Source organism: Paraburkholderia unamae, assembly GCF_003096875.1.
Classification (GTDB): Bacteria; Pseudomonadota; Gammaproteobacteria; order Burkholderiales; family Burkholderiaceae; genus Paraburkholderia; species Paraburkholderia unamae.
Map to the genome: position 1 here is coordinate 1 of NZ_QEOB01000001.1, position 113,678 is coordinate 113,678.

At 66.9% G+C, this 113,678-nt stretch carries 101 protein-coding genes, 3 pseudogenes and 1 riboswitch (1 of these 105 running past the window's edge); of the genes and pseudogenes, 45 read left to right on the top strand and 59 right to left on the bottom strand.

Going from position 1 to position 113,678, the window contains the following annotated elements; all coding sequences use genetic code 11:
- Positions 1-435: 435 nt before the first annotated feature.
- A complete protein-coding gene (locus C7402_RS00005; RefSeq protein ID WP_116609645.1) occupies positions 436-1,695 on the bottom strand; it encodes an SGNH/GDSL hydrolase family protein in 1,260 nt (419 codons plus the stop codon).
- A gap of 264 nt (positions 1,696-1,959) precedes the next feature.
- Here C7402_RS00005 and paaA point away from each other — a divergent pair, with 264 nt between their 5' ends.
- The 8 genes from paaA to C7402_RS00045 all read left to right on the top strand — a co-directional run bounded on the left by paaA (position 1,960) and on the right by C7402_RS00045 (position 8,241).
- Entirely contained in the window at positions 1,960-2,958 is a 999-nt protein-coding gene (paaA, locus tag C7402_RS00010; protein WP_112169806.1) for a 1,2-phenylacetyl-CoA epoxidase subunit PaaA, read from the top strand.
- A 31-nt stretch (positions 2,959-2,989) separates the two neighbouring features.
- Entirely contained in the window at positions 2,990-3,274 is a 285-nt protein-coding gene (paaB, locus tag C7402_RS00015) for a 1,2-phenylacetyl-CoA epoxidase subunit PaaB (RefSeq protein ID WP_112169807.1), read from the top strand.
- Between the two features lie 9 nt (positions 3,275-3,283).
- Entirely contained in the window at positions 3,284-4,090 is an 807-nt protein-coding gene (gene paaC / locus C7402_RS00020) for a 1,2-phenylacetyl-CoA epoxidase subunit PaaC (RefSeq protein ID WP_116609275.1), read from the top strand.
- A 31-nt stretch (positions 4,091-4,121) separates the two neighbouring features.
- Positions 4,122-4,649, top strand: coding sequence for a 1,2-phenylacetyl-CoA epoxidase subunit PaaD (gene paaD, locus C7402_RS00025; RefSeq protein WP_116609276.1), 528 nt, complete (start codon positions 4,122-4,124; stop codon positions 4,647-4,649).
- Position 4,650: 1 nt separating this feature from the next.
- Positions 4,651-5,739, top strand: coding sequence for a 1,2-phenylacetyl-CoA epoxidase subunit PaaE (paaE, locus tag C7402_RS00030; protein WP_112169810.1), 1,089 nt, complete (start codon positions 4,651-4,653; stop codon positions 5,737-5,739).
- 164 nt (positions 5,740-5,903) lie between these two features.
- On the top strand, positions 5,904-6,725 hold the full coding sequence (locus C7402_RS00035) for a DUF1835 domain-containing protein (protein ID WP_116609277.1): 822 nt from the start codon (positions 5,904-5,906) through the stop codon (positions 6,723-6,725).
- Positions 6,726-6,731: 6 nt separating this feature from the next.
- Entirely contained in the window at positions 6,732-7,334 is a 603-nt protein-coding gene (locus C7402_RS00040; RefSeq protein ID WP_112169812.1) for a TetR/AcrR family transcriptional regulator, read from the top strand.
- 241 nt (positions 7,335-7,575) lie between these two features.
- Positions 7,576-8,241, top strand: coding sequence for a GNAT family N-acetyltransferase (locus C7402_RS00045; protein WP_116609278.1), 666 nt, complete (start codon positions 7,576-7,578; stop codon positions 8,239-8,241).
- 91 nt (positions 8,242-8,332) lie between these two features.
- On the opposite strand, the gene C7402_RS00050 is transcribed toward C7402_RS00045, so the two are convergent.
- On the bottom strand, positions 8,333-8,827 hold the full coding sequence (locus C7402_RS00050) for an Lrp/AsnC family transcriptional regulator (RefSeq protein ID WP_112169814.1): 495 nt from the start codon (positions 8,825-8,827) through the stop codon (positions 8,333-8,335).
- A gap of 139 nt (positions 8,828-8,966) precedes the next feature.
- Here C7402_RS00050 and hppD point away from each other — a divergent pair, with 139 nt between their 5' ends.
- Positions 8,967-10,064, top strand: coding sequence for a 4-hydroxyphenylpyruvate dioxygenase (hppD, locus tag C7402_RS00055; protein WP_112169815.1), 1,098 nt, complete (start codon positions 8,967-8,969; stop codon positions 10,062-10,064).
- 195 nt (positions 10,065-10,259) lie between these two features.
- Here the strand turns inward: hppD and C7402_RS00060 are convergent, their stop codons facing one another.
- Complete coding sequence (locus C7402_RS00060; RefSeq protein ID WP_112169816.1) at positions 10,260-10,448, bottom strand: hypothetical protein; 189 nt, start codon at positions 10,446-10,448, stop codon at positions 10,260-10,262.
- 431 nt (positions 10,449-10,879) lie between these two features.
- Between C7402_RS00060 and C7402_RS00065 the strand changes: the two genes are divergently transcribed.
- The gene (locus tag C7402_RS00065; RefSeq protein WP_116609279.1) at positions 10,880-14,482 is read left to right on the top strand and encodes an indolepyruvate ferredoxin oxidoreductase family protein; all 3,603 of its coding nucleotides are present in this window, start codon (positions 10,880-10,882) and stop codon (positions 14,480-14,482) included.
- Between the two features lie 85 nt (positions 14,483-14,567).
- On the opposite strand, the gene C7402_RS00070 is transcribed toward C7402_RS00065, so the two are convergent.
- Positions 14,568-16,853: an NADP-dependent malic enzyme gene (locus C7402_RS00070; protein WP_116609280.1), complete on the bottom strand. Its 2,286-nt coding sequence runs from the start codon at positions 16,851-16,853 to the stop codon at positions 14,568-14,570.
- Between the two features lie 248 nt (positions 16,854-17,101).
- Complete coding sequence (locus tag C7402_RS00075) at positions 17,102-18,349, bottom strand: MFS transporter (RefSeq protein WP_116609281.1); 1,248 nt, start codon at positions 18,347-18,349, stop codon at positions 17,102-17,104.
- 430 nt (positions 18,350-18,779) lie between these two features.
- Between C7402_RS00075 and C7402_RS00080 the strand changes: the two genes are divergently transcribed.
- Complete coding sequence (locus tag C7402_RS00080; protein WP_028203433.1) at positions 18,780-19,466, top strand: orotate phosphoribosyltransferase; 687 nt, start codon at positions 18,780-18,782, stop codon at positions 19,464-19,466.
- 104 nt (positions 19,467-19,570) lie between these two features.
- Here C7402_RS00080 and C7402_RS00085 read toward each other — a convergent pair whose 3' ends face one another.
- On the bottom strand, positions 19,571-20,269 hold the full coding sequence (locus tag C7402_RS00085; protein WP_112169820.1) for a response regulator: 699 nt from the start codon (positions 20,267-20,269) through the stop codon (positions 19,571-19,573).
- A gap of 336 nt (positions 20,270-20,605) precedes the next feature.
- On the opposite strand from C7402_RS00085, the gene C7402_RS00090 reads away from it, so the two are divergent.
- From C7402_RS00090 to argC, 3 genes are all read left to right on the top strand, one after another.
- Positions 20,606-21,130 (top strand): YbhB/YbcL family Raf kinase inhibitor-like protein, encoded by a 525-nt coding sequence (locus C7402_RS00090; protein ID WP_208948882.1) that lies wholly within the window; start codon positions 20,606-20,608, stop codon positions 21,128-21,130.
- Between the two features lie 178 nt (positions 21,131-21,308).
- Positions 21,309-21,890, top strand: a complete 582-nt coding sequence (locus C7402_RS00095) for a flavodoxin family protein (protein WP_112169822.1) — start codon at positions 21,309-21,311, stop codon at positions 21,888-21,890.
- A 253-nt stretch (positions 21,891-22,143) separates the two neighbouring features.
- Positions 22,144-23,091, top strand: a complete 948-nt coding sequence (argC, locus tag C7402_RS00100) for an N-acetyl-gamma-glutamyl-phosphate reductase (protein WP_116609283.1) — start codon at positions 22,144-22,146, stop codon at positions 23,089-23,091.
- A 232-nt stretch (positions 23,092-23,323) separates the two neighbouring features.
- Here the strand turns inward: argC and C7402_RS00105 are convergent, their stop codons facing one another.
- Both C7402_RS00105 and C7402_RS00110 read right to left on the bottom strand, forming a co-directional pair.
- Entirely contained in the window at positions 23,324-23,689 is a 366-nt protein-coding gene (locus C7402_RS00105; protein WP_112169824.1) for a response regulator, read from the bottom strand.
- A gap of 270 nt (positions 23,690-23,959) precedes the next feature.
- A complete protein-coding gene (locus C7402_RS00110; RefSeq protein WP_116609284.1) occupies positions 23,960-24,844 on the bottom strand; it encodes an NAD(P)-dependent oxidoreductase in 885 nt (294 codons plus the stop codon).
- A 151-nt stretch (positions 24,845-24,995) separates the two neighbouring features.
- Between C7402_RS00110 and C7402_RS00115 the strand changes: the two genes are divergently transcribed.
- Both C7402_RS00115 and C7402_RS00120 read left to right on the top strand, forming a co-directional pair.
- Positions 24,996-25,814: a Mut7-C RNAse domain-containing protein gene (locus C7402_RS00115; RefSeq protein ID WP_116609285.1), complete on the top strand. Its 819-nt coding sequence runs from the start codon at positions 24,996-24,998 to the stop codon at positions 25,812-25,814.
- A gap of 103 nt (positions 25,815-25,917) precedes the next feature.
- Entirely contained in the window at positions 25,918-26,202 is a 285-nt protein-coding gene (locus C7402_RS00120) for a hypothetical protein (RefSeq protein ID WP_112169827.1), read from the top strand.
- A gap of 118 nt (positions 26,203-26,320) precedes the next feature.
- On the opposite strand, the gene C7402_RS00125 is transcribed toward C7402_RS00120, so the two are convergent.
- Positions 26,321-26,542: a hypothetical protein gene (locus C7402_RS00125; protein WP_112169828.1), complete on the bottom strand. Its 222-nt coding sequence runs from the start codon at positions 26,540-26,542 to the stop codon at positions 26,321-26,323.
- Between the two features lie 430 nt (positions 26,543-26,972).
- On the opposite strand from C7402_RS00125, the gene C7402_RS00130 reads away from it, so the two are divergent.
- A complete protein-coding gene (locus C7402_RS00130) occupies positions 26,973-27,890 on the top strand; it encodes a DMT family transporter (protein ID WP_116609646.1) in 918 nt (305 codons plus the stop codon).
- A 14-nt stretch (positions 27,891-27,904) separates the two neighbouring features.
- Positions 27,905-28,394: pseudogene (locus tag C7402_RS00135) on the top strand (aspartyl/asparaginyl beta-hydroxylase domain-containing protein); the annotation flags it as partial.
- A gap of 432 nt (positions 28,395-28,826) precedes the next feature.
- On the opposite strand, the gene C7402_RS00140 reads toward C7402_RS00135, so the two are convergent.
- The 7 genes from C7402_RS00140 to C7402_RS00170 form a co-directional block, all read right to left on the bottom strand.
- Positions 28,827-29,342 (bottom strand): CinA family protein, encoded by a 516-nt coding sequence (locus C7402_RS00140; RefSeq protein WP_133254400.1) that lies wholly within the window; start codon positions 29,340-29,342, stop codon positions 28,827-28,829.
- A 153-nt stretch (positions 29,343-29,495) separates the two neighbouring features.
- On the bottom strand, positions 29,496-30,254 hold the full coding sequence (locus tag C7402_RS00145; protein ID WP_224040723.1) for an SIR2 family NAD-dependent protein deacylase: 759 nt from the start codon (positions 30,252-30,254) through the stop codon (positions 29,496-29,498).
- A gap of 292 nt (positions 30,255-30,546) precedes the next feature.
- Positions 30,547-32,373 carry a glutamine--fructose-6-phosphate transaminase (isomerizing) gene (gene glmS / locus C7402_RS00150; RefSeq protein ID WP_116609288.1) on the bottom strand — a complete coding sequence of 609 codons (1,827 nt, stop codon included), beginning with the start codon at positions 32,371-32,373 and terminating at the stop codon, positions 30,547-30,549.
- 72 nt (positions 32,374-32,445) lie between these two features.
- Positions 32,446-33,807, bottom strand: a complete 1,362-nt coding sequence (gene glmU / locus C7402_RS00155; RefSeq protein ID WP_116609289.1) for a bifunctional UDP-N-acetylglucosamine diphosphorylase/glucosamine-1-phosphate N-acetyltransferase GlmU — start codon at positions 33,805-33,807, stop codon at positions 32,446-32,448.
- Between the two features lie 192 nt (positions 33,808-33,999).
- Positions 34,000-34,998, bottom strand: a complete 999-nt coding sequence (gene ttcA / locus C7402_RS00160) for a tRNA 2-thiocytidine(32) synthetase TtcA (protein WP_116609290.1) — start codon at positions 34,996-34,998, stop codon at positions 34,000-34,002.
- Positions 34,999-35,001: 3 nt separating this feature from the next.
- Positions 35,002-35,397: a dihydroneopterin aldolase gene (locus tag C7402_RS00165; protein WP_112169835.1), complete on the bottom strand. Its 396-nt coding sequence runs from the start codon at positions 35,395-35,397 to the stop codon at positions 35,002-35,004.
- 214 nt (positions 35,398-35,611) lie between these two features.
- On the bottom strand, positions 35,612-36,391 hold the full coding sequence (locus C7402_RS00170; protein WP_116609291.1) for an SDR family oxidoreductase: 780 nt from the start codon (positions 36,389-36,391) through the stop codon (positions 35,612-35,614).
- Between the two features lie 106 nt (positions 36,392-36,497).
- On the opposite strand from C7402_RS00170, the gene C7402_RS00175 reads away from it, so the two are divergent.
- Both C7402_RS00175 and C7402_RS00180 read left to right on the top strand, forming a co-directional pair.
- A complete protein-coding gene (locus C7402_RS00175) occupies positions 36,498-37,700 on the top strand; it encodes a class I SAM-dependent methyltransferase (RefSeq protein WP_112170267.1) in 1,203 nt (400 codons plus the stop codon).
- 20 nt (positions 37,701-37,720) lie between these two features.
- A complete protein-coding gene (locus C7402_RS00180; RefSeq protein ID WP_112169837.1) occupies positions 37,721-37,915 on the top strand; it encodes a DUF2905 domain-containing protein in 195 nt (64 codons plus the stop codon).
- Positions 37,916-37,948: 33 nt separating this feature from the next.
- Here C7402_RS00180 and C7402_RS00185 read toward each other — a convergent pair whose 3' ends face one another.
- From C7402_RS00185 to C7402_RS00200, 4 genes are all read right to left on the bottom strand, one after another.
- The gene (locus tag C7402_RS00185; protein WP_116609292.1) at positions 37,949-39,190 is read right to left on the bottom strand and encodes a multifunctional CCA addition/repair protein; all 1,242 of its coding nucleotides are present in this window, start codon (positions 39,188-39,190) and stop codon (positions 37,949-37,951) included.
- Positions 39,187-39,837 carry a glutathione S-transferase family protein gene (locus C7402_RS00190; protein ID WP_116609293.1) on the bottom strand — a complete coding sequence of 217 codons (651 nt, stop codon included), beginning with the start codon at positions 39,835-39,837 and terminating at the stop codon, positions 39,187-39,189. Before C7402_RS00190 ends, C7402_RS00185 begins: the two co-directional genes overlap by 4 nt.
- A gap of 54 nt (positions 39,838-39,891) precedes the next feature.
- The gene (locus tag C7402_RS00195) at positions 39,892-40,848 is read right to left on the bottom strand and encodes a complex I NDUFA9 subunit family protein (RefSeq protein ID WP_112169840.1); all 957 of its coding nucleotides are present in this window, start codon (positions 40,846-40,848) and stop codon (positions 39,892-39,894) included.
- 111 nt (positions 40,849-40,959) lie between these two features.
- Positions 40,960-42,933 carry a lytic transglycosylase domain-containing protein gene (locus tag C7402_RS00200; RefSeq protein ID WP_116609294.1) on the bottom strand — a complete coding sequence of 658 codons (1,974 nt, stop codon included), beginning with the start codon at positions 42,931-42,933 and terminating at the stop codon, positions 40,960-40,962.
- 20 nt (positions 42,934-42,953) lie between these two features.
- Here C7402_RS00200 and C7402_RS00205 point away from each other — a divergent pair, with 20 nt between their 5' ends.
- Positions 42,954-43,568, top strand: a complete 615-nt coding sequence (locus C7402_RS00205; RefSeq protein ID WP_372460395.1) for a 5-formyltetrahydrofolate cyclo-ligase — start codon at positions 42,954-42,956, stop codon at positions 43,566-43,568.
- A gap of 41 nt (positions 43,569-43,609) precedes the next feature.
- Here the strand turns inward: C7402_RS00205 and C7402_RS00210 are convergent, their stop codons facing one another.
- Positions 43,610-44,122: a winged helix DNA-binding protein gene (locus C7402_RS00210; protein ID WP_112169842.1), complete on the bottom strand. Its 513-nt coding sequence runs from the start codon at positions 44,120-44,122 to the stop codon at positions 43,610-43,612.
- A 215-nt stretch (positions 44,123-44,337) separates the two neighbouring features.
- On the opposite strand from C7402_RS00210, the gene pxpB reads away from it, so the two are divergent.
- The 5 genes from pxpB to C7402_RS00235 all read left to right on the top strand — a co-directional run bounded on the left by pxpB (position 44,338) and on the right by C7402_RS00235 (position 48,863).
- Complete coding sequence (gene pxpB / locus C7402_RS00215) at positions 44,338-44,997, top strand: 5-oxoprolinase subunit PxpB (protein ID WP_116609295.1); 660 nt, start codon at positions 44,338-44,340, stop codon at positions 44,995-44,997.
- Complete coding sequence (locus C7402_RS00220) at positions 44,994-46,049, top strand: 5-oxoprolinase subunit C family protein (protein ID WP_112169844.1); 1,056 nt, start codon at positions 44,994-44,996, stop codon at positions 46,047-46,049. The genes pxpB and C7402_RS00220 overlap by 4 nt, the downstream gene beginning before the upstream one ends.
- A gap of 82 nt (positions 46,050-46,131) precedes the next feature.
- On the top strand, positions 46,132-46,887 hold the full coding sequence (gene pxpA, locus C7402_RS00225) for a 5-oxoprolinase subunit PxpA (RefSeq protein ID WP_112170269.1): 756 nt from the start codon (positions 46,132-46,134) through the stop codon (positions 46,885-46,887).
- Positions 46,888-47,172: 285 nt separating this feature from the next.
- Positions 47,173-47,913 (top strand): DUF969 domain-containing protein, encoded by a 741-nt coding sequence (locus C7402_RS00230; RefSeq protein ID WP_112169845.1) that lies wholly within the window; start codon positions 47,173-47,175, stop codon positions 47,911-47,913.
- A complete protein-coding gene (locus C7402_RS00235; protein WP_116609296.1) occupies positions 47,910-48,863 on the top strand; it encodes a DUF979 domain-containing protein in 954 nt (317 codons plus the stop codon). Before C7402_RS00230 ends, C7402_RS00235 begins: the two co-directional genes overlap by 4 nt.
- Positions 48,864-48,918: 55 nt before the next feature.
- On the opposite strand, the gene C7402_RS00240 is transcribed toward C7402_RS00235, so the two are convergent.
- The 14 genes from C7402_RS00240 to C7402_RS00305 all read right to left on the bottom strand — a co-directional run bounded on the left by C7402_RS00240 (position 48,919) and on the right by C7402_RS00305 (position 66,422).
- Positions 48,919-49,716 (bottom strand): glycosyltransferase family 2 protein, encoded by a 798-nt coding sequence (locus C7402_RS00240; RefSeq protein WP_116609297.1) that lies wholly within the window; start codon positions 49,714-49,716, stop codon positions 48,919-48,921.
- A 142-nt stretch (positions 49,717-49,858) separates the two neighbouring features.
- Positions 49,859-51,055 carry a TraB/GumN family protein gene (locus C7402_RS00245; RefSeq protein WP_116609298.1) on the bottom strand — a complete coding sequence of 399 codons (1,197 nt, stop codon included), beginning with the start codon at positions 51,053-51,055 and terminating at the stop codon, positions 49,859-49,861.
- Complete coding sequence (locus tag C7402_RS00250; RefSeq protein ID WP_112169849.1) at positions 51,033-52,067, bottom strand: peptide ABC transporter ATP-binding protein; 1,035 nt, start codon at positions 52,065-52,067, stop codon at positions 51,033-51,035. The genes C7402_RS00245 and C7402_RS00250 overlap by 23 nt, the downstream gene beginning before the upstream one ends.
- Positions 52,064-53,062: an ABC transporter ATP-binding protein gene (locus tag C7402_RS00255; protein ID WP_116609299.1), complete on the bottom strand. Its 999-nt coding sequence runs from the start codon at positions 53,060-53,062 to the stop codon at positions 52,064-52,066. Before C7402_RS00255 ends, C7402_RS00250 begins: the two co-directional genes overlap by 4 nt.
- A gap of 2 nt (positions 53,063-53,064) precedes the next feature.
- A complete protein-coding gene (locus tag C7402_RS00260; protein WP_116609300.1) occupies positions 53,065-53,982 on the bottom strand; it encodes an ABC transporter permease subunit in 918 nt (305 codons plus the stop codon).
- 54 nt (positions 53,983-54,036) lie between these two features.
- The gene (locus C7402_RS00265) at positions 54,037-55,050 is read right to left on the bottom strand and encodes an ABC transporter permease subunit (RefSeq protein ID WP_112169852.1); all 1,014 of its coding nucleotides are present in this window, start codon (positions 55,048-55,050) and stop codon (positions 54,037-54,039) included.
- 126 nt (positions 55,051-55,176) lie between these two features.
- Positions 55,177-56,811 (bottom strand): ABC transporter substrate-binding protein, encoded by a 1,635-nt coding sequence (locus C7402_RS00270; RefSeq protein WP_112169853.1) that lies wholly within the window; start codon positions 56,809-56,811, stop codon positions 55,177-55,179.
- A gap of 291 nt (positions 56,812-57,102) precedes the next feature.
- Positions 57,103-60,984 (bottom strand): O-linked N-acetylglucosamine transferase, SPINDLY family protein, encoded by a 3,882-nt coding sequence (locus tag C7402_RS00275; RefSeq protein WP_116609301.1) that lies wholly within the window; start codon positions 60,982-60,984, stop codon positions 57,103-57,105.
- Positions 60,985-61,223: 239 nt separating this feature from the next.
- A complete protein-coding gene (gene metF / locus C7402_RS00280) occupies positions 61,224-62,054 on the bottom strand; it encodes a methylenetetrahydrofolate reductase [NAD(P)H] (protein ID WP_112169855.1) in 831 nt (276 codons plus the stop codon).
- A 31-nt stretch (positions 62,055-62,085) separates the two neighbouring features.
- The gene (locus C7402_RS00285; protein ID WP_028203399.1) at positions 62,086-62,439 is read right to left on the bottom strand and encodes a phage holin family protein; all 354 of its coding nucleotides are present in this window, start codon (positions 62,437-62,439) and stop codon (positions 62,086-62,088) included.
- Between the two features lie 158 nt (positions 62,440-62,597).
- On the bottom strand, positions 62,598-64,016 hold the full coding sequence (ahcY, locus tag C7402_RS00290) for an adenosylhomocysteinase (RefSeq protein WP_116609302.1): 1,419 nt from the start codon (positions 64,014-64,016) through the stop codon (positions 62,598-62,600).
- A gap of 33 nt (positions 64,017-64,049) precedes the next feature.
- Positions 64,050-64,155: riboswitch (S-adenosyl-L-homocysteine riboswitch) on the bottom strand.
- A 118-nt stretch (positions 64,156-64,273) separates the two neighbouring features.
- Complete coding sequence (locus tag C7402_RS00295) at positions 64,274-65,041, bottom strand: glycosyltransferase family 2 protein (RefSeq protein WP_116609303.1); 768 nt, start codon at positions 65,039-65,041, stop codon at positions 64,274-64,276.
- Between the two features lie 139 nt (positions 65,042-65,180).
- Positions 65,181-65,903, bottom strand: coding sequence for an LrgB family protein (locus tag C7402_RS00300; RefSeq protein WP_112169858.1), 723 nt, complete (start codon positions 65,901-65,903; stop codon positions 65,181-65,183).
- Positions 65,904-65,942: 39 nt separating this feature from the next.
- The gene (locus C7402_RS00305; protein WP_372460394.1) at positions 65,943-66,422 is read right to left on the bottom strand and encodes a CidA/LrgA family protein; all 480 of its coding nucleotides are present in this window, start codon (positions 66,420-66,422) and stop codon (positions 65,943-65,945) included.
- 154 nt (positions 66,423-66,576) lie between these two features.
- Between C7402_RS00305 and C7402_RS00310 the strand changes: the two genes are divergently transcribed.
- Positions 66,577-67,524: a LysR family transcriptional regulator gene (locus tag C7402_RS00310; RefSeq protein WP_116609304.1), complete on the top strand. Its 948-nt coding sequence runs from the start codon at positions 66,577-66,579 to the stop codon at positions 67,522-67,524.
- Positions 67,525-67,614: 90 nt separating this feature from the next.
- Here C7402_RS00310 and C7402_RS00315 read toward each other — a convergent pair whose 3' ends face one another.
- Positions 67,615-69,378, bottom strand: coding sequence for an OmpA family protein (locus C7402_RS00315; RefSeq protein ID WP_116609305.1), 1,764 nt, complete (start codon positions 69,376-69,378; stop codon positions 67,615-67,617).
- Between the two features lie 234 nt (positions 69,379-69,612).
- Positions 69,613-71,241, bottom strand: a complete 1,629-nt coding sequence (locus tag C7402_RS00320) for a GMC family oxidoreductase (protein WP_116609306.1) — start codon at positions 71,239-71,241, stop codon at positions 69,613-69,615.
- Between the two features lie 368 nt (positions 71,242-71,609).
- Between C7402_RS00320 and C7402_RS00325 the strand changes: the two genes are divergently transcribed.
- Together C7402_RS00325 and C7402_RS00330 are read left to right on the top strand one after the other, a co-directional pair.
- Positions 71,610-73,337, top strand: coding sequence for an isovaleryl-CoA dehydrogenase (locus C7402_RS00325; RefSeq protein ID WP_116609648.1), 1,728 nt, complete (start codon positions 71,610-71,612; stop codon positions 73,335-73,337).
- Positions 73,338-73,358: 21 nt separating this feature from the next.
- Entirely contained in the window at positions 73,359-74,822 is a 1,464-nt protein-coding gene (locus C7402_RS00330; RefSeq protein WP_116609307.1) for a coniferyl aldehyde dehydrogenase, read from the top strand.
- On the opposite strand, the gene C7402_RS00335 is transcribed toward C7402_RS00330, so the two are convergent.
- From C7402_RS00335 to fliE, 5 genes are all read right to left on the bottom strand, one after another.
- Positions 74,800-75,222, bottom strand: coding sequence for an EscU/YscU/HrcU family type III secretion system export apparatus switch protein (locus C7402_RS00335; protein ID WP_116609308.1), 423 nt, complete (start codon positions 75,220-75,222; stop codon positions 74,800-74,802). The genes C7402_RS00330 and C7402_RS00335 overlap by 23 nt on opposite strands.
- Entirely contained in the window at positions 75,222-76,898 is a 1,677-nt protein-coding gene (gene fliK / locus C7402_RS00340; RefSeq protein WP_116609309.1) for a flagellar hook-length control protein FliK, read from the bottom strand. The genes C7402_RS00335 and fliK overlap by 1 nt, the downstream gene beginning before the upstream one ends.
- Before the next feature lie 56 nt (positions 76,899-76,954).
- Positions 76,955-77,287 (bottom strand): flagellar protein FliT, encoded by a 333-nt coding sequence (locus C7402_RS00345; protein ID WP_112169866.1) that lies wholly within the window; start codon positions 77,285-77,287, stop codon positions 76,955-76,957.
- A complete protein-coding gene (gene fliS / locus C7402_RS00350; RefSeq protein WP_112169867.1) occupies positions 77,284-77,730 on the bottom strand; it encodes a flagellar export chaperone FliS in 447 nt (148 codons plus the stop codon). The genes C7402_RS00345 and fliS overlap by 4 nt, the downstream gene beginning before the upstream one ends.
- A 193-nt stretch (positions 77,731-77,923) precedes the next feature.
- Positions 77,924-78,259, bottom strand: coding sequence for a flagellar hook-basal body complex protein FliE (gene fliE, locus C7402_RS00355; protein WP_112169868.1), 336 nt, complete (start codon positions 78,257-78,259; stop codon positions 77,924-77,926).
- Between the two features lie 284 nt (positions 78,260-78,543).
- On the opposite strand from fliE, the gene fliF reads away from it, so the two are divergent.
- The 13 genes from fliF (at position 78,544) to fliR (ending at position 90,771) form a co-directional block, all read left to right on the top strand.
- On the top strand, positions 78,544-80,346 hold the full coding sequence (gene fliF / locus C7402_RS00360; protein WP_112169869.1) for a flagellar basal-body MS-ring/collar protein FliF: 1,803 nt from the start codon (positions 78,544-78,546) through the stop codon (positions 80,344-80,346).
- On the top strand, positions 80,336-81,331 hold the full coding sequence (gene fliG / locus C7402_RS00365) for a flagellar motor switch protein FliG (protein WP_112169870.1): 996 nt from the start codon (positions 80,336-80,338) through the stop codon (positions 81,329-81,331). The genes fliF and fliG overlap by 11 nt, the downstream gene beginning before the upstream one ends.
- Positions 81,324-82,001 (top strand): flagellar assembly protein FliH, encoded by a 678-nt coding sequence (fliH, locus tag C7402_RS00370; RefSeq protein ID WP_112169871.1) that lies wholly within the window; start codon positions 81,324-81,326, stop codon positions 81,999-82,001. Before fliG ends, fliH begins: the two co-directional genes overlap by 8 nt.
- The gene (fliI, locus tag C7402_RS00375) at positions 81,995-83,737 is read left to right on the top strand and encodes a flagellar protein export ATPase FliI (protein WP_244314711.1); all 1,743 of its coding nucleotides are present in this window, start codon (positions 81,995-81,997) and stop codon (positions 83,735-83,737) included. The genes fliH and fliI overlap by 7 nt, the downstream gene beginning before the upstream one ends.
- Positions 83,737-84,189, top strand: coding sequence for a flagellar export protein FliJ (gene fliJ, locus C7402_RS00380; RefSeq protein WP_116609310.1), 453 nt, complete (start codon positions 83,737-83,739; stop codon positions 84,187-84,189). Before fliI ends, fliJ begins: the two co-directional genes overlap by 1 nt.
- Before the next feature lie 21 nt (positions 84,190-84,210).
- Positions 84,211-85,926 carry a flagellar hook-length control protein FliK gene (locus C7402_RS00385; RefSeq protein ID WP_116609311.1) on the top strand — a complete coding sequence of 572 codons (1,716 nt, stop codon included), beginning with the start codon at positions 84,211-84,213 and terminating at the stop codon, positions 85,924-85,926.
- Positions 85,927-86,202: 276 nt separating this feature from the next.
- A complete protein-coding gene (gene fliL, locus C7402_RS00390; RefSeq protein WP_112169875.1) occupies positions 86,203-86,706 on the top strand; it encodes a flagellar basal body-associated protein FliL in 504 nt (167 codons plus the stop codon).
- Positions 86,707-86,752: 46 nt separating this feature from the next.
- Positions 86,753-87,751 carry a flagellar motor switch protein FliM gene (gene fliM, locus C7402_RS00395; protein WP_112170271.1) on the top strand — a complete coding sequence of 333 codons (999 nt, stop codon included), beginning with the start codon at positions 86,753-86,755 and terminating at the stop codon, positions 87,749-87,751.
- Complete coding sequence (gene fliN / locus C7402_RS00400) at positions 87,744-88,226, top strand: flagellar motor switch protein FliN (protein WP_116609312.1); 483 nt, start codon at positions 87,744-87,746, stop codon at positions 88,224-88,226. Before fliM ends, fliN begins: the two co-directional genes overlap by 8 nt.
- Entirely contained in the window at positions 88,223-88,819 is a 597-nt protein-coding gene (gene fliO, locus C7402_RS00405) for a flagellar biosynthetic protein FliO (RefSeq protein ID WP_116609313.1), read from the top strand. The genes fliN and fliO overlap by 4 nt, the downstream gene beginning before the upstream one ends.
- Positions 88,820-88,921: 102 nt before the next feature.
- A complete protein-coding gene (fliP, locus tag C7402_RS00410; protein WP_224040141.1) occupies positions 88,922-89,662 on the top strand; it encodes a flagellar type III secretion system pore protein FliP in 741 nt (246 codons plus the stop codon).
- 10 nt (positions 89,663-89,672) lie between these two features.
- On the top strand, positions 89,673-89,942 hold the full coding sequence (fliQ, locus tag C7402_RS00415; RefSeq protein ID WP_112169879.1) for a flagellar biosynthesis protein FliQ: 270 nt from the start codon (positions 89,673-89,675) through the stop codon (positions 89,940-89,942).
- 37 nt (positions 89,943-89,979) lie between these two features.
- Positions 89,980-90,771 (top strand): flagellar biosynthetic protein FliR, encoded by a 792-nt coding sequence (gene fliR, locus C7402_RS00420; RefSeq protein ID WP_112169880.1) that lies wholly within the window; start codon positions 89,980-89,982, stop codon positions 90,769-90,771.
- A gap of 89 nt (positions 90,772-90,860) precedes the next feature.
- Here fliR and flgL read toward each other — a convergent pair whose 3' ends face one another.
- From flgL to C7402_RS00480, 12 genes are all read right to left on the bottom strand, one after another.
- Positions 90,861-92,105, bottom strand: a complete 1,245-nt coding sequence (flgL, locus tag C7402_RS00425; protein WP_116609314.1) for a flagellar hook-associated protein FlgL — start codon at positions 92,103-92,105, stop codon at positions 90,861-90,863.
- 14 nt (positions 92,106-92,119) lie between these two features.
- Positions 92,120-94,153: a flagellar hook-associated protein FlgK gene (flgK, locus tag C7402_RS00430; protein ID WP_112169882.1), complete on the bottom strand. Its 2,034-nt coding sequence runs from the start codon at positions 94,151-94,153 to the stop codon at positions 92,120-92,122.
- A 184-nt stretch (positions 94,154-94,337) separates the two neighbouring features.
- Positions 94,338-95,099, bottom strand: a complete 762-nt coding sequence (locus C7402_RS00435) for a flagellar brake protein (RefSeq protein ID WP_112169883.1) — start codon at positions 95,097-95,099, stop codon at positions 94,338-94,340.
- 232 nt (positions 95,100-95,331) lie between these two features.
- On the bottom strand, positions 95,332-96,312 hold the full coding sequence (flgJ, locus tag C7402_RS00440; protein ID WP_116609315.1) for a flagellar assembly peptidoglycan hydrolase FlgJ: 981 nt from the start codon (positions 96,310-96,312) through the stop codon (positions 95,332-95,334).
- 11 nt (positions 96,313-96,323) lie between these two features.
- On the bottom strand, positions 96,324-97,523 hold the full coding sequence (locus C7402_RS00445) for a flagellar basal body P-ring protein FlgI (protein ID WP_112169885.1): 1,200 nt from the start codon (positions 97,521-97,523) through the stop codon (positions 96,324-96,326).
- On the bottom strand, positions 97,517-98,233 hold the full coding sequence (locus tag C7402_RS00450; protein ID WP_112169886.1) for a flagellar basal body L-ring protein FlgH: 717 nt from the start codon (positions 98,231-98,233) through the stop codon (positions 97,517-97,519). Before C7402_RS00450 ends, C7402_RS00445 begins: the two co-directional genes overlap by 7 nt.
- Positions 98,234-98,268: 35 nt before the next feature.
- Positions 98,269-99,057 carry a flagellar basal-body rod protein FlgG gene (gene flgG / locus C7402_RS00455; protein WP_112170272.1) on the bottom strand — a complete coding sequence of 263 codons (789 nt, stop codon included), beginning with the start codon at positions 99,055-99,057 and terminating at the stop codon, positions 98,269-98,271.
- Positions 99,058-99,131: 74 nt separating this feature from the next.
- Entirely contained in the window at positions 99,132-99,893 is a 762-nt protein-coding gene (flgF, locus tag C7402_RS00460; protein ID WP_112169887.1) for a flagellar basal-body rod protein FlgF, read from the bottom strand.
- A 26-nt stretch (positions 99,894-99,919) separates the two neighbouring features.
- Entirely contained in the window at positions 99,920-101,173 is a 1,254-nt protein-coding gene (flgE, locus tag C7402_RS00465) for a flagellar hook protein FlgE (protein ID WP_112169888.1), read from the bottom strand.
- A 38-nt stretch (positions 101,174-101,211) separates the two neighbouring features.
- Positions 101,212-101,856: a flagellar hook assembly protein FlgD gene (locus tag C7402_RS00470; RefSeq protein ID WP_112170273.1), complete on the bottom strand. Its 645-nt coding sequence runs from the start codon at positions 101,854-101,856 to the stop codon at positions 101,212-101,214.
- A 206-nt stretch (positions 101,857-102,062) separates the two neighbouring features.
- Positions 102,063-102,488 (bottom strand): flagellar basal body rod protein FlgC, encoded by a 426-nt coding sequence (gene flgC / locus C7402_RS00475; RefSeq protein ID WP_112169889.1) that lies wholly within the window; start codon positions 102,486-102,488, stop codon positions 102,063-102,065.
- Positions 102,489-102,565: 77 nt separating this feature from the next.
- Positions 102,566-103,102, bottom strand: coding sequence for a flagellar basal body protein (locus tag C7402_RS00480; RefSeq protein ID WP_116609316.1), 537 nt, complete (start codon positions 103,100-103,102; stop codon positions 102,566-102,568).
- A 246-nt stretch (positions 103,103-103,348) separates the two neighbouring features.
- Between C7402_RS00480 and flgA the strand changes: the two genes are divergently transcribed.
- The 3 genes from flgA to C7402_RS00495 all read left to right on the top strand — a co-directional run bounded on the left by flgA (position 103,349) and on the right by C7402_RS00495 (position 105,728).
- Complete coding sequence (gene flgA / locus C7402_RS00485) at positions 103,349-104,704, top strand: flagellar basal body P-ring formation chaperone FlgA (protein ID WP_116609317.1); 1,356 nt, start codon at positions 103,349-103,351, stop codon at positions 104,702-104,704.
- 168 nt (positions 104,705-104,872) lie between these two features.
- Positions 104,873-105,238 (top strand): flagellar biosynthesis anti-sigma factor FlgM, encoded by a 366-nt coding sequence (flgM, locus tag C7402_RS00490; RefSeq protein ID WP_112169891.1) that lies wholly within the window; start codon positions 104,873-104,875, stop codon positions 105,236-105,238.
- 46 nt (positions 105,239-105,284) lie between these two features.
- On the top strand, positions 105,285-105,728 hold the full coding sequence (locus C7402_RS00495) for a flagella synthesis protein FlgN (RefSeq protein WP_112169892.1): 444 nt from the start codon (positions 105,285-105,287) through the stop codon (positions 105,726-105,728).
- A gap of 171 nt (positions 105,729-105,899) precedes the next feature.
- Here C7402_RS00495 and C7402_RS00500 read toward each other — a convergent pair whose 3' ends face one another.
- The 5 genes and pseudogenes from C7402_RS00500 to flhB form a co-directional block, all read right to left on the bottom strand.
- Positions 105,900-106,631 (bottom strand): RNA polymerase sigma factor FliA, encoded by a 732-nt coding sequence (locus C7402_RS00500; protein WP_112169893.1) that lies wholly within the window; start codon positions 106,629-106,631, stop codon positions 105,900-105,902.
- 394 nt (positions 106,632-107,025) lie between these two features.
- Positions 107,026-107,850, bottom strand: a pseudogene (locus C7402_RS00505) (MinD/ParA family ATP-binding protein); the annotation flags it as partial.
- On the bottom strand, positions 107,843-110,008 hold the full coding sequence (gene flhF / locus C7402_RS00510) for a flagellar biosynthesis GTPase FlhF (RefSeq protein ID WP_116609318.1): 2,166 nt from the start codon (positions 110,006-110,008) through the stop codon (positions 107,843-107,845). The gene flhF and the pseudogene C7402_RS00505, both read right to left, overlap by 8 nt.
- Positions 110,009-110,418: 410 nt before the next feature.
- Positions 110,419-112,518: a flagellar biosynthesis protein FlhA gene (gene flhA, locus C7402_RS00515; protein ID WP_112169897.1), complete on the bottom strand. Its 2,100-nt coding sequence runs from the start codon at positions 112,516-112,518 to the stop codon at positions 110,419-110,421.
- 140 nt (positions 112,519-112,658) lie between these two features.
- Positions 112,659-113,678: pseudogene (flhB, locus tag C7402_RS00520) on the bottom strand (flagellar biosynthesis protein FlhB); its annotated part runs 180 nt beyond the window's last position; the annotation flags it as partial.

Below are 113,678 nucleotides of genomic sequence, written 5' to 3' on the forward strand. Positions count from 1 at the left end.
CAGTCGCTCACTCAAAGCTGACAGGTTCTGAATAAATTCAAAAACCTGACTTACTTTAGTGTGAGACTCTTGATACTTTCGCTACTCCCGACCTCGCTCCGAAGAACAAGGTCAGGCCACGTCACCGCATCAAGCGCCCACACTTATCGGCTGTAAATTTTTAAAGATCGATCGCGAAGTTGCCGTTAGAACTGCTTGACTACCGGCTTCTTTCTGCGTTGCTGCGTCAGCAGCAGAGAAACGAGATTATGAAGAATCTTTTCCGCTTCGTCAACCCCTTTTTTTCGCTTACCGCTTAAAAAGCTGTCGACTCCTGCGTCCGCCGGTTTCCGCGGCGGCCTTCGCAAACCCGGATGTCAGAGACATCGAACTGCGAAGGGGGCGAATCTTAACCCCGCCAGCGTCGCCCCGCAAGGGGGCGGCGCGAAAATTTCCTTACTTCCCGCCAAGCACCCCGAGCGGCACCGCGTTGGCCATCGCCGCGTAGCCCGAGTCGCTCGGGTGGATGTGGTCGCCGCTGTCATAGCCAGAGCGCAGGCGCACCGGATCGGCCGGGTCGCGCAGCGCGGCGTCGAAGTCCACCACGCCGTCGAAGGCCCCGCTCGTCCGGATCCACTGGTTCACCGCAGTGCGAATCGCCTCACGCTCGGGCGGCAGCGACGCCGGCGTCAGCGTCGCGCCGAGGATGCGCACACCGCGCCCGTGCGCCTGCGCGATCACGCGCCGATAGCCCGCAATCAGGTCGTTCGCGTCCACATGCGTATGAGGAAAGTCGCAATCGAGTCCCGAGCGCGCCGGCATCGCCTGGAAGTTGATGTCGTTGATGCCGATGAGCAGCACCACCGTCTTCACGCCCGCGTGGCCAAGCGCGTCGCGGCCAAAGCGCCGCTCGAGCGCCTCGCCATAGCAAGGGGAATCGCTCAGCAGGCGGTTCCCGCTGATGCCAAGGTCGATCACGGCGAGATCCGTGCGCGGCGACTGCGCGATACGGCGTGCCAACGCGTCCGGCCAGCGGCGGTTCTGATTGAGCGAGGAGCGCATGCCGTCGGTAATGGAATCGCCGATCGCCGCCACCGTCGACGCGCCCGGCGCCTCGACCGCCAGCCCCGTTACCCACGCGTACTGCGTAAAGCGCTCGGTGAACGCGCCAATCGACGGATCGGCGACATGATTGCCCGGGCGCGAGACATAGTTCACCTGGCTCGCCACCCGATGCCACGCCACCATCTTCTGCCCGGCTCCCATATAGGAGCTGATGGCGTACGGCGCCCCCGCCTTCAGGTCGATATGCACCGGGTCGCTGTCGAGCCCTTCGCCGGGCGGCACCGACACCGCGGCGCGGCCGCCGAATGTCACGCGCACCGTGCCCGACTCGCTCGCCGCAGCACCGCCAGCCGACGGCGCGATCGCCATCGCCTCGATCACGAGCGGCGTGCGCCCGTACAGGTTACTGATGTGCACGCGCGCGACCGTGCCGCCGAGCGTCGGGAAGACGATCTGCCGGACGGTGCGCCCCGCGACCTCCGGCGCGCGATAAAGCGCCGGCAGTGAATCACGTTGCGGGATCGACTGGAGCGCCGTGGCCCAGCTCGTAACCCAGGGGCCCGAAGCCTGATCGGCGAACGCCGGCGCGGTGGCGCCGAGCGAAACAAACAGCGCGGCGGCCGCCGCGAGAGGGGCAAAGGAAATCTTCATGCGTGAACCAGTGTGCAGGCAAACGGCCATTGTGCCCCATGGCTCGCGACACAACCTTCCATCCGCCTGACAATTCCGCGCCCCTGCCCGCCTCATCTCCCCGAGGCTTGAAATCCACGCATTTCGGCCGCCGATCCACTAAAACTCAATCGTCTCTCCGCCCCTTTTTGCGCCACCTCAAAAAATTCATTTACCGACCGGTCGGTTGGTTTATACTGCTCCCCGTACCCAAACCCGATCCCCAACTTCGACGAGAGCGTCTCCATGTACACGCAATCCCTCGACATCCCCGGCAACGTCGCCCCGCTCGACGCGGACGCTGCCTCGGCCGAGCAAGTGCAGTTCGACGCCATCATGGCCGCCGACGGCAAGATCGAGCCGCAGGACTGGATGCCCGAAGCCTATCGCAAGACGCTCGTGCGCCAGATCTCGCAACACGCGCACTCGGAAGTGGTCGGCATGCTGCCGGAAGGCAACTGGATTTCCCGCGCCCCGAGCCTGAAGCGCAAAGCGATCCTGCTCGCCAAGGTGCAGGACGAAGCGGGCCACGGCCTCTATCTGTATAGCGCGGCGGAAACGCTCGGCGTCTCGCGCGACCAGCTGATCGACGCGCTGCACGCCGGCAAGGCGAAATATTCGAGCATCTTCAACTACCCGACGCCCACCTGGGCGGACGTCGGCGTGATCGGCTGGCTCGTGGACGGCGCCGCGATCATGAACCAGATTCCGCTGTGCCGCTGCACCTATGGCCCGTACGCGCGCGCCATGATCCGCATCTGCAAGGAAGAGTCGTTCCACCAGCGCCAGGGCTTCGACGCCCTGCTCGCCATGATGCAAGGCACCGAAGCGCAGCGCGAGCTCGTGCAGCAATCCGTGAACCGCTGGTGGTGGCCGGTGCTGATGATGTTCGGCCCGAGCGACGCCGACTCCGTCCACAGCAACCAGTCGGCCAAATGGGGCATCAAGCGCATCTCGAACGACGACCTGCGCCAGAAGTTCGTCGACGCGACCGTCGAGCAAGCCAAGGTGCTGGGCGTGACGCTGCCCGATGCGGACCTCAAATGGAACGAAGCCCGTGGCCACTATGACTACGGCACGATCGACTGGGAAGAATTCTGGCGCGTCGTGAATGGCGACGGCCCGTGCAACCGCGAGCGTCTCGGCACACGCGTGAAGGCGCACAACGAAGGCGCGTGGGTGCGCGAAGCCGCCCTCGCCCATGCCGAAAAGCAGCGTCAGCGCGCCGAAAAGCACGCCGCGTGACCCACACAATCAGGAAGGAAGGAGATTCACGATGAACAAGGAATGGCCGATCTGGGAAGTGTTCGTGCGTAGCAAGCAGGGCCTCGACCACAAGCATTGCGGCAGCCTGCACGCCTGCGACGCGTCGATGGCGTTGCGCATGGCGCGCGACGTCTACACGCGCCGTCAGGAAGGCGTGAGCATCTGGGTGGTGCCGTCGTCGGCGATCACGGCGTCGGATCCGAACGAGAAGGCCGAGCTCTTCGAACCGGCCGGCGACAAGATCTATCGCCACCCGACGTTCTACACGCTGCCCGACGAAGTCAACCACATGTAAGAGCGCAACATGACGACGCCCACGCCTGAACAACTCGCGTACGTGCTGCGCCTTGCCGACTCGGCGCTGATCCTCGGTCAGCGCAATACGGAATGGTGCGGCCACGGCCCGATCCTCGAAGAAGACATCGCACTCGCCAACATGAGCCTCGACCTGATCGGTCAGGCGCGCCTGCTCTACACGCACGCCGCCACGCTCGAAAAGGCGCTCACCGGCCGCGAACGCACTGAAGACGATTACGCCTACTTCCGCGCCGAGCGCGAGTTCGCGAACTACACGCTCGTCGAACTGCCGCACTTCGGCCCGCTCGCCGGCACGACGCATTCGTCCAACGATTACGCCGTGACGATCGTGCGCAACTTCCTCTACGCCACGCTGATGGCGCATCTGTGGACTGCGCTGCTGCGCTCGGCCGACCCGCAGCTGGCCGCGATCGCCGAGCGCTCGATCAAGGAAACGCGCTACCACGTGCACCATGCGCGCGAGTGGCTGGTCCGTTTCGGCGACGGCACCGACGAATCGCACCGCCGCGCGCAGGCCGCGCTCGACTGGCTGATGCCCTACACGCGCGAGTTCTTCAGCACCGACGCCGTGGAAACGGCCGTGGCCGAAGCCGGCATCGCGCCGCTCGCGGCCCAGCTCGAAGCCGCGTGGCGCGCCGATGTGGAAGCCGCGCTCGAAGAAGCCACGCTCACGCTGCCCGCACCGGTGAAGCACATCACGACCGGCAAGCACGGCGAGCACTCGGAACACATGGGCTTCGTGCTCGCCGAGATGCAAAGCCTCGCGCGCCAGCATCCGGGCGCGCGCTGGTAAGCATCCCCACGCAGGAAACGAGGAAGTCACGATGCAAGCAACGGCAGATCACGCGCTCGAACGCGCCTGGGCAGTGCTGGAATCGGTGCCCGATCCGGAGATCCCGGTCGTGTCGATCCGCGAACTGGGCATCCTGCGCGACGTGCGCCGCGCCGACGACGGCCAGATCGAAGTGGTCATCACGCCCACCTACTCCGGCTGCCCGGCGATGTCGCAGATCGCGGAAGACGTCGCGCACGCGCTCGACGCCGCCGCCCTCGCCCCCTACCGCATCGCGACGACCCTCTCGCCCGCGTGGACCACCGACTGGATCACCGACGAAGCACGCGAGAAGCTGCGCGCCTACGGCATCGCGCCGCCCACCGGCAACTGCGGCGGCGGGGCGCAAAGCACGCGCGAACAGCCCATCACATTCATCCCGAAGTTGCCCGCGCCCGCCTGCCCGCACTGCGGCTCGAAGCACACCGAACGCCTCGCGCAGTTCGGCTCGACCGCGTGCAAGGCGCTGTACCGCTGCATCGACTGCCGCGAACCCTTCGACTACTTCAAACCGTACTGATATGGCCACTCCGCAATTCCATTCGCTGCGCATCCGTGAAGTGCGGCCCGAAACCGCGGACGCGGTCTCCGTCGCTTTCGAAGTCCCGCCCGAGCTGCGCGACGCGTATCGCTTCACCCAGGGTCAGTTCGTCACGCTCAAGACCCATATCGAAGGCGAGGAAACGCGCCGTTCGTACTCGATCTGCGTGGGCGTGACCGATTACGACCGCGACGGCGAACTGCGCATCGGCATCAAGCGCGTGCGCGGCGGGCGTTTCTCGAACTTCGCGTTCGACCAGCTTGCACCGGGCCACGAAATCGAAGTGATGACGCCCGACGGGCGCTTCTTCACGCACCTGAACGCCGACCACGGCAAGCATTACGTGGCGTTTTCGGGCGGCTCGGGCATCACGCCGGTGCTCGCGATCATCAAGACGACGCTCGAAACCGAGCCGCGCAGCGCGTTCACGCTGGTCTACGGCAACCGCAGCGTCGACGCCATCATGTTCGCCGAGGAGCTGGAAGACCTGAAGAACCGCTACATGAGCCGCTTCCGGCTCTATCACGTGCTCTCCGACGACCTCCAGGACGTCGAACTCTTCAACGGCGTGCTCGATCAGGCCAAGTGCGCGGCGTTCCTCGAAACGCTGCTGCCGGCCGAGGAGATCGACGAAGCCTTCATCTGCGGTCCCGGCCCGATGATGGACGCCGCGGAGGCCGCGCTCAAGGATGCGGGCGTGGTGCAACAAAAAGTGCACGTCGAGCGCTTTGGCTCGCCTCTGCCGCAGGCGGGCGTGCCGGCCGTCGAAATCACGGAAAGCACGCCGGCCGCCGATCTGGAGATCGTGATCGACGGCAAGAAGCGCAAGATGCGCCTGCCGTACGAGGGCGTGAGCCTGCTCGACGTCGGCCTGAAGGCGGGTCTGGCGCTGCCGTACGCCTGCAAGGGCGGCGTGTGCTGCACCTGCCGCGCCAAGGTGCTGGAAGGCGAAGTGAAGATGGACAAGAACTACACGCTCGAAGAGCAGGAGGTGAAGGACGGCTTCGTGCTCACCTGCCAATGCCATCCGGTGAGCGAGCGTGTGGTCGTGAGTTTCGACGAACGTTAAGGCGTTAGAGCAACAGCACGCTTTCGGCCTACAGGCGATCCGCTTACACTAGGGGCCGCCCGTCGGTGTTGCAGCGCAGCGCTGCACATCGGCGGGCGGCTCCTTTTGTGTTTTTGCGCGCTTTCGGGCATTCAGGCGTTCGTCGTGAACGCAACGAGTTGTCGATGACCACGATTCACCTCATTTACGGCGAGCCGGCAGCGGCGACGCTGCGCCAGGCTCTCGAAGGGGCAGGCCGCCCAGACCGCGTGATCGCCCTGCGCGACGACCTGACGGTGGGCCCGCTGCGCGACATCGACGAAGCCGGCGACCCCGGCGTGGCGCAGCGCGCCGCCTTCTGGGAACGCCTCGGCGACGTGTCGCCCGCGCTCGCGCGCGACGACTGCGCGGCGCTCGTCGCCCTCGAGGCCGACGACGCCCACGTGGTGATCTGGCATACGAACGACGCGGCACATCAGCTCGCGCTGCGGCGCGTCTGCTACCGGTTGCGCAACGTCCCGCAGCGGCTCAACGAAGTGCGCCTCGCCGCCGACGAAATTTCGGGTCCGAACGCTACGGCGCGCCTCGAAGCGCGGCTGCCCGACGCCGCCCCGATTTCGGTGTTGCGCATCACGCGCCTCGCGCTCGAATGGCAGGAGGCGAAGTTCGCCAACGGCGAAACGCGCCGCTGGCGCGACAACACGTTCACGAGCGGCACGTGGGGCGACCTCGACACGCTGATTCTCGACGTGCTCGACGCACACGAGGCCCGTCCGGCGGCCACCGCCTGGCTTGCGAGCGACGCGCTCGGCGCGGCGCTCACGCGCGGTGCGGGCTTCACGGTCGGCGAGCCCATCGTGCTGTGGCGCCTGCGCGAACTGGCCGCCGCCGAAGAACTCCGCCTGCGCGACGACATGTGCGCGGCCTGCGCGCCGCTGGCCGCCGCCGCCCGCGCGACGCGCGCCCCCCTGCCGCAAACCGCCGCGCATCTTTCCCTCCCCCGCTGAACCAACATGGCACGCACCCGAGCGCCCGACCACGAAACCCAACGCGACCAGATCCTCGAACTCGCCGCCGCCAAGTTCGCGCAGACGAGCTACCCGAGCACCTCGATGTCCGACCTCGCGGCCGCCAGCGGCACCTCGAAAGCACGCCTCTATCACTATTACGAGAGCAAGGAAGCGATCCTCTTCGACCTGCTCGACCGCTACACCAAGCGGCTCATGCTGATCATCGCGGAGGTGGAAGGCGCGAGCCAGCGGCGCGGACTCGACGAGCGCGAAAGCTTTGCCGAACTAATCCGCGCGTTTCTGGTGGAGTACGAGACCTCGCACAGCCGCCACGTGGCGCTCCTGAACGACGTCAAATACCTGGTGGACGCCCAGCGAGAGATCGTCCTGAACCGCCAGCGCGACGTCGTCGCCGCCTTTACCCGCCAGCTCGCGCGCGCCTACCCGGGCCGGGTGACGTCGGAAAACCAGACCGCGCTGACGATGATGGTGTTCGGCATGATCAACTGGACGTTCACGTGGCTCAAGCCCGGCGGCCGCATGGGGTATCGCGACTTCGCCGAACAGGTGATCGCCGTGGTCGATCACGGTCTGAAAGGCGCTTGAGTGGACCCAATTTTCGGGCCGGATTGCTGCGATGCGACATGACGTATCGCGGCAACAGTTGACACGTCAACCTACGCACTACGAATACACCTTAATAATCAACAGCTTGTGCCTATAATTTTATTAATTAGGCGCGACACTCAAATTTGCACTTCGGGTTTTCCCTAGAGTACACCCAGGGTTTCCGCTAGAATGCGTTCTGCGCTGCATCATGACGCAGACATTTTAAGGAGAACCCACCATGAACCCGCTTTCGACCCAAGCCAACGAGCCGATCCTGTCGTCCGTTCGCCCGCTGACGTCCGGTCATGCGCCCGTCATGGTGCGAGTGCTCACTTCGGCTGACCGTGATCGGCTGCTCGCGCACTTTCTCGCGCTCGACAGCGACGACCGCCTGCTGCGCTTCGGCCAGGCCGCGCCGGATCACGTGATCGAGAACTATGTCCGCTCGATGGACTTCACGCGCGACACCGTGTTCGGCGTGTTCGACCATCAACTGCAACTCGTGGGCGTCGGCCATCTCGCCTATCTGCCCGCGGACGGCAACGGCCGCACTGCCGAATTCGGCGTCTCCGTGCTGGAAAGCGCGCGCGGCCAGGGCATCGGCTCGAAGCTGTTCGGGCGCGCGTCCATCCGTAGCCGCAACACGCACGTCACCACGCTCTACATGCACTGCCTGTCGCGCAATTCGACGATGATGCACATCGCGAAGAAGTCGGGCATGAAGATCGAATACGCCTACGGCGAAGCCGACGCATACCTCTCGCTGGAACCGGCTGACCAGAGCAGCATCATCGCGGAAATGCTCCAGGAGCAAGCCGCCGTGTTCGACTACGCGCTCAAGCGCCAGGCGCGCCAGGCCAGCAAGCTGTTCGAGACGATCCTGCCGCAAGCAGTCGCGGCCTGACTCCTGCCCTTCGGGACAGACTGATGCATTGAAAAAAGCGGCTTCGGCCGCTTTTTTTGCGTCTGCGCGGCCTGGCGCGCGCTCAACACGATCAACGAATAGGCAGCGCCGTCGTTTCCTTGAAGGTTTCGAGCGAAAAGCTCGATTTCACGTCGACCACCGAGGGATGGTGCAGCAACTGGTCCTGCACGAAGCGCGAGAAGTGCGCCATGTCCTCCACCTGCACGCGCAGCAGAAAATCCATGTCGCCCGTCATGGCGTGGCAGGCCACCACTTCCGGCCAGGTCTGCACGGCCGCGCGAAACAGCTCCGCATGCGTCACGCCCTCGCGCCCCGCCGCCGTGGGTCCGCGCTTTTCCAGCCGCACGTTCACATAGGCGAGCAAGTCGAGCCCGAGCTTCTGGGCGTCGAGCAACGCCACATAGCCGCGTATCACGCCACCCTCTTCCAGCCGCCGGATGCGTCGCAGGCAAGGGCTGGGCGAGAGATTCACGCGCTCGGCGATCTCCTGGTTCGAGAGCCGGCCGTTCTCCTGAAGAATCCCCAGAATGCGCCTGTCGATCGCGTCTAATTCGATGGTTGCCATTTTCTGCCGTCCAAGCATTCACTCAAGGCAGTTTATAGCGCAAACAGATGACAACGCGACCCAACTCGCAAGTTTTCTCCCAATACGGCGGTCTACACTTTCCTCACGAAATTTGACCTACAGCAGTCAGGAGACAACCATGCAGGTCCCCACCTGGGAGAACCCCGTCGGCACCGACGGCTTCGAATTCATCGAATACACCGCACCGGACCCCAAGGCGCTCGGCAAGCTGTTCGAGCGCATGGGCTTCACGGCCATCGCACGCCATCGCCACAAGGATGTGACGCTTTACCGTCAGGGCGACATCAACTTCATCGTCAACGGCGAGCCCGACTCGTTCGCGCAACGCTTCGCGCGCCTGCACGGCCCGTCGATCTGCGCGATCGCGTTCCGCGTGCAGGACGCCGCCAAGGCGTACAAGCACGCGCTCGAACTGGGCGCATGGGGCTTCGACAACAAGACGGGCCCGATGGAGCTGAACATTCCGGCCATCAAGGGCATTGGCGATTCGCTGATCTATTTCGTCGACCGCTGGCGCGGCAAGAACGGCGCGGCGCCGGGCAGCATTGGCGACATCAGCATCTATGACGTCGACTTCGAACCGATTGCGGGCGCCGAGCAGAACCCGGTCGGCCACGGCCTCACCTATATCGACCACCTCACGCACAACGTCCATCGCGGCCGCATGAACGAATGGGCGGAGTTCTACGAACGCCTCTTCAACTTCCGCGAAATCCGCTACTTCGACATCGAAGGCAAGGTGACGGGCGTGAAGTCGAAGGCGATGACCTCGCCCTGCGGCAAGATCCGTATCCCGATCAACGAAGAAGGCGGCGAGACGGCGGGCCAGATCCAGGAATACCTCGACGCCTATCACGGCGAGGGCATCCAGCACATCGCGCTCGGCACGAACGACATCTACGGCACGGTGGATGGCCTGCGCGCCTCGAAGATCGCGCTGCTCGACACCATCGACACGTACTACGAGCTCGTGAACCGCCGCATCCCCGGCCACACCGAGCCGCTGGACGAGCTCAAGAAGCGCAAGATCCTGATCGACGGCTTGCCCGAAGACCTGCTGCTGCAAATCTTCACGGAAAACCAGATCGGGCCGATCTTCTTCGAGATCATCCAGCGCAAGGGCAATCAGGGCTTCGGCGAGGGCAACTTCAAGGCGCTGTTCGAGTCGATCGAACTCGACCAGATCCGCCGCGGCGTGGTGCAGGACAAGGCCTGATCCGCACAGGCCGCTTGGCGCAGCCAATCAGAGCGGCCAACTAAAACAGCCAACCAGGGCGACCAAATCCGGCCAACGCCAAACAAAAAGGGCGAAGATCACGCGATCTTCGCCCTTTTCACTTTTCGAATCCGCCGCCGCACACCTCGGCGGCGGATTCAGATGAATGGCAATGCTGCGCGGATCAGCGCGGCATCAGGATTTGCGCTCGGCCTTCACGGCCGGCATGACGTTCGTTTCAGCCTTGGCGCTCAGCGTGTACTGGGCACATCGGGTCGTCGCACTCTCGCCGCTCTTCGTGCTGGCGTTCGAATGCAGCGGCGCGCTCATGGCAAAGAACGCAGCCGAGACCGTCAGAAAGGTCTGGATATGTCGATTATTCATGCTGGACTCCTTTTTTTGGACTGCCTTTCGCAGTAGTACCCCTTTTAATAACTGTTAGCAGCCAGGGAAGCTGCGCGGTTCGCACAGGTGAGGGAGTTAGACAGGATATTCAAGACCGGTTCCGAGGTAGTGCAAGTTTTACACGTTGTTACTCCTCAGAGGAATTCGATACATCCTTTATTACACGGGCGTTTCAGCCTGCTTTCGCGACACGCTGACGCAGGCTGCGCAGCAGACTCAACCCCAGGCCCGAAAGATGCAGCGCAATGCGCTCTGCCCCACCCGCCGGCCAGAGCGGCGGGTTTGTCCGAGTGCTACTATCGAATAAAAGACGCCAATATGGCGACCCCGGCCAACGCATTCACAAGATGCCGAGGCCCTGAAGTTCTGGCGATCCCACAACGGATTGGTTGGATGGAGGAAGACACATAATGAATGCCCCGCTAGACGCAGGTCAGCGCGCTTCGCTCGAAGCCGCACTCGCTTCCGTCACGCTCGACGATAAATACACCCTCGAACGCGGCCGCGCGTACATGAGCGGCATCCAGGCGCTGGTCCGCCTGCCGATGCTGCAACAGGAACGCGACAAGGCCGCCGGTCTCAATACCGCGGGGTTCATCTCCGGCTATCGTGGTTCGCCGCTCGGCGGTCTCGATCAGTCCCTCTGGAAAGCGAAGCAGCATCTCGCCGCGCATCAGATCGTCTTTCAGCCCGGTGTGAACGAAGATCTCGCCGCGACCGCCGTCTGGGGCTCGCAGCAGGTCAACCTGTACCCGTCGGCGAAGTACGACGGCGTGTTTTCGATGTGGTACGGCAAGGGCCCCGGCGTCGATCGCAGCGGCGACGTGTTCAAGCACGGCAACTCGGCCGGTTCATCGCCGCACGGCGGCGTGCTCGTGCTCGCCGGCGACGACCATGCGGCCAAGTCGTCCACGCTCGCGCACCAGTCGGAGCACATTTTCAAGGCCTGCGGCCTGCCGGTGCTGTTCCCTTCGAACGTGCAGGAATACCTCGACTTCGGCCTGCACGGCTGGGCGATGAGCCGCTATTCCGGTCTCTGGGTCGCGATGAAGTGCGTGACCGACGTGGTCGAATCGTCGGCTTCGGTCGAGATCGACCCGCATCGCACGCGCATCATCCTGCCGGAAGACTTCGCGATGCCCGAGGGCGGCCTGAACATCCGCTGGCCCGATCCGCCGCTCGTGCAGGAAGCGCGTCTGCTCGACTACAAGTGGTACGCCGGTCTCGCCTACGTGCGCGCGAACAAGCTCGACCGGGTCGAGATCGACTCGCCGCACGCGCGCTTCGGCATCATGACGGGCGGCAAGGCGTATCTCGACGTGCGCCAGGCGCTCACCGACCTCGGTCTCGACGACGAAACCTGCTCGCGCATCGGTATCCGCCTCTACAAGGTGGGCTGCGTGTGGCCGCTCGAAGCGCAGGGCGCGCACGCGTTCGCGCGCGGGCTCGACGAGATTCTCGTAGTCGAGGAAAAGCGCCAGATCCTCGAATACGCGATCAAGGAAGAGTTGTACAACTGGCCCGACGCGCAGCGTCCGCGCGTGTACGGCAAGTTCGACGAGAAGGACGGCGCAGGCGGCGAATGGTCCGTGCCGATGGGCAACTGGCTCCTGCCCGCGCACTACGAGCTTTCGCCCGCGATCATCGCCAAGGCCATCGCCACGCGCCTGGACAAGTTCGAACTGCCCTCCGACGTGCGTGCGCGCATCGCCGCGCGCATGACCGTGATCGAGGCAAAGGAAAAGGCGCTCGCGAAGCCCCGCGTGCAGGTCGAGCGCAAGCCGTGGTTCTGCTCCGGCTGCCCGCACAACACGTCGACCAACGTGCCCGAAGGCTCGCGCGCGATGGCCGGCATCGGCTGCCACTACATGACCGTGTGGATGGACCGCAGCACGAGCACGTTCAGCCAGATGGGCGGCGAAGGCGTGGCGTGGGTCGGCCAGGCGCCGTTCACGAACGACAAACACGTGTTCGCAAATCTCGGCGACGGCACCTACTTCCATTCCGGGCTGCTCGCCATCCGGGCGGCGATCGCCTCGAAGGCGAACATCACCTACAAGATCCTCTATAACGACGCCGTTGCGATGACGGGCGGCCAGCCGGTGGACGGCACGCTCACCGTGCCGCAGATCACGCATCAGGTCGCCGCCGAAGGCGCGGCGAAGATCGCGATCGTCACCGACGAACCCGGGAAGTACGAAGGGGAACCGGCCACGAAGCTCGCGCCGGGCGTGACGATTCATCACCGCGACCAGCTCGACGCGATCCAGCGCGAACTGCGCGAGATTCCCGGCACGACGATCCTGATCTACGACCAGACCTGCGCGACCGAAAAGCGCCGCCGCCGCAAGCGCGGCGCGTATCCCGATCCGGCAAAGCGCGTGGTGATCAACGAGGCCGTGTGCGAAGGCTGCGGCGACTGCTCGGTGCAGTCGAACTGCCTGAGCGTCGAGCCGCTCGACACCGAATACGGCACGAAGCGGCAGATCAACCAGTCCACCTGCAACAAGGACTTCTCGTGCCTGAAGGGCTTCTGCCCGAGCTTCGTGACGGTGGAAGGCGGCCAGTTGCGCAAGCCGAAAGCGAACAGCGTGGCGCGCGAATCGATGCCGGGCGTGCCGACGCCTGACGTGCCCGCCATCGGCCGCCCGTATGGCGTGCTCGTGACGGGCGTGGGCGGCACGGGCGTCGTGACCATCGGCGCGCTGCTCGGCATGGCCGCGCACCTCGAAGCCAAGGGCGTGACGGTGCTCGACGTGACGGGCCTGGCGCAAAAAGGCGGCGCGGTGATGAGCCACGTGCAGATCGCCAACCGCCCCGACGACATCCACGCCACGCGCATCGCCATGGGCGAGGCGAACCTCGTGATCGGCTGCGACGCCATCGTCACGGCCGGCGACGACTGCGTCTCGCGCATGCAGGAAGGCGAAACGCACGTGGTGCTCAACAGCGCGCCCACGCCGACCGCCGAGTTCATCAAGAACCCGCAGTGGCAATTCCCGGGCTCGAACACCGAGGCCGACGTGCGCGCGGCGGCGGGCACGGACAACGTCGCGACCGTCGATGCGAACCGCTACGCGCTCGCGCTGCTCGGCGACGCGATCTACACGAACCCGTTCGTGCTCGGTTACGCATGGCAAAAGGGCTGGCTGCCGCTCACGCACGAGTCGCTCGTGCGCGCGATCGAGTTGAACGCCGTGCAGGTCGAGAAGAATCTCGCGGCATTCGAGTGGGGCCGCCGCGTGGCGCATGATCGCGCGGCTGTCGATCAACTGGTGAAGCGCCCGCTGCCCGAGCAAAACGCCGACGCTGCGGGCGCGAAGATCGTCTCGCTGCACACGCCCAAGGCGCTCGACACGCTCATCGAAAAGCGCGCGCAGTATCTCGCCGCGTATCAGAACGAGGCGTATGCGCAGCGCTATCGGGCATTCGTCGACGACGTGCGCCGGGCCGAGGCGAAGCTCGAACATCCGGACGGCCAGTCCCCGCTCACCGAAGCCGTGGCGAAGAACCTGCACAAGCTGATGGCCTACAAGGACGAGTATGAGGTCGCACGACTCTATGCCGATCCGGCGTTCGTCGAAAAGATCAGGGCAAGCTTCGAAGGCGACTGGAAGCTCAACTTCCATCTCGCGCCGCCCTCGTTCGCGAAGCACGACGACAAGGGCAAGCTCGTGAAGAAGCAGTACGGCCCGCGCATGCTCTCCGCCATGCGTATGCTCGCGAAGTTCAGGTTCCTGCGCGGCACGGCGCTCGATCCGTTTGGCCGCACGGAGGAACGCCGCCATGAGCGCGCGCTGATCGGCGAGTACGAAGCGTTGATGCGCGAGGTGATCGGCGGGCTTGGCGAGGCGAATCTGCCGCTCGCGGTGGAACTCGCGAACCTGCCCGACGCGATTCGCGGCTACGGCCACGTCAAGGAAAACAACCTCACGGCCACGCGTGCGAAGTGGGCGACGTTGCTCGCGAAGTGGCGCTCGCCGGAAAACGGCGCCGCGCGGCACGCGGCTTGAGGCCTGCTTGAAGCGGTAAAAACAAAGGGCGCTCCGTGCAACACGGAGCGCCCTTTTCACATCAGGCGATCATCCGGAGCGCGGCTTACTTCGCCGCCGCCTTCGCCACGTTGGCGTTGGCCGAAGCCACCGCCGTCATGTTGATGATGCGCCGCACGGTCGCCGCCGGCGTGAGGATGTGCACCGGCTTCGACGCGCCCAGCAGGAACGGACCGACCGTCACACCTTCGCCGCCAATCACCTTCAGCAGGTTGTAGGCGATGTTGGCCGCTTCCACGTTCGGCATGATCAGCAGGTTCGCTTCGCCCGTGAGCGTCGTGCCCGGGAACGACTGCTTGCGGATCAGTTCCGAAAGCGCCGCGTCGCCGTGCATTTCGCCGTCCACTTCGAGTTGCGGCGCGCGGGCGGCGATCAGTTCGCGTGCGGCCTGCATACGCTGCGAGGTCGACGAACGCACGCTGCCGAAGTTCGACGACGAGAGCAACGCGACCTTCGGCGTGATGCCGAATTTCTCGATTTCGCGCGAGGCGAGAATCGTCATGTCGGCGAGTTGCTCGGCGCTCGGCACTTCGTTCACGTAGGTGTCGCTGATGAAGATGTTGCGGCCCGGCAGCATCAGCAGGTTCATCGCCGCGTAGTTCTCGGATTCCTTGGCCTTGCCGAACACCTGATCGACGAACTTCAGGTGATAGTCGAAGCTGTTGAGCAGACCGCAGATCATGCCGTCGGCGTCGCCCAGATGCACGAGGATCGCGCCGATCAGCGTGTTGAACTTGCGCACCGACGCCTTCGCCACGTCGGGCGTGATGCCCTGGCGCGCGCCGAGTTCGTGATACGCCTGCCAGCTTTTCTGGAAGCGCGGATCGTCTTCGGGATCGACGATCTCGAAGTCGGTGCCCGGACGCAGCTTCGAGCCCATCTTCTTCAGGCGCATTTCCACGACCGAAGGACGGCCCACGATGATCGGCCTGGCGATCTTCTCGGTCAGCACGAACTGCGCGGCGCGCAGCACGCGCTCGTCTTCGCCCTCGGCGAACACGATGCGCGCGCAGTTGGCCTTGGCCGCCGCGAACACCGGACGCATCACCATGCCCGAGCGGTAGACCGTCGCGCCAAGCTGCTCGCGGTAGGCTTCCATGTCCTGGATCGGGCGCGTCGCCACGCCCGAATCCATCGCGGCCTGCGCCACAGCGGGCGCGATCTTGATGATGAGGCGCGGATCGAAAGGCTTCGGAATCAGGTACTCGGGGCCGAATTCGAGCGTGTGACCTTCATAAGCCTTCGCCACTTCGTCGCCCTGGTCGGTTTCCTCGGCCAGTTCGGCAATCGCGCGCACGCATGCGAGCTTCATCTCTTCCGTGATGGTCGTCGCGCCCACGTCCAGCGCGCCGCGGAAGATGAACGGGAAGCACAGCACGTTGTTGACCTGGTTCGGATAGTCCGAACGGCCCGTGGCGATGATCGCGTCCGGGCGCACCTTCTTCGCTTCTTCCGGGCGGATTTCCGGCTCCGGGTTGGCGAGCGCCAGGATCAGCGGCTTGTCGCCCATTTCCTTGACCATCTCGGGCTTGAGCACACCGGCGCTCGAGCAGCCGAGGAACACATCGGCGCCCTTGATGGCGTCGCCGAGCGCGCGCGCTTCGGTGTTGGCCGCATAGCGCGCCTTCGACGGATCGAGATTGCCGCGCCCTTCGTAGATCACGCCCTTCGAGTCAGTGACGAGGATGTTGTCTTTCTTGAGGCCCAGCTTCACGAGCAGGTCCAGACACGCAATCGCCGCCGCGCCCGCGCCCGAGCACACGAGCTTCACGCTGCCGAGTTCCTTGCCCACGACCTTCAGGCCGTTGAGGATCGCCGCCGACGCGATGATGGCCGTGCCGTGCTGGTCGTCGTGGAAGACGGGGATCTTCATGCGCTCGCGCAGCTTCTGCTCGATGTAGAAGCACTCGGGCGCCTTGATGTCTTCGAGGTTGATGCCGCCGAGCGTCGGCTCGAGCATCGCGATGGCGTCGACCAGCTTGTCCGGATCGAGTTCGTCGAGCTCGATGTCGAACACGTCGATGCCGGCGAACTTCTTGAAGAGGCAGCCCTTGCCTTCCATCACCGGCTTGGCCGCGAGCGGGCCGATGTTGCCGAGGCCGAGCACGGCCGTGCCGTTGGTCACGACGCCCACGAGATTGGCGCGCGAGGTGTACTTCTGCGCATCGAGCGGATCGGCGTGAATCGCCTCGCACGCGGCCGCGACGCCCGGCGAATACGCGAGCGACAGATCGAGCTGGTTCGACAACGGCTTGGTCGGCGTGACCGAAATCTTGCCGGGCCTCGGATTCTGGTGATACGCGAGGGCGCTTTGCTTCAGTTGTTCATCCATTTTCAGGCCTGCCTGGACGTGAGAGACGTGAGAGAGAGAATGTTTTATGTTCGTAAGCCCGCCGGCTGGCGCATCGGCGCATTGGCGTATCACGCCGCGCGAGCGTCCCAACGGGGCCGATTAGTGTACACCTCGTGCCCTACGCGTCCACGTGGGTCAAAGACTGATACCGGGAATTCGCCCGGCCGATCACGCGCCGTGCCGCCACGCGACGTGGCGCGCTCTTTCGTCTTATGTTTGAACGACGCTCAGTCGAGCGCGGCGCCCCGGCGTTCGGGAATCAGGAAGAGCGTGGCGAGGATGTCGAGCACGTAGATGGCGGCGAGCATGCCGAGCGCCGCCGTGAACGAATAACGCGCGGCCAGCGCGCCCACGGCGAGCGGCCCGAAGCCGCCCACGGCGCGGCCGATGTTGAAGAGCACGTTTTGCGCGGTGGCGCGCGCCGCGGTCGGGTACAGCTCGGAAATGAGCGCGCCATAGCCGCCGATCATTCCGTTCACGAACACACCCATCGCCGCGCCGCCGATCAGGAGCGCGAACGGCGTGGAAAGCTGCGCGTAGACGAACACCATGACCACGGCGCCCGCCTGATAAAACAGAAACGCGGGCCGGCGGCCGAACCGGTCGGCCGCGATGCCGAACAACCAGATGCCGAGCGCCATGCCGGCCACCGTTGCGGCGGTCCAGAGGCCGGACTTCGTGAGCGAATAGCCGAAGGCCTTCGAAAGGTACGCGGGCAGCCAGATCATCAGCCCGTAGTAGCCGAAGTTCTGCACCGAGCACAGTATCGCCACGCCGAGGCTCGCACGCGCGGTGCGCGCGTCGGCCACGAGCATGCGCAGCGCGCGCGGACGCTCGGCTTTGGCGGCCGCGGCCATGCGCTGCGCATGCTCGACGAAGAGTTCGGGCTCCTCCACGCGGCGTCGCACGACGAACGAGACGACGGCCGGCAAGAGCCCGATCGCGAACATGCCGCGCCAGCCGATCACGGGCAGCAGCAACGGCGTGAGCAGCGCCGCGGCCAGCACGCCCAGTTGCCAGCCGAGTCCGACATACGACGACGCCCGCGCGCGCAGCCGCGCGGGCCACGCCTCGGCGACGAGCGCCATGCCGATGCCGAACTCCCCGCCAAGCCCGATGCCCGCGATCGTGCGGTAGACGAGCAGGTCGGCATAGCCGCGCGCGAGCGCGCACATGCCGGTGAAGACCGCGAACAGCAGAATGGTCCACGTGAGCACGCGCACGCGCCCGTAGCGGTCGCTCAGGAGCCCGAAGACGATGCCGCCCACGACCGCGCCAACCAGCGTCCACGTGACGAGCGCACCGGCCTGCGCGCCGCTCAAATGGAGATCGGCGCTGATCGCGGGCAGCATGAAGCCGAGCATCAGCAGATCGAAGCCGTCCATCGCATAGCCGAGCACGGAGGCGACGAGCGCACGCAGGGCGTGGCCACGCGCGGCGGCGGCTGAGGTGGCGGGCGGGGAAACGACGGTCATGGGGGCGATCCTGAGGAACGGGCGCGCATGCGGGAACGCGACCCGGCGTGAGTGTAAAGGCGCTGCACAGGCGTCACAACCGCGAAACAAAGCGGGAAACCAGGTGGAAAAGTTAGCGGCAAGCAGCCGGAAAACAAGCGCGACGCCCGGCTGGCAATGCCGCCCGGCGTTCGCGCCCCACATAGCCGCCGATGGTTGCCGGCGACGACTCGTCGGCGGCCGTCAAGTCGGGTAAAATACCGGCCTACGCGCGCAAGAGAAGCCGTCCGGACCGAGCGAGTCAGTCTGACAGAACGTCGGATGAAGTCAGACGATCCACGCCCCCGGACCGCGCACCGCAGGCGCCGAAGCCATGCTTCGCGCCGGCCGTGCCAGCGCCACCGGGCCACGCGCCCACCCTCCTCCCGCACTCATACCCAAGGATTCGCCCATGACAGGCTACGATCGCCAGACGATCTCGGACGCAACCGCGAAAATGCTGCTCGAAGTGAAGGCCGTGCACTTCAACGCCGAAAAGCCCTTCATCTTCACCTCCGGCTGGGCGAGCCCGGTCTATATCGACTGCCGCAAGCTGATCTCGTATCCGCGCGTGCGCCGCGGCCTGATGGAAATGGCCGAAGCCACGATCCTGCGCGACGTCGGCTACGAGCAGATCGACGCCGTGGCCGGCGGCGAAACCGCGGGCATCCCGTTCGCGGCATGGCTCTCCGACCGCCTGATGGTGCCCATGCAGTACGTGCGCAAGAAGCCGAAGGGTTTCGGCCGCAACGCGCAGATCGAAGGTCTGCTCACCGAAGGCCAGCGCGTGCTGCTCGTCGAAGACCTGACCACCGACAGCCGCAGCAAGATCAACTTCATCAACGCGCTGCGCACGGCCGGCGCGCAGGTGAACCACTGCTTCGTGCTGTTCCACTACAACATCTTCAAGGAAAGCGTCTCGGTCCTGAAGGACATCGACGTCGACCTGCATGCGCTCGCCACGTGGTGGGACGTGCTGCGCGTCGCCAAGGAGTCGGGCTACTTCGAAACGAAGACGCTCGACGAAGTCGAGAAGTTCCTGCACGCACCGGCCGAGTGGTCGGCCGCGCACGGCGGCGCGACGTCGGCACCGCAATAAACAGGAGTCTGCGCGCGCGCTTTCACGCGCGCAGCAAAAAGGCCATCTGCCTCAAAAGCAGATGGCCTTTTTTTCGGCCTGCGCACGACGTCAGTGCGGCCAGATCAATGCGTGGTTTCCGCTTCGCCGCCCTCGTCGGGTGCATGCGAGGAGAGATTGAGCAGACCATTACTCTGCGCATATTGAAACAGCTCGGAATCGCGATCGAGTCCCAGCTTTCTCATTGCCGTATTCTTTTGTGTACTAATTGTCTTGATACTACGGCTAAGTTTTTCGGATATTTCTTTAATCGTCATTCCTGAAACAAAGAGTCTTACGACTTCAAGTTCGCGTTTTGAGAGAATGACTTCATCCGTTTTACCGCCGCTATTGATGCGCAACTGATCGAGCGCCGTCTTCACCTGCGGACTCAAGTATTCGATATTCCGGCTCACGTGCTGCACGGCGAGCCCGATATGGCTAAGGTCGTCGGACTTGTGCACGACCGCGATCACGCCGAGCTCGCTCAGGCGTTTGAGCAGCGCGGCGTTTTCGAGCATCGTCAGGACGACGATGGGAATGTTCGGAAAATTGCGCCGTAGATAACCAATGAGCGGCAAACCGTCGCCGTACTGGCCTCCCGGCATGGCAAGGTCGGTCACGAGCACATCGCAGGGACCGGACTGCAACGCCTTGACCAGCTCGGTGGACTGGCGCGCACGACCAACAACCTGAATACCGGGGAAATTGAGCAGTGCGTGTTCGGCACCAAACAAGATCACCGGATGATCGTCGGCGACTACGACCCTGATTGGCTGCTGCATTACCCCTCCGTGTAGGCAAACCTGTTTCTCTTCCGGCGCGCGGCCAGCCCCTGTTTCGCTTCTTCTTTCTGGCGCCCTACAACCCCACCTGCCCCGAGCAGGGTAATGTAAGACTATAGCGGAATCCTCACGAATAATCTGTACGCATGCAGGCGAAACGTAACTTATTAATACCGCTATATTGAAGCAAATTCGGTCCGGAGCACAAATCAAACATTTCCTTCAGGACTCTGTGGACCGGATTTGACAAACATACAGGAGAACTCGCTAATGCGTACTCCCTATGCCTTCGGGCCGAGTTGCTTTCGTCATGCGTTTGCGCTGGCCGGCGTTGTCATGACGTGCGTCATGATGCCGGCGGCCTTATCCCATGCAGGCGAAAATTTCAGGCTATCCAGCCCCAGCTTCGTTGAAGGCGGAACGGTCGGTCCGAGCCAGATCTTCAACGATGCCGGTTGCAATGGGCCGAATCATTCACCTGGCTTGATGTGGCGCAATGCTCCGGCGGGCACACGAAGTTTCGCCATCACGATTTTCGATCGCGACGCACCGGGACGCGGGTGGTGGCACTGGGCCGTCGCCAACATTCCGGCAAACGTCACGAGCCTGCCGGAAAACGCGAGCGCATCGGGCGAATTGCGCAAGTTCGGCGCGATCGAGGCGCGCAACGACTTCAACGTCGACGGCTATGGCGGCCCCTGTCCGCCGCCGGGCAATCCGCATCGTTATGTCGTCACCGTTTATGCGCTTCGCGTCGAAACGCTGCCACTCGCGCAGGGGCGCCCCGCCGCGCTATTCGATCGCGAGATCAGCGGCTTGTCGCTCGGCAGCGCGCAAATCACCGTGACCTACGGCCGCTGACCAGGCCCGCGCGGGCGGCGTGAGATTGCTTCGCGCGAAGAAAAAGAGTCGTTCCGCACGGCGCGCGTCACACGGCGCGTGAGGCGGCATGGATGTGATTAAGATGATGCGTCGCGCGCCGGGCCGAGGCGCTGGCAGCGGCGCGGCGCATTGTCCCCTCCCTTGAATGGAGTCGTCCATGTCCAGAATCGTCATTGCGTATCACAGCGGCTACGGCCATACGAAGAAACTTGCGGAAAGCGTGCTCGCGGGCCTGCTGGGCGCGGGCGCCGATGGGAAGTTGATAGCGGTCAATGAAATCGACGATGCGGGCTGGGCCGACCTCGACGCCGCCGACGCGATCGTGTTCGGCGCGCCGACCTACATGGGCGGTCCGTCCGCCGACTTCAAGAAGTTCGCCGATGCAAGCTCGAAGGCCTGGTTCACGCAGAAGTGGAAAGACAAGATCGCGGCGGGCTTCACCAACTCGGCGACGATGAACGGCGACAAGTTCTCGACGATCCAGTATTTCGTCACGCTGGCGATGCAGCACGGCATGGTCTGGACCGGCACCGGCATGCTGCCCGCGAACACGAAGGCCGCCACGCGCAACGACGTGAACTTCGTGGGCGGCTTCACGGGGCTGCTCGCGCAGTCGCCGGCCGACGCCACGCCCGAGGAAGCGCCGCCCGCCGGCGACCTCGAAACCGCCCGCGCCTTCGGCGTGCGTGTCGCCACCGTGACGGACCGCTGGCTGGCCGGCCGCGCGGCGAACGCCTGAGCGCGAGCCGCCACTCCGTTCGCTCCCCGAAGCAATCGCACGCCGCCGTGCGAAGCCGGCCTGCGGGCCGCGCGCGGCGGCGCACCACGGCTTCACAGACAAGCCCTCGGGTAAGCCCCGATTTTTTTCCCGGCACGGTCACACGTGTGCCCGCCTGACGTCTTAAAATACCGTTCCGGCGGCGCATTGCCGAACCGGCCCTTGCAACCCGCAGTGTTTGCGACCCCGAATTCCCGCGTTCAGAGAGATCGAGATGAGCACGAAAGTTTTTGTCGACGGACAGGAAGGCACGACCGGCCTGAAGATTTTTGAATACCTGTCGCCGCGCACCGACGTCGAGATCCTGCGTATCGACGATGCGAAGCGCAAGGACGTCGAGGAACGCCGCCGTCTCATCAACGCTTCGGACGTGACGTTCCTGTGCCTGCCCGACGTCGCCTCGCGCGAGTCGGCCTCGCTCGTCGAGAACGATCGCACGGTGCTGATCGACGCGAGCACGGCGTTCCGCACCCAGGCCGACTGGGCCTACGGCCTGCCCGAGCTCACGAAGGCGCAGCGCGAGAAGGTGCGCCAGTCGAAGCGCATCGCGGTGCCGGGCTGCCACGCGTCGGCATTCATCCTGGCGATGCGCCCGCTCGTCGAGGCGGGCCTCGTCGCGCCGGACTTCGCCGCGCACAGCTACTCGCTCACGGGCTACAGCGGCGGCGGCAAGAAGATGATTGCGGAGTACGAAGCCGGCGGCAACGCGAAGCTCGCGAGCCCGCGCCCGTACGCACTCGGCCTCACGCACAAGCATCTGCCGGAAATGGCGGTGCATGGCGGCCTGAAGTCGGCGCCGGTCTTCACGCCGATCGTCGGCCCGTTCTACAAGGGTCTCGCCGTCACGACCTACTTCTCGCCGAAGCAGCTCACGCGCCATGCGAAGCCGCAAGACGTGCAGGCGCTGTTCGCCGAGTACTACGCGGGCGAGCAGTTCGTGCGCGTGGCGCCCTTCAACGCCGATGAGAACCTCGATGCCGGCATGTTCGATGTGCAGGCGAACAACGATACAAACCGCGTCGACCTGTTCGTGTTCGGCAACGACGAGCAGTTCGTGACCGTCGCGCGCCTCGACAACCTGGGCAAGGGCGCCTCGGGCGCGGCGATCCAGTGCATGAACCTCGCGATCGGCGCGGCCGAGAACACCGGCCTGAACGGCTGAAGCGCTCCGCGAAGCGCGGCGCAAACAAAAAACCGGCTCAAGGAGCCGGTTTTTTTACGCCTTGCCGCCCTGCAAAACGCACGGGCAAAAAAAAGCCCGCCAATGGTTGGCGGGCTGAATCCATATCAGAGGAGACATGGAGGAGACAAGAACCAGTATAGCGACTAGCGTGATGCAATGCAACATGTAAAGTAGTGCGCACCCTGAATGTTGCGTCACAACAACATGTTTGTCACGGGCCTGTCATCGAGAGAATGAACATCAGTTGATCGAGCCCCACCGGCCGCACGAGATGCACGTCGAAGCCCGCTGCAAGCGCCTCCTCGCGGTGGCGCGACTCGCCCCAGCCGCCCAGCCCGATCAGGAGCGGCGCGCGCTCGCCGCTCACCGCACGCAGTCGTCGCACGAGAACTACGGGTTCGTCCTGGGCGAGGGAAAGCGCCACGATCGCCACGGCGGGCGCATCGCGGGCCGCGACCGTGAGCGCTTCGTCAAGCGTGCGGGCCACGGACACGCCGTAGCCCAGGTCGGTCAGCAAGGTGCTGAGCCCGTCCAGCGATTTTTCGTCGTTATCGGCGATCAGGATGTGTGTGTCCATTCGCCGTCTCCTGCCCTGAAATGGACCCGGCAGCCCCTTCCGCGCCGTTGGTCGGTCGTTGGGTCAGTCTCGAGCCCTGCCATCGTCACCGGTTCCCCGTCCCTGCATCCGTGATGCGGCGCCGCGAATCAATCCGGCCGCCGTCCGTTGCGATGCGCCACATTGTCCCTGGCCCGCGCGCGGGTATTTGTGCGTCACCGCGCGCTCCACTGAAGATTTTGATCGGCAAAGCGGCGAGAACGTTCGCCGCGCCCCACTTCATCCGGCGAATCAGCCGCCCTGCTCCCCGCGCCCCGCGCGGCGCGCCGCCACCTTGCCGAGCACGGCGAAGTCGCGTTCGCCGTCGCCGTGCGCGAGCGCTTCGAGCAGGCTGTCGCGCAGCACGCTGGCCACCGGCATGGGCGTCGCCACGGCGTCGGCAGCGGCGAGCGCGAGCCGCACGTCCTTGAGGCCAAGGCGCGCCTTGAAAAGCGCGGGCTCGTAGCGCCGCTGTGCGATCATGCCGCCGTAGCCCGTGTACACCGGGCCGGGAAACGGTCCGCTCGTCACGACGTCGAGAAAGTCGCGCATCGCAACGCCGTAGCCGTCGAGTAGCGCCGCCGCCTCGCCGAGCGATTCCACGGCCGACGCCAGCATGAAGTTCGCCGCGAGCTTCATTACGTTCGCCTGCTGCGGCACGGCGCCGACGCGCCACGTCTTCTGCCCGATCACATCGAAAAGCGGCTGCACGCGGTCGATCGCCTCGGCCGGGCCCGCGGCCATGATGGTGAGCTTCGCCGCCTGCGCGGCATCGGGCCGCCCGAGCACCGGCGCAGCCACGTAATGCAGCCCGCGCCCGGCGTGCGCCTGGGCGAGCGATTCGGCGAGCGCCACCGAAATCGTCGCCATGTTCACGTGCACGAGCCCTTGCGGCGCGTGGTCGAGCAGCGTCGCGTCGAACACTTCGCGCAGCGCCGCGTCGTCGGCGAGCATCGAGATGGCGGCGTCGCCGCCGAACGCCTCGCCCGGCGCGCCGACGATGCGAGCGCCCGCCGCGGCGAGCGCCTGAGCCTTGCCCGCCGTGCGGTTCCACACGCGCACCGTGTGGCCCGCCTTCAGCAGATTGCCGACCATCGCGCCGCCCATTTCGCCAAGACCAATAAAACCGATGTCCATCGCATGCTCCTTCCACTCAGAATCGATCGGGGGAAACCCGGGGAAAGCGCCAAGTACAGCACAAGGCGGCCCTGGCTGCCGGCGCGGAGTCGGCAGACGCGTCCGGGGCAATCGCGCGCAAGCCGACGCACGCGGTGCGATACTGCTTCGCATGGTCACCGCCACCTTCCGCTTCTATGAGGAGCTGAACGACTTTCTTGCGCGGCCGCTGCGCAGGCGCGCGTTCAGTTGCGCCTGCGCGCGCAACGCCACGGCCAAGCACATGATCGAGGCGCTGGGCGTGCCGCACACCGAAGTGGAGCTGATCCTCGTGAACGGCGAGTCGGTCGGCTTCGAGCATCCTCTCGCGGACGGCGACCGCGTGGCGGTCTATCCGAAGTTCGAGGCGCTCGACATCCGGCCCTTGCTGCGCGTGCGCGACGCGCCGCTGCGCGAATTGCGCTTCGTCGCCGACGCGCATCTGGGCGGTCTCGCCCAACTGCTGCGCCTCGCGGGCTTCGACACGCTCTACGACAACCACTTCCCCGACGACGAAATCGAGGCGCTGGCCGCCGCCGAGCATCGCATCGTGCTCACGCGCGATCGCGAACTGCTCAAGCGGCGCACCATCACGCACGGTTGCTACGTGCGCGCGCTCAAGCCGCGCGCGCAGGTACACGAGATTTTCGAGCGGCTGGATCTCGCGGCGAGCGCCCGGCCGTTCCGGCTATGCCTCACCTGCAACGCGCCGCTGCGGCCCATCGAGCGGGCCGACGTGCGCGAGCGCGTGCCAGAGGGTGTGTTCGAGCGGCAAGCGCGCTTTGTCACCTGCGACGTGTGCGAGCGCGTGTTCTGGGAGGGCTCGCACTGGCAGCGCATGCGCACGCTGATGGACGCGCTGACGCGCCGGCCGGACGATACCCGCGAAAGGCACGACGACCGCGACAGACACAACGGTCACGCGCCGCCACCCGGCGCCGCAGCGGAATGACGCGTGGCGATGCATCCAGCAGCATTCAGGCACATAGCGGCGATGGACGCGCGCGGGCGTTTGCGTACAATGCGCGCCACCGCCCAACACCGGAGCACGACAGATGGCCATGAAGAAAACCGACCTTGAAAAGAACAAGGCGCTGAAACTGATGCAGGCGACCAGCAAGGCTGGCCCCGAGCGCTTCGGCAAAGCCTCGGCGCAGCCGACGCTGGACCGCCGCGAGCAGCGCAAGCTGGACCAGGCGCAAGGCCTCGTGCCGTTCGCGTGCAAGCTGAACGCCGAACTCGTCGCGAAGCTGAAAGCGCGCGCCGAAACCCATCCGGAAGGCCTCAACGGCCTCCTCACCGAGCTGCTGGAAGCCGGGCTCGCGCGCGAAGCGTCCTGAGCGCCGCAGTCGCCCCGCGCCACAGGTGAAAAAAAAGCCAGAGCAAATGCTCTGGCTTTTTCATGGCTGGGGATGCACGCGATGTCGCCATCACGCGCGTCCCGGCCGAGCAGGCGATTTAGTTCGCCTGGCCCTTGTCGGAGGTACCGGCAGCCGATGCGCCTTCCGACACAGCAGCGCGCTTGCCGTGGTGCTTGAGTTGCTTGTGTTGCTTCTTGGCCTTTGCCGGCGCGCTGGCTGCCGGTGCGGTTGCAGCGGGAGCCGAAGCGTCTTGTGCAAATGCCTGAGCCGAAATCAGTGCGACGGATGCTGCGATGAGCGAGGCGAGAATCTTTTTCATCTGTTGTTCCCCAAACCTGACAAATAATGACCGGCACGTTGTGAATTAGAACAGCAAAAAACTGCGAAACGATCCGCTTGCCGATCTGGGCGGGCGTTTCGCGCGAAGCAGTATTACGCAGCGTAGGGCGTTTGTCATCCGCAAATAGCCGGGTGTATTTTCCGGGAGACAATTCCCTTTCAATTCGGATACGATCGGCATTTACGCGTTCGTTTTCCGGAAGGTCGCGGTCTTTTCACGTAATGCGTTGAATCGACCGGAGCCGCGCCTCGTCGCCGTCAAATTCGTGCCAGATTCAGATGGAATCGCGATAAACGATGCGGCCCGACTCACGGCCCCATTTCGAAAACGCTGTCGCGTCTGTTCCACGCAAAAAGAGATTCTCCCCTTGCAATCCGCCGCCCGTCTCCACCTGCGCGCCAATCTGCTGATGCTCGCAGCCGCCCTGATCTGGGGCTCGGCGTTCGTCGCCCAGCGCCTGAGCCTCGATGCCATTGGCCCGTTCCTGTTCACCGGCCTGCGCTTTCTGCTGGGCGCGGGCGTGGTCACGGCGTTCGTACTCGTGCGCCGCCGCGTGGCTGTTCGTCCGGCTTCGGACAGCGTGGCGGCCCCGGCGCTCTTCAACGGCGCGCTGCTGCGTTCCGGCGCGGTGCTCGGCATCGTGCTGGCCGTCGCCATCTCGCTTCAGCAGATCGGTCTCGGCTACACCAAAATCGCCAACGCCGGCTTCATCAGCTCGCTCTACGTCGTGATCGTGCCGATGCTCGGCATACTGTTGCGCCACCGCACGGGCGTCGGCACCTGGCTCGGCGCGGCGCTCGCGGCGGTCGGACTCTACTTCCTCAGCATCAACGAACACTTCTCGGTGATGTACGGCGACTGGTACCAGCTCGGCTGTGCGCTCGTGATCTCGATCCAGGTGATGCTCGTGGGCCACTACGCGCCGCGCCACGATCCGCTCGCGCTTTCCATCGTGCAGTTCGTCGCCTGCGGCGTGGTGTGTCTCGCGATCGGGCTCGTCTGCGAGCCGCTGAGCGCCGCCGCCATCGTGCGCGCCGCGCCCACCATCCTCTACGGCGGCGCGCTCTCGGTGGGCGTCGGCTACACGCTCCAGGTCGTCGCGCAACGCGACGCCGCGCCCGCCCACGCCGCCGTGATCTTCAGCATGGAAGGCGTGTTCGCCGCGCTCGCCGGCTGGGCCGCGCTCGGCGAAACGCTCACGCCGCGCGCCCTCGCAGGCTGCGCGCTCATGCTGACCGGCTTGCTTGCCTGTCAACTGGTGCCGGCCTGGCAGGCCCGCGTGCTCGCTCGCCAGCGCGCGGCCACACAGCCTGCCGAGACCGCGTAAAACCCCGCAGATAGCGCTTTTACCTGAAGTGGTATGACCGGCCGCATCCTTCGGCCGCCGCGCTCTGCCCGCGCACGATCGAAATCCTCCAGCGCATTCCCGCCGTGAAGGCCGCGATGTTCGCGATGCTGCCCGCCGACGGCTCGCTCAATCCGCACCGCGATCCGTTTGCCGGGTCGCTGCGCTATCACCTCGGCCTCAGCACGCCGAACGACGACCGTTGCGCGATCATCGTCGACGACATTCCCGACTCCTGGCGTGACGGCGAGGACGTCGTGTTCGATGAAACCTGTCTGCATCACGCGCAGAACAAGACGCGTCAGGATCGCCTCATCCTCTTCGAACGAAACCGGCGACCGCACGGGGGGCCTCAATGGCGCGTTCCGCTATGTGTATTCGGTGCGCCTCGCGGGCAAGCGCCTGACGGCATGGAATCGCAGCGTTTATTACGTCGTCAAACGGGTGTTGTTCGGCGGCATCGCGCTAGCGATTTTCTGGCGCTGACCCGTCACTTCACGTCTTTCTCGACGAATGGCGTCGCCTCTGGGCGGCGCTATTTTTTTGCATGTGGATAACGTGTGATTGCATGACGGCCACGCCAGGTTATCCACGCCCACCTCTGGACAACCTGGGGATGACCTGGCGAACGACCTGTGGACCACTTCTTGATAACCCGGCGCGCAGTGAAACCGCTTGAAAAGTTATCCCGGAAGCGCGCGATGCGTTCAGGGTTTTTCCGCATGGCTATCCGTTTCGCATCGATATGAGCCAACAGGCAATTTCTCTGTTGTCCACAGTCAACGCCAGTACTTGTTAACTATTACTACATATAAATATAAATACTGATATGAATATGGAGAAACCGCGCGACGCTCGCTGCGCTCGCGTGCTGCGCATTCGCGCAAGGTCGTCATCGCCTCCTTTTCAACGTCAACCTCAACGCGCAAGAACACGATCGACGAAACGCGGCAAGCCGAGCAGCGCGCGCCGCGCGATCGATCGGCGAATCTCGTGACGCCTGCCTGAAAAGCCGACCGTCTCGCTGACACAAAGCACCCGCCCGTTGTCGATACATGCCCACGCGAAGCAATGCGTCACGGTGGAAACTGCGTCGTCCTCTTCGTCCTCTGCGTGCGCGAGCAAGCCGATGCTCGCCAGCGCAACGCTTGCGCTGCCCCGTCGCCCACCGCCCTTGATCAGCGCGCCTTCGGCGGCTTCGCGCGCGACGGCCTCGCTGACCAGCCCGTCACGTTCGATCGTCGGCGCGCGCACGCCCGGCAGCGCCGCGATTGCCGTTGCCGCATGCGCGACATAGCCTAGATCGAGACATCCCGCCGCGCCGCGCTGATCGGCGAGCATCGCGCCGATCGCGCCGGCCGTGCAGGTCTCGACGCTCACGAGCACGAGTGCGCGCGTCTTCAGATAGCCGACGATCTGCTTCGAAATGTTCATGGCGACAACGCAGGTAAACGAAAACGCGAGTGTCGCACGCGTGCCCTGCACGAATCCCACACACGAATCCGCCACAATCCGCGCAACGAAAAAGGGCGTGCATCCTGAGGATGCACGCCCTTTGCATGAGTGCGCGGAAACGCTGCCGCGCGGCTAGCCGCCCGTCATCATCCGTTCGATGGCCGGTTCGAGATGCAGCAAGCCGGTCGTCGCGGGCTCGGCCTCCACGACGCCAAAGCAGTCCGTGCGCCGCGGCGCCGGGTCGACGAGAAAGTTGCGCTCGTAGCGCCCGCAGCGTTCAGGCGGCAGCAGGCGCTCGGGCGGAATCACCTCGAACGCCGTGCCCACTGCGAGAAAGAGATCGTCCGGCGTCATGTCGCGCTGGATGTTCCAAAGCGTCTCGTACTCGGGGGCGGCTTCATTGAAGAACACCACGCCCGGCTTCACCCCCTCCACCTGCCCGCAAGACGGGCAAGCGGCCTGCGGGTCGAGCCCCTTGCCGGAGGCCGGAAAGCGATACTCGCAGTCGGTGCACAGGAGCGAAATCATGTCGCCGTGCAGGTGCGTGACCTGGCGCGCGCCGGCCTGCTCGAGCATGTCGTCGATGTTTTGCGTGACGAGATGCACACGTTCCGTGCCCCAGGCGTCCTGCCATTGCGCGAGCAAGCGATGGGCGCCGTTCGGGCGCGCGTCGCCGCATTCGGCAATGCGCTGGTTGTAAAAGCGGAACACCGCCGGGCGGTTGCGGCGCCATGTGAGGTAGTTGCAGACCTCGTCGATGTTCGCATGGGACCAGATACCGTCGCCGGTGCGGAACGTGGAAATGCCGCTCTCCGCAGACAGGCCCGCACCGGAAAACACGAACAGGCGGGGCAGTCTGCCGGACTGCCGCGGTTGCAGGGATTGCGCCACTGTCATCTCCTTGATCGAACGGCGACATTATGATCGTCCAACGGACTTTCGGCTGGACCTTTCGGGGCGAAGTCGCGCGGATTGCACGCGATAGGCCTGCGGGCATGAAACGCACCCGTGGAGGCGACGCGGCGGCGCGCCGAGGGCCTAGGGCGCAAGCGATCCGTGCGAGCCGCCTGAGCGGCCTCTGAACGCCTCCTGCTGCGATCGGCAAAACAAAAAGGGGATGCCGCATGGGCATCCCCTTTCTCAAGACGTTCTCAGCGCGCCCGGCGGCCGCGCGAGAACAACCTCACTCCACCGTCACCGACTTCGCGAGATTGCGCGGCTTGTCCACATCGGTGCCGCGCGCGCAGGCCGTGTGATACGCGAGCATTTGCAGCGGCACGACGTGCAGGATCGGCGAAAGCAGCCCGTAGTGCTCCGGCATGCGGATCACGTGGATGCCGTCTTCGCTCGTGATGTGCGTGTCGGCGTCGGCGAATACGTAGAGCTGGCCGCCGCGCGCGCGCACTTCCTGCATGTTCGACTTGAGCTTTTCGAGCAGCGCGTCGTTGGGCGCCACCGTCACCACCGGCATCGCTTCGGTCACGAGCGCGAGCGGCCCGTGCTTGAGCTCGCCCGCCGGATAAGCCTCGGCGTGGATGTACGAGATTTCCTTGAGCTTGAGCGCACCTTCGAGCGCGATCGGGTAATGCAGCCCGCGCCCGAGGAACAAGGCGTTTTCCTTGCGTGCGAACTCGTCCGACCACGCGATGATCTGCGGCTCCAGCGCGAGCACGCCGTTGAGCGCGGCCGGCAGGTGGCGCAGCAGCTTCAGGTACGCGGCTTCCTGCCCGGCATTCACATGACCGCGCAGCTTGCCGAGCGTCACAGCGAGAATGAAAAGGCCCACGAGCTGCGTGGTGAAAGCCTTGGTCGACGCCACGCCGATCTCGCGCCCCGCGTGTGTGAGGAACTTGAGTTCGGTGAGGCGCACCATCGCGCTCGTCGCCACGTTGCACACCGCGAGCGTGTGCTCCATGCCAAGCGACTGCGCGTGCTTGAGCGCGGCGAGCGTATCGGCGGTTTCGCCCGACTGCGAGATGGTCACGACGAGCGAGCGCGGATTCGGCACCGACTCGCGGTAGCGGTATTCGCTTGCGATCTCGACATCGGTGCGGATCTTCGCCACCGTTTCGAGCCAGTACTTCGCCGTGAGGCCCGCGTAGTAGCTCGTGCCGCACGCGAGAATCAGGATGCTGTCGATGCCCTTGAACACCTCGCCCGCGTTCTCGCCGAAAAGCTCGGGCGTGAAGGCGTCGGTAGCGGGAATCGTGTCGGAGATCGCGCGCGGCTGCTCGAAGATTTCCTTCTGCATGTAGTGGCGATACGGGCCGAGGTCGACCGCGCCGCCGTATGCGCCGTAGGCCTGCACGTCACGCACTTCGCGGGTCACGATGTTGCCCGCGCGGTCGGCAATGCGCACGCCTTCCAGCGTGATCTCGCACACATCGCCTTCTTCCAGATAGCTGATGTGCTCGGCGCTGCCCGCAATGGCGAGTCCATCGGATGCGATGAAGTTCTCGCCCTTGCCATAGCCCACCACGAGCGGCGAACCGGCGCGCGCGCCCACCACCGTATGCGGCTGGCTCTTGTGCACCACGCCGATCGCATAGGCGCCCGCGAGTTGCTGCACAGCCTCGCGCACGGCGGCGAACAGGTCGCCTTGATAGAGGCTGTGGATCAGATGGGCGATGACTTCGGTGTCGGTCTGCGAGACGAACTCGTAGCCCTTCGCGCGCAGCATGTCGCGCAGCGACTCGTAGTTCTCGATGATGCCGTTATGCACGATCGCGAGCGTGTCGCGCGAGAAGATCGGGTGCGCATTGTTCACGGTGGGCGCGCCATGCGTGGCCCAGCGCGTGTGGGCGATGCCCGTCACACCTTCGAAATGCGCCTCGCGCACCTGCTCGTCGAGTTCGGCCACGCGTGCGACGCTGCGCACGCGCTGCGGGCCGTCGGCCGTCACAACGGCCACGCCGCACGAGTCGTAGCCGCGATATTCGAGGCGCCGCAGTCCTTCGATCAGGACGGGAACGATGTTACGAAGCGCTACCGCGCCGACAATGCCGCACATGGATTCGATCCTTTGCAATGAGAGGCGTGGGCGCCGCGCAGCTTTTGACGCGCGACGCCGGAATTCAACCGTTCACTTCTTTTTCTTCACCGGCCGAACGTAGCCGGTTTTCGCGATCTGCGATTTCTCGTTGAGCACGAGCGTGCCCTCGGGCACGTCCTTCCATACCGTCGTGCCCGCCGCGATGGTCACGCCGCGGCCCACGCGCACGGGCGCGACGAGCTGCGTATCGGAACCCACGAACACGTTGTCTTCGATGACCGTGCGATGCTTGTTCGCGCCGTCGTAATTGCAGGTGATGGTGCCCGCGCCGATGTTCACGCCCGCGCCCACGTCGGCGTCGCCCACGTAGCTCAGATGGTTCGCCTTCGAACCCACGCCGATGTTCGCGTTCTTCACTTCGACGAAGTTGCCCACGTGCACGTCGTCGGCGAGTGTTGCGCCGGGGCGCAGGCGCGCGTACGGCCCGAGCACCGCGTTCGCGCCGACTGCCGCGCTTTCGATGTGCGTGTAGGCGTCCACGCGCGTGCCCGCGCCGATCGACGCGCTGCGAATCACGCAGTTCGGGCCCACGCTCACGTTGTCCGCCAGCGTCACCTCGCCTTCGAACACGCAGTTCACGTCGATGAACACGTCGCGCCCGCAGGTGAGCGAGCCGCGCACGTCGATGCGCGCCGGGTCCGCGAGCGTGACGCCCGCCACGAGCAGCGCCTCGGCCACGTTGCGCTGATGCACGCGCTCCAGTTCGGCAAGCTGCTGCTTGCTGTTCACGCCGAGCGTTTCCCATTCTTCGTCGGGCTGCGCGGTCACGGCCGGGTGGGCGGAGGCGATCGCGGCTTCCACGACGTCGGTGAGGTAATACTCGCCCTGCGCGTTGTCGTTCTTCAGCGCGGCGAGCCAGCCCGCGAGCGGCGCGGTGGGCGTCACGACGATGCCCGTGTTGATCTCGGCGATCTTGCGCTGTGCTTCGCTCGCGTCCTTCTGCTCGACGATGCGCACGACCTTGCCCGCCGCGTCGCGCACGATGCGGCCGTAGCCGGTCGGGTCGTCGAGCGTGACAGTCAGGATGCCGTAACCGTTCTGGCCGGCGGCGTCGACAAGGCGCTCGAGCGTCGAGGCGCGCGTGAGCGGCACATCGCCGTAAAGCACGAGCGTGGGCACGCTCGTGTCGAGCAGCGGCAGCGCCTGCGCGAGCGCGTGGCCCGTGCCGAGCTGCTGCGCCTGCACGGCGAACTGGACGTCGGGCGCGCCAACGGCTTCGCGCACGGCTTCGCCGCCATGGCCGACCACCACCACGAGGCGGGTGGGCGAAAGCGTGCGAGCGGTGTCGATGACGTGCGAGAGAAGCGGCTTGCCGGCGAGCGGGTGAAGCACTTTGGGCAGCGCGGAGTGCATGCGTTTGCCCATGCCTGCCGCGAGGATCACGATGTTCATTGCATCGGTGACTGGATGAGGAAAGAAGCGTCCGATTCTAGCATGGGGGGTATCCCCAGGACGTTGACCTGGCGGGCATTCGCGCCCGGCCAAACACTCTTTTACAACCTCATTTCTGCGCGCCGGCCGGCCATGAAAAAACGCCCCGATGCGGGGTCGGAGCGTTTGAACACCATCGATTGCCGGCGCGGCTCAAAGATCGTCGAACGGCGTGAACTTGATCGTCGTGCCGTCGGCGGGCGCCGGGTCGGTCGAGCACGGCTCCTCGTCGAACGCGATGTCGCCCGCCGGATCGGCCACGCCCGTCGCGCGCAGGTCCGCGAAGTTGAACAGCTTCGTGTCCATGAGGTGCGAGGGCACCACGTTGCCGAGCGCGTTGAACATGTTCTCCACACGGCCAGGAAAGCGCTTGTCCCACTCGCGGATCAGCGCCTTCATTTCGGCGCGCTTCAGGTTCGGCTGGCTGCCGCACAGGTTGCACGGAATGATCGGGAATTCGCGCAGTTCCGCGTACTTTTCGAGATCGGTTTCCTTCACGTAGGCGAGCGGCCGGATCACCACGTTCTTGCCGTCGTCCGATTGCAGCTTGGGCGGCATGCCCTTGAGCTTGCCGCCGTAGAACAGGTTCAGCAGCAGCGTTTGCAGGATGTCGTCGCGATGATGGCCGAGCGCGATCTTGGTCGCGCCGAGCTCGCCCGCCACGCGGTACAGAATGCCGCGGCGCAGGCGCGAGCACAGCGAGCACGTGGTCTTGCCCTCGGGCACGAGGCGCTTGACGATGCTGTAGGTGTCCTGATTCTCGATGTGGTACGGCACGCCCACGCGGTCGAGATACTCGGGCAGCACGTGCTCGGGAAAGCCCGGCTGCTTCTGGTCGAGGTTCACGGCCACGATCTCGAAGTCGATCGGCGCGCGCTCGCGCAGGCGCAGGAGCACGTCGAGCATCGCGTAGCTGTCCTTGCCGCCCGACAGGCAAACCATCACCTTGTCGCCGTTCTCGATCATGTCGTAGTCGCCGATCGCCTGGCCGACCTGACGCGCGATGCGCTTGAACAACTTGTTGTTCTCGTAGGCTTCCTTCTGCTCGCGGCGCGTGAGCGCGCGGCGGCCGGATTCCTCGCTTTGCTCGGCGTTCGCGGTTTCGTCGTGCGTGGCGTCCTCGCCGACGGGGAGCGTTTCGGGGGCGTTCATGAATCAGTCCTCTTTGATGCGAAAGACCTCGACGCCCACCGCGTCGCAGTCCGGATAGACGTCGGGCTTCTCGGTCGAGACGCGCACCGCGCGCACGAGTTCGTGCGAGAGCAGCGCCGCGGCGAGATCGTCGCAGAGCGTCTCCTGCAAATGGATATGGCCCTTGCCCACGCGCTGCGCGACGGTCGCGCGCATGAAGTCGTAGTCCACGACTTCGCGCAGCTTGTCCTCGTGCGGCGTGGTCGAGGCGAGCGGCACGAACAGATCGACGTTGATGATGACGCGCTGCTCGCCGCGTTTTTCGAAGTCATGCACGCCGATGTTGATGTGCACTTCGTAGTCGCGCAGGAAAAGCCGGCGGCAGTCGGCGAGCCGGGGGTGAAGCAAAACGGTGGACATGTATCTTCCAGTCGATAAAAGCGTGCGTTCTCTCGCACGTAGGCGGGGCGCGGCGCGCCCGGCGGGTCATTCAGCCGGTCTGCAAAGCCGCTCGTGCGCGGCGGCTTGCATTCCTTTGTCTTCGTTAGCGCCGCTGGCCCGCAGTTCTGCGCGCAGCGTGCTATGCATTTAGTTGCGAAACTTGGCGCAACCGAGATGCGTCAAGCGCCGGGCTTCAGCCGCCCGTCAAAAACATCACGTCGCGCGGCAGCGGCACGAGGTGCTGGCCGCCATCCACGACGAGCGTCGTGCCGGTCACGCCCGAAGCCTTCGCGAGATACAGCGCGGCTTCCACGAGATCGGCGGGCCGCGACGCGCGTTTGAGCGGCGTAACCTGATGCGCGGCGGCAAAGCTTTCCGGCGTCTGGTCGCCCGACTGCAACGTCAGACCGGGCGCGAGCCCCACCACGCGCACCTTGGGCGCGAGCGCCTGGGCAAGCGCGACGGTGGCGTTCTGCAAGGCGGCCTTCGTCAGCGTGTACGACAGATAGTCGGGGTTCATGTTGTACAGCTTCTGGTCGAGCACGTTGATCACGCAGGTGCGCAAGGTTTCGTCGCTCGCGGCCGCCTCGGGCGTCGCCTCGTACAGCGTGCGCGCCAGCACGAGCGGTGCGCCCACGTTGATCGCCATGAGCTGCAACAGCTTCGCGTAGCCCACGTCGCGCGCGGTGTCTTCATCGAAGCGCGAGGCATTGTTGAGCACGCACGCGGGGCGGCCCAGCGCGGCCACGCAATCCGGCACGAGCCGCGCGACCTCGTCCTCATTGCCCAGATCGGCGTGCAGCGCCACGGCCCTGCGGCCCAGCGCCGCGATCTGCGCGACGACGTCGTCGGCGGCCTCGCGCGAGTCGCCGTAATGCACCGCGACGTCCCAGCCGCGCGCCGCAAAGCCGAGCGACAGCTCGCGGCCAATGCGGCGCGCTCCGCCCGTCACCAGCACCACAGGCGCCTGCATGGCGGCGTCAGAATTGGGGTGCGATACAGATTGCGGTTCGAGGACGGACGCGCCGCCGGCGTCAGCCGGGCGGATGCCGGGAGTTGCGCTCATTTACAATGCCGGGATGAATCCGAAAGCTCACGAACCCGATAGTTTACCTGTTCCCGAGCCGATCGCGCTCGCGCAGTCCGAGGCGCTCGCCGCCACGTTGCGCGCCGAGATCGCGTCGACGGGCGGCTGGCTGCCGTTCGACCGCTACATGGAGCGCGCGCTGTACGCGCCGGGACTCGGTTACTACGGTGGCGGCGCGCGCAAGTTCGGCCTGCTGGCCGCTGACGGCAGCGACTTCGTGACCGCGCCCGAGCTTTCGCCGCTGTTCGCCGCAACGCTCGCGCGCGCCGTGGGCGAAGCGCTGGCCGCCAGCGGCACGCGCCGCCTGATGGAGTTCGGCGCGGGCACGGGCCGGCTCGCCGCGGGCGTGATGCTCGCACTCGACGCCTTGGGCGTGCCGTTCGACTCCTACGCGATCGTCGATCTCTCGGGCGAGTTGCGCGAGCGCCAGCGCGAAACGATCGCGAAGCTCGCGCCCGCGCTCCTCGAACGCGTGACGTGGCTCGATGCGCTGCCCGCGCAATTCGAAGGCGTCGTGATCGGCAACGAAGTGCTCGACGCCATGCCGGTGCGCCTCTTCGCGCGCAAGGACGCCGTGTGGCACGAGCGCGGCGTGGGCGTGAACGCCGATGGCGCGTTCGTTTTCGCCGACCAGCCGGCCAACTCCGGGCGCGATGCGAACTGGCCCGAGGGCGTGCTTGCGGGCGTCGAAGGCAGCGAGGACTACCTGACCGAAACGCACGAGGCGGCGCTCGCGTTCACGCGCACCGTGTGCTCGATGCTCCAGCGCGGCGCGGCGTTTTTCATCGACTATGGGTTTCCGCGCCACGAGTTCTACCACCCGCAACGCGCACAAGGCACGCTGATGTGCCATTACCGGCACCGCGCGCACGGCGACCCGTTTCTCTATCCGGGGTTGCAGGACATCACCGCGCACGTGGAATTCACGGGCATTGCCGAAGCCGGCGTGGAAGCGGGCGCGGACCTGCTAGGCTTTACCTCGCAGGCGCGCTTTCTGATGAACGCCGGGATTACCGAAGTCCTCGGCGAGATCGATCCCGGCGACCCGCAGCGCTTCCTGCCCGCCGCAAACGCCGTGCAAAAACTCGTTTCCGAAGCGGAGATGGGCGAACTCTTCAAGGTGATCGCGTTTTCGCGCGGCATCGACGCCACCCTCACCGCGTTTGCCCGCGGCGACCGCAGCCACACTCTCTGAGCGCTCACGCCCACGCGACCATGATCCGCTGGTTCCTCACCACCTTCATCGCCGTGGCGATCCTCTCGGGTGCGCAGCCGTGGTTGCGCAAGCTCGGCATCGGACGGCTGCCCGGCGACGTCACGCTGCGCATTTTCGGCCGCGAGTATCCGCTGCCGTTCATGTCGACGCTCGTGCTTTCGATGGCGCTTTCGTTTCTCGTGCGCGCGCTCTGAGCGAGCGCGCAACCGCCAGGCTGCCCGGGTCGCTCAGGCCGCCGCCAGCGCGCCTTCCACCGCCGCGATGCGTGCCTCGTGCACGGCTTCCTTGATCTTCTCGGCCCCGCCGCGTTCGATCGACCGCGCAATCGCGCCGGCATCCACGCCGCGCGCCGCCACGAGGGCTACGCGCAGCCGCTCGGCCTGCGGATAAGGTGCATTCTCCCAGTTCAGCCGCCCGCGCAAATCCGACTCGCAGGCCTGGAGCGCTTCCGCGAAGCGCGCGGGCTTGCGAAGCGCGTCGCAGCGTTCGAGCATGCGCACGAGCGCGGCAGCGCCCATCTCCATCACGCGATGCATGTTGCCGTGCTCGCGCGCGACCAGCACCGCCAGCTCGCGGCAGTCGTTGGGCACGCGCAGACGGTCGCACAACGGCTTGAGCAGATCGACGCTGCGCCCCTCATGGCCGATATGGCGCGGCAGCACGTCTTCGGGCGTCGTGCCCTTGCCCAGGTCGTGCGTGAGCGCGGCGAAGCGCACCGGCAGCGTGTAGCCCTGCGCCGCCGCGTGGTCGATCACCATCATCACGTGCACGCCCGTATCGATTTCCGGGTGATAGTCGGCGCGCTGCGGCACGCCCCACAGCACGTCGACTTCGGGCAGCACGCGCGCGAGCGCGCCGCAATCGCGCAGCACCTCGAACATGCGCGAAGGCTTCGCCTCCATCAGGCCGCGTGAGATTTCCTGCCACACGCGCTCGGGCACGAGGGCGTCCACTTCGCCCGATGCCACCATCTCGCGCATGAGTTCGAGCGTTTCGGGCGCAACGGTGAAGTCGGCAAAGCGCGCGGCGAAGCGCGCAATGCGCAGAATACGCACGGGGTCTTCGAGGAACGCGTCGCTCACATGGCGAAACACGCGCGCTTGCAGATCACGCGCGCCGCCGAACGGATCGACTACCGGCCCGGTCAGCACGCCGCCCGGCTGCACTTCCTGCGCCATCGCGTTGATGGTGAGGTCGCGCCGCGCGAGGTCCTCTTCGAGCGTCACGTCGGGCGCGTAGAAGAACTGGAAGCCGTGATAGCCCGCCGCCGTCTTGCGCTCGGTGCGCGCGAGCGCGTACTCCTCGTGCGTTTCGGGATGCAGGAACACCGGAAAGTCCTTGCCCACCGGACGATAACCCTGTGCGGCCATCTGCTCGGGCGTCGCGCCCACCACGACATAGTCGCGATCGCGCACGGGCAGCCCGAGCATCGCGTCGCGAATCGCACCGCCTACGACATAGATCTTCATGCGTCGTCGCGCTCGTCGTCAGCGACGATGTGGGTTTCGCGGCGCGCGGCTGCCACCCATTCCGCGAGCGCGGGCAATGCGCTCACGCGCTGCGCGTACGCCGCGGCTTCGGGCGAGAGCTTCGGCTGGTAGCTGTTGAAGCGCATGACGACCGGCGCATACATGGCGTCTGCAATCGTGAACTCGCCGAACAGAAACGGCCCGCCGCTCGCGGCGAGGCACTCGCGCCAGAGCGCGTCGATGCGCGCGACATCGGCGAGCGCGCCCGGCGTCGCGCCCGCGCCCGGCTTCACCTTGCGGATATTCATCGGCATCTCGTTGCGCAGCTCGCCGAAGCCCGAATGCATCTCGGCGCTCACGCTGCGCGCGCGGGCCCGCGCGTTCGCGTCGCGCGGCCACAGCGGGTGCTGCGGGAAATGCTCGGCAAGCGTCTCGGCAATCGCGAGCGAATCCCACACGGCAAAACCGTCGTCGGCGACGAGGCACGGCACCTTGCCCGAGGCCGAGAACGCGAGGATCGACGACTTGGTGTTGGGTTCGTCGAGCTCGATCAGCACTTCCTCGAACGGGATGCCGAAGTGCTTGAGCAGCACCCACGGGCGCAGCGACCACGACGAATAGTTCTTGTCTCCGATGACGAGCTTCATGGTTCCAATGACCGTAGTGAGTTGAAAGAGTGCCGGCGGCCAGGCCGCTTTCGGCTAGCGCCCGGCGCTGGCCCGAAAGAGATTCAGCCGCGAGCGCAACGAGGCGTCGGCGAGATAGAGCGGCGCGATCGTCTCGATGCTGGCAGGCTCGATGTCGAGCTCCGGCGCGAGCGGCCCCGAAAGCACGCTGTCCACCTTCATCGAATCGAGATTATCGCGCGTGAGCACCGGCACGCCAGGCGCCATTTCGAAGGAAAGCGCCTGCAAGCGGCCGAACGCATCGGGCAGCCGCACGATGCGCGCGTGGCGGCCCACCACCTCGCCGCAATACTGGAACAACTGCTCGAGCGTGTAGACGGTCGGGCCGCCGAGCTCGTACGTGTGCCCGCTCGCGGCGTCCAGATCGAGAACGTTGACGATCGCCCTCGACACGTCGCCCACGAACACCGGCTGGAACTTCGCGTCCGGCATGGCGAGCGGAATCATGGGAAAAAGCCGCTGGAGGAGCGCGAAGCGGTTGAGAAACGTGTCCTCGGGGCCGAATACGACCGAGGGCCGGAATATCGTCGTGGCGAGCGCCGTGGCGGCGTGCACCGCCTTTTCGCCGTCGCCTTTCGAGCGCAGATACATGCTCGGCCCGCGCGGATCGGCGCCGATCGCGCTCATGTGGATGAGCCGGTGGACGCCCTTGCCCTCGCAGGCGGCAACGATCTTTGTCGGCAGTTCGACATGCAGCTTCGCAAAGCCCGGCCCGTAGGGATCGCCGCGCCCCCCATTGAGCGTGCCGACGAGATTGATGACCGCATCCATGCCCTCGACGAACGCGGCGAGCGCAACCGGGTCGGACACATCGGTCTCGACCACGTCGATGGGCAGCAGGGTGAGATGGCGGGCGTTGAAGCGGCGGCGGGTGGCGACCCGCACGTCCTTGCCCGCTTCGACGAGCGCGTTGACGAGATGGCTGCCGATGAATCCCGAACCGCCGATGACCGCAATGGCTTGATGTCTCATCTTCGACCTCCTCGGGCAGGCGGCGCCGCCGCGTACGAGGTCCGGTTCGTCCCGCGGCGCGCCCCGCATGAGGCGGCGCACGCCGCGTGCCGTGGCGTGACGGCGAGGCGCTTACGGCGAGATATAGCCGAGACGCGCCTTCAGCGATTGCGGACGGCCCTCGAACAGCGCCGCATAGTAGACCGTGTTCGACAACACGTTTTTCACGTAGTCGCGGGTTTCCTGGAACGGAATGGTCTCCGCGAAGATGGCGCCCTCGACGCCCCCCTGCAACGACTGGCGCCACGCGCGCGGGCGCCCCGGCCCGGCGTTGTAACCGGCGGTGGCGAGCACGGCGGAGCCATCGAACTGATTGTAGATCATCGACAAATAGTTCGTTCCGAGCAGGATGTTGGTGTCGAGATCGTTGAGCTGGTCGCGCGAGAGCGTGCCGAGGCCGATCTTCTTCGCGACCATCTGCGCCGTGGCCGGCATGATCTGCATGAGGCCGCTTGCGCCCACGCCCGACTTCGCGTTGAGAATGAAGCGCGACTCCTGGCGGATCAGGCCGTAGGCCCATTCCACGTCGAGGCCGTTGGTCTGCGCGTCGCGCTCCACCACGTCGCGGAACGGCGCGAGATAGCGCAGCGAGAAGTCGTGTTCGGTTTGCGTGCGGTCGGCCGTGTTGACGGTGCGGTCGAGCAACTGGATGCGTTTTGCGTATTCGGCGACGGCCAGCAGTTGCCGGTCGCTCATGCCGCGCAGCGGCCAGTTCCACTCGCGGTTGCCTTCGAGCCGCAGGTTCAGCGCGTAGAAACGCTGCGCGAGCGCGAAGCCCGGCGTTTGCGCGGCCTGGGCGATTTCGGCGTCGCTCACCGCGGTCTTGGGCGGAATCGTGATCTTCTGGCCGAGTTCTTCAGTGGCGAGCTGGCCGTAGAAGTTGTAGCCCTGCGAGATCGCCCCGAACTCCTGGCTTGCCTGCCCCGTTTCGCCCGCCTGCTTGAGCGCGCGGGCATGCCAGTAGACCCATGACGGCTGCGCGCGCAGATCGGCCGGCATCTGCTCGATCGACCAGCGCACCATGGTCCAGTCGCCGCCGAGGAGCGCCGCGCGCGTACGCCATTCGTAAGCCGCGTTCGAAAGCGGCGCGTTGACCGAGAGGCGATACCAGCCGAGCGCGGCGGGCAGGCGCTTGAGCGCGCCCTGATAGCCGATCGTGCCCCAGCCGATCGCGCGCTCGGGCGAACTGAGCTGCGGCGCGACGGTGGCGAACGTGGCCGCGGCCATGGACGGGTCGTTGCGCGCCATCACGGTGACGGCGAGCAGCGCGAGCTGGTGCGATTGCGGGTCGGCGGTGACGCCTTGCGCGAGCGTGAGCGGCGGCGTGCTCACGGCCTGGCTGAACGCGGTGGGATCGGGACGTTGCGCCAGGCCGTCGAGCAGCTTCGCGCCGGTGGAGGTCTGGTTCTGCTCGTAGGCGAGGCGGATCTGCTGCCACACGTCGTCGTTCGAGAACTGGCCTTTCATGGCGAGCGCAGTGATGAGATCGACGCAGCCGTCGCCGTAATAGCGCGGCTCGACGAGCAGCGCGCGCGCGTCGTTCGCGACGTTTTCGCCGCGCGCCGCGCGCGACTCCAGCGCGTAGCACTTCACCTGCGTGTCGTCGTTGAGCACGAAGCGCGGATATTGCTTGTCGAAGTTCGCCCAGTCGTGGCGCGCGCCCAGCACGAGCAGATAGTCGTTGCGCATGCGGTCGCCGATCGCCTGGCCGTCGTAGCGCTGCAAGAACGAGAGCACCGGCGCATCGGGCGCGTCGATGCGCGCGTGGCCCTGCGAATCGAAAAGCTGCGGCTTGAGCTGGAAGTATTCGAGATACGACGGCGCCGGGTAATCGGGAATCGTCGCAGCGAGCTGCGCGGCGCGCGCGGGGTCGTTGTTGCGCGCGGCTTCGCGAAGCTGGATGAAGGTCTGATCGTCGCTTGTGAGTGCCGCCCCGACGGGCAGTGCGACCGGTCGCACGGCGTCCGCCGTGCTGCATGCTACGAGTGCCGCGGCGGTCAGCGCGAGACCGACCACGCGATATACTCGGACAAGGCGTTTGGACATCGTTATTTCTGGAGCGCGAGGTGAACCCAAGCATAGCACGCAACCCCCATGCGGAATCCAAAAAGGACTGGCGTGCAAGGCTGCTTCCTCGGCGAATTGAGGCGTCTTCGGACGTGGCAATCGGCGCTGCGCTGACAGCTCGTCTCGACGCTCTCGTCTCGCAATTCCAGCCGCGTTCGATCGGGTTTTATTGGCCCTTGCGCGGCGAGTTCGACGCGCGCGCCTGGATCGCCGCCTGGATCGCCGCCGACACCTCGCGCCGCGCCGCCCTGCCCGCCATCGCCGAGCGCCACGCGCCGCTCGTCTTCCACGTATGGACCCCCGACGCGCCGATGCGCGAAGGCCATCACGGCATACCCGAGCCCGTGGCGCGCGAAGCGATCGCGCCCGAACTCCTGCTCGTGCCCTGCGTGGGTTTCGATCGCGACGGCTACCGGCTCGGTTACGGCGGCGGCTACTACGACCGCACGCTCGCCGCGTGGCCCGGCGCGGCCTTGCCCGTCACGGTGGGCGTCGCCTATGAAGCGTGCCGCATCGACGACGGCGTGCTCGCGCGCGAGGCGCACGACCTGCCGCTGGATGCCGTGGTCACCGAGTCCGACACGCACCTTGGCGCGCGGCGCCGCGTGCGCTAAGGTCGCCCCGGCGGTTGCGCGTATTCAGCGCTTTCAGCGCATCAAAGCGAAGCGGCGGCCCGCGCCGCCGTGTCATAGAGCCCTGAAGCATTGCGCATGAGCTGCGCGGCGTCGCCGATCTGCTGGTTCGTGAGGCCGCTTTCCTTGAGCGTGGCGATGAGGCAGCTCTCGCGCACGTCGCGATAGCGCAGGCACAGGTCGTGCCCCTCGGGCGTGACCGAAAAGAAGACTTCCTTGCCGGTCTTTTCGCTTTTTACGTACCCTCTGGAAACGAGCTTCTTCAACGCATACGTGGCGACGTGCGTGTCCTCGATGTTGAGCACGAAGCAGATGTCCGCGAGCTTCTTGCGCCGCTCGCGATGGCCGACGTGATGGAGCAGCGACACCTCGATCGGCGTCATGTCCTTCACGCCCGCCGCCGACATGCAGCGCACCATCCAGCGGTTGAACGCGTTGCTCGCCATGATGAGCGCGTACTCGAACTCGGAAAGCTCGGCGCTCGACTCGGAGACGAGATGCTCAGACGAAACGATCTTGGTCGGCTGGCGCGACATGGCAAAAACCTGTGGTCGGAGGACGAAGAGGGAACGAGGCGTGCCGTGAGTGTAATTGCAGCCCGCGTCGATGTGCGCCTGGCATAAACGCTTATTGATAATTTGTAGATAATTTATCGACAATGTACGCTAGCAAAGAACGGTGCCGGCCGTCCGCTGGTGTGTCTCCCTGTACTGATTTTTGACCGGTCGAACCGTCCCTTGATCGATCCAACATGCCGAATTCTGATCCCCGCATCTTTCCTCTTGGTGACGAAGCGCTCGTCTGCGAAGCGCCGCCGCCCGCCACGCTCGAAGTCCAGCGTCGCGTCTGGGCCGTCGCCGCGCTCGCGCGCGGCTGGGCGCCCGTACGCGAGGTGGTCCCCGGCATGAACAACCTGACGATCACGTTCGATCCGCTCGCCGCCGACGCCGCCGCCCTCGCGGGCGCGCTCAAGGAGGCCTGGCGCGACGCCGAGGTCACGAACGAAGCGGGCCGCGAGGTCGCGATTCCCGTGATCTATGGCGGCGCGGACGGCCCCGACCTCGAAACGGTCGCGCAGCATTGCGGCCTTGCCGCCGCCGACGTCGCCGCGCGCCACGCCGAAGGCGTCTACACCGTGTTCTTCCTCGGCTTTCAGCCCGGCTTCGCCTACCTCGGCGGGCTCGAGGCCGCGCTGCACACGCCGCGCCGCCGCGAGCCGCGCCTCGCCGTCCCGGCCGGGTCGGTGGGCATCGGCGGAGAGCAGACCGGCATCTATCCGGCCGCCTCGCCCGGTGGCTGGCAATTGATCGGCCGCACCGCCGAGAAGCTGTTCGACCCCGCGCGCAATCCGCCCACGCTGCTCATGCCCGGCGACCGCGTGCGCTTCACCATTGCGGAGCTCCACGCATGATCGAAGTCCTGCGCGCGGGCCTGCTCACCACGGTCCAGGATCTCGGCCGCCCCGGCTACCGGCATCTGGGCGTCGCCACCGGCGGCGCGCTCGATGCGCTGGCGCTCGAAGTGGGCAACCGCCTGGTCGGCAACCGGCCCGACGCAGCCGGCCTGGAAATCACCTTCGGCCCCGTGGCGCTGCGCTTTGCGCGCGCCACGCGCGTGGCCATCACCGGCACCGACTTCGGCGCCACGCTCGGCGGCAAGCCCGTGTGGTCATGGTGGAGCCTGCCCGTGGCCGCGGGCGAAGAACTCGTGCTAAACGGCTCGAAGCGCGGCATGCGCGCCTATCTATGCGTGGCGGGCGGCATCGACGTGCTGCCCATGCTCGGCTCGCGCAGCACCGACCTCGCGGCGGGTTTCGGCGGCCTCGCGGGGCGCGCGCTCAAGGACGGCGACCGCCTCGCCATCGGCGCGTCGTTCGCACCGGCCCGCGAGCGCGCCGCGCTCGATCCGGGCGCGCCCGCGTTCGGCGTGAAGGCGCCCGTGTGGTGCAACTTCGCGCTGGCCGACGAGCCGCATCACCGGCGCGGCCGACACCCGGACGGCATGGCCTGGGCCGTGCCCGTGCGCGTGCTGCGCGGCCCCGAGCACGACAGCTTCACGGCCGACGCGCAGCGCGCGTTCTGGTCCGACGAATGGCAGATCACGCCCAACAGTAACCGCATGGGCTTTCGCCTCACGGGCACGCCGCTCGCGCGCGAGGACGGGCGCGACCTGCTCTCGCACGCCGTGTTGCCCGGCACGATCCAGGTGCCGCCCAACGGCCAGCCCATCGTGCTGATGGCCGACGCACAGACCACGGGCGGTTATCCAAAGATCGGCTCGGTGATCCGCGCCGACCTCTGGAAGCTCGCGCAGGTGCGCCTCACGGGCGGCGTGCGCTTCGTGGAAGCCACACCCGCAGTGGCGCGCCGGGCGCTGGAAGAGGAACGGGCGTATTTGCGACAGATCGACGCCGCGATCGCCATGCACGACGAGCGCTACGCGAGCCGCCGCGCGAGCGCGTGAATTTCCGGCGCTCATCGTCGGGCGCCACCCTTACGCAATATCGATGCAACATCGGCAAGACAAGCAGCAAGAGGAATCCATCATGACCACCATCGATCTGAACGCCGATCTCGGCGAAGGCTGCGGCTCCGACGAGGCGCTGCTCGACCTCGTGAGTTCGGCCAACATCGCGTGCGGCTGGCACGCGGGCGGCGCCAACGCCATGCGCGAATGCGTGCGCTGGGCCGTGGAAAAAGGCGTGTCGATCGGCGCGCATCCGAGCTTCAACGACCCCGAGAACTTCGGCCGCAAGGAGATGAACCTGCCGCCCGAGGAAATCTACGCGGGCGTGCTCTACCAGCTCGGCGCGCTTTCCGCGATCGCCCAGGCCGAAGGCGGGCGCATCGCCCACGTGAAGCCGCACGGCGCGCTCTATAACCAGGCCGCGCGCGACCCGCAGATCGCCGCGGCGATCGTCTCCGCCGTGCACGACTTCGATCCGTCCGTGACGGTGTTCGCGCTCGCGGGCAGCGGGCTCGTCACGGCGGCGCGCGAAGCGGGGCTCGTGGCCGTCGAGGAGGTGTTCGCCGACCGCGGCTATCGCGCGGACGGCTCGCTCGTGCCGCGCAGCGAGCCGGGCGCCCTGCTCGACGACGAAGACATCGTGCTCGCACGCACGCTCGCGATGATCCGCGAGCAGCGCGTGCAGGCCGTGAACGGCGCATGGGTGCCGCTCAACGCGCAAACGATCTGCCTGCACGGCGACGGGCCGCATGCGCTCGCGTTCGCGCGGCGCATCCGCACGGCGCTCAACGACGCGGGCATCGGCGTGCGCGCGGCGGGCGCGGTCGAAGGCTAAACGGTGCGCGGCACGCGCCGCCCACGCAGGACATGATGACGGGAGCGCGCGCGGCCTTTTCGCGGCGCGCGCCGCTCCCGGCGCATCGCCACCGGTTTCACAAGGCAATTCCCCACCAGCAAGTGCAGTTGTTGTTCGCATCAGGTTCGTAGTTGTACGAACGGCCGCCAGAGCCGGAAAGACAACGCGGCCGCGCGCCCCCTGCTCCATCCGCAGCCGGGCGGGCCGGACCGTTTCGCCGCTATCCGCGGCAATCACGACAAGCCAATACGTTTGGAGATCCACATGCAGAGCACCATCAACTTATGGCCGCTGATAGGCGTGGCCGTCATCATCGCCGGCTTCCTGTTACGGTTTAATCCGATGCTGATCGTCGCCGCGGCGGCCGTCGTCACCGGCTTCGCCGGGGGCTTCGATACGACCAGGGTTCTCGCCGCCATCGGCACCGGCTTCATCAAGACGCGCAACATCCCGCTCATCATCCTGCTGCCGCTCGCGGTAATCGGCTTGCTGGAGCGCCACGGCCTGCGCGAGCGCGCGCAGATCTGGATCGGCAACATCAAGGCGGCCACCGCCGGGCGCCTCCTGATCGTCTATCTGCTCGTGCGCGAGTTGACCGCCGCGGTCGGCCTCACGGGCCTGGGCGGCCACCCGCAGATGGTGCGCCCGCTCATCGCGCCGATGGCCGAAGGCGCCACCGAGAACCGCTTCGGCAAGCTCTCCGACGCCGTGCGCTTCAAGCTGCGCGCGTACTCGGCCGCGACCGACAACGTGGGCCTTTTCTTCGGCGAAGACATTTTCGTGGCGTTCGGCGCGATCGTGCTGATGGTCACGCTGCTCAAGGAAGCGGGCGTGTCGGTCGAGCCGATTCACGTCGCGCTGTGGGGCATTCCCACGGCGATCTGCGCGTTCCTGATTCACGGCACGCGGCTCTGGCTGCTCGACCGCAAGCTGGAGCGGGAACTGGGCGGCGCACAGGCTGCAAAAGCGGCGAACACGCCTCGCCAGCAGGGAGACGAAGCATGACGCTCACGCTCAACTGGCTGTTCTGGCTGGTCGGCATCGTGCTGCTCGTCGTCGGCGGCATGATCGTCGTGGATCGCGAGCATCCGCGCCGCTTCACGGCGGGCGGCTTCTGGCTGCTCTACGCGCTGATCTTTCTGGTGGGCGACCGCCTGCCCGCCGAAGTCGTGGGCGTGCTCGTGCTCGCCATGGCGCTCATCGCGGGCTTCGGCGGCGTGACGGCGGGCAAGCCCAAGGTGCTCGCGCTCGAAACCCGCATCGCCAGCGCAAAACGTCTTGGCAACAAGCTGTTTGTGCCCGCGCTCACCATTCCCGCCGTCACCGTCATCCTCACGCTCGCGGCGAGCCATCTCGTGATCGGCGGCACGCCGCTCGTCGACCCGAAGAACGTCACGCTGATCGGCTTCGGCATGGGCTGCGTGATCGCGCTCGCCATTGCATGCCTCATCACGCGCGACAGCGTCGGCCAGTCGATGAAGGAAACGCGCCGCCTCGTCGACGCGCTCTCGTGGGCCGCCGTGCTGCCGCAGATGCTCGGCATGCTCGGCCTCGTGTTCTCGGACGCGGGCGTGGGCAAGGCCGTGGCGCACGTCACGACGTCCTACATCAACATGGACATCCGCTTCGTGGCCGTGGTCGTGTACTGCGTGGGCATGGCGCTTTTCACCATCATCATGGGCAACGGCTTCGCGGCGTTTCCGGTGATGACGGGCGGCGTGGGCGTGCCGGTGCTGGTGGGCGTGTTCCATGTGAACCCGGCGATGATGGCCGCCATCGGCATGTTCTCGGGCTACTGCGGCACGCTCATGACGCCGATGGCCGCGAACTTCAACATCGTGCCCGCCGCGCTGCTGGAACTGCCCGACAAGAACGCGGTGATCCGCGTGCAGGTGCCCACGGCGCTGGGCATTCTCGCGGCCAATATCGTGCTGCTGAACGTGTTCGGGTTTTGAGCGCGGCCGCAATCCGATGAAGCAAGCCGGCCTCGCGCCGGCTTTTTTCATGGCCTCAGCTTGCGCGCAGCGAGGCCGCGTCGAGCGCCTCGCAAAAGTGCGGATATTGCCGCGCGACGAGCACGTCGGGCAGCAGATACTGCGGAAAGCACTTCGACGTGTTGTGAGCATGCAGCACGTGCAGGCACAAGCCCACGTCGTCGGTGGGCAGCGCGATGCGCGCGCCGCGCGCGCGAGCGGCCGTCGCGAACATGCCGTCTTCGTTGAACGAGCGATGCTCGAAGGGCTGCGACGCCCACAAGCGTTTCGTGTACAGGTAGCTGAAGCCGTAGCCCAGATGGTTGTCCGCGAAAGCGGCGTTCTCGTGCGGGAAGTTGAGCGCCGTCATGGGCCGGTCGCTCCAGCAGAAGTGCAGCCCGCTCTTGCGCATCAGGTCCCAGTACGCGAACTGGCCATACACGCGGCTATAGAGGAAAAACGCGCCGAGCTTGACGAGTTGCGCCTCGTGCCGCCGCATCTGCCCGAGCATCGCGCCGAGGTAATCGGGCGCATAGATCTCGTCGTCGTCGAAGTGCGCGATGATCTCGCCGCGCGCAAGCTCGGCCGCGAGATTGCGCTTTTCGCCGATCGACAGGCGCGTGGGCAAATGCCGGTACACCACGCGCTCGTCGCGCAGGCTCGCCATGTAGGCGCTGGGCGCTTCGCTGTCGTCGATCACGATCCACTCCAGCGCGAGCGCGCGCTGCGACGCGAACGACCGGTACGCGAGCGGCAGGAACGCTTCGCGGTTCCAGGTGGGCGTGACGACACTCACACAGGGTGCGCTCGCCCCGGCGGCGGACGTAGGAGACATGGCGAGAACCTCGGCAGCGGAAAAATCCGCATGTTAGGTGCGCGTCCGGTGTCTCGATATCGAATACCGACTAAACGCGTGCGCGCTTGAGCAAGCGCAAGGTGGCGCGCGGCGCTGACAGCGCGGGCCAGGCGAGTCGCGCTCAGCCCGGCTCCACCGTGAAGCCGCGTTGGCGCAGCAACTGGAGCACACCCCGGCGCCCGCCCAGGTGCAGCGCGCCAATCGCGACGAACAGCGGCTTGTTGGGCGCGACGTACTGCTGCATGCGCGAAACGAAGCGCCGGTTGCGCTCGTAGACGATGCGGTTGTCGACCGAAGCCGCCACGCGCGCGTCGTGCGAGAGCTTCTCGGTGCGCGCCGCCTCCCATGCGGCGATGGCGTCGGCGTCGCCCACGCGCCACAGGCGCAGCAGCGTCTGCACGTCGGCCACGTTCTGGGCCGGCGTTTGCGCAAGGTCCTGCGCGAGCATCTCGCGCTGCTGCGCGAGGTTCAGGTTCGTGAAGGCGCGCATCTGCTCCGCTAGCGTCTCCAGCCCGACGATGCGGCGCCCCTTCCAGCGCAGGAACACGTTCTGCAATTGCGCCTCGGTGCCGTACTCGGTTTGCAGGCCCGCGCTCAGCGAGTCGTACGTTTCGACGAGCAGCGAGGCGAGCCACGGCCGCATCTTGCGGATCTCGGCCAGCGCCTCCGGATTGCCGCGCATGCGCGCCTCCAGCTTCTGCCAGAGCGGCTCGGGCAAGAGGCCCGGCAGGCAGGGATTCCTGCACACGCCGTATTTCGAGACGTCGTCCTGGGAAACGAGCAGGTCGTCGGGCGAAAGCTCAAGCGCGAGGATCGGCGAGGCGGCGAGCGCCGCGAGAATGGGCGGGCGAAACGGCTGCCCCGCCGGATAGTCGGCCGGGTCGCCCACGTGCAGCGTACCCAGCAGATAAATGGTGAGATTGCCGCGCGTGGCGAGGTAGAACGGCATGCGCGCGGGTTGCGTGCGCACGGGACCGCCAGCCGTGGTGCCCGAGGCATAGCTCGGCACGGCGGGCGCGGCGTGGAAGCCCGGAATGCCGCCACCCGCGGGCATCGGCACGCTCGGGCGGGCGCCGGGCGTGTTGGCGGCCGCGCCCGCCGCGAACGCGGCGGGCAGCGAACCGGGCCACGCGCCGGCCAGAAGCGCGAGCACGAGCGCGCGCAACAGCGCGGCCACGACCGCCACGGCAGGTGAAACGGTGGACAAAGCAGTACGAAAAACGGCGAAAAACACGGCGCGACGGCCGCCTCTTCGCTGGCAGCGCGCAACAATAAAACGACGCGCCGTCGTCGCTTCAGGCCGGCATGGGCCGCCCATCCTCTTCCCCCACCTCCTCTGCACGATGGCAGGATACCTGACGTCCATCCACTTCGCGTAGTGCCGGAACTTCCTTACGACACCGGTCGATCGCATATGGACAACGTTGGTGGAACGTGCAACCGGACGGCGGATTGAGCGGCGAAGGCAATTCGCCCTCCAGCTTGATCTTCACGTGCCGGTCCGCCTCGAAGATCGCGGGCGTGGCCGAGAGCAGCGAGCGCGTGTACGGATGGCGCGGCCGCGTGATCACCGTGTGCTTGTCGCCCAGTTCCGCCACGCCGCCCAGGTACATCACCATCACGTCGTCGGCGATGTGCTCGACCACGGCCAGGTTGTGCGAGATGAACACGTAGCTCGTGCGGAACTGCTCCTGCAAGTCCATGAACAGATTGAGAATCTGCGCCTGGATCGAGACGTCGAGCGCGGACACCGGCTCGTCGGCCACGACGATCTGCGGGTCGAGAATCATCGCGCGCGCAATCGCCACGCGCTGGCGCTGGCCGCCCGAGAACATGTGCGGATAGCGCTTGGCGTGCTCGGGCCGCAGGCCCACGATGCGCATCATGTGCGCGATACGGTCCGCACGCTCGCTGGCCGTGAGCCGCGTGTTGATGGCGAGCGGCTCGCCGAGCGTCTGCTCCACGGTCTTGCGCGGGTTGAGCGAGGCGAACGGGTTCTGGAACACCATCTGCACGCGGCGGCGCAGCGCGGCGATCTTCGCCGTGTTGGCGTGCGCAACGTCTTCGCCGTCGATGGTGAGCTTGCCCGCCGTGGGCGGCTCGATCATCGTGAGCTGGCGAGCCAGCGTCGATTTGCCGCAGCCCGACTCGCCCACCACGGCGAGCGTGCGCCCGCGCGTGAGCGAGAACGACACGCCGTTGAGCGCCTTCACGGTACCCGTGCCGAACATGCCGCGCTTGACGGTGTAGTGCTTCTTGAGATCTTCCGCGACCAGAACCTTGTCGTCTTTGTGGTCCTCACGAGCCGCGTGTTGCTGGACTGCGTTCATCGCGCGCCTCCGTTGGAAAGATTCACCGCCGCGTTCAGCGGCTTGATGCAGCGCACCTGCGCGTAGCCGCTTTCATCGGCAACCGCGTCGAGCGCGGGCCGCGCCTTCATGCAGTCGTCCACCACGTACTTGCAGCGCGGCGCGAACAAGCAGCCGCTCGGCCGGTCGTCGCGGCCGGGCACCATGCCGGGCAGCGCGGCAAGACGCATCGCCCCCTTGTTGTGCTCGGGGATCGCCGCGAGCAGCGCTTCCGTGTACGGGTGATGCGGGCGCGAGAAGATGTCCGGCACACGGTTCGTCTCGATGATCTCGCCCGCGTACATCACGGCCACGCGCTGCGCGACTTCCGAAACCACGGCCAGATCGTGCGAAATCAGCACGAGCGCCATGCCGCGCTCTTTCTGCAAGCGCACGAGCAGTTCCATGATCTGCGCCTGGATCGTCACGTCGAGCGCCGTGGTGGGCTCGTCGGCAATCAGAAGCTTCGGGTTGCAGGCCACGGCCATCGCAATCATCACGCGCTGGTTCATGCCGCCCGACATCTGGTGCGGGAAGTTGTCGATGCGGTTCTTCGCATCGGGAATGCCCACCTGGTCGAGCAGTTCCAGCGCGCGCGCATGCAGCGCGGAACCGCGCAAGCCTTCGTGCAGCTTGAGCACTTCCTTGATCTGATAGCCGACGGTATAGCTCGGGTTCAGGCTCGTGAGCGCGTCCTGGAACACCATGGCGATGTCCTTGCCGACGATGCGGCGACGGGCCTTGCCCGTGGCGCCCAGCAGATCGCGTCCGTCGAACGTGATCGAATCCGCCGTCACCTTGCCGGGCGCGTCGATCAAGCCCATGAGCGCCATCATCGTCACGCTCTTGCCCGAGCCCGATTCGCCGACGATGCCGAGCACTTCGCCCGGCGCCACGGAAAGATTCACGCGGTCGACGGCGGGCAGGCCGTTGAAGTTCACCGCCAGATTACGGATGGTCAAAAGGTCTTGAGTCATGATCAGGCCATCCGCTTGAGCTTGGGATCGAGTGCGTCGCGCAGCCCGTCGCCGAGCAGATTGATTGCGAGCACCGAAACGAGGATGGACAGACCGGGCATCGTGACGATCCACCATGCGCTGTCGATGTAGTCGCGCGCGGAGGCGAGCATCGCGCCCCACTCCGCCCGCGGCGGCTGCACACCGAGGCCGAGGAAGCCGAGCGCGGCGGCGTCGAGAATCGCCGAGCTAAAGCCGAGCGTGGCCTGCACGATGAGCGGCGCGGTGCAGTTGGGCAGCACCTGCGAGAACATCAGCCGCATCGTGCCGGCGCCGGCCACGCGCGAAGCGGTCACGTACTCCTTGTGCAGTTCGCCCAAAGCCGAGCCGCGCGTGAGACGCACGTAACCGGGCAACGCCACGATCGCGATGGCGAGCATGGTGTTGGTGAGACCCGGACCGATGATCGCGACCACGGCCACGGCGAGGAGCAGCGAAGGCAGCGCGAGCAGCACGTCCATGAGACGCATGATCGGCGTGTCGGCCCACTTCTCGAAGAACGCGGCCACGAGCCCGAGCACGATGCCCGGAATCAGCGCGAGCACGACCGACACGCAGCCGATCCACAGCGACAGGCGCGCGCCGTACATGAGACGCGAGAGGATGTCGCGGCCCGCTTCGTCGGTGCCGAGGATGAACTTCCAGTTGCCGCCGTCGAGCCAGGCGGGCGGAATCTTCACGAAGTCGCGGTACTGCTCGATAGGGCTGTGCGGTGCGATCAGCGGCGCGAAGATCGCGATGAAGATCAGCGCGAGCACGATGATCCCGGCGCCCGCGGCGCCTTTGTTGCGCGAGAAGTTCGCCCAGAATTCGCGCAGCACGAGCGCGCGGCCCGAAGGCGGCGTGACGGCGCGAGGCACGGTGTTCTGAATGTCAGCCATCATGCCTCCTGCGTTTGATTGTGATGTTGTGGGGTGTGCATTGTCATGGCTCGCTTACCTCGTATGTCGAATGCGCGGGTTGAGCACGCCGTACAGCAGATCGACGAACAGGTTCACGAGGATCACGAGCGTCGCGATCATGAGAATGCCGCCCTGCACCACCGGGTAGTCGCGCCGGCTGATCGCGTCGATCAGCCATTTGCCGATGCCGGGCCAGGAGAACAACGTTTCGGTGAGCACGGCGCCCGCAAGCAGCGTGCCGACCTGAAGGCCGATCACCGTCACCACGGGAATGAGCGCGTTGCGCAGCGCGTGCACGACGATCACGCGCAAGGGCGACAGGCCCTTGGCGCGCGCGGTGCGGATGTAGTCCTCGCGCAGCACTTCGAGCATGGAAGAGCGCGTCATGCGCGCGATCACGGCGAGCGGGATCGTGCCGAGCACGATGGCGGGCAGGATCAGGTGGCTCAAGGCGGAGCGGAACGAGCCTTCGTCGGTGCCGGGCAGGAGCGAGTCGATCAGCATGAAGCCCGTGACGTGCGGAATGTCGAATTCCACGGCGATGCGGCCCGACACGGGCGTCCAGCCGAGCTTCGACGAGAACACCATGATGAGAATGAGCCCCCACCAGAAGATCGGCATGGAATAGCCGGTGAGCGCGGTGCCCATCACGCCGTGGTCGACGGCGGTGCCGCGCCTCAGCGCCGCGAACACGCCGGCCGGCAAGCCGATCACCAGCGCGAAGAGGAGCGCACAAATGGAGAGTTCGACGGTGGCGGGAAAGCGCGCGAGAAATTCGCCCATCACGCTCGTATTGGTGATGATCGAAGTGCCGAGATTGCCGTGAACAGCGTGCCACACGTAGTGGAGATACTGCATCGGCAGAGGCTCGTCGAGCCCCAGGCGGTGCATCGCCTCGGCGTGCATTTGCGGATCGACGCCGCGCTCGCCCATCATCACTTCGATGGGGTCGCCCGGAATCAGGTGGATGAGTGCGAACGCGAGGATCGTGATACCGATGAACGTGGGTATCACCATGCCGATGCGGCGCAATACGAAGCGGAACATGTGGTGTTCCCCCGAAAGCTTGAAATGAAACGCAACCGGCGACGGGGGCTCGTGACCCCGGTCGCCGGACCATATTCCGCCCGCTTTCCGATCAGGTGAAAGCCGGGCGAAAGCTACCGATCAACGTTACTGCATGCCCACGCCGTCGAAGCGCGCGTAGCCGAGCGGTTCGATGCGCATGTCGATCACCTTCTTGCTGACCGGCTGATAGACGGTCGAGTGCGCGATCGGCGAGAACGGCAGTTGCTTCGCGAAGATCTGCTGCGCTTCCTGGTAGAACTTCGTGCGCTGCGCCACATCCGACGTCTGGCGGCCCTTCTGGACCAGGTCGTCGAACGGCTTGTAGCACCACTTGCCGAAGTTGTTGCCGTTCACGGCCTCGCAGCCGAGCAGCGTGCCGAGCCAGTTGTCGGGGTCGCCGTTGTCGCCCGTCCAGCCGATCAGCATCGAGTCGTCCTCGCCCGCGTGCGCGCGCTTGATGTACTCGCCCCACTCATACGTGACGATCTTCGCCTTCACGCCGATCTTGGCCCAGTCGGACTGGATCATTTCGGCCATCAAGCGTGCGTTCGGGTTGTAGGCGCGCTGCACGGGCATGGCCCACAGCGTGATCTCGAAACCGTTCGACAGACCCGCCTTGGCGAGCAGCGCCTTGGCCTTCGCCGGATCGTATGCGTTGGCCGGCAGGTTCTTCACGTAGGACCACTGGGTCGGCGGCATCGGGTTGGTGGCGAGCTGGCCCGCGCCCTGGTACACCGAGTCGATGATCGCCTTCTTGTTGATCGCCATGTCGAGCGCGTGGCGCACGTCCACGTTGTCGAGCGGCTTGTGCGTGACGTTGTACGACAGGTAGCCCAGGTTGAAGCCCGGCTGCGACGGCATCGCGATGTTCGCCTCGGCCTTCAGCGGCGCGATGTCGGCGGGACGCGGGTAGCTCATCACCTGGCACTCGTCGCGCTTGATCTTCTGCACGCGCACGCTGGCGTCCGGCGTGATCGAGAAGATCAGCTTGGCGAGCTTCACGGCGCCCGGCTTCCAGTAGTCGGGATTGCCGTCGAAACGGATGGTCGCGTCCTTCGTGTAGCTCTTGAAGATGAACGGACCCGTGCCGACCGGGTACTGGTTGATGTCGGCGGCCTTGCCGGCCTTCATCAGTTGATCCGCGTATTCAGCCGAGAGGACCGAGGCGAATTCCATCGCCATGTTCTGGATGAACGGCGCGTTCGGCTCGTTCAGCGTGAACTTGACGGTGTACGGATCGACCTTCTCGACCTTCGCGATCAGCTTGTCGAGGCCCATGTCGGTGAAGTACGGGAACGACACCGGGTACGCCTTGCGGAACGCGTTGTTCGGGTTGAGCATGCGGTCGAACGTGAACACGACGTCGTCCGCGTTGAATTCGCGCGAGGGCTTGAAGAACGAGGTGGTCTGGAACTTCACGTCATGACGCAGATGGAACGTGTAGGTCTTGCCGTCCGGGGAAACGTCCCACGATTGCGCGAGCCCCGGTTCGACCTTGGTGCCGCCGCGTTCGAATTCGACGAGACGGTTATAGACGGTGAACGTGTTCGCGGTGAAATCGACGCCGGTCGTGTATTGGGCCGGGTCGAAGCCGGCGGGGCTGCCTTCCGAGCAGTAGACAAGCGTCTTGTTCGGAATGCTTTGCGCGGCGTGCGCGAGCGGGGCTCCAGCAATCGATGCCGCTGCGAGCGCCACGAGAGACGTCATTCGTGCAGCACGCAACAGTTTGTTTTCTTTCATGTTTCCTCCAGTTCAGTGCCGGCTTGCGCCAGCGTAGCGCGATCTTACTTGAGCACGTGCCGCAGTCACAAGCAAGCCAAAAGTCCCGTCGCCTGTGGAAAACGCCGGGTTGACAGGCGTCACCGTTGCCGCATGCTGCGGCGCAACGTACGCTTGTCCCCGTTTTTTGTTGTCGCTTCCTTGCTGTTTGCTTGCGGTTTCCGCGCGGTTTCCTGGTTCGTTTCTCTTGATTGCCTTGTAGAACAGGAACATAGCGCGCCGAATTGCCGCGCGCCGCGACGGGGGCGACGCTCAAGCGGCGAGTGGCGATACTTCTTCGCACCAGGCGCGCCACATCTGCCGGAATGCGGCCTCCATGGCGCGCGCGAAGCGCGGCGCGTCCATGAGCGGCGAGGCCAGCATGCGCTCGCGCAAGCCCGCACGCAGCGCGGCGAGACGCGGCAGATCGCGGGCGAGATCGCTCACGATGGCGACGTAGCGCGCGTCGCTGTGCGCGGCCAGATCGGTCAGGCCGAGGTTCGCGAGCAGAGAGAGGGCACCGCGGCTCGCGGCCGAACGGCCCGCGCGCGTGGGCACCGGCACCCCCATCCAGAACGCATCGAGGCTCGTGGTGTGGCCGTTGTACGGGAAGGTGTCGAGGGCGATGTCGATTTGCGCGTAGGTGCGCAGGTAATCGAGCCGGTTCTGGTAACCCACGAACGTGACGCGCGCGGGATCGATGCCATGCCCGGCGAAGCGCTTCTTCAACCGGTCCCGCACCATGCCTGATGCGGCGAGCAACATCAGACGCGCGTCGGGCAGCGCCTCGAACACGCCGGACCAGAGCGCGAGCGTGGCGTCGGTGAGCTTGCAGGGATTATTCAGGCAGCCGAACGTGATGTGGCCCGCAGCCAGCGCGGGCAGCGAGCCGGGCTGCGCGGTGCGGTCGGCATCGTAGAACGGGGCATAGCACCAGAATGTGTCCGGCAGGCGCAGGGATCGTTCGGTGTACTGCGCGTCGACCTCGGGCGCGCCTTCGGGGTCCAGACGCGGGTCGGTGAGCCGCCAGCCCATTGCAGGGCTGCCGGTGGTGCCCGGGTAGGCCAGCCACGCGACCTGCACCGGCGCGGGCCGCATGGCGAAGAGACGCCGCCGCGCGCTCGCCATGTGCATCGTCAGGTCGACGAGGATGTCGATGCCATCGTGGCGAATCTGCTGCGCGAGCTGCGCGTCGTCGAGCGCGTGCACGTCGCGCCAGACATCGGCATGGCTCGCGATGCGCCGCGTGACCACGTCGGGCCGCGCCACGCTCGCATAGCAGAAGATCTCGTACGCGGCGTGGTCGTGGTGAGCCAGGAGCGGCAACGTGAAAAGCGACTGGCAATGGTTGAGAAAATCGGGGGAAACGTAACCGATGCGCAGGCGCCGCGCCGGGTCGCGCACATTGGCGTGCCACGCCGGCACGGCCATCAGCGGCGCCTCGTGCCGCCGGCTGAACGCTTCGGCCTCGGCGCGGATGGCGTGGCCGTCGTCGGTCACGAACATCGTGGCGTAGGCCAGGTCGCTGTGCGCGCAAACGTCGGCGGGATCGTCCGCCACCGCGTGGCGCAACTCCCCGATGGCCGCGGCCGTCTCGCCCGCGCTCATGAGCAACGCGGCAAGCAGGACGCGGGGGCGGGCAAAGCCGGGCGCGAGATCGATCGCGCGCCGGTATGCCTCGATCGCCTCGCCCTTGCGGTCGGTTGCCATGAACACGTTGGCGAGATTGCGCCAGGCTCCGGCGAAGTCGGGGCGCACGGCCAGCGCGTGCTCCAGCAGCGGTTGCGCCTCGGCGTAGCGGCCGTTCTGCGCAATCAGACTAGCCAGGTTGCTCAACACCTCGGGATCATCGGGCGCGAGTTCGGCGGCGCGCCGGAACGCGGCCTCGCTCTGCGCGACGTCGCCCTGGTCGCGCAGCAGGTTGCCCCGGTCGAACCAGGCGCGGGCGTCCTCCGGCTCGCCGGTGGCCGCCGTGGCGCACCACGCGCCCCACATCTGCCGGTAGGCGCCCTCGACGGCGCGCGCAAAGCGCGCGCCGTCCATGAGCGGCGAGGCCGTCATGCGCTCGCGCAAGCCCGCGCGCAGCGCCGCGAGCCGCGGCAGGTCGCGCGCCAGCGCCGTGACGATGGCGACGTATTCGGCGTCGCTGTGCGCGGCCAGATCCCGCAAGCCAAGGTTGGCGAGCAGCGAAAGACCGGCGCGCCCGGCAACCGCGCGACCCACCCGCGTGGGGACGGGCACGCCCATCCAGAACGCGTCGAGACTCGTCGTATGGCCGTTGTACGGCACGGTGTCGAGCGCGATGTCGATCTGCGACCAGGTGCGCAAATAGTCCTCGCGCGCCTGCATGCCGACGAAGCGCACGTGCGCCGCCTGCACGCCGTGCGAGGCGAGCCGCGCGGCGAGTTTCGTCCGCGCCTCGCCCTCGGGCGCGAGGAGCACGAGCCGCGCATCGGGCAGCGCCGCGAACACGCCGGACCAGAGCGCGAGCGTCGCGTCAGTGAGCTTGCAGGGATTGTTCAGGCAGCCGAACGTGACATGGCCCACGGCAAGCGCGGGCAGCGCGCTGACCTCGACGCCGGGGGCCTGCGCGTCGTAGCACCAGAACGAATCGGGCAGACGCAGCGAGCGTTCGGTGTACTGGGCATCGACGCCCGGCACGCCCGGCGGATCGAGCCACGGATCGGTGAGCCGCCAGCCGATCGCGGCGCTGCCCGTGGTGCCCGGATACGCAAGCCACGCGACCTGCACGGGCGCGGGCCGGCGCGCGAACACGAGTCGCCGCGCGCCGTCCATGTGCATGGTCAGGTCGACGAGGATGTCGATACCGTCGTCGCGAATCTGCCGGGCGAGCCGTTCGTCGTCGAACTCGCGCACGTCGCGCCAGAGGTCCGCATAGCTTGCGAGACGGCGCGTGACATCGTCGGGCCGCGACGTGGTCGAGTAGCAGACGATCTCGAACGCCCGATGGTCGTGATGCGCGAGCAGCGGCGTCATGAAAAGCGCCTGGCAGTGCTGGCGAAAATCCGGCGACACGTAGCCGATGCGCAGCCGCCGCGCACGTTCGGGCGAGTTGGCGTGCGTCACCGCCTGCGCGAGCCACGGCGCTTCGTGACGCGCGCTGTAGGCCTCGGCCTCGGCGCGGATCGTGGCGGCGTCGTCCGTCGCGAATGTGAGCGCATAGGCGAGATTGGCGTGCATGGCTCGATTGCCGGGATCGCACGCCAACGCACTGCGGTACCCGCTGATGGCCGCCTCGATATCGCCCGCCGCCTTGAGCACCGAGGCCAGATTGCCGTGCGCGTCGGCGTAGCCGGGGCGCAGCTCGATGGCGCGCACAAACGCCGGTCGTGCCTTGTCCAGTTGGCCCAGATCGTAGAAAAGCGCGCCCAGGTAATTCCAGGGCGAGGCATTGTGCGGCTCCATCTCCACCGCCCGCGCAAGCGTTGCATGCGCTTCGGCGTGACGGCCAAGAAGGCTGTACAGAATGCCCACGGTCATGAGAATGTCCGCCGACGCCGGTAGCACCGAGCAGGCGTGAGTCAGCAGCACCAGCGCCTCCGAAAACCGGTTCAGCCCGATCAGCGCACTCGCGAGGTTATTCCACGCGTTTGCATACGCGGGGTCTAGTTCGACAGCACGGCGCAGTGACACTTCCGCCCGCCCCGCCGCCCCATTGGTGAGCAACAGGCTGCCGTAGTTGTAGTGGGCAAGCGCATTGTCGGGCTGTATCGAGAGCAGGCGCTCGAAGCAGGCGAGCGAGCGCCCGAGTTCGCCGCGCTCACCATAGAGATTCGCGAGATTGTTGAGCGCATGCGTGGATTGCGGATTCAGTTCGAGCGCGCGCTCGAGCAGCGCCTCGCGCTGTGCGGTTTCAGCGGCGTCGTACGTCAGCGCGAGGTTCACGAGCACGTCGGCGTCTTCACGCACGGCCAGCGCCCGGCCGAGCAGCGTACGCGCCATGCCCTGGTCCCGCCCGATGTGAAGCACGCCGGCGAGTTGCAGAACATCGGCGTTATGCGGGTCGGCGGCTAGCAGTTGCGTACAGCTTGCGAGCGCCTCGTCGTGTGCGCCGGCTTGCCAGGCATCCAGGGCTTGCGTGTAGGACCAGGCTGGATGCTCTGCGTCAGGGTTGGCGATGGTAGAGAGAGTCATGGCGAAGATGCCGGCCTGGTGCTGCTCGCGGTGCGTCCTGCCGCAGGCCGGAAAACGAAAAAGTTTTGATTCTCGTCATGTCTCAAATTGTCGAGCCTGATCTGCATCAGCCCGCCGCGTGAACTAATACACCCACACTCTGTCCCCAAAGAAAAAACCGCGTGGGCCGCCAAAGCGGCACCACGCGGTTTTCTGGATGGCATGCCCTACGCGGGTACGCGACCCGCGCGGCGTTGACGTCAGTACCCCAGGCGCTGGCAGATCGTCCGGGTGGCCGCCGCCGAATTGAGCGTGTAGAAGTGGATGCCCGGCACGCCCGCCTCGACGAGGCGGCGGCACAGGTCCGTCACCACGTCGAGGCCGAACGCGCGAATCGACTCGCGGTCGTCGCCGAAGCTCTCCAGGCGCTTCGCGACCCAGCGCGGCACTTCCGCGCCGCACATTTCCGAAAAGCGCATGAGCTGCGAGTAGTTCGTGATCGGCATGATGCCGGGCACGATGGGAATGTCCACGCCCAGCTTCTTCGCGTCTTCGACGAAGCGGAAGTACGCATCGGCGTTGAAGAAGTACTGCGTGATCGCCGAATTGGCGCCCGCTTTCACCTTCTGCGCGAACGCTTCGAGGTCGTGGCGCGGCGAGCGCGCCTGCGGGTGGTACTCGGGATACGCGGCCACTTCGATGTGAAACGCGTCGCCGGTTTCCTCGCGGATGAAGGCGACGAGTTCCGACGCGTAGCGCAACTCGCCCACCGCGCCCATGCCCGAAGGCAGGTCGCCGCGCAGCGCCACGATGTGACGGATGCCGTGCGAGCGGTACTCGCCGAGAATCGCGCGCAGGCTCTCTTTCGAGGAGCCGATGCACGAGAGGTGCGGCGCCGCTTCGACGCCTTCCTTCGCGATATCGACGACGGTGTCGAGCGTGCCCTGTTGTGTGGAGCCGCCCGCGCCGAACGTCACCGAGACGAACTTCGGCTTGAGCGTCGCGAGCTCGGCGCGCGTGGCGCGCAGCTTCTCGATGCCGTCCGGAGTCTTCGGCGGGAAGAATTCGAATGAGAGTTCGATCGGTTTCATGTTGATGAGGCCAGTGAGGCCTTTTCCGGCATCAGCCGAGGCTGCGGTTGCCGAAGATCAGCGCCGAAAGCAGCCAGGACACGATGCTGTACAGGATCGAGCCGAAGAAGGCCGACCAGAAGCCCGACACCTCGAAGCCCTTGAGGAGCGACGCCGCCAGCCAGAAACACAGCGCGTTCACCACGAGGATGAAGAGGCCGAGCGTGAGGATCGTCACGGGCAGCGTGAGCACGATCAACAGCGGGCGCAGCACGGCGTTGATGAGGCCGAGCACGATCGCGACGATGAGCGCGGTGCCGAAGCTGCGAATGTGGATCGACGGAACGAGCCAGGTGATGATCAGGAGCGCGAGCGCGTTGATCAGCCAGGTCAGCAGCACGGTCATAAGGACTCCTTTTGCGTCGTTGCTTTTGTGTCGCCAGGTGCCGGCGGCGGATGCCGCCCGCGGTCCCCGCATGGGGCGCGGGGATTAGGGGCAGCATCCGCCTGACCGCTTAAAGCGGGCTTAAAACCGCAGCCCACTTTGTATCGCGATGTATCGCTTTAGTAGCGATAGTGGTTCGGCTTGAACGGACCGTTCTTGTCGACGCCGATGTACGCAGCCTGGTCGTCGGACAGCACGGAGAGGTTCGCGCCGATGCGCGCGAGGTGCAGGCGCGCGACCTTCTCGTCCAGATGCTTCGGCAGCACGTACACCTTGTTCTCGTACTTCTGGCCTTCCACGAACAGTTCGATCTGCGCGAGCGTCTGGTTCGTGAACGAGTTCGACATCACGAACGACGGGTGGCCCGTGGCGCAGCCCAGGTTCACGAGGCGGCCTTCGGCCAGCAGGATCACGCGCTTGCCGTCCGGGAAGATGATGTGGTCGACTTGCGGCTTGATGTTGTCCCACTGGTACTGGCGCGTGGAAGCGACGTCGATTTCCGAGTCGAAGTGGCCGATGTTGCAGACGATCGCGTTGTGGCGCATCGCCTTCATGTGGTCATGGCCGATCACGTGGTAATTGCCCGTGGCCGTCACGAAGATGTCGGCCTTGTCGGCGGCATATTCCATCGTCACGACGCGGTAGCCTTCCATCGCGGCTTGCAGCGCGCAGATCGGATCGATTTCCGTGACCCACACCGTGGCGCCCAGACCGCGCAGCGATTGCGCGCAGCCCTTGCCCACGTCGCCGTAACCGGCCACGACAGCGATCTTGCCCGCGATCATGACGTCGGTCGCGCGCTTGATGCCGTCGACGAGCGACTCGCGGCAGCCGTACAGGTTGTCGAACTTCGACTTCGTGACCGAGTCGTTGACGTTGATGGCCGGGAACGGCAGACGGCCTTCCTTTTCCATCTGGTACAGGCGGTGCACGCCCGTCGTGGTTTCTTCGGTCACGCCCTTGATGTGCGCGAGGCGCTTCGAGTACCACGTCGGGTCGATGTCGAGGTGCGCGGCAATCGACTTGTACAGCGCGACTTCTTCTTCGTTCGTCGGCTTGGCGATGACCGAGCGGTCCTTTTCAGCCTTCGAGCCGAGGATCAGCAGGAGCGTGGCATCGCCGCCGTCGTCGAGAATCATGTTGGCGAACTCGCCGTTCGGCCATTCGAAGATGCGGTGCGAGAACTCCCAGTATTCGTCGAGCGATTCGCCCTTGAACGCGAACACCGGCGTGCCGCCCGCAGCGATGGCGGCAGCAGCGTGGTCTTGCGTCGAGAAGATGTTGCACGAGGCCCAGCGCACGTCGGCGCCCAGTGCCGTGAGCGTTTCGATCAGCACGCCCGTCTGGATGGTCATGTGCAGCGAACCGGCGATGCGCGCGCCCTTGAGCGGCTGCTGCGCCTTGTATTCTTCGCGGGTTTGCACGAGGCCCGGCATTTCGGTCTCGGCAATGTCGAGTTCCTTGCGGCCCCAGGCTGCGAGCGACATGTCGGCGACGATGAAATCTTTGGCTTGATCTTGCGGAACTGCGGCGTTCATCACGCCCTCCTTTCTAAAAGTGACTAGAAATTAAAGACGTGAGCGCCGTTTCAGTGCGGCGGATTCAGGGAGTCCGCCGTATTGAGCACCTTCGAGCCTGGCGGATTACAGAAAACCCGTCGCAACGCTCCTCGAAGACGAGGCGTGATTGTAGCAAATCGAGATGGCGGCTGCGCGACGAGATGGGTGCGGCGATTTGCGGCTCAATCGGTGCCGCAACCGGTGCTGCAACCGGTGCCGCCCTCGCACGCGCCTCATCAAGCCGCGTGCCTCACGCTGAGTCCGCGTGTTTGCTGCACGCTCGCCATCGCCGCGGCGAGAAAGGCCCGCGATGCGCGCAGCGTCTCGTCCTGCGTGGCCACCGGCACGTCGCTCAGGCCGAGCTGGATGCTCAGATAGTGTTCCGCGTAGGTGCCCGCCTGGTAGTGCAGGCGCACCCGCTTCGCGTCGATCAGGCGGCGCTGTCCGAATGCCTCATGGAGCGCCCACGCAAGCGCGCCGTCTTCACCGCCATAGCGGCGAAAGGTTTCGTCCATGGGAAAGCCGCCCAGCGCGAGAAAGGCGCCGCGCCGGATCACGAGACTGCTCGGCACCGTATTGCTGAGCGCTTCGGTATGCCTGGCGAAATCGGGGTGCGTGGTGAACCGCTCTGGGAAGCCGTCGTAATCGACATCGAGGCGAATCGCCGCTTCGTGCGGATGCTGCACCAGGTGCGCATGAGCGGCGGCCAGCGCCCCCGGCAGGTATTCGTCGCGGACTTCGAGGAATGCGAGGTACGGCGTGGTGGCTTGCAACGCACCCCAGTTGCGCGCGCGGGCCGCGCCGCCGGTGCCTGGCATCTGCACGAGCCGCACGCGCGGTTCGCGCATCGCGTAGATGCGTGCGATGTTGGCGGAGGCGTCGGTCGAGCCGTCGTCGACGACGAGAATGCGTTCGGCTTCGCCCTGCGCGATCGCGCTGTCGAGCGCGCGGGCAAGCGTGGTCGCGCCGTTGTGGCACGCGACGATGATGGTGATGGGTTGCATGAAACGAGGTGATGGTGACCGGAAACGCGCAAGCCGCTATCCCAGCGGCTTACGCGACAATGCGGCGAATCCTACCCGCGTCGGAAAAAAGCCCATCCCGATAAAGTCCGGGCGCGGCCACGCCACGCGCCCGTCCCGGTCAAATCGGCAAGAACCCCAGCGCGGGCGCGAGCAGCACCATCACCACGCCCGCGATCATCATCGTGAGGCTCGCGACCACGCCTTCTTCGCTGCCCAGTTCGCGCGCCTTCGCCGTGCCCACGCCGTGGGCCGCCGCGCCAAAGAGCGCGCCGCGCGCAAGCCGCGTGCGCAGCGGCACGAGGCCGAGCACCAGTTCGCCGAACAGCATGCCGCACACGCCCGTGGCGATCACGAACAGCGCGGTGAGGTCGCGCGGCGCGTGGATCTTGTCGGACACGGCGAGCGCGAACGGCGTGGAGATCGAGCGCGTCATCAGGCTGCGCTGGAGTTCGGGCGAGAGATGCAGCAGCTTGGCAAGCGCGAGCGAGCCGCCCACCGCCACGACGATGCCCACCGTCACGCCCACGGCGAGCGAGATCCAGTGGCGCTTGAGCAGGTCGCGGTATTCGTAGATCGGCACCGCGAAGGCCACCGTGGCCGGGCCGAGCAGCCACATGAGCCAGCGCGTGTCCTGGAAGTAGACGGGATACGGAATATGGAGCGCGAGCACGAGCACGCCGAGCACCACGGGCACCGCGACGAGCGGCGTGAGCCAGGGCGAGCGATAACGCGCATAGAGCGCCTTCGCGGCGAAATAGAGCGCGACCGTGAGGATGAAGCAGCCGGCGGCGATGAGCCGCGCCGCGTCGTCGGCGAACAGGGACGAATAGAACGCGTTCATGACGCCATCACCCTCACTCTCGATTCAGAACGTTGGACCTCAGGCCCGCGCCAGATGGCGCGTATGACGCACGCGGCGCAGCGCGAGGCGCCGCTCCAGTCGCGCGGCCTGTTCGACGGCGAACGCCACGGCCACCATCACCATGAGCGTGCCGCCCACCACGACGAGCGCGAGGCGCCAGCCGTCGGCGCGAAAGAGGCCGCCGTACTTCACGGCCGCCACGGCGGCCGGAATGAAGAACAGCAGCATGTCGGAGAGCAGCCAGTCGGCGCCCGCCTTCACCCAGCGCGGCGTGACGCCGCCGCAAAAGAGCAGCGCGAGCAGCAAAACGAGGCCGACCACGCCGCCGGGCACCGGCAGGTGCGCGAGACGCGTGAGCATGTCGGCGACATACCAGAGCCCCGCGAGCAACGCCGACTGCACCGCGATACGGCCGATGCGGCGGCTCACGGCCGCCATCCCGCCCGTGCCGGGCGCGGCGCTTTCGGAGACTGTTGCGGACGTGTTCGGCGCAGTCATGGCAAACCCTAAGTGACACTGGAGTGGAAGTCAGTATAGGGTGCAGCGCAGCATAAACATAATGACTTAGGATCATTTTGCTCATTCCATATTGGAATGCACCAGCCTGGCGTCCCGTTTAGGGTTTTTTCTGCACACTTCTGGAGTCCCGATCGTGGAACTGCGCGCGCTTCGCTATTTCATCGAGGTGGTGCGGCAAAAAAGCTTCACCGCCGCGGCCGAGAAACTGCACGTCACGCAGCCGACCATCAGCAAGATGGTGAAGGCGCTCGAAGACGAAACCGGCACGCAGTTGCTCCTGCGCGACGCGCGCCAGATGGTGCTCACCGACGCGGGCCGCATCGTCTATCAGCGCGGCCAGGACGTGCTGGCCGCGCAGGCGCAGTTGCAGGCCGAACTCGCGGATCTCGGCACGCTCGGGCGCGGCGAGCTCACCATCGGCATCCCGCCGATGGGCGGCTCGCTTTTCACGCCCGCCATCGCGACCTTCCGCCAGCGCTATCCGAAGATCGAGCTCAAGCTTTTCGAGCAGGGTTCGCGCGCGATCGAGGCCGCGCTGATCTCGGGCGAGCTGGAGCTGGGCGGCGTGCTGCTGCCCGTGGACCCGGCGCTCATCGACGTTCTGCCGATCGCGCACGAGCTGCTGTGGCTCGTCGCGCGGCGCGGCTCGCGCTGGGACAACAAGCTGGCCGTGCCGCTCGCGGAGCTGGCCGCCGAGCCGTTCGTGTTCTACGGCGAAAGCCTCGCGCTCAATGACGTCGTGCTGAACGCCTGCCGCACGGCCGGCTTCGTGCCGCAGGTGGTGGGGCGCAGCGGCCACTGGGATCTGATGGCCGCGCTCGTGCTCGCGGGCGTGGGCATTGCGCTCCTGCCCGCGCCGTACGTGCGCCGCCTCGACGCCGAGCGCTTCACCTGCCTGCCCGTGAGCGAGCCGCAAATCACCTGGGACATGGCGATTGGCTGGAAGCGCAGCGGCTATCTCTCTCACGCGGCGCGCGCGTGGCTCGACGTCGCGCGTGCGGAGTATGGCAAGCCGTTCACGTTTCTCGATGACTTCGTGCACCCGCCGGGGCTGGAAAAGCGGCCGGGGCAATCGTCCTGAAGCGGGACAGCGCAAAACAAAAAGCCGCCCGGCTCGCGCCGGACGGCTTCCTGCATCACTGCCGCATTACTGCCGCATCACACCGCGCCCTTACTGCTTCGCGATGAACTCGATACGGCGGTTGTGGAAGCGGCCGCTTTCCGTGTCGTTGCTTTCCACCGGATTGACGTCGCCGTAGCCTTGCGCCGTGAGCCGGCTGAGCGGCACGCCCTGCGACGCCAGGTAAGTGCGCACCGCGAGCGCGCGCTGCTTCGAAAGCGCGAGGTTCGCCGCCTTGTCGCCCACGTTGTCCGAGTAGCCTGCCACTTCGAGCGAGACCGGCTGGCCGCGCTTCGAGCACGCGATGAGCGCCCGCGCCGACTGGCGCAGATCGTCCGCGGCGGAGGCCGGCACGATCGAGCTGCCCGTCTTGAAGTTCACCACTTGCAGGTTGAGCACCTTCGCCACATCGGCGCCCGCGCACGAAGCGTCGGTGGCGAACAGGCCCTTCACCGCGTCGCGGAACGACTGCGTGGCGTCGGCCACGGCCTTCTGCACGTTGAACACGCCGATGTCGAAGCCCGAGCCGAACAACGCCTTGAGCTTGTCGAGCCAGCCCGCCTTCGCGTCGGCGGCCGCGCCGCTCAGTTCGACGTGCGTGCCGTCGATCTTCACTTCCGCGCCGGGCAGCGCCATCAGCGGCAGCAGGCCGTCGAGGTGGGCGAGCCATTCGGCGGGCTTCGTCGCCGCGTCGACGTTCACGTTGGCCGTGAACTTGCCTGCGCCGAACTTTTTCGTGAGCGCGTCCATGAGTTGCTGCTTCTCGGCTTCCGTGCCCACCGTCGCGGTGATCGTCGGCACGCCGGATTTGTCGACCGTGAACGAGAGGTGCGAGTCCTGGGTCGGCGCCGGTGCGGCGTCGCTCGCAGCCACGGCGGCCACCGCGCCCGAAGCGACCGTGCCCGAGGCCGCGACCGCAGCGGAAGCACTGTTCGCTTGCGAAGCGGCTTGAGCTGCCGATTGCGCCGCTGCATCGGAAGCCGCGTCGGACGCCGCAACCGCCGCCGGCGGCGCGCTTGCCGCCGCTTCCGGAGCGGCTTGCTCGTCGTGCTGGCACGAACGCAGCGCGAAGAACGCGATGATCAGCGCAAGCGCGGCAAGCAGCCACCACAGCCAGTGGTGACGGCGCTTTTCCTCGACGATGGGCGGCGTGGACATGCCAACGGTTTGCGGCGGCACCGAAGCGGGCACCGGACGCACCACCGGCTGCGGATGATCGAGATGCGCGGAAACATCCTTCAGGCGGCTCAGGATCGAGCCCGCGAAGGCGGCGGCGCTGCCGAGGCCCACGGCGCCTGCGAGACGGTCGGTGAGGCTCGCGTTGACCGACGACAGTTGATGACCGAGCAGCGTCGGCAGTTGCCCGACGAAGCCCTGGGAAGCCGTGAAGTGGTGCTTCAGAATCCCCATCATCGCCGCGCCCACCACGCCGGCCAGCGAAAAGGCCGTGGATTGCGGCGTGCCCGTTTGCGCCGCGACGGCGTCGGAAAGGGCGCCGACATTCGCGCCCGTCGCCTTCTGCACGAGTTCGCGGCCGGTGGCTTCGAGCTGGCTCAGGCCCGCCGTGCTCGTGAGCAGGTCGGGCAACTGCTTGCCGATCTGCGCATTGACCTCGGGCGACATGATCGTGGAGAACAGGCTGCGCGCACCCTCGGGCGTCGTTCCGCGATGCATGATGGCGGCCATGATCGCCGGCGCCGCGGCACCCGAGATCTTGCGCGTGAGTTCGGGCGTGAGCCCGTAGCGCGCGCCGAGCGATTTGACGACCTGCTCGCTCAAAACGGTTTCCAGCAGATGAAAGACATTGATGCTCATCGAGGCGGACCCTCCAGTTCGCGGACGCGCCACCTGACACGCCCAAATGCGAGCGCGATTATAGGGAGTGCGAAATCTCGAAATTGCGCGTAACCGGCCGACCGAACATTCTTTGACGAAAAACCTATAAAACTCGGATTATTCGCGGCGTTCGAGTGGAAACGAGGCGACAGTGCGCCCCGTTGCGCAAGCCGCAATGAGTCAGCGAAAAGCAAGAAACAACGAAGTAGCGCGTCAGACAGTGACGCGTTGGATATCGGCAGCGCGCCCGAGACGCGCATGCGCGACGAAGTCGGCGGCGCGCTCGCCGATCATCACGCTCGGCGCATTCGTGTTGCCGCCGATGAGCGTGGGCATCACGGAGGCGTCCGCGATGCGCAATCCCTCCACGCCGCGCACGCGCAATTGCGCGTCGACGACCGAGCGCGCGTCGCCGCCCATGCGGCAGGTCGCGACGGGGTGGTAGATCGTGTCGGCGTGCAAGGCGATCGTCTCGCGCAGTTGCGCGTCGCTCTGTCCCGCATGCGTGTAGAGCTCGCGGCCGCCCATTTTCGCGAGCGCGGGCGCGTCGAGGATGCGCCGCGCCATGCGTGCGCCGTCGACGAGCAGATCGAGGTCGCGCGCATCGGAGAGAAAGCGCGGGTCGATCACGGGCGCCACGCGCGCGTCGGCGCTCGCGAGCGTGACCGTGCCGCGGCTCGCCGGGCGCAGCACGCACACGTGCAGCGAATAGCCGTGTCCCCAGTGCAGCCGCCTGCTGTGATCGTCGACGATGGCCGTGCAGAAGTGCAGTTGCAGGTCGGGCCGCGCCAGCTCCGCGCGGCTCTTCAGGAAGCCGCCCGCCTCCGCGACGTTGGTCGTGAGCATGCCGCGCCGCCCGTGCAGATACTTCGCGAGACCCGCCGTCATGCGCGCGGCGCCGCGCAGCGAATAGCCCACGGTCTCGCTCGAATGCACGCGCTTGTTGAAGGTGAAGTCGATGTGGTCGAGCAGATTGCGGCCCACTTCGGGCGCGTCGTGGCGCACCGGTATGCCTAGCGCGCGGAGTTCGTCGGCGGGACCGATGCCCGAGCACATCAGCAGTTGCGGCGAGTTGAATGCGCCCGCCGCGAGTATCACTTCGGCGCGCGCACGCAGCGTTTCGACCGCCCCGCCGCGCGCAAGCTCGACACCGCTCGCGCGCGCGCCGTCGAAGCTCACGCGCAGGACCGTCGCCCCCGCGATCAAATGCAGGTTCGGCCGCTCGCGGCCATACAAATACGCGCGTGCCACCGTGCAGCGCTCGCCGCCGCGCTGCGTCACCTGATAGAAGCCGACGCCCTCCTGCTGCTCGCCGTTGAAGTCGTCGTTCAGGCGAAAACCCGCCTCGCGCGCGGCCTCGACGAAGCGCGCCGCCACCGGATTGCGCTCGCGCAGATCGGCCACGGCGAGCGGGCCGCCCACGCCGTGCCAGGCGCTCGCGCCGCGCGCATTGTCCTCGGCGCGCAGGAAGTACGGCAGCACGTCGCGCCACGCCCAGCCGGCGCAGCCCAGTTGCGCCCATTCGTCGTAGTCGAGCGGATGGCCGCGCGTGTAGATCATCGCGTTGATGGCGCCGGAGCCGCCGAAGCCGCGGCCGCGCGGCTGATAGCCGCGCCGACCGGCGAGTCCCGCTTGCGGCACGGTTTCGTAGGCGTAATTGTTTTTCGTGCGGAACGGCACGAGCGCGGCGACGCCCAGCGGCATGTTGACGAACGGATTGCGCGCCGTGTGCGGACCGGCTTCGATGAGCGCGATGCTCGCGCCGGGACAGCGCTCGGCCAGACGGCCCGCCAGCGCCGCGCCACCCGAGCCGCCGCCTACGATGATGTAGTCGTATTGCATCGTCTCCCTCTGTCCGGCGCGCTATTTGCACGCTCGTTCGTTTCCGGCTTTAATGGCGCATTGTAGGAAGCGTCCGATGCCGGGGTCAGCTTTTATGTCAGAGCATCCCCTCTAAACCGGGAAACGCGTAGCCGCCTATGATGAAAGGCGGTTCAGCCGAGCGCGCTGAAAACCGCGAGGTTCCGGCAAGCGGCACGGAGAACCCCGGAGATGCACAGGGAGCGGTGGAGCGCCCGCGCATCGCTCAGGTGACGGACGCGACGCACACAGCGGCCGCTTTGCAGCGGCCTGCTTGCCACGACAGCGAACACAATACGAATGGCAGCGCATCATGCACGCCGCCGCGCCTTTGCATGGGAGACACGCAGATGAACCCGACGGAACTCACGCATCGCCCCGGCACGACCCACGAAGTCACGAATCAGGCGCCGCCGCTCGTCGACTACAACCTTTTCACGACCGACGCCGCGCTCGGCGAAGCGCTTGCGCGCGCGGGCGCCGACTGGCACCGCGAAGCGCTCGCGCGCCACGGCGAGGCGCTCGGCAGAGCCGAAACGCTTGCGCTCGCCGATCTCGCCAACCGCCACGAGCCGGAACTGCACACGCACAGCCCGCGCGGCGAGCGCATCGACGCGATCGAATTCCACCCCGCCTGGCATCAGTTGCTGGCGCTGCTGCGCGAGCAAGGCCTGCACGCGCTGCCTTACTCGGACCCGCGTCCGGGAGCGATGGCCGCGCGCTGCGCGGGCTATTTCCTGCACGCGCAACTGGAATCGGGGTCGCTGTGCCCGCTCACCATGACGTTCGCGAGCATTCCCGTGCTCCAGCGCGAGCCCGCCCTGTTCGAGGCGCTGCGCGAGCCGCTCTACACGCGCGAGCACGACGCGCGCGACCTGCCGCTCGCGCAAAAGCGCTCGATGATGATCGGCATGGGCATGACCGAGAAACAAGGCGGCTCGGACGTGCGCAGCAACCGCACGGAGGCGCGCGCCGCCGGAATCGAAACGGGGCGCGGCGCGGCGTATCGGCTCACCGGCCACAAGTGGTTTTTCTCCGCGCCGCAGTGCGACGCGCATCTGGTGCTCGCGCGCACCACGGAGCACGACGGTCTCTCGTGCTTCTTCGTGCCGCGCTACCGGCCCGACGGCACGAAAAACGCCGTCAACGTGCAGCGCCTGAAAAACAAGCTCGGCAACCGCTCGAACGCGAGCAGCGAGGTCGAGTTCTTCGACGCCTACGGCGTGATGATCGGCGACGAAGGCCGCGGCGTGCCCACCATCATCGAGATGGCGAACTACACGCGGCTCGACTGCGTGATCGGCAGCGCGGCGCTCATGCGCGCCGCGCTCGTGCAGGCGATCCACCATGCGCGCCACCGCAGCGCCTTCGGCCGCGTGCTCGCCGAACAACCGCTCATGCAGAACGTGCTGGCCGATCTCGCGCTCGAATCGGAAGCGGCGACGGCGCTCTTCATGCGTCTTGCGCGCGCGTTCGAGAACAACGCCGAGGCCACAGCGGGCGATGCGAACGCAAACAGCGACCTGGCGTCGCTCGAAGCGCGCGCCTGGCGGCGCATCGTCACGCCCGCGGCGAAGTTCTGGGTCTGCAAGCGCGCGCTCGCGTTCACGGGCGAGGCCATGGAAGTCTGGGGCGGCAACGGCTACGTCGAAGAAGGGCCGATGGCGCGCTTTTACCGCGAGGCGCCCGTCAACTCGATCTGGGAAGGCTCGGGCAACGTGATGTGCCTCGACGTGCTGCGCGCGCTGGAGCGCGAAGCCGACGCCGCGCAGGCGCTCTTTCTCGCGTGGCGGCGCGACGCGCAAACGCACCCCGTGCTCAACGCCGCGCTCGACCGGCTCTCGGTGCTGCTCAACGGCGCGCCCGGCACGCGCGAGGCGAGCGCGCGGCGCATCGCGCAGCAGATCGTGCTGATCGCGCAGGCCATGCTGCTGCGCGAAGGGCCGCAGGTCATGGCCGATGCATTCATCGCCACGCGTCTCGACGAACACGACGCCGACTGCGACCGCGTGTTCGGCACGCTGCCCGCGCGCTTCGACCACGCGGCAATCATCGAGCGGGCGTTCGCCTCGCACTAAGGAGCCCCGAGAGGACCGACCATGAAGCAGGATTTGCCCGAACATCTCGCGCCTCACGCAGCCGAAGCACACAGCACACACGAAGGCGACGCGCGCGCCCCGCTCGCCGCCCTGCTCGCCGCGCAGCGCGACGCCTTCCTGCGCGAGCCGTTCCCCGCCTGGGATGCGCGCGCGCGCAACCTGAAGGCGCTGCGCGACGTGCTGTTCGCGCACCGCGACGCGCTCGCCGAAGCGATGAACGCCGACTTCGGCCAGCGCTCGAAGGCGGAGGTCGCGCTCGCGGAGTTCGTCGTCCTCAAGCAGGAAATCGATGCGGCGCTCAGGCACGGCGCGCGCTGGATGAAGCCGCAGCGGCGCGCCGTGGGCAAGTGGCTGCTGCCGGGCCGCGCGAAGGTGGTGCCGCAGCCGCTCGGCGTGGCGGGCATCGTCGTGCCGTGGAACTATCCGCTGCTGCTCGCCGCGAGCCCGCTCGTGTGCGCGCTCGCGGCGGGCAACCGCGCGATGATCAAGATGTCGGAGCTGACGCCGCGCACCTCGGCACTCTTCGCGGAACTGATCGGCAAGACCTTCGCGCGCGACCACGTGGCGGTCGTGAACGGCGACGCGGCGGTTGGCGCCGCCTTTAGCGCGCTGCCGTTCGACCACCTGCTTTTCACGGGGTCGACGCGCGTGGGGCACGAGGTCATGCGCGCGGCCGCCGCGAACCTCACGCCGGTCACGCTCGAACTGGGCGGCAAGTCGCCCGTCATCATCGGCGAGCATGCACGGCTCGATGACGCGGTCGACAGCCTGCTGCTCGGCAAGACGCTCAACGCCGGCCAAACCTGCATCGCGCCCGATTACGTGCTGCTGCCGCGCGGCCAGGAAGACGCCTTCATCGCGCGCGCGCGCACGCGTTTTGCGCAGCTTTATCCCGACTTCGCCAACAACCGCGACTACACCTCGATCATCTCGGCGCGCCACTTCGAGCGCCTGCAACGCCTCGCCGACGAAGCCGGAGCGGGCGGCGCGCAACTCCACGCGCTCGGCACGCACGACGCGGCCACGCGGCGCTTCGCGCCCGTCATCGTGACGAACGCGCCTGCGCAAACTGCGCTCATGGAGGAGGAAATTTTCGGACCGATCCTGCCGCTCGTGCCCTACGACACGCTCGACGAAGCGCTGCGCTACGTGAACGCGCGAGCGCGCCCGCTCGCGCTCTACCTCTACGCGGACGACGCCCGCACGGTCGAGCGCGTGACGCGCGAAACGGTGGCGGGCGGCATGGCGGTCAACGAAACGCTCATGCACATCGCGGCCGAGGGGCTGCCGTTCGGCGGTGTCGGCGCGAGCGGCATGGGCGCGTATCACGGCTACGAGGGCTTCGTCACGTTCTCGAAGATGAAGCCCGTGTTCACCCAGGCGCGGCTGAACGCGCGCGGGCTCATCGCGCCGCCTTACGGCCGGTTGTTCGGCCTGCTGATCAAGTTGATGTTGAAGGCTTGAAGGGCAGCGCGGGGCGGCCGCCGTGCGCTCCGCCGATCGCGCGGATCTCGTGGATGCTGCGTCCTGCTGCGTTTGCGTTTGCGGCGGCGGCCTTGGCGTCTTGCGCTTCGGCGGCGCTCTCGGGCTTCGCCTCGTCCTGCGCTTCGAGGCGATGCAGCCACGCGAGCAGTTCGGCCACTGCCTGATAAAGCTGTGGCGGAATCTTCGCGTCGAGGTCCACGCGCATCAGCAGCGAGACCATCTCCGGCGCTTCGTGCACGTAGAGGCCCGCCTCCTTCGCGCGCTGCACGATCATCTCCGCGACGAGGCCGTAGCCCTTCGCGACCACGCGCGGCGCGCCGTCCGCCTCGGGCGCGTCGTAGGCGAGCGCGGCGGCGCTCTTGCGGTGCGTGCGGCTCATCACAGTTCCCAGTCCTGATCGTTCGCGCCCGCGGCGTCGCGAGTGCCTGATTTTTCCGGCGTGCCCGGCCCGTTCTGGCCATTCGGCCCATTCGGCGCGTGCGATGCACCCGCCGCGGCGCTCGCCGGCTCCGTTTGCGCCGCGTAGGCGCTCGCGGCGCGTGCCGCCTCGGCGGCGTTCGTCGTAACGCCGCTGCCGATCTCGCGAATCGACAAGCCCGCGAGCGTGAGGCCGAGCGCTTCGAGCCGCCCGCGCAGCGCCTCGCTCTCGGCGTTCAGGCGCGCGGCGCCGCCCGTGCTCGCCTGCACGCGCACCGCGAGCGTCGCGCCGGTGAGCGTGAGTTCCGCGTCCACGGTGCCGAGCTTCGGCAGCGCGAGCGTGAGGCGCGTGCGCCATGGGATGTCGTCGCCGTCCGCGCCGCTGCCGTGGCGCGGGTCGCGCGCCTCGTACTCGTCTTGCTGGATGCTCCAGTCCACCCGCACGCCGGGCCACGCCTCGCCGTTCCAGCGAAACTCGCCAGTCGCGAGCAGATCGAGCTGCTGGCGCACAAGCGGAATCACCGACGCATGCACCGACGCGCCCAAGGATTGCGCGGTGGCGTCGTGCATGGCGGGCAGCAGCGTATCGGCGAGCAGGACGCCCGCGCGCGCCTGGGCCTGGCCCGGCAGCTGTGCCATCAGCGCTTCGGCGTGCGCCTCGGGCAGCGCGGAGAACGCGCGCGCGAGGCCCGCGTCGGCAGGGTTCGGCATATTTGGCGCGTTCGGCACATTCGGCGTGTTCGCGGCATTGCCCGCTTCGCCGCGCGCACTGCCTTGGGCGTCGCTCGCCGTGCCGGAGAGCAATTCGGTCCACTGCACGTCGTCGATATCGTCCGAGGCGTGGGCCCAGTCGAGCGAAAGTTGCGCGTTGGCGGTAAAGAGCCGGTTCTGCGGTTCGTCGGCGAGATCGGCGGGCGCGCGCTGGCCGCGCAGCCACTGCGCGAGATGCGCCTCGTAGAACAGTCCGCTCGTACTCACGGTCCGCGCGAGCGAAGCCGCGAGCGCGGCCACCGGGCCCGTCTGCGCGGCAGCGGCGGTCTGGGCGGCGTGGGCGGTTTGCGCCGTCTGTGGTGTCTGGGTTGTCGGCGCGCTCTGGCCGGTTTGCGGGGCCGAAGGCGCTTGCGCGGTCGGCCCTGACTGGGCGGGCGTGCCTTGTGCGGGTGGTCCCGCTTGCGTGCTGGCACTGCCGGCCGTATCGGGAAGGTCGGCCGCTGCCTCGCCCTGCACCGCGATCGCCACATCCGCGAGCAGCGCGGCGGCGGCGGCTTCGGCTTGCGAGCCCGCGGTGCCGCCTGGCGGCAAGGGCAGCGGCAACGACGCCGCGCCGCCTGGCGCGCCCGTCTGCGCGTCGGCTTCGGGACTGGCCCAGAGCGGCGCGCGGCCGACCACGGCAGGCGTCGCTTCGCCGCCCGAGCGGATGATGGCGTCGAGCGCGAGCGCAACCGCCGAGAGCACGGTCTGCGCCGAGTCCTGCGAGGCGCTCGTGCCCGCCTGGGTGTCGGCGAGCGCGGCGGTGCCTGTCGCGAGCGCGGAGACGCCCGTTTGCGCCGCTCCGGCGCTGCCTTGCGAGCCAACCGGCGTCAGCGCCGCGATGCGGCTCGCGAGGAGCGCGGCGGCTCCCGTGTCGATTCCGTTCATGGTTTTCCGGATCTGCGCGCGAGCGCCGCGCTCACAGCTTCACGGCACTCACCGCGCTAGCGCGCCCCGTAGATTTCCTGCAAGACCCGCGCAGGCTGCGCGGTGCCGTAGAAAAGCGCCGAGAGTCGCGCCATGCAGGGACTCGCGAGGTCGCGAATGGCGGCGTCGTCGGAGAGTATCTGTCGAATCAGCTCGTACTTGCGCGAGCGTTCGGCGACCGTGAGCCGTACGATCCCTTCGGCGTCCTTCAGGGCATCGACGAGATGTCGATACTCCTCCTGCAAGCCGATCAGATCGTTCCAGTGTGCGTCGCGCGCGGCGCAGAGCATCTGCCCCGAGACGGCCGCGATCGCTTCGTAGCGCGCGAAGTAGTCTGCTTTTGAACTCATCTCGTCAATGAGCCGGGCGGTGGCGCGGACGACTGTTCGCCCATCCTCGCCACTTCCGGCCCGATCCCCACCCAGGCTTCCTCGAGCGTAGCCAGCAGACCGTCGACTTCGATCAGCATGGTCTCGCTCTGATTGATATTGGCTTCCAGCAGGCGCCGTGTCATGTAGCTGTACAGCGCGTTGAGGCGTTGGGCGATCTGCCCGCCCGCCTCCAGGTTCAGCGCGAGCTGGAGCCCGCTCTCGACAATCCGGATCGCCTTCGCGACCGCCTCGCAGCGCGGGCCGACATTGCCCGCCTGCAAATGCATACGCGCCAGCGCAATGGCTTGCCGCGCTCCCTGGTACAGGAGCGTGATCTGCTTGTGCGGGCTCGCACCCATGACCCCCGTTTCGACGCCTACGCGTGAATAGGCGTTGGCTCCAGAGTGGGCAGGGGAAAACATCGGCGCTTCTCCTCGATACGTTTGGCTGTGGGTGCACCCGCCCGGTGCGCCGCGAAGCTCGCGACACCGTGCGGTTCTAGCCGGGTTATCGGAACGTAGAGGGGGAAGCTTTAGCGCGCCGCGCGGACGAAGGCTTCAGCCACCGCTTCCGTCACCGCTTCTCTCACCGCTTCTTTCACCGATTCGGTCAGCCTCAGACCTGAATCTGCATGATGTCGGTGTAGGCCGTCACAAGCTTGTTGCGCACCTGAAGGCCGAACTGGAAGCCGATGTTGGCTTTCTGCATGTCCACCATCACGTCGTTGAGCGACACGTTGTTCGCGCCAAGTTCGAACGCCTGCGACTCGCCCACCGCCTTCTGCTGGTCGTCGCTGATCTTGTCCAGCGACGCCTTGAGCGCCGAGGCGAACCCGCCGGCCGTCGCCGCGCCCGACTTCTCGTCGGCTGCGGTGGGGCCGCCGGCCGCCTGCGTCGCCATCGACTGCATTTGCGCGAGGGCGGACGTGAGCGGAGATACTGGCACGGTCATGTTTGCTCCACGAAAAGGGGACACGCGGGAAATTCAGGGGGAGGAGCCCCTGGCCGGCTGCGGCGTTCGCTGCAATGCGGCAGCGCCGGAGCGGCACGGCGCGCTGACAGAGCGCCGAATCTGGAGGAGAGCATAGCAGCGGGCCCGTTCCGGCAGCCCCGAAAGTAGGGGGAAAACCCGGCTCTATTCGCGCAATCGGCTTGCCATGGGCTGCGGATAATGCCTGACGTGAAAGTCTCCGCCGTGCGCGGCGAGACCTGGAAGCCTCCGGAGAAACCCGTCGCATGGATTCGTCTGCCAACTCTTTGATCAACCCCGACGCCCGCATGGGCCTCGCCCCCTCTGGCGCGGGCGCCTCGCCCGGCGTCGGCGCGGGTGCAGGCGTGGGCGGCGCGGAAGACCTCGGCGGCGGCTTCGCGCAGCGCCTGGGCTCGCTCTCGTCGCTGCGCAACGTGCGCGGCAACCCGCGCGCGCCGCTGATCTTCGCCGTGGCGTTGCTCGTGGCCGTGGTCGCCGGCCTCGTGCTGTGGTCGCGCGCGCCCGACTACAAGGTGCTGTACAGCAACCTGTCGGACCGTGACGGCGGCGCGATCATTACCGCGCTCCAGGCCGCAAACGTTCCCTATAAGCTTTCCGACGGCAACGGCGCCATTCTCGTGCCCGCCGAGCAGGTCAACGAAATGCGCCTGCGCCTCGCCTCCCAGGGCCTGCCGAAGAACGGCTCGGTGGGCTTCGAGCTGATGGACAACCAGAAGTTCGGCATCAGCCAGTTCGCCGAGCAGATCAACTACCAGCGCGCGCTCGAAGGCGAGCTCGAGCAAACCATCCAGTCGATCGCGAGCGTGAAGTCCGCGCGCGTGCATCTGGCCATTCCGAAGCCTTCGGTGTTCGTGCGCGAGCGCGAAGCGCCTTCCGCCTCGGTGCTCGTGAACCTGTATCCGGGCCGCATCCTCGACGACGGCCAGGTCGCCGCCATCACGCACATGGTGGCTTCTGCCGTGCCGGACCTGCCCGTGCGCAACGTCACGGTGGTCGACCAGGACGGCAACCTGCTCACGCAAAGCGCGACGGGCGTGGGCCTCGACGCCTCGCAGCTCAAGTTCGTGCGCCAGGTCGAGCACGACACCCAGGCGCGCATCGACGCGATCCTCGCGCCCCTCTTCGGCGCCGGCAACGCGCGCTCGCAGGTGAGCGCCGACCTCGACTTCTCCAAGCTCGAACAGACCTCGGAAGCCTACGGCCCGAACGGCAACCAGCAGGCCGCCGCGATCCGCAGCCAGCAGCAGAACATCTCCACGGAGATGCAGCAAGGCGGCGCGGGCGGCGTGCCCGGCGCGCTCACGAACCAGCCGCCGCAGCCCGCTTCCGCGCCCGTGAGCGCCCCGGCGGGTGCGAACGGCGCCTCGGCCGCGGTGCCGGTTTCCGATCATCGCGACACCACCACGAACTACGAGCTCGACAAGACCGTGCGCCACTATCAACAGGCGCCGGGCGACGTCAAGCGCCTCTCGGTGGCCGTGATCGTGAACTATCAGCCGAAGGTCGACGCCAAGGGTCACGCCACCATGCAGCCGCTCGACGCGCAGAAGCTCGCGCAGGTCGAGCAGCTCGTGAAGGACGCGATGGGCTACGACGCGAAGCGCGGCGACTCGGTGAACGTGGTGAACGCCGCGTTCCAGCAGGAAGTCGACCCGAACGCGAACCTGCCGTGGTGGCGTCAGCCCGACATCATCGCGCTCGCCAAGCAGATCGCGACGTGGCTTGGCATTGGCGCGGTGGCACTGTTCCTCTACTTCGTGATGGTGAAGCCGGCGCTGCGCCGCGCGTTCCCGCCGCCCGAGCCGGTGGCGCCCGCGCTGCCCGGCATGGCCGACGGCGAGCCGCTGCTGCTCGACGGCATTCCCGAGTCCGCGCGCGCCGCCGCCGGCGAAGGCGAAGACGGCGCGGACAGCGAAGCCGCCCTGCTCGCCTTCGAAAACGAGAAGAACAAGTTCGAACGCAACCTGGAATACGCGCGCAACATCGCGCGCCAGGATCCGAAGATCGTCGCAACCGTCGTGAAGAGCTGGGTGAACGATGAACGCTGAAGGCGCAACCAAGAGCGCGCTGCTGCTCATGTCGATCGGCGAGCAGGAGGCCTCCGAGGTCTTCAAGTTCCTCGGTCCGCGCGAAGTGCAGAAAATCGGCGCCGCCATGGCGGCGCTCAAGAACGTCAAGCGCGAAGAAATCGAAGCCGTGTTGCAGGACTTCGTGAAGGAAGCCGAGCAGCACACGGCCTTCTCGCTCGACTCGAACGACTACATCCGCAACGTGCTCACGAAGGCGCTGGGCGAGGACAAGGCCGGTGCGATCATCGACCGCATCCTGCAAGGCGGCGACACGAGCGGCATCGAAGGCCTCAAGTGGATGGACTCGGGGTCGGTGGCGGAGCTCATCAAGAACGAGCACCCGCAGATCATCGCCACGATCCTCGTGCACCTCGACCGCGACCAGGCCTCGGAAATCGCCTCGTGCTTCGCCGAGCGCCTGCGCAACGACGTGCTGCTGCGTATCGCGACGCTCGACGGCATTCAGCCGCAGGCGCTGCGCGAGCTCGACGACGTGCTCACGAACCTGCTCTCGGGCAGCGACAACCTCAAGCGCAGCCCGATGGGCGGCATCCGCACGGCGGCCGAGATCCTCAACTTCATGACGAGCCAGCACGAAGAAGGCGTGCTCGAAAACGTGCGCCAGTACGACGCCGAACTCGCACAGAAGATCATCGACCAGATGTTCGTGTTCGAGAACCTGCTCGACCTCGAAGACCGCGCGATCCAGCTGCTGCTCAAGGAAGTCGAGTCGGAGTCGCTCATCATTTCGCTCAAGGGCGCGCCGCCCGCGCTGCGCACCAAGTTCCTCTCGAACATGTCGCAGCGCGCGGCCGAACTGCTCGCCGAAGACCTCGACGCGCGCGGTCCGGTGCGCGTCTCGGAAGTCGAGGCGCAACAGCGCCGCATCCTGCAAATCGTGCGCAATCTCGCCGAAAGCGGTCAGATCGTGATCGGCGGCAAGGCAGAAGACGCTTATGTCTGACACGACCTCCGCGAACGGCCATCGCTCGGCGTACCAGCGCTGGGAGATGGCGTCGTTCGATCCGCCGCCTCCCCCGCCGCCGCCGCCCACGCCCGACGAGACTGCCGCCTTCGAGGCGCAGCTCCAGAGCCTGCGCGACGCCGCGCACCAGGAAGGGCTGCGCTCGGGCCATGTGGCGGGCCAGGCGCTCGGCTACCAGGCCGGCCACGAACAGGGCCGCCAGCAGGGCTTCGAGCAGGGCCAGGCCGAGGCGCGCGCGCAAGCGGCGCAGCTCGCGGCGCTGGCGAGCCGCTTTAGCGACGCGCTCGAAACGGTGCAGGCGGGCGTGGCCGAAACGCTCGTCGAGCTCGCGCTCGACATCGCGCAGCAGGTCGTGCGCCAGCACGTGCAGCACGACCCCACGGCGCTCGTCGCGGTCGCGCGCGAAGTGCTGGCCGCCGAGCCGCAGCTCGTCGGCTCGCCGCAGCTCGTGGTGAGCCCGGCCGATCTGCCGATCGTCGAGGCCTACCTGATGGAAGACTTGCAGGCGCGCGGCTGGAGCGTGCGCACCGACCCGGCGATCGAGCGCGGCGGCTGCCGCGCGCAGGCCGCGACGGGCGAAACGGACGCCAGCGTCAACTCACGCTGGGAACGCGTGAGCGCGGCGCTCGGCAAGGCAAGGCCATGGTGAACCCGCCCACCCCGACGAGCCAAAAGACGATACACACGGGCGGCCTCACGCCGCTCGAGCAGGAACTCGCGCTCGCCTCATTCGGCCCGCACGCGCATGACCCCGCGCAAACCCGCGCGGTGCTCGTGGGCGGCGCCGGCTCCAAGGGCGCAAGCGGCTCAAGCGGCTCAAGCGGCTCAAGCGGCTCAAGCGGCTCAAGCGGCCGCAAGGCGCGCAAGGCACGCGAGATCGACGCCATCGACGCGATCAGCGCCGCGCTTGCGGCCGATGCAGTCGACTCTGCCGACTCTGGCGACGCGGCCGAAACCAACGCCGCGCCCGAGGCAGCCCCTTACACGCCGCCGGCGAATTACGACCCGGCCAACCCCCACCTCGTTTCCTGGAACACGGTCCTGAACCGCGTGCGCGAGCGCAATGCGCTTGCGCTGCCGCTGCGCGGCTGCGGGCGCCTCACACGGGCCGCGGGCCTCGTGCTCGAAGCGGTGGGGCTGCGGCTCGCCGTGGGCGCGGAGGTGATGATCGAACTGCCGCCGGGCAGCTCGCTGCCGATGGCCGAAGCCGAAGTGGTCGGCTTCGGCGGCGACAAACTCTTTCTGATGCCGACGACCCAGGTCGCGGGCCTCTTGCCCGGCGCGCGCGTCTGGCCGCTGGAAACCGCGCCCATCGCCGACCCGATGGCGGGCGCCAAGCGCCTGCCGGTGGGCTGGGGCATGCTCGGCCGCGTGGTCGACGCCTCGGGCAAGCCGCTCGACGGGCTCGGCGCGCTCAATACCGAGGCCGACGCACCGCTCACCGCGCCCGTCATCAATCCGCTGAACCGCGAGCCGATCCACAAGGTGCTCGACGTGGGCGTACGCGCGATCAACGCGCTCCTCACGGTCGGGCGCGGCCAGCGCATGGGCCTGTTCGCGGGCTCGGGCGTGGGTAAATCGGTGCTGCTCGGCACGATGGCGCGCGCCACCAGCGCCGAGGTGATCGTGATCGGCCTGATCGGCGAGCGGGGCCGCGAAGTGAAGGAATTCATCGAGCAGATCCTGGGCACGGAAGGCCTCGCGCGCTCGGTCGTCGTGGCCGCGCCCGCCGACGTGTCGCCGCTCCTGCGCATGCAGGCCGCCGCGTACACCACGTCGCTCGCCGAATATTTCCGCGACCAGGGCAAGCACGTGCTGCTGCTCATGGACTCGCTCACGCGCTATGCGATGGCGCAGCGCGAGATCGCGCTCGCCATCGGCGAGCCGCCCGCGACCAAGGGCTATCCGCCTTCGGTGTTCGCGAAGCTGCCGGCGCTCGTCGAGCGCACCGGCAACGGGCCCGAGGGCGGCGGCTCGATCACGGCGTTCTACACCGTGCTCACCGAAGGCGACGACCAGCAGGACCCGATCGCCGACTCGGCGCGCGCGATTCTCGACGGCCATATCGTGCTCTCCCGCGCGCTCGCCGAGGCCGGGCACTATCCGGCCATCGACATCGAAGCATCGATCAGCCGCGCGATGACCGCGCTCATCGACGACCGGCATCTGAACCAGACGCGCGCGTTCAAGCAGATGCTTTCGCGCTACCAGCGCAACCGCGACCTCATCAACGTGGGTGCATACGTGACCGGGCGCGACGCCGTGCTCGACCGCGCGATCGCGTTGTATCCGCGTATCGAGGCCTTTCTTCAGCAGGGTTTTCGCGAAACCGCGAACTATGATCAGAGCGTCGAGATGCTCGGCCAACTGATTGGAGCCAGATGATGACGAAGCAAACCGCGCTGCAAACCTTGATTGGCCTCGCTCAGGACGACGTGGACGCCGCGACGCAAAAGCTCGGCCGCGTGCAGCGCGAGCGCGGCGAGGTCGAAAAGCAGCTCGAGGCGCTCATCACGTACCGCGACGAGTATCACGCGCGCTTCACCGAATCGGCACGCAGCGGCATGGCCGCCGGCAACGTGCGCAATTTCCAGGCGTTCATCGACACGCTCGACGCCGCGATCGAGCAGCAGCGGCGCATTCTGGAGCAGGCGACGGCCCGCGTGGAAGCCGCCAAGCCCGAATGGCAGCGCAGCAAGCAGAAGCTCGGCTCGTACGAAGTGCTGCAAACGCGCCAGGATGAGGTGCAGGCCCGCAAGGACGCCCGCCGCGAACAACGCGACGCCGACGAGTACGCCGCCCGCGTGCTACGCATGCGCTCGTCGCAACACCCGTAACACGCATTCGAGGCCGCCAGCATGTCGCTCCTCTCCTCCGTCACCTCGCTTCTCGGGGCCGCCGCCGATGCCGTGTCGGGCAACAGCGCGTCGAACGCCGCCAGCCAGCCCGACTCGTCGACCCCCGATTTCGCGCAAGCGCTCCAGCAGCGCATCAGCGCGCAGAATTCGCAGGCCGCCATGAGCGCGGCGAGCTCACAGTCCACGCAGTCGTCGCAGGCATCGCAGTCGTCGCAAAGCTCACAGTCGGGACAATCGTCGCAATCGGCGCAGGCTTCGCAGTCCACACAAACTTCGCAGTCCGCGCAGACGTCGCAATCCACGCAAACGGCGCAGTCGTCGCAAAGCGCGCAGTCGAATGCCTACGGCCAGTCGGGCGCGAGCACGTCGGCGGGCAGCAGCGCGTCGCAAAACACGACGAGCAGCAGCGGCACCAGCAACACCGGCAACACCTCGCAAACTGCCGGCACGAGCGGCGGGCAAGGCACGCAGCACGCGTCCGGTGCCGATCATCGCGCCGACGCCGTGCGCACCCAGCAAAAGCAGGCCGAAGCGGCGGGCGCGCAGGCCGCCGCGGCCCTGGCGCAGCAAGCCCAGCAGGCGCAACAGGCCCAGCAAACGCAGCAAGCACAACAAGCGCAAACCGACACGACGAACGGCAGCGGCACGAGCCAGGCAAGCGGCGACAGCACGCTCGCGGGTGTCGCCTCGGCGGCGGCCGCCGCAGCGGCTACGGCCGCCACGACGGTCGCGGGCGCGAGCACGGCGGGCGACGGCTCGGCCACGGGCGGCAGCACGACCGCCACGCCGAAGTCGGTGCACGAAGCGCTCCAGGCCGCGCTCGCCACACTGCGCGGCGGCGCGGGCGTGCCCGCCACGCGCGTGACGAGCGCCGCCGCGACCGGCACGGACGCCACGAGCACAAGCACGGGCGCGGGCGCCGGTATTGCGAGCAGCTTCGCCTCGCACCTGAGCGCGCATGCGCAGGAGAAGGCCTTCGGCACGGCGGCCAGCAGCGGCGCGAGCGCCGACGCGGCGAAAAGCGCCACGGCAACGGCCGCCGACGCCGCGAAAACGGCCACCGACGCGCTCGCGGCGGCGGCGCAGCAACAGTCGGGTTCCGGCACGCAGGCCAGCGCCACGGCAGCCGATACGCTCGCCGCAAACGAGGCGGCAAACCAGGCCGCGGCCATCGCCGCCGCCACGTCTGCGCAGACCCAGGCCGCGCAGACGGCAAGCGCCGCCGCGAATCCCGTGGCCGCCGCGGCCGCCAGCGCCACGCTCGCGCCGCAGGTCGGCACGAGCGCCTGGGAAGACGCGCTCAGCCAGAAGGTCGTGTTCCTTTCGAGCGCGCACCAGCAGTCGGCCGAACTCACGCTCAATCCGAAGGATCTCGGACCGCTCCAGGTTGTGCTTCAGGTCACGCAAAGCCACGCGCACGCGCTCTTCGTCTCGCAGCACCAGCAGGTGCGCGAGGCCGTCGAGGCGGCCCTGCCGAAGCTGCGCGAGTCGATGGAGCAGAACGGCATTGGCCTTGGCAGCGCAAGCGTGAGCGACGGCTTCTCGCGGCAGATGAACCAGCAGGCGCAGCAGGACAGCAGCGGCTCGGGCGGCTCCGGCAGCCAGAGTTCGGGGTCGGGCACGAGCGGCACCGTGAGCGCCAGCACCGACGACACGGACACGAGCGCCACCAGCACCACACAGCGCAGCGTCGGCCTGATCGACACCTTCGCCTGACGCGCGGCAACCGCGGCGCAACAGACATGCAGCCGCGTCTTCCTCCCCTCACGCGCCGCCGTATGCCCCGCCATGCCCGCGCAGACGGGCGCGGCGGCGCGGCGCCTTTGGGCGCGCGGCTTCGCGCGGCGCGCAACAAAACCACGAGATAGCCGGAATTCCCCCGTCTATTCCTCCCATCGCTGAAAGGCAAAAGCCGGAACAATGCAAGCTGCCCGGACTGACCATCAGGTCGGTTCTCCGGACCTTCGCAAGCATCCAGGCTCTCTTTCCGACATGGCGACCACGACCGCATCCCAGCAAGCCGCGCCCCAGGGCGCGAAACCCGGACCGATGAAGCGCATCCTCGTGATCGCGCTCATTGCGATCCTCGCCGCAGCCGCGGCGGGCGGCGCGACGTGGTTCTTCATGTCGCGCCACGCGGCAAGCGCGCCGGCCGCGCCCGCCGCGGCGCCTGCGGCCGCGCCCGTCTACTACGCGCTCGAACCGATGACCGTCAACCTGCAATCCGACGACGGCGAATCGCACTACCTGCGCATCGGCCTGACGCTCAAGCTCGACAGCCAGGCCACCCAGGACGCGCTCGTCGCACGCATGCCCGAGATCCGCAGCCGCGTGCTGCTCGCGCTCTCGAACAAGCATCCGTCCGACCTCGCGCCGCTCGACGGCAAGCGTGCGCTCGCCACCGAGCTCGCCGTGCTGATCTCGCAGCCCTCGGGCCCGAACGAAAAGCCGATGCGCGTGGACGACGTGCTGTTCACCGAATTCGTCGTCCAGTGAGCGCGGCTGACATGTATCCCGCGATGGAGGGCCAGTCATCATGACGATGGGTCACGACGAGTTCATGTCCCAGGAGGAGGTCGACGCCCTCCTCAAGGGCGTCACCGGGGAAGTCGACCAGGATTCGAACCAGGCCGAGAAGCAGGGCGTACGTCCCTACAACATCGCGACGCAGGAACGGATTGTTCGCGGCCGCATGCCCGGCCTCGAAATCATCAACGAGCGCTTTGCGCGCCTGTTGCGCGTCGGCATCTTCAACTTCATGCGCCGCACCGCCGAAATCTCGGTGGGCCCGGTGCGCGTGCAGAAGTACAGCGAATTCACCCGCAACCTGCCGATCCCGACGAACCTGAACCTCGTGCACGTGAAGCCGCTGCGCGGCACGTCGCTGTTCGTGTTCGACCCGAACCTCGTGTTCTTCGTCGTGGACAACCTGTTCGGCGGTGACGGGCGCTTTCACACGCGTGTGGAAGGCCGCGACTTCACGCAGACCGAGCAGCGCATCATCAGCAAGCTGCTCAACCTCGTGTTCGAGCACTACACGACCGCCTGGAAAAGCGTGCGCCAGCTCAACTTCGAGTACGTGCGCTCCGAAATGCATACGCAGTTCGCAAACGTTGCCACGCCCAACGAGATCGTGATCGTCACGCAGTTCTCGATCGAATTCGGCCCGACCGGCGGCACGCTGCACATCTGCATGCCCTACTCGATGATCGAGCCGATTCGCGACGTGCTCGCCTCGCCGCTGCAAGGCGAAGTGCTCGACGTGGACCGCCGCTGGGTGCGCGTGCTCTCGCAGCAGGTGCAGGCCGCCGAAGTCGAGCTCACGGCCGATCTCGCGCAGATCCCCGTGACGTTCGAGCAGATCCTGAACATGAAGAAGGGCGACGTGCTGCCCATCAACATCGCGGAGCACATCGTCGCCAAGGTCGACGGCGTGCCGGTGATGGAGTGCGGCTACGGAATTTTCAATGGTCAATACGCGTTGCGGGTCCAGAAGATGATCAGCGCAGCCGACACGATGAAGGAAGGTGGATATGAGTGACGTAAACGGCACGAGCGGCACGAGCGGCACGAACGCAGACGAGCCGGTGCTCGACCCTGGCTTCGACGCCGCCGCGCAGGACGCGGGCGCCGACTCGATGGACGACTGGGCGAGCGCGCTCGCCGAGCAGAACGGCAACGAGGTGAGCGCCGCCGCCCCCACGACGGCCGGCGTGTTCCAGCCGCTCTCGAAGGTCGATTCCTCACGCACGGCCAACGACATCGACATGATTCTGGACATCCCCGTCCAGATGACCGTGGAGCTCGGGCGCACCAAGATTGCCATTCGCAACCTGCTGCAACTCGCGCAGGGCTCGGTGGTGGAGCTCGACGGCCTCGCCGGCGAGCCGATGGACGTGCTCGTGAACGGCTGCCTCATCGCCCAGGGCGAAGTGGTGGTCGTGAACGACAAGTTCGGCATTCGTCTCACCGACATCATCACGCCGTCCGAGCGGATCCGGAAGCTGAACCGATGAACCCCCAGGCTGTTCCCGGCGCGCGGCTGCTGCGATTTTCGTGGCGCCTCGCCGTGCACCTCTCGCTCGCCGGCGCCGCGCTGCTCGCCGTGGTGAGCGCGCGGGCCGCCGATCTCAAGGCCGTCAACGAAGCGACGCGCGCGGCCTCGGGCAGCGCCGGCGCTTCGGCCGTGATCGCCGGCAGCGCGGTGCCCGCGCTCGGCTTCGGCGCCGTCGTGCAGACGGTGCTGGGCCTCGCGCTCGTGATCGGCGTGGTATTCGGCTGCGCGTGGCTCGCGCGGCGTCTCGGCCTGCAAGGCGGCATGAAGAACGCGCTCGTGCGCACCGTGGGCGGCGCTTCGCTCGGCGGCAAGGAGCGCGTGGCCGTGGTCGAGATCGGCGACACCTGGCTCGTGCTGGGCGCCGCGCCCGGCAACGTACGGCTCCTGCACAGCATGCCCGCGGGCGAGCTGCCCGCCGGCGTCACGGGGCCCGCCACAGCCGGCCCCGCCCTCTCAGGCACCTTCGCCCAGCGCTTTCGTGACGCGCTGAAAAGCGAGTCCGACAAACGCTTCAAGACGCGTTTCACACGTCACGACGGCGGAGCGCAGTAAATGCACGGCAGTTCCCTCCCAGCGACGCCCGCAGGCGGTGAAGCCCGCGCGCGCCTCGACTCCCTCGCGAAGATCGCGCGCACGGCGCTGCCGTTCGCGCTGATGCTCGGCGCGGGCGCCCTCGCCTTCGCGCTGCCGCATATCGCGCATGCGCAGGCGGCACAAGCGGCGGGCCTGCCCGCCTTCAACACGAGCCCCGGTCCGAACGGCGGCACGACCTACTCGCTGAGCGTGCAGACGATGCTGCTGCTCACGATGCTGTCGTTCCTGCCCGCGATGGTGCTGATGATGACGAGCTTCACACGCATCATCATCGTGCTCTCGCTGTTGCGCCAGGCGATCGGCACGACGACCACGCCGCCCAACCAGGTGCTCGTGGGCCTCGCGCTCTTTCTCACGCTGTTCGTGATGTCGCCGGTGCTCGACAAAGCCTACAACGACGGCTACAAGCCGTTCGCGGCGGGCACGATTTCGATGGACGACGCCGTCGCGCGCGGCGTCGCGCCCTTCAAGACCTTCATGCTGCGTCAGACCCGCGAGTCCGATCTCGCGCTCTTCGCGCGCATCTCGCACGCGGCGCCCATGCAAGGCCCCGAGGACGTGCCGCTCACGCTGCTCGTGCCCTCGTTCGTCACGAGCGAGCTGAAGACGGGCTTCCAGATCGGCTTCACGGTCTTCATTCCGTTTCTCATCATCGACATGGTGGTGGCGAGCGTGCTGATGTCAATGGGTATGATGATGGTCTCGCCCGCGACCATTTCGCTGCCGTTCAAGCTCATGCTGTTCGTGCTCGTGGACGGCTGGCAGCTCATCATCGGCTCGCTCGCGCAGAGCTTCACCTGAGGAGACTGACATGACGCCAGAAATGGTCATGACGCTGGCGCACGATGCGATGTACGTCGCGCTGTTGCTTGCCGCGCCGCTCCTGCTCGTGTCGCTCGTGGTGGGTCTCGTGGTGAGCCTTTTCCAGGCGGCCACGCAGATCAACGAATCCACGCTCTCGTTCATCCCCAAGCTGATCGCCATTGCCGTCACGCTCGTGATCGCCGGGCCGTGGATGCTCACGAAGATGCTCGACTACATGCACCACATGTTCACGAGCATTCCGCAGATCGCGGGCTAGGCGCGCCTCGCGCGCCGCCTGCGGCTTCCGGCCCACCATGTTCACTGTCACCTACGCGCAGCTCAATGCCTGGCTCACGGCGTTCCTGTGGCCGTTCACGCGCATTCTCGCGCTCGTGGCGGTCGCGCCCGTGGTGGGCAACCGCTCGGTGCCCACGCGCGTGAAGATCGGCCTCGCGGGCTTCATCACGCTGATCGTCGCGCCCACGCTCGGCGCGATGCCGCAGGTCACGGTGTTCTCCGCCGAAGGCGTGTGGATACTCGTGAACCAGTTCCTCATCGGCGTCGCGCTCGGCTTCACCATGCAGCTCGTGTTCGCCGTGGTCACGACGGCCGGCGACCTGATGGGCCTCGGCATGGGTCTGGGCTTCGCAAGCTTCTTCGACCCGCAGGCCAACACCACCACGCCCGCGCTCTCCTCGTGGCTGAACATGATGGCGATGCTCGCCTTCCTCGCGTTCGACGGCCATCTGCAAATGATCGCGGCGCTCGTCGCCACGTTCCAGTCGGTGCCGGTCACGGCGAACGTGCTCGGCGCGAGCGCGTGGCGCTCGATCGCCAGCTACGGCGCGGTCGTGCTCTCCTCGGGACTGCTGCTCGCGCTGCCGGTGGTGGTGGCGCTCCTCATCACCAATCTGTCGCTCGGCATTCTCAATCGCGCGGCCCCGCAAATCGGCATTTTCCAGATCGGCTTCGCGCTCACCATGCTCGTGGGCCTGTTCCTCATCCAGATCATGATGCCGAACCTGATTCCTTACTTCGGCCGCCTGTTCGACAGCGGCATCGACCAGATGGGGCGCGTGGCCGGGGCGCTGCGCCCGCCCGGGTGAGCGTCGAACGAGACGCAAACGGTGCGTGGCGAACCAACAAAAAAGCGGACCGGAGTCCGCTTTTTTTTCGACCGTGCCGCGCGTTTGCGTCAGGGGTTGATGTACTGGAACAGCGACAGGTTCTGCGTGGCGGCGAAGCTCTTTTGCGAAGCCGTGAGCGCGTTCGAAAGCTGCTCGTACTGGCTGATCGCCGCCACCGTGTCGGTGCTCGTGAGGTCGGTGAGGTTCGAGGTGACCTGGAGCGAGTTGTTCGACGTGACCGTCTGCAACGCCTTGACTTCCTGCTCGCGGCCGCCCACGGAAGCCTGCACCGTGATGACGTTCGACAGCGAGTTGCCGATGCGCGTGAGGCCCGTGTTCAGCGCGTTGTTGAGGTTCGCGGCCGCGGCGGGCGAGCCGCTCGCGGGCGTATTCAGCGCGCTGATGATGTCGTCGATGGTGCCGAACACATCGGTGTTCTGCGACGCCGTGGCGGGCGACACGCCGAACGAATCGCCCACGGCGGGCGTGCCGGTGATCGTCACCTTCATGCCGGTGCCGAGGTCGATGGTGTCGCCGTCGGTAAAGTCCACAGGGCTCGAAGGCGTACCCGTGCCGTCCGTCACCGTATAGGCGAGCTTGTTCGTTGCCGTGTCGGTGACGAAGTTGATCGTGTACTTGTCGTTGTTGGTCGCTTGCGTCGGATCGGTCACCGTCACGGCGCTGATCACGCCCGTGCCCGTGTTCGGCGTACTCGCCGTACTGCCCGAAGGCACGATGTCCGAGCCCACGGCCTGCACGCTCTGGAACACCGTGGCGCCCGTGTCGCCCACCGAGATCGAGCGCGTGCTGGCCACCTGCATGACGCGCTGGCCCGAGTCGCCGTTGTAGGTCGCGCCGCCGGACGAATTGTTCGAGAACACCTGCGAGGTGCTCGTGAAGCCCGAGAAGATGTAGTTGCCCGCGCCGTCCGTGGTGTTGGCGAGCGTCATCAACTGGTCGCGGTAGCCCTGCATCTGCTTGGCGATCGCCTGGCGCGCGGTGTCGGTGAGCGAGCCGTTCTGCGCTTCGATGATGAGCGAGTTGATGCTCTGCATCGTGCTCGTCACGTTCGTGAGCGTCGTGTCTTCCAGTTGCAGCGCGGTGAGCGCCGTGCTCTGGTTCGACGCGTACTGCGTGAGCGTCGCGCTGGTGGCGGACAGCGTCACGGCCTGCGCGGCGCCGAGCGGATTGTCGGCGGGGTTCGAAATCGCCACGCCGCTTGCGATCTGCTGCTGGACCTGGAGAAGCTGGGACTGCTGGTTCTCCATCGTCGCCACGTTGGTGGAGAAAATCTGGGAAGTCGCGATACGCATGGGTCAGCGCCTTACTAAAAAATGCCGATCAAGGTCTGGAACAGCGAAGCCGCCGTCTGGATCACCTTGCTGTTGGCCTGATAGAGCTGCTGATATTGCAGCAGGTTCGCCGCTTCCTCGTCGAGGTTTACGCCCTGGACCGACTGCTGCTGCGAAGTGAGCTGCGTGACGAGCGACGCCTGCGACGTGCTTTGCGCCTTCAACTGGCTCGCGGTGTTGCCGATCGAGTTGACGTAGTTCGCGTACGCCGACGTCAGCGTGAGCGAACCGCTGAACGCCGTGCTCGACGTGAGGTTGGCGAGCGCGAGCGCGTTGCGGCCGTCCTGCGTGCCGCTCTTGTTGCCGTCGATGGTGAACGAGTCGTTGTTCGACGGCGTGCCCGACATCGTGAAGCTGATGTTGGTCGCGACGCCGTTGGCGCCTTTCGAATCCGTCAGGTTCGTGATCGTGTAGCTCGCGCCGTTGGTCGGGTCGTACGGCGGGTTCGTCGGAGGCGTCGTGGTGTTGTCGACCGTCACGGAGGTCGTGGCGCCACCCACCGTGACCTGCACGACCGTGCCGTTGGGCAGGCCGGTCAGCGTGCCTGCCGACGAGTCGTAGGTGAGTGTGGCCGGCAGGTTGGTGGTCGAATAGCCCGTGCCGACCGAGCCCTGCGTCACGTTGCCCGTGCCCGCGTTCGTCGTGGCGGCCGACACCACCACGGGCGTCGCCGCCGCGATCGCCGCAGGGTCGCTGGTCGCAACCGAGAAGGTCGAAAGCGGGTTGGCCGAGAGCGGCTGGATCGTGTACGAATCGTCCCCGGTCGGCGTGCTGGGAAGCGTGATCGAAAGACCGCCGATCGTGAACGGCGAGGTCGCGCCAGGCGTCGCGCTGTCGACCTTCGTGTTCGTCGTCGAGTCGGTCAGCGTCCAGGTGGACGAGGCGTTGTCGTAGCTGAGCGCATAGCTGTCGGTGAGCGTCAGCGCCGAGGTGTCGCCCGTGAGCTGCACGGACGGCGTGAGCGACGCGTCGGCGTTGCCCGAAGCCGCGGTGACGACCGGGCTGCCCACCGTGAAGAGATCGCCGCCGGCGCCACCCGAGAGCGTGAGCCCAAGCGCGTTTTGCGCATTCACCTGAGCGGCGAAGCTCGTGACGATCGCGCCCAGTTGCGCTTCGGCGGGATCGAGCGTGTCCTGCACGAACGAGACGAGACCGCCCACCGTGCCGCCTTGCAGCGCCGCCGAGTTCAACACCTGCGGCGTGCCGAGCGACGACGCGCTCGCGCCGTTCATACCCACCCACGTGACCGCCAGTTCCGACGAATTCGTGCTCGACGGCTGCGTGCCGAGGTTGTAGCTCTGGTTGCTCACCACGAGCGGCTGGCCGTTGCCGAGAAACACGCTGTAGCCGCTGCTGCCCTGCACGACCTGCACGCCGACCAGTTGCGAGAGGTTCGCGACCGCCTGGTCGCGCTGGTCGAGCAACTGGTTGGGCTGCTGGCCGGTCGCGCTCGCGCTCGTGATCTGCGCGTTGAGGTTGGCGATCTGCTGCGTGTAGCTGTTGATCTGCGTGACGGCGCTCGTGAGCTGCGTGTTCACGCTCTGGCGCATCGCGTCGTACTGCTGGCCAGCGGCGTTGATCTGCGTGGCGAGCGTCTGCGCGTCGGACAGCACGGTCTGGCGCGCGGCGGTGCTGGAAGGCGAATTCGAGACATTTTGCAGTCCCGAGAAGAAGTTCGTGACCGCCGTGGCGATGCCCGAGGTCGGGCTGCCCACGAGGTTCGAGAGCTGCGTGGCGAGCGTGTACGAAGCCGTGTACGAGCTGTTGGTCGACTGCGCGTTGTTGAGCGCCGTCGTGAGGTACTGGCTGTACGCGCGCTGCACGGTCGCGGTGGTGACGCCGCCGCCGATATAGCCGCTCGACGTGTACTGACCGGCCGACTCCTGGTACACCGGGGACTCGACGGTGTAGCCCGCCGTCGTCGAGTTGCTGATGTTCTCGCCGGTGGTCGCGATACCAATCTGTGCAGCCTGGAGGCCGCTCAGACCGATCGAGAAGATGTTGGACATGCGTGATCCTCGAAAACGGCCTGCCCCCTGGCAAACCGCGTGGGTGAACTCACGGTATAACGGCAGCGCGTTGCGAAAATTGAGCGCCCGATGAGGGCGAAAACGTTAGCGCGGGTGGGCTCGCGCTTCACGTCTGATGCCGGCGCAATGGGCGCAACGGGCGGGCGCACGCGCGCCCCTCGCCTCAAGCGCGCGCGAGCGCGCGACGCTTCATCTCGAGCTGCGTGATATAGCGCTGCAACGTGTTTTCGGACGCGCCGGGCAGCGCCTCGAAGCGAAAACCGAGGTGATAGCGGCGATCGCCATTGGGCAGGTCGATAAAGCGCAGCACCACGAGCGCGAGATCCACGCGCAGCTTGCCGTGCGCGCGCAGGTCGAGCTCGACGTCGGGCAGATGCAGGCCCATGTCGAGCACCGCGACGCGCTCGTCGGTCGTGCGCAGCCCGAGGCCGCCCAGCGACAAATCGTGCACCTCGTAGGCGAAGCGCTCGCCGCCGCTCGGCAGGTCGCCGCGGCAGATGCACGGTTCGAGCACGGGCGTGTCGACGCGGAAATACTCGCGCCGCTGCACGTAGAACAGCACTTCGGGGAAGTCGGCTTCGAACGCGGGGCGCCCTTCGAATTCGGTGCGGCGCGGCGTTGCCGTGGAGAACTCCACGCGCACGCCGTCGGGCGAGGCGTGGAACTGGCACTCGGGCGCGGCGAGCACGCCCGCGTTCTGCTCGGACATCGCGCCCCAGTCGAACACGAAGGTGCGCTCGCGTCCGTTGACGGCGAGAATGCGTGTGACGAGCTGCCCGCCGCGATACTGGAGCGTGAGGAAGTCGCCGCGGTTGACGAGGTTGCGTAGCTGGACGCCGATCTCAAGCGGATTGCGGCGCCCGAAATCGTGGGAGCCTTCCGCGCCCTCGCCTGCTTCCTGTGGATTCGACTGAACGGTATTCATCGGCCTGCCGGAAATTCGTGAACGTGCCGGCGCGCTGTCCGAGCTTGCCCGCGCGCGCCGTTCGGAGGGTATTTCCCCCCGGTCTGCTTTTTCATCTCGCCTGCATTAGCGGCAGTCCGGGCCAAAAATTTAGGGATTCGGCGTAAAAAAAACGCACCCTCGTCCGGTGCGCGGCGCGAGAGTGCGGCATTTTCCGGCTACGGCGCCGAAGCAACGTTTGCGCGGGGCGATCTTACGCCATCCGCTGCATGATGGTCAGAAGCTTCTTCGCGTAGTGCGGATCGGTCGCGTAGCCCGCGCGCTGCATGCCTTGCGCGAAGCCTTCGGCGCTCTTCGAGCCGTTGATCACCGACGCATAGCGCGGATTGCTCTTCAGCAGCGTGGCGTAGTCGGTCATCGCGTCCTCGTACGAGTCGTAGGCGCGGAATTTTTCCACCACGCGGTGCGGCTCGCCGTTCACGTATTCGGTCGTGAGTGTCGAGACGGTCTTGCCGGTCCAGTCCTTCGTCGCCTTGATGCCGAACACGTTGTGGCTCGTCGAGCCGTCGGCCTTCTTGATTTCACGCTTGCCCCAGCCCGATTCCAGCGCGGCCTGGCCGAGGATGAAGCGCGCCGGAATGCCGGTGCTGGAGCTGGCCTGCTGCGCGGCGTTGGCGAGCTTGTCGACGAAGGCATCCACCGAGGCGTCGCCGTTGCCCTTGACCGGCGGCGTGAGCGCGCTGTTGCCGCTGTAGCCCGAGCCGTTGGCGAGCGCGCCGTTGGCCGCCGCGTTGCCATAGGCGCGTCCGAGCGCGTTGAGCATCGCGAGGTTGCCCTCGCTCGCGTCGGAGCCCGACAGGCCCGAGATCGCGCCGGCCACGCCGCCCGCGCCATTCGCTCCGTTGGCGCCGCCCATGCTGCGCATGAGCTGCTTGAGCATGGCGTTCGCCACGCCGATGCCCTTGTTCGACATCTGCTGCGAGAGCTGCTGGTCGAGCATCGAGGTGAACTGCGCGCTGTCGTGCGAGTCGAGCGGGCCGTCGTCGGGCGTCGCGTCGCGCATGCTCTTGAGCATCATCTGCGTGAATACGGCGTCGAACTGCTTGGCGGCCATCTTCACGCCCTGCTGCGGCGAGGCGTTGGCGGCCGCGCGCATGGAGTCGAAACCCTGCACGTCGAGCGCGAAGCGGTTGGTCAGATCGAGGCTGCCGCCGATGTTCTTCGTGTTATCCAAGTTTCACCCCCTTAGATGATCTCGAGGTCGGCGCGCAGCGCGCCCGCCGCCTTCATCGCCTGAAGGATCGACATGAGGTCCGCCGGCGTCGCGCCGAGCGCATTGAGCGCCTTCACGACTTCAGCGAGATTGGCGCCCGCGGTCACGAGCTTGAGCGATCCGTTGTCCTGCTTTAGCTGGATTTGCGACTGGCGCGTCGCCACTGTCTGGCCGTTGGAGAACGCGCCGGGCTGGCTCACCGCCGTCTGCGTGTTCACGACCACGGAAAGATTGCCGTGCGCGACCGCGCAACTGTCGAGCGTGACCATCTGGTTCATCACGATCGAGCCGGTGCGCGCGTTCAGGATCACCTTGGCGGCCGGCTGGGCCGGGCTCACGTTGAGATCCTGGATCTGCGCGATGAAGCCCACCTGCGCCCCGGGGTCGGCCGGTCCGTGCACCTGGATCGTGCGGCCGTCGAGCGGCATGGCCGTGCCCTGGCCGAACATGTTGTTGACCGCCGAGACGATGCGCTGCGTGGTGTCGTAGTCCATGTCGTTGACGGTCATCGTGAGGATGCCGCCTTGCTGCGAGACCGGCGACACCACGGCGCGCTCGACGATCGCGCCGCCCGCGATGCGGCCCGCCGCGAGCTGGTTCACCTGCACCCGGCTGCCGTTGGCCGAGGCGCCCGCGCCGCCCACGGCCACGTTGCCCTGGGCGAGCGCGTAGACCTGGCCGTCGGCGCCCTTGAGCGGCGTGAGCAGCAGCGTGCCGCCGCGAATGCTCTTCGCGTTGGCGAGCGACGACACGGTGATGTCGATCTGCTCGCCGGGCCGCGCGAACGGCGGCAGCACGGCCGTGACCATGACCGCGGCCACGTTCTTCAACTGCATGTTGTTGAGCGTGGACGACGAACCCGAGGCCGTCGACGTGTTGTTGATCGAAATGCCCAGGTTCGCGAGCATGTTCGCGAGCGTTTGCGTCGTGAACGGCGCCTGGGTGGTCTGGTCGCCGGTGCCGTCCAGACCCACCACGAGGCCGTAGCCGATGAGCGGGTTGTCGCGCACGCCCTGGAACGTGGCCAGGTCTTTCACGCGCTCGGCGCGCGCGGGCGTGGCATAGGCGACGAGCGCGCCGCAGGCGAGCACGAAGCCGAACGCCACGCCGAAGGCGGCGAGCACGTCCTTCACGCGCGAGTGGCGCGAACGATGGAAGCGGATCTTCACCATGGCGCGATGTTCAGGAAAAAGCGTTGCAGCCAGCCCATCGTCTCGGCCTCGTCGATCACGCCCTTCGCGGAGTATTCGATCTTCGCGTCGGCGACGTCGGTGGAGAGCACGGAGTTGTCTCCGGCAACGGTGTTCGGATTGACGACGCCGGAAAGGCGCACGTATTCATTGCCCTGGTTGATGAGCATCTGCTTCTCGCCGGAGACGACGAGATTGCCGTTGGGCAGCACGTTCGTGACGGTCACGGTAATCACGCCCGTGAACGTGTTCGAGGCATTCGCGCCGCCCGTGGCGTCGAACTGGTTCGCACCCGACGCCGCGAGGTTGGCGCGCGAGAAGAAGCCCGGCGCGAAGCCGTAGGTCGGCACCTGGAAGCTCGTGCTGCCGCCGCGCTTGGTATTCGCGCCCGAGGACTTGGTCGCGTTGATGTTTTCGGAGATGACGATCGTGAGAATGTCGCCGATATTGCGCGGACGCTGGTCCTCGAACAGCGGCCTGCCTGCGTAGCCGGGGTTGTAGATCGCACCCGGCGAGTTGTTGACGGGCGGCGCGGGCGGCACCGCCGTCATGGGCTGCTGCGTGATCGGCTGCCTGTTCGGGATGTAGGCGCAGCCCGCGAGCAACGCGAGCGCCACGCCCGCCACGAGCGCGCGGGGGTGGCCCGGATGCGCCGCGCGGGTGCGAGGATGGGTTCGTACGGACTGCGACATGCTGATCACCGACTCGTTTAACTAAGGACCTGTCCTCAGACCGACATCTGGCTGAGGGTTTGCAGCATCTGGTCGGAAGTGGTGACCGCCTTGCTGTTGATTTCGTAGGCGCGCTGCGTCTCGATCATGTTCACGAGCTCCTGCACCACGTTCACGTTCGACGCTTCCACATAGCCCTGGTTGAGCGTGCCCGAGCCGTTCTGGCCCGGCGTGGACACCGTGGGCGCGCCCGACGAAGCCGTTTCCGACATCAGGTTCTGCCCGTTCGACTGAAGGCCGGCCGGGTTGATGAACATGGCGATCTGGAGCGAGCCGATGGTCGTGTTGTTGACCGAGCCCGGCGTCGTGACCGTGACCACGCCGTCGCTGCCGATGGTGAGCGAGGTGGCGTTGGCGGGCACCGTGATCGCCGGGATCACCTGGTAGCCGCTGGAGGTCACGAGCTGGCCCTGCGAGTTGGTCTGGAACGAGCCGTCGCGCGTGTAGGCCGTGGTGCCGTCGGGCATCTGCACCTGAAAGAAGCCCGCGCCGTTGATCGCCACGTCCTTCGAGTTGCCGGTCTGTTGCAGATTGCCTTGCGTGTAGAGACGCTCGGTCGCCACCTGCTGCACGCCGGTGCCCACCTGGCTGCCCGAGGGCAGTTCGGTTTCCTGGGTCGAGTTCGCACCCGGCTGGCGCAGCGTCTGGTACATGAGGTCCTCGAACACCGCGCGCGAGCCCTTGAAGCCGTTGGTGCTCACGTTCGCGAGGTTGTTCGAAATCACGTCCATCTGTGACTGCTGGGCCTGCATGCCGGTGGCGGCGATGTAAAGCGATCGGTTCACGGTGTCTTTCTCCCGGCCCGGCTTCGCGCGGCGCATGATGCGGCGCGAGCGGCCTTCAATGGCTTCGAAATGGCTTAGCTGCTGAAGTTGAGCAGCTGGTTCGCGCTCTGCTCGTTCTGGTCGGCGTTCTGCAAGAGCTTGGTCTGCATCTGGAACTGCCGCGCGTTGGCGATCATCGAGACCATCGCCGCCACGGGGTTCACGTTGCTGCCCTCGAGCGACTCGGTGGCGATCTGCACGGTCTGGTCCGCGTCGGCGGGGTTGCCGTCCGCCGTGCGAAAGAGGCCGTCGTCGCCGCGCGTGAGCGAGCCCGCGGGCGGGTTGACGAACTTGATCTGGTCGATCATGGCGATCGCCATCGGCGGGCTGCCCGGCGCGATGGCCGACACCGTGCCGTCCGTGCCGATCGTGACCGCCGAGCCCGGAGGCACCGCGATCGGGCCGCCGCCGCCGATCACCTGCTGGTTGCTGGCCGTGACGAGCTGGCCGTTTTCATCGACGTGCAGGTTGCCCGCACGCGTGTAGGCCTCGTTGCCGTCGGCCGTCTGCACGGCGATGAAACCCGCGCCCTGCACGGCGATGTCGAGCGGGTTGCCGGTGTGCGAGATCGCACCGGGCGTCATGTCCGAGCCTGGCGTCGACGAGAGCACGTAGGTGCGCGTGGTCTGGTCGTTCACCGTCGAGCCGTCGCCGAACGACATCGGCACGGCGCGAAAGTTGGCGAGCTGCGCGCGAAAGCCCGTGGTCGAGACGTTCGCAAGGTTGTTCGCGACGACGGCCTGCTGCTCGAGCGCCTGGCTCGCGCCCGTCATCGCGGTATAGATCAGTCGGTCCATGATGTGCCCGGTGCGTGGTTAGGCGCTTACATCTGCAACAGCGTCTGGTCGACGGTCTGCTGCGTCTTGATGGTCTGCGCGTTCGCCTGGTAGTTGCGCTGCGCCGTGATCAGGTCGACGAGCTGGTTGGTCAGATCCACGTTCGACGCTTCGAGCGCGCCGCCCGTGAGCGTGCCGTGGTTCGTGCTGCCCGGCGTCGAAACCTGCGCGACGCCCGAGGCGGCCGTCTGCTGGAACTGGTTGCCGCCCAGGTTCAGGAGGCCGTTCGGGTTGTTGAAGTTGGCGAGCACGATCTGGCCGAGCGCCATGGTCTGGCCGTTCGAGTAGTTGCCGGTGATGGTGCCGTCCGAGCCGATCGTGAAGTTCGACAGCGTGCCGCTCGCGTAGCCGTCCTGCGCGAGGTTGTTCACGCCCGAGGCGCCGCCGTATTGCGTCGTGCCGGTGAAGTTGAGGGTCAGGCTGAGCGGCGAGGCGCCGTCGTCGAGCTTGGTCGGGTCGGCCGTCGATGCGACGTTGAGCTTGAACTCGCCGAGCGCGGCGGTTGCGGTGCCCGTGGAGTCGGTCGTGGCCGTCAGCGCGCCCGACGAATCGAACGACATCGTGCCGAGATCGGTCGTCTGGCCGGCGGCGACGGCATAGACTTGAGCCGAGCCGGTTGCGTTCTGCACGAAATACAGGTTGACCTGCTGCGTGCCGCCGAGCGAGTCGTAGGCCGTGATCGACGTCGAGTAGTTGTAGCTGGTCGAGTCGGTCGGATCGAACGTCTTCGTCGTCGGCGCCGTGGCCTGCGCGTTCAGGTTCAGCTGCGCGGTGATGTTCGACGTCGGCAGCGGTGCGATGTTGGTGGTCGGCACCTTCAGCGCCACGGTTTGCGCCGAGTTGATCACGCCGTTCGAATCGGCGGCGTAACCCATCAGGTCGTTGCCCGCCGCGTCGGTGATGTAGCCGTTCTTGTCGAGCTGGAACACGCCGTTACGCGAGTACGTGATCGTGCCGTTGTTCGACATCTGGTAGAAGCCGTTGCCGTTGATGGCGACGTTCAGCGCCTGGCCCGTCGTGGTGATCGTGCCTTGCGAGAAGTCCTGCTGCACGGTCGAGAGTGCGGCGCCGAGGCCGATCTGGTTGCCCACCGCCGTCGCGACGGTGTTCGCGTACACGTCGGCGAACTGCGCCGTGCTTTGCTTGAAGCCGGTCGTGTTCGCGTTGGCGATGTTGTTGCCAATCACGTCGAGGTCGTTCGACGCCGCGGCGAGGCCGCTCAATCCTTGCTGGTAGCCCATGTTCGTCTACTCCGCGCTGTTTGCGTTGATTATCGTGTTCAGAGAATGGCGCCGACGCTCGAGAGCGCGACGGTCTTGCCGTTGGCGAGCGAGAGGCTCGCGGAGCCGTCCGACTGCTGGACCACGCCCTGCACCTGGCTCGCGACGAGCGCCGTGGCGGTGGCCGACTGACCGTTGGTCGTCGCGCTCGCGGTGATCGTGTAGGTGCCGTCGGCGACCGTGTTGCCCGAGGTGTCCTTGCCGTTCCAGGTGACCGGCACCGTGCCCGCCGACTGCGCGCCGAGGTCGAGCGTGTTGACGACCTGGCCTGCCGAGTTCGTGATCGTGAGCTTCACGTCCGACACCGCCGAAGGCAGCGTCACGCCGAGCTGCGGCGCCGTGCCGCTCGACACGGCGGCGCTGCTGCCGGGGGCGAGCACGGTCGAGCCGATCAGCAGCGCGGCCTGGGCGTTCTGGCCCGCCGAAAGCTGCGTGGAGAGCGACGAGAGCGACGTGTTGAGCTGCTGGATGCCCGAGACCGTATTGATCTGCGCGAGCTGCGACGTCATCTGCGAGCTGTCCATCGGATCGGTCGGATCCTGGTTCTGCAACTGCGCGACGAGCAGTTGCAGAAACGTGGTTTGCAGATCGCTCGCACTCGTGCCGCTCGTCGACGAGGACGAGCTGGAGCTCGTGCCGTTCATGGTGTCGAGCAGTTGCTGCGACACGGTGGCGGTGCTGCCGCCGATGGTTGTGTTGCTGGAACTCAACGCGTTCTCCTCGATTGCGCTTCGTGCTTGGCGTGTGGTGACGGGCGCTGGATGGTTTCGCGCCCGCTGGTCTCTGTGTTTGCTGCGTTATGCGTGCGGTGCCGATGGGGCCGCTTCACGTCCCTGCTTCAGGTCCCGCTTCACGTCCCGATCGTGAGCGTCTTGAGCATCAACTGCTTGGCCGTGTTCAGCGTTTCGACGTTGGCCTGGTACGAGCGCGACGCCGAGATCATGTTCACCATCTCCTGCACCGGATCGACGTTGGGCATCGTCACGTAGCCGTCCGCGTTGGCGGAGGGGTTGGACGGGTCGTAGGTCTGCTTCATGGGCGTGGGGTCGTCCACCACGCCCGTCACCTTCACGCCGCCCACCTGCTGGCCCGAGGCCGTGCGCGCGCCGCCGAGCGGATTGACCGCGAACACCACCTGTTTCGCCTTGTAGGGCTGGCCGTCGGGGCCGGTCGTGCTGTCGGCGTTGGCGAGATTGGACGCCGTCACGTTCAGTCGCTGCGATTCCGCCGTCATGGCGGAGCCCGCAACGCTGAAGATGTTCATCAGGGATGGCATGGTTTCGTTGACCTCACATCAGGTGCGCGCCGCTGCGCGCGTTGGTCGCTGCTTCATTCGTGTTCCGGGCGCGCCGCTCAGGTCGAGCCCGAGGTGATGGCGGAGAGCATCGTCTTGATCTGCTGCGAGACGACGGTCATGCCCGACTCGAAGTGCAGCGCGTTGTCGGCGAACTGCACGCGCTCGGTGTCGAGATCGACCGTGTTGCCGTCGAGCGCGGGCTGCATCGGCACGCGGTACATGAGCTGGCTCTTGTAGGTGTCGGCCGGGCCGCCCGTCGGGATCAGCTTCGCGTCGCCGGCCATGTGGCCCGGCGTCGTGGACGACATCTGCATGCCGCTCGTCACGCCTGCGGGCTGCGCCATGGCGAGCGGCTGGGCGTTGCCGCCCGCCGTGCCCGCCACCGCGGCAACCAGTCCCGTCGCGCCGGCTGCGGCGCCCGTGCCCGACTGCCGCAGCGCGCCCGCGAGCGAAGCCGCGAAGTCGACGTCGCGCGCCTGGTAGCCCGGCGTGTCGGCGTTCGCGATGTTCGACGAGATCAACGCCTGCCGCGTGGCGCGCACGTCGAGCGCTTCGCGCCCGAAGGCGAATTCGGCATCGAGTTTGTCCAGCATCGGGCGTTCTCCGTGACGCGAAAGGTGGATCGGCGTGAGCGCGGCGGCATCGCCAGCGGCGTGGAAACCGGCGCAAACGTTAAGCGCGCGGCCCGCAAGCCTTTGCGCATGGAGTGGAATCTTAGGCGGGGCTGGCAAGAACCAATCGGACGAATAGCCGGTAAAGCGCCCCTCTATTCGACGCAAGCTCGCGGGGGGCGCCGCCTAGAATGCGAGGCGTGTCAATGCATTCGATGGAGAACGACGATGCCGCAGACTGCCTCTTTCCGTGGGCCGCGCGCCGGCCTGGAACGGCGAGCGCGCGCCTTGTCGTGGGCGTTGCCAGGCGTTTTGCCGTGGGCCGCTTCATGCGCCTGCGCGCTCGCCTTCGTGCTGGGCGGCACGGCCGCGCACGCGCAGAGCGCGCCGCAGGGCGCGGGCGGCCAGGTCTTTATCGCGGGTAACGGCGACCGCGCAGGCACCGACGCCGCGCAGATGAGCGCGATGCTCGCGACGAACGCCACGAATGCCACGAATACGAAGCCGGCCAGTGCCGCCGCGAGTGCGCAAGCCGGTACGCCCGCGCCGCTGCGCGCGGCGAGCTACGCCGACCTCAACGCGCACGGCGTGCCCGAAGATGCGCGCGCCGGCGTCGATTCCGCCGGCATGATCACGATCCCCGGCCCCGGCGAGCGCACGTCGCAAGCCGACGCGCCGCGCATCGTCACGATTCCCGCGCCGGGCACGAGCGCGCAGCCTGCACGTGTGCCGCCCGCCAGCGTGAACAGCGCGACAAACAACGCGGCAAACAGCGCGGCAAACAGCGCGGGCGCGCTGCAACGCGTGAACGTCGCGAGCGCGGCGAACCGCGTGGCGCCCGTGGTGGTCGACGCCGCGAGCGCGAACGGCGCGCCCGCCGCGAAGCCGGTTGCGAGCGCAGGCGCAAACACAGGCACAAACGCCAGCGCGGTCGCCATGAACACCCAGGCCACACCGCCCGGCCAGCAGGACGGCGAATCGATCCGCGCCGCCGCGCTGGCCTTCCTTCAGCAGCAGTCGGCGGGGTTGCCCGGCCGCGTGACGGTCACGGTCTCGCCGGTGTTCCCGCGCGGCCTTGCGGCCTGCACTTCGCTCGAACCGTTCATGCCGCCGGGCGCGCGCACGTTCGGCCGCACGACCGTGGGCATGCGCTGCATCGGCGCGAAGCCGTGGACGCTCTACGTGGGCGCGCGCGTCGCCGTCGACATCACGTACTACGTGGCCGCCCGCCAGATCGGCGCGGGCGAGGCCCTCTCGGCCGCCGACTTCATGCCGCTCTCGGGCGACCTCGCGAGCCTGCCGCAGACCGTCGTCACCGACCCCAACCAGGCGAGCGGCGCCGTCGCCCGCATGCGCATCTCCGCCGGCCTGCCGCTGCGCACCGACATGCTGCGCAGCGCGGCGTCGGTCATCATCGGACAGACCGTCAAGGTGATCGCCGTGGGCACCAATTTCACGATCTCCGCCGAAGGCAGCGCGCTCAGCAACGCGGAGCCGGGCCAGCAGGTGCGCGTGCGCACGAGCGGGGGCCAGGTCATCACCGGCGTGGTCAAGGACGCCGGCACGGTGCAGATCCAGATTTAGGGCGGATTGGGATGAGACGGATCGAGCGTGTCTTGAACGGGCCTGGTTGCGCCCCGGTTGCGACTGTGTGCGCCAGCACACGTAACAGCGTGTAACGGCGGGACTTTCGCGCTAAAGTTCAGCCCGCCTCATGCCGTTATCAAGGTCAAATCGATCAGGAAGCCCATCGTGAAAGTTGACTCCTCCACCCGCAATGATCCGCGCGCGCTTCAAGATGGCGTCGCGCGTTCGCAAGGCGATTCGGCTGGCGCCGTGAGCGCCTCGAATACCGCGGCCACGTCCGGCGCCGCTGGCAGCGCGAGCGCCGCGAACGCGTCCGGCGCTTCACAAGGCGATGCGAACGTGAGCCTTTCTTCCCTCTCCTCCACGCTGCGCTCGCTCGCAGCGAGCGGCGCGGCCGATATCGACGTGGCGCACGTGCAGTCGATCAAGGACGCCATCAGCAACGGCACGTTGCAGATCGACGCCGGCAAGATCGCCGACGGCGTGCTCCAGACCGCGCGCGAGCTGATGAGGCCCGCGTCGGGCAACTGATGACGCCCGCGTGCTGCGCAAACACTGAATTTTCTGGTGCCCCTCGATGAAAGATGCCCTGCTAGCCACGCTGATCGACGAACACGCCACGGTTGAGGCGTTCGCGTCGCTGCTCGCCTATGAAGAAAAGGCGCTCGTGTCGGCCGACGGCATGGAGGCGCTGCCGCAGATCGTCGAGCAGAAGACCACGCTCACGCAGCGTCTGGCGGGCCTCGAAAAGGCGCGCGACGCGCAACTGGCGGGCCTTGGCCTGCCGGGCGGGCGCAAGGGCATCGAGATGGCCTGTGACGGCGACGCGCGCCTCACGAGCCAGTGGGCGCTGCTCAAGGGCTCGACCGAGCGCGCGCGCCGCAAGAACCTCACGATCGGCATGATGATCCGCACGCGCATGGAGCATAACCGGCGCGCGCTGGCGATCCTGCGCGGCGAGACGGGCAATGGCGCGATGCTGTACGGTCCCGACGGACGGCTGCCGGCGTTCGGGCTGTAGGCGGGCTGTAGGCGTTTGGGCGGTGCGTAAAAAAAGCCGGAGCGGGGACGCTTCGGCTTTTTTGTTGGTGCGAGCCTCTTTGCCCCAAAAAGAAGAGCCGAAGCGCTCCCGCACCCCGGCTCTCGCACTGCGCCCGGCCCGCGAACCGCACACGCGGGGCCGTCTATCGCCTCAATTCTCCGCGCTCGCCCACGACATCTCGCGCAGCCGCGTGCGCAGGCGCGCCACGGCCTGGCTGTGCAGCTGGCACACGCGCGACTCGCTCACCTCCATCACCGCGCCGATCTCGCGCAGGTTCATGCCACGCTCGTAGTAAAGCGACATCAGCAGCTTCTCGCGCTCGGGCAGGCGCTCGATCGCCTCGACGAGCGCGCCGCGCAGGCTGTCGTCGAGCAGCGCCGAAAGCGGGTCCGAGTGATCGACGCAGTAGCGGTCGAGAAACGGCTCGTCCTCGGCCGAGCGGTCGAAGTCTTCGTAGTAGATGAGCTGGCTGCCATGCAGGTCCTGCAACATCGACTGGTATTCGTCGAGCGGCATGTTCAGGTGATCGGCGACCTCGGTTTCGCTCGCCGAGCGGCCAAGACGCTGCTCCACCTGGTGCACCGCGCTCTCCACTTCGCGCGACGTACGGCGCAGGCTGCGCGGCAACCAGTCGTTGCTGCGCAGCTCGTCGAGCATCGCGCCGCGAATGCGCTGGCTCGCATAGGTCTCGAACTGCGCGCCCTGATCTTCCTTGTAGCGGTTCGCCGCGTCGAGCAGGCCGATCATGCCGGCCTGGATCAGATCGTCGAGGTCGACGCTCGCCGGCATTTTGGCGACGAGCTGCAACCCCAGCCGCCTCACGAGCGGCGCGTACTTCGCAAGCACGTCGGCCTGCGAAATTTTTCCTTGAGCGTTATACATCGTGCTCTCCACTTCTCATGTCCCTCGCTGCGTCGTGCGCACGTCAGACGTGCTGCGGCGACGGCCGCTGCGCGGGCGTCTCGGCCAGCCAGCCCACGTGGGCCGGCGCGGTCGCGGATGGTGCATCGGGTGCGGTATGCACACCCGTCACGGCCGCCACGAACGAATCTGCGTTCGCGGCGAGCGTGCTGTGTGCGGCGTGTCCTGCATGTGCTGCCTGTGCTGCGTTTGTCCCGTCGGCGGCTTGCGGCGCGCCGTCCGTGACATCCCTGCCGTGGGCGTCATGCCGGGCATGCGCGTCACGGGATTCCTGCGTGGCGAGGTCCGGCTGGTCCTCGAGTGCTTCAGTCGACGCGCCGACTTGCGGGTCGTCGGCGTCGATAGCCGCGAACGGCGCGCGCCCGCGCGCCGTGGCCGGCGAGCACGCCGAAACGGCGGGACGCATCGGCCAGTGCGGCAGCTCCGCGGCCACGTGGCGGAAGTCGCGCGCGGCGGCCGTGGACGGAAACGCATCGACGATGCAGCGCGCGAGCTTGAACGCCTGCGCCATATACGGGTCGGCGGCGACGTAGCCCGCGCTTTCGAGCGACACGCTCAGGTAGCGCCCCGCCACACCCGCGAGATTTTCGATGGCGGCTTGCGCGTCGGGCACGTTCGTCACGTGGTTCGCGAGCACGCGGAACTGTGCGATCGCATGCGCGAAGTGCAGCCGCTTCATGCACGCGTAGGCGTCGGTGATCGCCTGCGCGCCGATGCGCATCACGATCAGCACGTCGTGTGCGTGCATGGCGAGCGGCGAGAGCGCGCCTTCGGCGTCGAGCTGCGCGTCGATCAACACGATGTCGGCGGGGCCCGAGAGCACCTTTTGCAGTTGCGCGCTCGTGTACTGGGCGCGGTTGTCGCGCGAGGCGGCCAGCACGCCGAAACCGAGCGCGTGACGGCCGACGGCTTCTTCGAGCGTGCGCTCGCCGCGCATCACGGCGGCGAAGTTGCCCGCGCCGCGCACACCGCCCACGAGCGCGCACACGGAGCGCGGCCCCAGGCACTCGTCGACGATGAGCACATCCTTGCCCTGCGCGGTGAGCGCCGCCGCGAGATTGACCACGGCGGTCGTGCGCCCGGGCGCGCCAGCGCCGCCCGTCACCGCCACCACGCGCGAGCCTTCGCGCGCCAGCAGGCGCCGCAGCCCCTCTGCCTGATCGATCACGAACTTATCCAAACCTGACCTCGGGAGCCTGCGAATTCGAACGCGTCGAGAGTGCCGACAGCAGCGCGGGGATATCGTCTTCGTGCGGCACGAACGGCGAACTCTCTCGCGGAATGCAGAACGCGCTGCGGATCAGGAAGCGGCGCGTCGCCACGTAAAGGTTCTCGGGGACTTTCTGGCCCGTCGAAACGTAGTGGACCGGCAGCTTGTAGCGCAGCACCGTGTCGAGCGCGCTGCCGAGGTTGGTCGCCTCGTCGAGCTTGGTGAGGATGCAGCCCGTGAGCGGTGCGTTTTCGCTCTGGTAGGCCTGCACGACTTCGTTGAGCGTGTCGCCGTGGTTGGTCGCCGAGAGGAGCAGCAGGCGCTGCACCGGGCGGCCCGCGCCGCACAGCATGGCGATCTGGTCGGCCACGGCGCGGTCGCGCTGGCTCATGCCGATCGTGTCGATCAGCACGATGTGCTTGTTCTTGAGTTCCGTGAGCGCGAGTTGCAGGTCCGCGCCGTCGCGCACCGCGTGCACCGAAACGCCGAGGATCTTGCCGAAAATGCGCAGTTGCTCGTGGCCGCCGATACGGTAGCTGTCGGTGGTGAGCAGCGCGACCTTGCTCGCGCCGAAGCGCATCACGCAGCGCGCGGCGAGCTTGGCCGTGGTCGTGGTCTTGCCCACGCCCGTCGGGCCCATCAGCGCGAACACGCCGCCGCGCTCCATGAGCGCCTCTTCGTCTTCGAGCACGGGCAGGTTCGATTCGAGCATCGACTGGAGCCACTCCATGCCGGCTTCTTCGGTCTCGACCGCGGGCAGGCGGTCGATCATCATCTTTACGAGCTGCGCCGAGAAACCCGCGGCGAACAGCTGCTTGGTGAGCGCGCCTTGCACCGGGCTGCGGCGCTGGCGCTCGCCCCACAGGAGGCCCGCGAACTGCTCTTCCATCATGCCGCGCATCGAAGCGAGCTCGTTCATCACGGTCTCGTTGACCACCTGTTCGATGCGTGAGCGGATCGCTTCGCTCACCGTCTGCGCCGCGTTCGCGGGCGCGCCTTCGGCGGCCGCTTGCGCGTTGCGGTTGGCGGTGACGGGCGGCGGGCCCGCGGCGTCGGGGCTGTGGCCGAGACGCTGCGCTGCGCGGCGCGCGGCCGCGTGGGCCGCTTCGAGCGCCCAGTCGGGCGTGCTCGCGTCGATGTCGGGCGGGCGCACCGGGTCGGCGACACTGCCCATACCCCGCGCCGCCGCGGCCGAGGGCGTCATGCCCGGCTCGCGCACGCCGTTCTGCTGGTTCGCGATCCGGCGGGCGTGGTCGATGAGCCACGGGTTCGATTCGGCCATCGTGCGCGGCGCCGAAAGCGCTTCGGGCGAGGCGTGGGCGGCGGCCTGTTCGAGACGCGAGGCGGCTTCGCGGGCGGCGACGGGCGCGTCGGAGACCGTGGCGGCGTTGATCTGCATGCCGTTGGCGGCCGGGTTCACGCCCGGGGCAAACGATGGCGCGAACGTTGGCGCGATAGTCGGTGCGATGGTTGATGCGGTCGAAGCGGAAGCCGGCTCGCTCATGCCATGCAGCGGCGGCAGCAGCGAGGCGTGCGGATTCGGCATCGCCTGACGAGTGGGTTGCGGCGCGGCCTGCATGGTGGATTGCAGCGTCGGCGGCATCGGCGAGCGCGTGGCCTGCTGGCCCGCTGCGGCGCGCGACGAGGCCGGCGCGGCGTCCTGGCCGAGCGAAACGGCGGCGTCGGCGGCGTGATCGCTGTCGGCGTCGGCGTCTGCATCGGCGCTCGCGCCGTCACCTTCCGCGCCCACTTCGGGGCTCGCGCCGAACACCGACGAGAACACATCCGGCATGCCGCTCGCATAGGGGTTCGCACCCGTGGCCGCAGCGGCCGGGGCCGCGCCGCTCAACGGCGCGCCCAGCGCGGCGCGCGGCGTGCGAGGCATTTGCGTCGCGGCGGCGGACGGCTGCGCGAAGCCGCCGGCCTGAGCGCCTTGAGCGCCCTGCCCTTGCGCGGCGCCATCGGCGGGCGCGATTGCCGCGAGGTCGCGATCCGCGAGCGCGACGATTTCGACGCTGCCGTCATCGAGCGTGCGGTTCGACAACACGACGGCATCCGCACCCAGCGCTTCGCGTACGAGCCGTAACGCGTCGCGGCTGTTGCCACCGATGAATTTGCGAATGTTCAAGCTGAGCCCCTGATGAGGTGAGCGGCTTAGGCCGCCGCCGGACGTCTGTTGCTGGAATGGCGCGGAATAGCTGCTGGCCGCGCGTCACGCGCAAAGCCTTTTCCGATGTTGGAATTATTTCGAAGGCACGCCCTTCACGATCGATGGATCAGGGCGGGGAAATGTGGGCTATTCATGGAATCGGCGCGCGGAGGGCGCCGCGCGCCACCGTGACGCATGCCGTCGCCCGCAGGCGCCTAGATGACGTCGAGATGGTGGAACGCGTCGGGTTCCGCGCCCGCGACGACATCGTGAGCGTCAGCCTGAAGGTCTAAGAGTTGACGTTCGGCGCGAACGCGCCCGAAGATTGACGGCCGCGCGATGCGGCCGTGCGCAAGCGATTACTGAACCGGAGAAGCGCGCGCAGCGCCTCAATTCCCGCCAATCACATTCACCACCTTCACATTGCGCGTGTCCGGCACTTCGGCGTACGACAGCACCTTGAGCTGCGGCAGGCTGCGGCGCAGGAAGCGCGAGAGCATCGGCCGCAGCGCGTGCTGCACGAGCATCACGGGGGCGAGGCCCAGCGCCTGCTGACGCCCCATCGCCTGCTCGGTCTGCGTGAGCAGCGTGTGCGCGAGGCCGGGTTCGAGGCCTGGGTTCGGACCCGAGGTGAGCGTTTGCGACAGCACGCGCTCCAGGTTCGCGTCGAGGCCCATCACCTGCATGTCCGCGTTGCCGGGGAACCATTGCTGCGTGATCGCGCGGCCAAGCGAGATGCGCACCACCGCCGTGAGATCGTGCGCGTCGCTCAGGCGCGGCGTGTGCTCCGCGAGCGACTCCATGATCGTGCGCATGTCGCGAATCGGCACGCCTTCTTCCAGCAGGTTCTGCAAGACCTTTTGCAGCGTCGTGACCGGCAGCACCTTCGGCACGAGGTCGTCCACGAGCGAGGGCGTGTCCTTCTGCACGCGTTCGAGCAGCGCCTGCACCTCGCGCCGCCCGAGCAGCTCGGCGGCGTGCATCACGACGAGGTGGTTCAGGTGCGTCGCCACGACCGTGCTCGAATCGACCACGGTATAGCCGAACACCTGCGCCTGTTCGCGCACGTTCGAATCGATCCACACGGCGGGCAGGCCGAACGCCGGGTCCGTGGTCGGCGTGCCCGGCAGCACCGCGCTCACCTGGCCCGGGTTGATCGCGAGCCACTGGCCCGGATACGCCTCGCCCGTGCCCACTTCCACGCCCTTGAGCGCAATGCGGTAGGCGTTCGGGCGCAGCTCCAGGTTGTCGCGAATATGGATGACCGGCGGCAGGAAGCCGATTTCCTGCGCGAACTTCTTGCGGATGCTCTTGATGCGCTTGAGCAGCTCGCCATCGGTGTTCTTGTCGACGAGCGGAATGATGCGGTAACCCACTTCGAGGCCGAGCGTGTCGATGAGCGCCACGTCGTCCCAGGTCGCCTCGGCGCTTTCCGTCGGCGTGAGGGCTGCCGGCACGGCGTCGGCAATCACGGCGCTCGCGTTCTTCGCTTCGGTCTTCTTCTTCATTACCCGGCCAAGCTGGATCGCGCCGCCGCCGAGCAGCAGAAACGCGAAGTGCGGCATGCCCGGAATCAGGCCCATGATGACGATGATCGTGCCCGTGATCATCAGCACGCGCGGGTTCGTGAAGAGCTGGCTGGTGAGCTGCGTGCCGATGTCCTCGTTGGTCGCCACGCGCGAGACGATCACGCCCGCCGCGGTGGAGATGACGAGCGACGGAATCTGCGCGACCAGACCGTCACCGATGGTGAGCAGCGTGTAGGTCTCGCCCGCCGAGGCGAGCGGCATGCCGTGCTGCACGACGCCCACGATCAGTCCGCCCACGATGTTGATCACCATGATGAGCAGGCCCGCGATGGCGTCGCCGCGCACGAACTTGCTCGCGCCGTCCATCGAACCGTAGAACTCGGCTTCCTGGGAGATTTCGCTACGGCGCTTGCGCGCGGCGTCCTCGTTGATGAGGCCCGCGTTCAGGTCGGCGTCGATCGCCATCTGCTTGCCGGGCATCGCGTCGAGCGTGAAGCGCGCGGACACTTCGGCGATACGGCCCGCGCCCTTCGTGATCACCATGAAGTTGATGACCATGAGGATCACGAACACCACGATACCCACGGCGAAATTGCCGCCCACGAGGAAGTGGCCGAACGACTCGATCACCTGGCCCGCCGCCCCCGGCCCCGAGTGGCCGTCGAGCAGCACGATACGCGTGGAGGCCACGTTCAGCGAAAGCCGCAGCAGCGTGGAGAACAGCAGCACGCTCGGGAAGGCCGCGAAGTCGAGCGGCTTCGTGGTGTACATGCTGACGAGCAGCACCATCACCGAAAGCGCGATGTTGAACGTGAACAGCAGATCCAGCAGGAACGGCGGCAACGGCAGGATCATCATGCCGAGGATCATGCAGATCAGGATCGGTCCCGCCAGCGCGCGCAGATTCGTGCTTTGCAGCATCTCCGGGCGCCGCGCGAGGAAACCGGTGCGGGCGTTCATTCTGTTGCTCCTTCAGTGCCGTCGCGCGGCGCATTGGTATCGGCGCGACCGGCGGTGTTCGATGCGTTGGCCGCGTTGCCTGCATTCGCGGTGTTTGCCGCATTCGCCGCGTTCGCGGCGTTTGCGCTATTCGTGCGGTTGGCCGCCGCGGCGCGCTCCTCGGGCGTGAGCGCGTCGTCGGCTTCCTCGGCTTCGTCTTCCGCGCTCATCGCGCCCTTGTCGAGTTCGGGCGGCACGTCGAGGTCGGTCGGCGCCATCGGCACGTCGCCGCCATGTTCGCGAAAGCGCTTGAGCTGGTAGACCCACGCGAGCACCTGCGCGACCGCGCCGTAGAGCGGTCCCGGAATTTCGCGGTTGAGGTCGACGTTGTAATAGAGCGCGCGAGCGAGCGGCGGTGCTTCGAGCAGCGGCACGTTGTGCTCGGTGGCGAGCTCGCGAATGCGCGTGGCCACGAGGTTCACGCCCTTGGCGACCACCTTGGGCGCGCGCATCTCGCCGTCGGCGTACTTGATCGCGACCGCGAAGTGCGTCGGGTTGGTCACCACCACGTCGGCCTTGGGCACCTGGGTCATCATGCGGCGGCGGGCGATGGCGCGCTGCTGCTGGCGAATGCGGCCCTTCACGTGCGGGTCGCCCTCGTTCTCGCGGTGCTCGCGCTTGACCTCTTCCTTGGTCATGCGCAGCTTGCGGTAGTACGACCAGAGCTGATACGGCACGTCGAGCGCGGCCACCACGAACATGCCGGCCACGGTCGTGCCGCAGCAAACCGCGATCAGATGCATGGAGTCGGCAAACGCGCGCGACGCGGGCTGCATGGCGAGCCCGAGGATCTCGTCGCGCCGGACCCACAGCGCGGAGCCGCCGATCACGCCCACCACCAGCGTTTTGGCGAGCGACATGCCGAGCTGGATCGGACCGTTCACGGAGAAAATGCGCCCGAGGCCCGATATCGGGTTGAGCCGGCCGAAGTTCGGCTGAAGCGCCTTCGTCGAGATGAGCCAGCCGCCGAGCGCCATGGGCGCGAGCAGCGCGGCGATGCCCGTGAGCGCGAGCACCGGCAACAGCGCCATGAGACCTTCGCGCGCGGCCACGCCCGCGCCGATCAGCATGCGCCGCGTTTCGAACGCGCCCGCGTGGTTGAACGTGAACGCGCCGCGCAT

Excerpts from the sequence above, each read along its gene's own strand:
- C7402_RS00005 (WP_116609645.1), bottom strand. The coding sequence starts at position 1,695 with ATGAAGATTTCCTTTGCCCCTCTCGCGGCGGCCGCCGCGCTGTTTGTT.
- paaA (WP_112169806.1), top strand. The coding sequence starts at position 1,960 with ATGTACACGCAATCCCTCGACATCCCCGGCAACGTCGCCCCGCTCGAC.
- paaB (WP_112169807.1), top strand. The coding sequence starts at position 2,990 with ATGAACAAGGAATGGCCGATCTGGGAAGTGTTCGTGCGTAGCAAGCAG.
- paaC (WP_116609275.1), top strand. The coding sequence starts at position 3,284 with ATGACGACGCCCACGCCTGAACAACTCGCGTACGTGCTGCGCCTTGCC.
- paaD (WP_116609276.1), top strand. The coding sequence starts at position 4,122 with ATGCAAGCAACGGCAGATCACGCGCTCGAACGCGCCTGGGCAGTGCTG.
- paaE (WP_112169810.1), top strand. The coding sequence starts at position 4,651 with ATGGCCACTCCGCAATTCCATTCGCTGCGCATCCGTGAAGTGCGGCCC.
- C7402_RS00035 (WP_116609277.1), top strand. The coding sequence starts at position 5,904 with ATGACCACGATTCACCTCATTTACGGCGAGCCGGCAGCGGCGACGCTG.
- C7402_RS00040 (WP_112169812.1), top strand. The coding sequence starts at position 6,732 with ATGGCACGCACCCGAGCGCCCGACCACGAAACCCAACGCGACCAGATC.
- C7402_RS00045 (WP_116609278.1), top strand. The coding sequence starts at position 7,576 with ATGAACCCGCTTTCGACCCAAGCCAACGAGCCGATCCTGTCGTCCGTT.
- C7402_RS00050 (WP_112169814.1), bottom strand. The coding sequence starts at position 8,827 with ATGGCAACCATCGAATTAGACGCGATCGACAGGCGCATTCTGGGGATT.
- hppD (WP_112169815.1), top strand. The coding sequence starts at position 8,967 with ATGCAGGTCCCCACCTGGGAGAACCCCGTCGGCACCGACGGCTTCGAA.
- C7402_RS00060 (WP_112169816.1), bottom strand. The coding sequence starts at position 10,448 with ATGAATAATCGACATATCCAGACCTTTCTGACGGTCTCGGCTGCGTTC.
- C7402_RS00065 (WP_116609279.1), top strand. The coding sequence starts at position 10,880 with ATGAATGCCCCGCTAGACGCAGGTCAGCGCGCTTCGCTCGAAGCCGCA.
- C7402_RS00070 (WP_116609280.1), bottom strand. The coding sequence starts at position 16,853 with ATGGATGAACAACTGAAGCAAAGCGCCCTCGCGTATCACCAGAATCCG.
- C7402_RS00075 (WP_116609281.1), bottom strand. The coding sequence starts at position 18,349 with ATGACCGTCGTTTCCCCGCCCGCCACCTCAGCCGCCGCCGCGCGTGGC.
- C7402_RS00080 (WP_028203433.1), top strand. The coding sequence starts at position 18,780 with ATGACAGGCTACGATCGCCAGACGATCTCGGACGCAACCGCGAAAATG.
- C7402_RS00085 (WP_112169820.1), bottom strand. The coding sequence starts at position 20,269 with ATGCAGCAGCCAATCAGGGTCGTAGTCGCCGACGATCATCCGGTGATC.
- C7402_RS00090 (WP_208948882.1), top strand. The coding sequence starts at position 20,606 with ATGACGTGCGTCATGATGCCGGCGGCCTTATCCCATGCAGGCGAAAAT.
- C7402_RS00095 (WP_112169822.1), top strand. The coding sequence starts at position 21,309 with ATGTCCAGAATCGTCATTGCGTATCACAGCGGCTACGGCCATACGAAG.
- argC (WP_116609283.1), top strand. The coding sequence starts at position 22,144 with ATGAGCACGAAAGTTTTTGTCGACGGACAGGAAGGCACGACCGGCCTG.
- C7402_RS00105 (WP_112169824.1), bottom strand. The coding sequence starts at position 23,689 with ATGGACACACACATCCTGATCGCCGATAACGACGAAAAATCGCTGGAC.
- C7402_RS00110 (WP_116609284.1), bottom strand. The coding sequence starts at position 24,844 with ATGGACATCGGTTTTATTGGTCTTGGCGAAATGGGCGGCGCGATGGTC.
- C7402_RS00115 (WP_116609285.1), top strand. The coding sequence starts at position 24,996 with ATGGTCACCGCCACCTTCCGCTTCTATGAGGAGCTGAACGACTTTCTT.
- C7402_RS00120 (WP_112169827.1), top strand. The coding sequence starts at position 25,918 with ATGGCCATGAAGAAAACCGACCTTGAAAAGAACAAGGCGCTGAAACTG.
- C7402_RS00125 (WP_112169828.1), bottom strand. The coding sequence starts at position 26,542 with ATGAAAAAGATTCTCGCCTCGCTCATCGCAGCATCCGTCGCACTGATT.
- C7402_RS00130 (WP_116609646.1), top strand. The coding sequence starts at position 26,973 with ATGCTCGCAGCCGCCCTGATCTGGGGCTCGGCGTTCGTCGCCCAGCGC.
- C7402_RS00140 (WP_133254400.1), bottom strand. The coding sequence starts at position 29,342 with ATGAACATTTCGAAGCAGATCGTCGGCTATCTGAAGACGCGCGCACTC.
- glmS (WP_116609288.1), bottom strand. The coding sequence starts at position 32,373 with ATGTGCGGCATTGTCGGCGCGGTAGCGCTTCGTAACATCGTTCCCGTC.
- glmU (WP_116609289.1), bottom strand. The coding sequence starts at position 33,807 with ATGAACATCGTGATCCTCGCGGCAGGCATGGGCAAACGCATGCACTCC.
- ttcA (WP_116609290.1), bottom strand. The coding sequence starts at position 34,998 with ATGAACGCCCCCGAAACGCTCCCCGTCGGCGAGGACGCCACGCACGAC.
- C7402_RS00165 (WP_112169835.1), bottom strand. The coding sequence starts at position 35,397 with ATGTCCACCGTTTTGCTTCACCCCCGGCTCGCCGACTGCCGCCGGCTT.
- C7402_RS00170 (WP_116609291.1), bottom strand. The coding sequence starts at position 36,391 with ATGCAGGCGCCTGTGGTGCTGGTGACGGGCGGAGCGCGCCGCATTGGC.
- C7402_RS00175 (WP_112170267.1), top strand. The coding sequence starts at position 36,498 with ATGAATCCGAAAGCTCACGAACCCGATAGTTTACCTGTTCCCGAGCCG.
- C7402_RS00180 (WP_112169837.1), top strand. The coding sequence starts at position 37,721 with ATGATCCGCTGGTTCCTCACCACCTTCATCGCCGTGGCGATCCTCTCG.
- C7402_RS00185 (WP_116609292.1), bottom strand. The coding sequence starts at position 39,190 with ATGAAGATCTATGTCGTAGGCGGTGCGATTCGCGACGCGATGCTCGGG.
- C7402_RS00190 (WP_116609293.1), bottom strand. The coding sequence starts at position 39,837 with ATGAAGCTCGTCATCGGAGACAAGAACTATTCGTCGTGGTCGCTGCGC.
- C7402_RS00195 (WP_112169840.1), bottom strand. The coding sequence starts at position 40,848 with ATGAGACATCAAGCCATTGCGGTCATCGGCGGTTCGGGATTCATCGGC.
- C7402_RS00200 (WP_116609294.1), bottom strand. The coding sequence starts at position 42,933 with ATGTCCAAACGCCTTGTCCGAGTATATCGCGTGGTCGGTCTCGCGCTG.
- C7402_RS00210 (WP_112169842.1), bottom strand. The coding sequence starts at position 44,122 with ATGTCGCGCCAGCCGACCAAGATCGTTTCGTCTGAGCATCTCGTCTCC.
- pxpB (WP_116609295.1), top strand. The coding sequence starts at position 44,338 with ATGCCGAATTCTGATCCCCGCATCTTTCCTCTTGGTGACGAAGCGCTC.
- C7402_RS00220 (WP_112169844.1), top strand. The coding sequence starts at position 44,994 with ATGATCGAAGTCCTGCGCGCGGGCCTGCTCACCACGGTCCAGGATCTC.
- pxpA (WP_112170269.1), top strand. The coding sequence starts at position 46,132 with ATGACCACCATCGATCTGAACGCCGATCTCGGCGAAGGCTGCGGCTCC.
- C7402_RS00230 (WP_112169845.1), top strand. The coding sequence starts at position 47,173 with ATGCAGAGCACCATCAACTTATGGCCGCTGATAGGCGTGGCCGTCATC.
- C7402_RS00235 (WP_116609296.1), top strand. The coding sequence starts at position 47,910 with ATGACGCTCACGCTCAACTGGCTGTTCTGGCTGGTCGGCATCGTGCTG.
- C7402_RS00240 (WP_116609297.1), bottom strand. The coding sequence starts at position 49,716 with ATGTCTCCTACGTCCGCCGCCGGGGCGAGCGCACCCTGTGTGAGTGTC.
- C7402_RS00245 (WP_116609298.1), bottom strand. The coding sequence starts at position 51,055 with ATGGGCGGCCCATGCCGGCCTGAAGCGACGACGGCGCGTCGTTTTATT.
- C7402_RS00250 (WP_112169849.1), bottom strand. The coding sequence starts at position 52,067 with ATGAACGCAGTCCAGCAACACGCGGCTCGTGAGGACCACAAAGACGAC.
- C7402_RS00255 (WP_116609299.1), bottom strand. The coding sequence starts at position 53,062 with ATGACTCAAGACCTTTTGACCATCCGTAATCTGGCGGTGAACTTCAAC.
- C7402_RS00260 (WP_116609300.1), bottom strand. The coding sequence starts at position 53,982 with ATGGCTGACATTCAGAACACCGTGCCTCGCGCCGTCACGCCGCCTTCG.
- C7402_RS00265 (WP_112169852.1), bottom strand. The coding sequence starts at position 55,050 with ATGTTCCGCTTCGTATTGCGCCGCATCGGCATGGTGATACCCACGTTC.
- C7402_RS00270 (WP_112169853.1), bottom strand. The coding sequence starts at position 56,811 with ATGAAAGAAAACAAACTGTTGCGTGCTGCACGAATGACGTCTCTCGTG.
- C7402_RS00275 (WP_116609301.1), bottom strand. The coding sequence starts at position 60,984 with ATGACTCTCTCTACCATCGCCAACCCTGACGCAGAGCATCCAGCCTGG.
- metF (WP_112169855.1), bottom strand. The coding sequence starts at position 62,054 with ATGAAACCGATCGAACTCTCATTCGAATTCTTCCCGCCGAAGACTCCG.
- C7402_RS00285 (WP_028203399.1), bottom strand. The coding sequence starts at position 62,439 with ATGACCGTGCTGCTGACCTGGCTGATCAACGCGCTCGCGCTCCTGATC.
- ahcY (WP_116609302.1), bottom strand. The coding sequence starts at position 64,016 with ATGAACGCCGCAGTTCCGCAAGATCAAGCCAAAGATTTCATCGTCGCC.
- C7402_RS00295 (WP_116609303.1), bottom strand. The coding sequence starts at position 65,041 with ATGCAACCCATCACCATCATCGTCGCGTGCCACAACGGCGCGACCACG.
- C7402_RS00300 (WP_112169858.1), bottom strand. The coding sequence starts at position 65,903 with ATGAACGCGTTCTATTCGTCCCTGTTCGCCGACGACGCGGCGCGGCTC.
- C7402_RS00305 (WP_372460394.1), bottom strand. The coding sequence starts at position 66,422 with ATGACTGCGCCGAACACGTCCGCAACAGTCTCCGAAAGCGCCGCGCCC.
- C7402_RS00315 (WP_116609305.1), bottom strand. The coding sequence starts at position 69,378 with ATGAGCATCAATGTCTTTCATCTGCTGGAAACCGTTTTGAGCGAGCAG.
- C7402_RS00320 (WP_116609306.1), bottom strand. The coding sequence starts at position 71,241 with ATGCAATACGACTACATCATCGTAGGCGGCGGCTCGGGTGGCGCGGCG.
- C7402_RS00325 (WP_116609648.1), top strand. The coding sequence starts at position 71,610 with ATGAACCCGACGGAACTCACGCATCGCCCCGGCACGACCCACGAAGTC.
- C7402_RS00330 (WP_116609307.1), top strand. The coding sequence starts at position 73,359 with ATGAAGCAGGATTTGCCCGAACATCTCGCGCCTCACGCAGCCGAAGCA.
- C7402_RS00335 (WP_116609308.1), bottom strand. The coding sequence starts at position 75,222 with ATGAGCCGCACGCACCGCAAGAGCGCCGCCGCGCTCGCCTACGACGCG.
- fliK (WP_116609309.1), bottom strand. The coding sequence starts at position 76,898 with ATGAACGGAATCGACACGGGAGCCGCCGCGCTCCTCGCGAGCCGCATC.
- C7402_RS00345 (WP_112169866.1), bottom strand. The coding sequence starts at position 77,287 with ATGAGTTCAAAAGCAGACTACTTCGCGCGCTACGAAGCGATCGCGGCC.
- fliS (WP_112169867.1), bottom strand. The coding sequence starts at position 77,730 with ATGTTTTCCCCTGCCCACTCTGGAGCCAACGCCTATTCACGCGTAGGC.
- fliE (WP_112169868.1), bottom strand. The coding sequence starts at position 78,259 with ATGACCGTGCCAGTATCTCCGCTCACGTCCGCCCTCGCGCAAATGCAG.
- fliF (WP_112169869.1), top strand. The coding sequence starts at position 78,544 with ATGGATTCGTCTGCCAACTCTTTGATCAACCCCGACGCCCGCATGGGC.
- fliG (WP_112169870.1), top strand. The coding sequence starts at position 80,336 with ATGAACGCTGAAGGCGCAACCAAGAGCGCGCTGCTGCTCATGTCGATC.
- fliH (WP_112169871.1), top strand. The coding sequence starts at position 81,324 with ATGTCTGACACGACCTCCGCGAACGGCCATCGCTCGGCGTACCAGCGC.
- fliI (WP_244314711.1), top strand. The coding sequence starts at position 81,995 with ATGGTGAACCCGCCCACCCCGACGAGCCAAAAGACGATACACACGGGC.
- fliJ (WP_116609310.1), top strand. The coding sequence starts at position 83,737 with ATGACGAAGCAAACCGCGCTGCAAACCTTGATTGGCCTCGCTCAGGAC.
- C7402_RS00385 (WP_116609311.1), top strand. The coding sequence starts at position 84,211 with ATGTCGCTCCTCTCCTCCGTCACCTCGCTTCTCGGGGCCGCCGCCGAT.
- fliL (WP_112169875.1), top strand. The coding sequence starts at position 86,203 with ATGGCGACCACGACCGCATCCCAGCAAGCCGCGCCCCAGGGCGCGAAA.
- fliM (WP_112170271.1), top strand. The coding sequence starts at position 86,753 with ATGGGTCACGACGAGTTCATGTCCCAGGAGGAGGTCGACGCCCTCCTC.
- fliN (WP_116609312.1), top strand. The coding sequence starts at position 87,744 with ATGAGTGACGTAAACGGCACGAGCGGCACGAGCGGCACGAACGCAGAC.
- fliO (WP_116609313.1), top strand. The coding sequence starts at position 88,223 with ATGAACCCCCAGGCTGTTCCCGGCGCGCGGCTGCTGCGATTTTCGTGG.
- fliP (WP_224040141.1), top strand. The coding sequence starts at position 88,922 with ATGCTCGGCGCGGGCGCCCTCGCCTTCGCGCTGCCGCATATCGCGCAT.
- fliQ (WP_112169879.1), top strand. The coding sequence starts at position 89,673 with ATGACGCCAGAAATGGTCATGACGCTGGCGCACGATGCGATGTACGTC.
- fliR (WP_112169880.1), top strand. The coding sequence starts at position 89,980 with ATGTTCACTGTCACCTACGCGCAGCTCAATGCCTGGCTCACGGCGTTC.
- flgL (WP_116609314.1), bottom strand. The coding sequence starts at position 92,105 with ATGCGTATCGCGACTTCCCAGATTTTCTCCACCAACGTGGCGACGATG.
- flgK (WP_112169882.1), bottom strand. The coding sequence starts at position 94,153 with ATGTCCAACATCTTCTCGATCGGTCTGAGCGGCCTCCAGGCTGCACAG.
- C7402_RS00435 (WP_112169883.1), bottom strand. The coding sequence starts at position 95,099 with ATGAATACCGTTCAGTCGAATCCACAGGAAGCAGGCGAGGGCGCGGAA.
- C7402_RS00445 (WP_112169885.1), bottom strand. The coding sequence starts at position 97,523 with ATGGTGAAGATCCGCTTCCATCGTTCGCGCCACTCGCGCGTGAAGGAC.
- C7402_RS00450 (WP_112169886.1), bottom strand. The coding sequence starts at position 98,233 with ATGTCGCAGTCCGTACGAACCCATCCTCGCACCCGCGCGGCGCATCCG.
- flgF (WP_112169887.1), bottom strand. The coding sequence starts at position 99,893 with ATGGACCGACTGATCTATACCGCGATGACGGGCGCGAGCCAGGCGCTC.
- flgE (WP_112169888.1), bottom strand. The coding sequence starts at position 101,173 with ATGGGCTACCAGCAAGGATTGAGCGGCCTCGCCGCGGCGTCGAACGAC.
- C7402_RS00470 (WP_112170273.1), bottom strand. The coding sequence starts at position 101,856 with ATGAACGGCACGAGCTCCAGCTCGTCCTCGTCGACGAGCGGCACGAGT.
- flgC (WP_112169889.1), bottom strand. The coding sequence starts at position 102,488 with ATGCCATCCCTGATGAACATCTTCAGCGTTGCGGGCTCCGCCATGACG.
- C7402_RS00480 (WP_116609316.1), bottom strand. The coding sequence starts at position 103,102 with ATGCTGGACAAACTCGATGCCGAATTCGCCTTCGGGCGCGAAGCGCTC.
- flgA (WP_116609317.1), top strand. The coding sequence starts at position 103,349 with ATGCCGCAGACTGCCTCTTTCCGTGGGCCGCGCGCCGGCCTGGAACGG.
- C7402_RS00495 (WP_112169892.1), top strand. The coding sequence starts at position 105,285 with ATGAAAGATGCCCTGCTAGCCACGCTGATCGACGAACACGCCACGGTT.
- C7402_RS00500 (WP_112169893.1), bottom strand. The coding sequence starts at position 106,631 with ATGTATAACGCTCAAGGAAAAATTTCGCAGGCCGACGTGCTTGCGAAG.
- flhA (WP_112169897.1), bottom strand. The coding sequence starts at position 112,518 with ATGAACGCCCGCACCGGTTTCCTCGCGCGGCGCCCGGAGATGCTGCAA.